General features: G+C 64.9%; 102 protein-coding genes, 1 tRNA gene and 2 pseudogenes (1 of these 105 running past the window's edge). 65 read left to right on the top strand and 40 right to left on the bottom strand.

The annotated features are described in order from the left end of the window. The 10 genes and pseudogenes from FHS82_RS21200 to FHS82_RS15630 form a co-directional block, all read left to right on the top strand. A pseudogene (locus FHS82_RS21200) lies at positions 1–244 on the top strand (hypothetical protein); the annotation flags it as partial. Then, entirely contained in the window at positions 241–894 is a 654-nt protein-coding gene (parA, locus tag FHS82_RS15590) for a ParA family partition ATPase (protein WP_065846553.1), read from the top strand. The pseudogene FHS82_RS21200 and the gene parA, both read left to right, overlap by 4 nt. Next, positions 891–1,142, top strand: a complete 252-nt coding sequence (locus tag FHS82_RS15595) for a ribbon-helix-helix protein (protein WP_065846554.1) — start codon at positions 891–893, stop codon at positions 1,140–1,142. Before parA ends, FHS82_RS15595 begins: the two co-directional genes overlap by 4 nt. Then, positions 1,139–1,660 (top strand): DUF2840 domain-containing protein, encoded by a 522-nt coding sequence (locus FHS82_RS15600; RefSeq protein WP_065846555.1) that lies wholly within the window; start codon positions 1,139–1,141, stop codon positions 1,658–1,660. The genes FHS82_RS15595 and FHS82_RS15600 overlap by 4 nt, the downstream gene beginning before the upstream one ends. Next, positions 1,657–2,202 carry a S26 family signal peptidase gene (locus FHS82_RS15605; protein WP_065846556.1) on the top strand — a complete coding sequence of 182 codons (546 nt, stop codon included), beginning with the start codon at positions 1,657–1,659 and terminating at the stop codon, positions 2,200–2,202. Before FHS82_RS15600 ends, FHS82_RS15605 begins: the two co-directional genes overlap by 4 nt. 67 nt (positions 2,203–2,269) lie before the next feature. Then, a complete protein-coding gene (locus FHS82_RS15610) occupies positions 2,270–2,617 on the top strand; it encodes a DUF736 domain-containing protein (protein ID WP_065846585.1) in 348 nt (115 codons plus the stop codon). A gap of 3 nt (positions 2,618–2,620) precedes the next feature. Then, positions 2,621–3,394 carry a lytic transglycosylase domain-containing protein gene (locus FHS82_RS15615; RefSeq protein ID WP_065846557.1) on the top strand — a complete coding sequence of 258 codons (774 nt, stop codon included), beginning with the start codon at positions 2,621–2,623 and terminating at the stop codon, positions 3,392–3,394. A 244-nt stretch (positions 3,395–3,638) separates the two neighbouring features. Beyond that, positions 3,639–5,378 carry a relaxase/mobilization nuclease domain-containing protein gene (locus FHS82_RS15620; RefSeq protein ID WP_065846558.1) on the top strand — a complete coding sequence of 580 codons (1,740 nt, stop codon included), beginning with the start codon at positions 3,639–3,641 and terminating at the stop codon, positions 5,376–5,378. A gap of 24 nt (positions 5,379–5,402) precedes the next feature. Continuing rightward, positions 5,403–7,388: a conjugal transfer protein TraG gene (locus FHS82_RS15625; protein WP_065846559.1), complete on the top strand. Its 1,986-nt coding sequence runs from the start codon at positions 5,403–5,405 to the stop codon at positions 7,386–7,388. 7 nt (positions 7,389–7,395) lie between these two features. Then, positions 7,396–7,830, top strand: coding sequence for a ribbon-helix-helix protein, CopG family (locus FHS82_RS15630; RefSeq protein ID WP_065846586.1), 435 nt, complete (start codon positions 7,396–7,398; stop codon positions 7,828–7,830). Here the strand turns inward: FHS82_RS15630 and FHS82_RS15635 are convergent. Then, complete coding sequence (locus tag FHS82_RS15635; RefSeq protein WP_065846560.1) at positions 7,827–9,089, bottom strand: DUF6035 family protein; 1,263 nt, start codon at positions 9,087–9,089, stop codon at positions 7,827–7,829. The genes FHS82_RS15630 and FHS82_RS15635 overlap by 4 nt on opposite strands. Before the next feature lie 204 nt (positions 9,090–9,293). Here FHS82_RS15635 and trbB point away from each other — a divergent pair, with 204 nt between their 5' ends. Genes trbB through FHS82_RS15690 form a run of 11 tightly spaced genes read left to right on the top strand, consistent with a single transcriptional unit; the run spans position 9,294 to position 19,120 of the window. Then, entirely contained in the window at positions 9,294–10,319 is a 1,026-nt protein-coding gene (gene trbB / locus FHS82_RS15640; RefSeq protein ID WP_166954517.1) for a P-type conjugative transfer ATPase TrbB, read from the top strand. Then, complete coding sequence (locus FHS82_RS15645; RefSeq protein ID WP_349633062.1) at positions 10,316–10,648, top strand: TrbC/VirB2 family type IV secretion system protein; 333 nt, start codon at positions 10,316–10,318, stop codon at positions 10,646–10,648. Before trbB ends, FHS82_RS15645 begins: the two co-directional genes overlap by 4 nt. Continuing rightward, positions 10,648–10,920, top strand: coding sequence for a VirB3 family type IV secretion system protein (locus tag FHS82_RS15650; RefSeq protein WP_065846562.1), 273 nt, complete (start codon positions 10,648–10,650; stop codon positions 10,918–10,920). The genes FHS82_RS15645 and FHS82_RS15650 overlap by 1 nt, the downstream gene beginning before the upstream one ends. A gap of 13 nt (positions 10,921–10,933) precedes the next feature. After that, positions 10,934–13,372 carry a conjugal transfer protein TrbE gene (gene trbE, locus FHS82_RS15655; protein WP_166954519.1) on the top strand — a complete coding sequence of 813 codons (2,439 nt, stop codon included), beginning with the start codon at positions 10,934–10,936 and terminating at the stop codon, positions 13,370–13,372. Then, a complete protein-coding gene (trbJ, locus tag FHS82_RS15660; RefSeq protein WP_065846564.1) occupies positions 13,369–14,130 on the top strand; it encodes a P-type conjugative transfer protein TrbJ in 762 nt (253 codons plus the stop codon). Before trbE ends, trbJ begins: the two co-directional genes overlap by 4 nt. A gap of 10 nt (positions 14,131–14,140) precedes the next feature. Continuing rightward, complete coding sequence (gene trbK-alt / locus FHS82_RS15665; protein ID WP_065846565.1) at positions 14,141–14,512, top strand: putative entry exclusion protein TrbK-alt; 372 nt, start codon at positions 14,141–14,143, stop codon at positions 14,510–14,512. Positions 14,513–14,514: 2 nt separating this feature from the next. Further along, entirely contained in the window at positions 14,515–15,867 is a 1,353-nt protein-coding gene (gene trbL, locus FHS82_RS15670) for a P-type conjugative transfer protein TrbL (RefSeq protein WP_065846566.1), read from the top strand. Between the two features lie 2 nt (positions 15,868–15,869). Further along, a complete protein-coding gene (gene trbF, locus FHS82_RS15675; protein ID WP_065846567.1) occupies positions 15,870–16,553 on the top strand; it encodes a conjugal transfer protein TrbF in 684 nt (227 codons plus the stop codon). Next, positions 16,550–17,617, top strand: coding sequence for a P-type conjugative transfer protein TrbG (trbG, locus tag FHS82_RS15680; protein WP_065846568.1), 1,068 nt, complete (start codon positions 16,550–16,552; stop codon positions 17,615–17,617). The genes trbF and trbG overlap by 4 nt, the downstream gene beginning before the upstream one ends. After that, positions 17,614–18,879: a TrbI/VirB10 family protein gene (locus FHS82_RS15685; RefSeq protein WP_065846569.1), complete on the top strand. Its 1,266-nt coding sequence runs from the start codon at positions 17,614–17,616 to the stop codon at positions 18,877–18,879. The genes trbG and FHS82_RS15685 overlap by 4 nt, the downstream gene beginning before the upstream one ends. 1 nt (position 18,880) lies before the next feature. Continuing rightward, on the top strand, positions 18,881–19,120 hold the full coding sequence (locus FHS82_RS15690) for a DUF2274 domain-containing protein (protein ID WP_065846570.1): 240 nt from the start codon (positions 18,881–18,883) through the stop codon (positions 19,118–19,120). On the opposite strand, the gene FHS82_RS15695 is transcribed toward FHS82_RS15690, so the two are convergent. The 4 genes from FHS82_RS15695 to FHS82_RS15710 all read right to left on the bottom strand — a co-directional run bounded on the left by FHS82_RS15695 (position 19,103) and on the right by FHS82_RS15710 (position 22,260). After that, complete coding sequence (locus FHS82_RS15695) at positions 19,103–20,014, bottom strand: LysR family transcriptional regulator (RefSeq protein WP_065846571.1); 912 nt, start codon at positions 20,012–20,014, stop codon at positions 19,103–19,105. The two genes, FHS82_RS15690 and FHS82_RS15695, sit on opposite strands and share 18 nt — an antisense overlap. Positions 20,015–20,171: 157 nt before the next feature. Further along, entirely contained in the window at positions 20,172–20,693 is a 522-nt protein-coding gene (locus tag FHS82_RS15700) for a hypothetical protein (RefSeq protein WP_065846572.1), read from the bottom strand. A 207-nt stretch (positions 20,694–20,900) separates the two neighbouring features. Further along, positions 20,901–21,659 carry a helix-turn-helix transcriptional regulator gene (locus FHS82_RS15705; protein WP_065846573.1) on the bottom strand — a complete coding sequence of 253 codons (759 nt, stop codon included), beginning with the start codon at positions 21,657–21,659 and terminating at the stop codon, positions 20,901–20,903. Between the two features lie 52 nt (positions 21,660–21,711). Beyond that, positions 21,712–22,260 carry an RNA polymerase sigma factor gene (locus FHS82_RS15710; RefSeq protein ID WP_208394281.1) on the bottom strand — a complete coding sequence of 183 codons (549 nt, stop codon included), beginning with the start codon at positions 22,258–22,260 and terminating at the stop codon, positions 21,712–21,714. Positions 22,261–22,487: 227 nt separating this feature from the next. On the opposite strand from FHS82_RS15710, the pseudogene FHS82_RS15715 reads away from it, so the two are divergent. The 13 genes and pseudogenes from FHS82_RS15715 to FHS82_RS15775 form a co-directional block, all read left to right on the top strand. Then, positions 22,488–22,745 (top strand): annotated as a pseudogene (locus FHS82_RS15715) (IS5/IS1182 family transposase); the annotation flags it as partial. Positions 22,746–22,934: 189 nt separating this feature from the next. Further along, positions 22,935–23,153 carry a helix-turn-helix domain-containing protein gene (locus tag FHS82_RS15720; RefSeq protein ID WP_065846574.1) on the top strand — a complete coding sequence of 73 codons (219 nt, stop codon included), beginning with the start codon at positions 22,935–22,937 and terminating at the stop codon, positions 23,151–23,153. Further along, positions 23,150–23,671 (top strand): BREX-3 system P-loop-containing protein BrxF, encoded by a 522-nt coding sequence (gene brxF, locus FHS82_RS15725; protein ID WP_065846575.1) that lies wholly within the window; start codon positions 23,150–23,152, stop codon positions 23,669–23,671. Before FHS82_RS15720 ends, brxF begins: the two co-directional genes overlap by 4 nt. Continuing rightward, entirely contained in the window at positions 23,668–27,408 is a 3,741-nt protein-coding gene (locus FHS82_RS15730; RefSeq protein ID WP_065846576.1) for a DUF6079 family protein, read from the top strand. Before brxF ends, FHS82_RS15730 begins: the two co-directional genes overlap by 4 nt. A gap of 11 nt (positions 27,409–27,419) precedes the next feature. Continuing rightward, entirely contained in the window at positions 27,420–28,598 is a 1,179-nt protein-coding gene (locus tag FHS82_RS15735) for an AAA family ATPase (protein WP_065846589.1), read from the top strand. Next, the gene (locus FHS82_RS15740) at positions 28,592–29,221 is read left to right on the top strand and encodes a DUF4276 family protein (protein WP_065846577.1); all 630 of its coding nucleotides are present in this window, start codon (positions 28,592–28,594) and stop codon (positions 29,219–29,221) included. The genes FHS82_RS15735 and FHS82_RS15740 overlap by 7 nt, the downstream gene beginning before the upstream one ends. Positions 29,222–29,225: 4 nt before the next feature. After that, positions 29,226–31,082: an RNA/DNA-binding domain-containing protein gene (locus tag FHS82_RS15745; protein ID WP_065846590.1), complete on the top strand. Its 1,857-nt coding sequence runs from the start codon at positions 29,226–29,228 to the stop codon at positions 31,080–31,082. Next, positions 31,072–32,961, top strand: a complete 1,890-nt coding sequence (locus FHS82_RS15750; protein ID WP_065846578.1) for an ATP-binding protein — start codon at positions 31,072–31,074, stop codon at positions 32,959–32,961. Before FHS82_RS15745 ends, FHS82_RS15750 begins: the two co-directional genes overlap by 11 nt. A 17-nt stretch (positions 32,962–32,978) precedes the next feature. After that, on the top strand, positions 32,979–35,747 hold the full coding sequence (locus FHS82_RS15755) for a DNA methyltransferase (RefSeq protein WP_065846579.1): 2,769 nt from the start codon (positions 32,979–32,981) through the stop codon (positions 35,745–35,747). A 6-nt stretch (positions 35,748–35,753) separates the two neighbouring features. After that, positions 35,754–38,576, top strand: coding sequence for a helicase-related protein (locus tag FHS82_RS15760; RefSeq protein WP_065846580.1), 2,823 nt, complete (start codon positions 35,754–35,756; stop codon positions 38,574–38,576). After that, positions 38,573–40,609 carry a BREX-3 system phosphatase PglZ gene (pglZ, locus tag FHS82_RS15765; protein ID WP_166954521.1) on the top strand — a complete coding sequence of 679 codons (2,037 nt, stop codon included), beginning with the start codon at positions 38,573–38,575 and terminating at the stop codon, positions 40,607–40,609. Before FHS82_RS15760 ends, pglZ begins: the two co-directional genes overlap by 4 nt. A gap of 7 nt (positions 40,610–40,616) precedes the next feature. Further along, positions 40,617–41,339, top strand: coding sequence for a hypothetical protein (locus FHS82_RS15770; protein WP_065846582.1), 723 nt, complete (start codon positions 40,617–40,619; stop codon positions 41,337–41,339). Between the two features lie 149 nt (positions 41,340–41,488). Next, positions 41,489–41,773 carry a helix-turn-helix transcriptional regulator gene (locus FHS82_RS15775; protein WP_065846583.1) on the top strand — a complete coding sequence of 95 codons (285 nt, stop codon included), beginning with the start codon at positions 41,489–41,491 and terminating at the stop codon, positions 41,771–41,773. On the opposite strand, the gene FHS82_RS15780 is transcribed toward FHS82_RS15775, so the two are convergent. The 12 genes from FHS82_RS15780 to rpsF form a co-directional block, all read right to left on the bottom strand. Beyond that, positions 41,751–43,007, bottom strand: a complete 1,257-nt coding sequence (locus FHS82_RS15780) for a tyrosine-type recombinase/integrase (RefSeq protein WP_012454983.1) — start codon at positions 43,005–43,007, stop codon at positions 41,751–41,753. The genes FHS82_RS15775 and FHS82_RS15780 overlap by 23 nt on opposite strands. Before the next feature lie 318 nt (positions 43,008–43,325). Further along, entirely contained in the window at positions 43,326–44,900 is a 1,575-nt protein-coding gene (guaA, locus tag FHS82_RS15785) for a glutamine-hydrolyzing GMP synthase (RefSeq protein ID WP_166954523.1), read from the bottom strand. A 24-nt stretch (positions 44,901–44,924) separates the two neighbouring features. Further along, the gene (locus FHS82_RS15790) at positions 44,925–45,719 is read right to left on the bottom strand and encodes an SDR family NAD(P)-dependent oxidoreductase (protein WP_166954525.1); all 795 of its coding nucleotides are present in this window, start codon (positions 45,717–45,719) and stop codon (positions 44,925–44,927) included. 5 nt (positions 45,720–45,724) lie between these two features. Beyond that, positions 45,725–47,206, bottom strand: a complete 1,482-nt coding sequence (purF, locus tag FHS82_RS15795) for an amidophosphoribosyltransferase (RefSeq protein ID WP_166954527.1) — start codon at positions 47,204–47,206, stop codon at positions 45,725–45,727. 274 nt (positions 47,207–47,480) lie between these two features. Continuing rightward, positions 47,481–48,092, bottom strand: a complete 612-nt coding sequence (locus FHS82_RS15800; protein WP_166954529.1) for a CvpA family protein — start codon at positions 48,090–48,092, stop codon at positions 47,481–47,483. A 133-nt stretch (positions 48,093–48,225) separates the two neighbouring features. Then, on the bottom strand, positions 48,226–49,641 hold the full coding sequence (radA, locus tag FHS82_RS15805) for a DNA repair protein RadA (protein ID WP_166954531.1): 1,416 nt from the start codon (positions 49,639–49,641) through the stop codon (positions 48,226–48,228). Positions 49,642–49,680: 39 nt separating this feature from the next. Then, on the bottom strand, positions 49,681–51,171 hold the full coding sequence (locus FHS82_RS15810; RefSeq protein ID WP_166954533.1) for a replicative DNA helicase: 1,491 nt from the start codon (positions 51,169–51,171) through the stop codon (positions 49,681–49,683). Positions 51,172–51,295: 124 nt separating this feature from the next. Continuing rightward, positions 51,296–52,639 (bottom strand): SAM-dependent methyltransferase, encoded by a 1,344-nt coding sequence (locus FHS82_RS15815; protein ID WP_166954535.1) that lies wholly within the window; start codon positions 52,637–52,639, stop codon positions 51,296–51,298. A gap of 200 nt (positions 52,640–52,839) precedes the next feature. After that, on the bottom strand, positions 52,840–53,409 hold the full coding sequence (gene rplI, locus FHS82_RS15820; RefSeq protein ID WP_166954538.1) for a 50S ribosomal protein L9: 570 nt from the start codon (positions 53,407–53,409) through the stop codon (positions 52,840–52,842). Between the two features lie 43 nt (positions 53,410–53,452). Further along, entirely contained in the window at positions 53,453–54,400 is a 948-nt protein-coding gene (locus FHS82_RS15825) for a DUF2232 domain-containing protein (RefSeq protein ID WP_166954540.1), read from the bottom strand. Positions 54,401–54,553: 153 nt separating this feature from the next. Then, a complete protein-coding gene (gene rpsR, locus FHS82_RS15830; protein WP_166954542.1) occupies positions 54,554–54,796 on the bottom strand; it encodes a 30S ribosomal protein S18 in 243 nt (80 codons plus the stop codon). A gap of 2 nt (positions 54,797–54,798) precedes the next feature. After that, on the bottom strand, positions 54,799–55,263 hold the full coding sequence (gene rpsF / locus FHS82_RS15835) for a 30S ribosomal protein S6 (protein WP_166954544.1): 465 nt from the start codon (positions 55,261–55,263) through the stop codon (positions 54,799–54,801). Between the two features lie 295 nt (positions 55,264–55,558). On the opposite strand from rpsF, the gene acpS reads away from it, so the two are divergent. The 3 genes from acpS (at position 55,559) to ribB (ending at position 58,982) form a co-directional block, all read left to right on the top strand. Further along, positions 55,559–55,957 carry a holo-ACP synthase gene (gene acpS, locus FHS82_RS15840; RefSeq protein WP_166954546.1) on the top strand — a complete coding sequence of 133 codons (399 nt, stop codon included), beginning with the start codon at positions 55,559–55,561 and terminating at the stop codon, positions 55,955–55,957. A gap of 543 nt (positions 55,958–56,500) precedes the next feature. Continuing rightward, complete coding sequence (gene aroC / locus FHS82_RS15845; RefSeq protein WP_166954548.1) at positions 56,501–57,619, top strand: chorismate synthase; 1,119 nt, start codon at positions 56,501–56,503, stop codon at positions 57,617–57,619. 79 nt (positions 57,620–57,698) lie between these two features. Then, on the top strand, positions 57,699–58,982 hold the full coding sequence (gene ribB / locus FHS82_RS15850; RefSeq protein WP_166954550.1) for a 3,4-dihydroxy-2-butanone-4-phosphate synthase: 1,284 nt from the start codon (positions 57,699–57,701) through the stop codon (positions 58,980–58,982). 36 nt (positions 58,983–59,018) lie between these two features. On the opposite strand, the gene FHS82_RS15855 is transcribed toward ribB, so the two are convergent. Beyond that, positions 59,019–59,948, bottom strand: coding sequence for a histone deacetylase family protein (locus tag FHS82_RS15855; RefSeq protein WP_166954552.1), 930 nt, complete (start codon positions 59,946–59,948; stop codon positions 59,019–59,021). Positions 59,949–60,760: 812 nt separating this feature from the next. Here FHS82_RS15855 and FHS82_RS15865 point away from each other — a divergent pair. Continuing rightward, positions 60,761–61,375, top strand: coding sequence for a L,D-transpeptidase (locus tag FHS82_RS15865; protein WP_208394282.1), 615 nt, complete (start codon positions 60,761–60,763; stop codon positions 61,373–61,375). Positions 61,376–61,428: 53 nt separating this feature from the next. Here FHS82_RS15865 and FHS82_RS15870 read toward each other — a convergent pair whose 3' ends face one another. After that, complete coding sequence (locus FHS82_RS15870) at positions 61,429–61,656, bottom strand: hypothetical protein (protein WP_166954556.1); 228 nt, start codon at positions 61,654–61,656, stop codon at positions 61,429–61,431. Between the two features lie 270 nt (positions 61,657–61,926). Between FHS82_RS15870 and FHS82_RS15875 the strand changes: the two genes are divergently transcribed. Beyond that, positions 61,927–62,760 carry a DUF1499 domain-containing protein gene (locus FHS82_RS15875; RefSeq protein ID WP_166954558.1) on the top strand — a complete coding sequence of 278 codons (834 nt, stop codon included), beginning with the start codon at positions 61,927–61,929 and terminating at the stop codon, positions 62,758–62,760. Between the two features lie 22 nt (positions 62,761–62,782). Here FHS82_RS15875 and FHS82_RS15880 read toward each other — a convergent pair whose 3' ends face one another. Then, positions 62,783–63,688, bottom strand: a complete 906-nt coding sequence (locus FHS82_RS15880; RefSeq protein WP_166954560.1) for an MBL fold metallo-hydrolase — start codon at positions 63,686–63,688, stop codon at positions 62,783–62,785. A 622-nt stretch (positions 63,689–64,310) separates the two neighbouring features. Between FHS82_RS15880 and FHS82_RS15885 the strand changes: the two genes are divergently transcribed. Continuing rightward, the gene (locus tag FHS82_RS15885) at positions 64,311–65,405 is read left to right on the top strand and encodes a helix-turn-helix domain-containing protein (RefSeq protein ID WP_166954562.1); all 1,095 of its coding nucleotides are present in this window, start codon (positions 64,311–64,313) and stop codon (positions 65,403–65,405) included. Between the two features lie 19 nt (positions 65,406–65,424). Here FHS82_RS15885 and FHS82_RS15890 read toward each other — a convergent pair whose 3' ends face one another. After that, a complete protein-coding gene (locus FHS82_RS15890; protein ID WP_166954564.1) occupies positions 65,425–68,166 on the bottom strand; it encodes an HAD-IC family P-type ATPase in 2,742 nt (913 codons plus the stop codon). Positions 68,167–68,436: 270 nt separating this feature from the next. On the opposite strand from FHS82_RS15890, the gene fmt reads away from it, so the two are divergent. Next, entirely contained in the window at positions 68,437–69,396 is a 960-nt protein-coding gene (gene fmt, locus FHS82_RS15895; protein ID WP_166954567.1) for a methionyl-tRNA formyltransferase, read from the top strand. Then, on the top strand, positions 69,397–70,143 hold the full coding sequence (gene truA / locus FHS82_RS15900) for a tRNA pseudouridine(38-40) synthase TruA (RefSeq protein ID WP_166954570.1): 747 nt from the start codon (positions 69,397–69,399) through the stop codon (positions 70,141–70,143). Between the two features lie 115 nt (positions 70,144–70,258). On the opposite strand, the gene dapE is transcribed toward truA, so the two are convergent. The 7 genes from dapE to FHS82_RS15935 form a co-directional block, all read right to left on the bottom strand. Then, on the bottom strand, positions 70,259–71,431 hold the full coding sequence (gene dapE, locus FHS82_RS15905) for a succinyl-diaminopimelate desuccinylase (RefSeq protein ID WP_166954581.1): 1,173 nt from the start codon (positions 71,429–71,431) through the stop codon (positions 70,259–70,261). 7 nt (positions 71,432–71,438) lie between these two features. After that, entirely contained in the window at positions 71,439–72,281 is an 843-nt protein-coding gene (gene dapD, locus FHS82_RS15910; RefSeq protein WP_166954584.1) for a 2,3,4,5-tetrahydropyridine-2,6-dicarboxylate N-succinyltransferase, read from the bottom strand. A gap of 238 nt (positions 72,282–72,519) precedes the next feature. Continuing rightward, positions 72,520–73,524: a DUF4167 domain-containing protein gene (locus tag FHS82_RS15915; RefSeq protein ID WP_166954587.1), complete on the bottom strand. Its 1,005-nt coding sequence runs from the start codon at positions 73,522–73,524 to the stop codon at positions 72,520–72,522. 595 nt (positions 73,525–74,119) lie between these two features. Then, positions 74,120–74,995: a peptide chain release factor N(5)-glutamine methyltransferase gene (gene prmC, locus FHS82_RS15920; protein WP_166954590.1), complete on the bottom strand. Its 876-nt coding sequence runs from the start codon at positions 74,993–74,995 to the stop codon at positions 74,120–74,122. Positions 74,996–75,005: 10 nt separating this feature from the next. Then, a complete protein-coding gene (gene prfA / locus FHS82_RS15925; protein WP_166954835.1) occupies positions 75,006–76,082 on the bottom strand; it encodes a peptide chain release factor 1 in 1,077 nt (358 codons plus the stop codon). A gap of 79 nt (positions 76,083–76,161) precedes the next feature. Then, positions 76,162–78,429, bottom strand: a complete 2,268-nt coding sequence (gene ptsP, locus FHS82_RS15930) for a phosphoenolpyruvate--protein phosphotransferase (protein WP_166954592.1) — start codon at positions 78,427–78,429, stop codon at positions 76,162–76,164. Positions 78,430–78,689: 260 nt separating this feature from the next. Next, positions 78,690–79,955 (bottom strand): aspartate kinase, encoded by a 1,266-nt coding sequence (locus FHS82_RS15935; protein WP_166954594.1) that lies wholly within the window; start codon positions 79,953–79,955, stop codon positions 78,690–78,692. A 251-nt stretch (positions 79,956–80,206) separates the two neighbouring features. Here FHS82_RS15935 and ubiG point away from each other — a divergent pair, with 251 nt between their 5' ends. Then, entirely contained in the window at positions 80,207–80,977 is a 771-nt protein-coding gene (gene ubiG, locus FHS82_RS15940; RefSeq protein ID WP_166954596.1) for a bifunctional 2-polyprenyl-6-hydroxyphenol methylase/3-demethylubiquinol 3-O-methyltransferase UbiG, read from the top strand. On the opposite strand, the gene FHS82_RS15945 is transcribed toward ubiG, so the two are convergent. From FHS82_RS15945 to fabA, 4 genes are all read right to left on the bottom strand, one after another. After that, the gene (locus tag FHS82_RS15945) at positions 80,950–81,909 is read right to left on the bottom strand and encodes a YihY/virulence factor BrkB family protein (protein ID WP_343042602.1); all 960 of its coding nucleotides are present in this window, start codon (positions 81,907–81,909) and stop codon (positions 80,950–80,952) included. The genes ubiG and FHS82_RS15945 overlap by 28 nt on opposite strands. Before the next feature lie 178 nt (positions 81,910–82,087). Further along, positions 82,088–82,921: an enoyl-ACP reductase FabI gene (gene fabI / locus FHS82_RS15950; protein WP_208394293.1), complete on the bottom strand. Its 834-nt coding sequence runs from the start codon at positions 82,919–82,921 to the stop codon at positions 82,088–82,090. Positions 82,922–82,951: 30 nt separating this feature from the next. After that, positions 82,952–84,175 (bottom strand): beta-ketoacyl-ACP synthase I, encoded by a 1,224-nt coding sequence (gene fabB, locus FHS82_RS15955; protein ID WP_166954600.1) that lies wholly within the window; start codon positions 84,173–84,175, stop codon positions 82,952–82,954. Positions 84,176–84,366: 191 nt separating this feature from the next. After that, positions 84,367–84,891: a 3-hydroxyacyl-[acyl-carrier-protein] dehydratase FabA gene (gene fabA / locus FHS82_RS15960; RefSeq protein ID WP_166954602.1), complete on the bottom strand. Its 525-nt coding sequence runs from the start codon at positions 84,889–84,891 to the stop codon at positions 84,367–84,369. A gap of 447 nt (positions 84,892–85,338) precedes the next feature. On the opposite strand from fabA, the gene FHS82_RS15965 reads away from it, so the two are divergent. Both FHS82_RS15965 and FHS82_RS15970 read left to right on the top strand, forming a co-directional pair. After that, complete coding sequence (locus FHS82_RS15965) at positions 85,339–86,175, top strand: pyrimidine 5'-nucleotidase (protein ID WP_166954604.1); 837 nt, start codon at positions 85,339–85,341, stop codon at positions 86,173–86,175. A 289-nt stretch (positions 86,176–86,464) separates the two neighbouring features. After that, positions 86,465–87,355 carry an MBL fold metallo-hydrolase gene (locus FHS82_RS15970; RefSeq protein ID WP_246225377.1) on the top strand — a complete coding sequence of 297 codons (891 nt, stop codon included), beginning with the start codon at positions 86,465–86,467 and terminating at the stop codon, positions 87,353–87,355. A gap of 66 nt (positions 87,356–87,421) precedes the next feature. Here the strand turns inward: FHS82_RS15970 and FHS82_RS15975 are convergent, their stop codons facing one another. After that, a complete protein-coding gene (locus FHS82_RS15975; RefSeq protein ID WP_166954606.1) occupies positions 87,422–88,624 on the bottom strand; it encodes a pyridoxal phosphate-dependent aminotransferase in 1,203 nt (400 codons plus the stop codon). Between the two features lie 338 nt (positions 88,625–88,962). On the opposite strand from FHS82_RS15975, the gene FHS82_RS15980 reads away from it, so the two are divergent. From FHS82_RS15980 to FHS82_RS16040, 13 genes are all read left to right on the top strand, one after another. Next, on the top strand, positions 88,963–89,175 hold the full coding sequence (locus FHS82_RS15980; protein WP_166954608.1) for a hypothetical protein: 213 nt from the start codon (positions 88,963–88,965) through the stop codon (positions 89,173–89,175). Positions 89,176–89,241: 66 nt separating this feature from the next. After that, the gene (locus FHS82_RS15985) at positions 89,242–90,417 is read left to right on the top strand and encodes a PQQ-dependent sugar dehydrogenase (RefSeq protein WP_246225378.1); all 1,176 of its coding nucleotides are present in this window, start codon (positions 89,242–89,244) and stop codon (positions 90,415–90,417) included. Between the two features lie 132 nt (positions 90,418–90,549). Further along, a tRNA-Met gene (locus tag FHS82_RS15990) sits at positions 90,550–90,626 on the top strand. Positions 90,627–90,820: 194 nt separating this feature from the next. Then, positions 90,821–91,231: a DUF4332 domain-containing protein gene (locus tag FHS82_RS15995; RefSeq protein ID WP_166954610.1), complete on the top strand. Its 411-nt coding sequence runs from the start codon at positions 90,821–90,823 to the stop codon at positions 91,229–91,231. Positions 91,232–91,557: 326 nt separating this feature from the next. Further along, positions 91,558–93,261: a 30S ribosomal protein S1 gene (rpsA, locus tag FHS82_RS16000; protein ID WP_166954612.1), complete on the top strand. Its 1,704-nt coding sequence runs from the start codon at positions 91,558–91,560 to the stop codon at positions 93,259–93,261. Positions 93,262–93,535: 274 nt separating this feature from the next. Beyond that, a complete protein-coding gene (gene sppA / locus FHS82_RS16005; protein WP_166954614.1) occupies positions 93,536–94,504 on the top strand; it encodes a signal peptide peptidase SppA in 969 nt (322 codons plus the stop codon). Between the two features lie 57 nt (positions 94,505–94,561). Next, a complete protein-coding gene (ihfB, locus tag FHS82_RS16010; protein ID WP_166954616.1) occupies positions 94,562–94,906 on the top strand; it encodes an integration host factor subunit beta in 345 nt (114 codons plus the stop codon). 30 nt (positions 94,907–94,936) lie between these two features. After that, complete coding sequence (locus tag FHS82_RS16015; protein ID WP_166954619.1) at positions 94,937–95,302, top strand: lipopolysaccharide assembly protein LapA domain-containing protein; 366 nt, start codon at positions 94,937–94,939, stop codon at positions 95,300–95,302. Then, a complete protein-coding gene (locus FHS82_RS16020) occupies positions 95,286–95,996 on the top strand; it encodes a phosphoribosylanthranilate isomerase (RefSeq protein WP_246225379.1) in 711 nt (236 codons plus the stop codon). The genes FHS82_RS16015 and FHS82_RS16020 overlap by 17 nt, the downstream gene beginning before the upstream one ends. A gap of 70 nt (positions 95,997–96,066) precedes the next feature. Beyond that, complete coding sequence (gene trpB, locus FHS82_RS16025; protein ID WP_166954621.1) at positions 96,067–97,320, top strand: tryptophan synthase subunit beta; 1,254 nt, start codon at positions 96,067–96,069, stop codon at positions 97,318–97,320. Continuing rightward, a complete protein-coding gene (trpA, locus tag FHS82_RS16030) occupies positions 97,317–98,150 on the top strand; it encodes a tryptophan synthase subunit alpha (protein ID WP_166954623.1) in 834 nt (277 codons plus the stop codon). Before trpB ends, trpA begins: the two co-directional genes overlap by 4 nt. Positions 98,151–98,186: 36 nt before the next feature. Further along, on the top strand, positions 98,187–99,134 hold the full coding sequence (gene accD, locus FHS82_RS16035) for an acetyl-CoA carboxylase, carboxyltransferase subunit beta (RefSeq protein WP_166954625.1): 948 nt from the start codon (positions 98,187–98,189) through the stop codon (positions 99,132–99,134). Between the two features lie 65 nt (positions 99,135–99,199). Beyond that, positions 99,200–100,519 carry a bifunctional folylpolyglutamate synthase/dihydrofolate synthase gene (locus FHS82_RS16040; protein ID WP_166954627.1) on the top strand — a complete coding sequence of 440 codons (1,320 nt, stop codon included), beginning with the start codon at positions 99,200–99,202 and terminating at the stop codon, positions 100,517–100,519. Positions 100,520–100,746: 227 nt separating this feature from the next. Here FHS82_RS16040 and trxA read toward each other — a convergent pair whose 3' ends face one another. Further along, a complete protein-coding gene (gene trxA, locus FHS82_RS16045) occupies positions 100,747–101,064 on the bottom strand; it encodes a thioredoxin (RefSeq protein ID WP_166954629.1) in 318 nt (105 codons plus the stop codon). Between the two features lie 278 nt (positions 101,065–101,342). On the opposite strand from trxA, the gene FHS82_RS16050 reads away from it, so the two are divergent. Continuing rightward, on the top strand, positions 101,343–102,422 hold the full coding sequence (locus tag FHS82_RS16050) for an AbrB family transcriptional regulator (RefSeq protein WP_166954631.1): 1,080 nt from the start codon (positions 101,343–101,345) through the stop codon (positions 102,420–102,422). On the opposite strand, the gene prpB is transcribed toward FHS82_RS16050, so the two are convergent. The 3 genes from prpB to FHS82_RS16065 all read right to left on the bottom strand — a co-directional run bounded on the left by prpB (position 102,385) and on the right by FHS82_RS16065 (position 106,270). Beyond that, positions 102,385–103,308, bottom strand: coding sequence for a methylisocitrate lyase (prpB, locus tag FHS82_RS16055; RefSeq protein ID WP_166954633.1), 924 nt, complete (start codon positions 103,306–103,308; stop codon positions 102,385–102,387). The genes FHS82_RS16050 and prpB overlap by 38 nt on opposite strands. A 268-nt stretch (positions 103,309–103,576) precedes the next feature. After that, a complete protein-coding gene (gene prpC / locus FHS82_RS16060) occupies positions 103,577–104,746 on the bottom strand; it encodes a bifunctional 2-methylcitrate synthase/citrate synthase (protein ID WP_166954635.1) in 1,170 nt (389 codons plus the stop codon). Between the two features lie 3 nt (positions 104,747–104,749). Continuing rightward, a complete protein-coding gene (locus tag FHS82_RS16065; RefSeq protein WP_166954637.1) occupies positions 104,750–106,270 on the bottom strand; it encodes an MmgE/PrpD family protein in 1,521 nt (506 codons plus the stop codon). A 393-nt stretch (positions 106,271–106,663) separates the two neighbouring features. On the opposite strand from FHS82_RS16065, the gene FHS82_RS16070 reads away from it, so the two are divergent. Further along, a complete protein-coding gene (locus FHS82_RS16070) occupies positions 106,664–108,064 on the top strand; it encodes a short-chain fatty acyl-CoA regulator family protein (RefSeq protein ID WP_343042603.1) in 1,401 nt (466 codons plus the stop codon). Here the strand turns inward: FHS82_RS16070 and FHS82_RS16075 are convergent. Further along, positions 108,049–109,251, bottom strand: a complete 1,203-nt coding sequence (locus FHS82_RS16075; protein ID WP_166954639.1) for a DNA recombination protein RmuC — start codon at positions 109,249–109,251, stop codon at positions 108,049–108,051. The two genes, FHS82_RS16070 and FHS82_RS16075, sit on opposite strands and share 16 nt — an antisense overlap. A gap of 102 nt (positions 109,252–109,353) precedes the next feature. On the opposite strand from FHS82_RS16075, the gene def reads away from it, so the two are divergent. From def to ychF, 5 genes are all read left to right on the top strand, one after another. After that, positions 109,354–109,902, top strand: coding sequence for a peptide deformylase (gene def / locus FHS82_RS16080; protein ID WP_166954642.1), 549 nt, complete (start codon positions 109,354–109,356; stop codon positions 109,900–109,902). Further along, positions 109,899–110,486: a GNAT family N-acetyltransferase gene (locus FHS82_RS16085; RefSeq protein ID WP_246225380.1), complete on the top strand. Its 588-nt coding sequence runs from the start codon at positions 109,899–109,901 to the stop codon at positions 110,484–110,486. The genes def and FHS82_RS16085 overlap by 4 nt, the downstream gene beginning before the upstream one ends. Before the next feature lie 174 nt (positions 110,487–110,660). Continuing rightward, complete coding sequence (locus FHS82_RS16090) at positions 110,661–111,269, top strand: 50S ribosomal protein L25/general stress protein Ctc (protein ID WP_166954644.1); 609 nt, start codon at positions 110,661–110,663, stop codon at positions 111,267–111,269. Positions 111,270–111,365: 96 nt separating this feature from the next. Continuing rightward, the gene (pth, locus tag FHS82_RS16095) at positions 111,366–111,980 is read left to right on the top strand and encodes an aminoacyl-tRNA hydrolase (RefSeq protein ID WP_166954646.1); all 615 of its coding nucleotides are present in this window, start codon (positions 111,366–111,368) and stop codon (positions 111,978–111,980) included. Positions 111,981–112,124: 144 nt separating this feature from the next. After that, a complete protein-coding gene (ychF, locus tag FHS82_RS16100) occupies positions 112,125–113,222 on the top strand; it encodes a redox-regulated ATPase YchF (protein ID WP_166954648.1) in 1,098 nt (365 codons plus the stop codon). A 92-nt stretch (positions 113,223–113,314) separates the two neighbouring features. Here ychF and FHS82_RS16105 read toward each other — a convergent pair whose 3' ends face one another. Both FHS82_RS16105 and FHS82_RS16110 read right to left on the bottom strand, forming a co-directional pair. Next, a complete protein-coding gene (locus tag FHS82_RS16105) occupies positions 113,315–114,226 on the bottom strand; it encodes a hypothetical protein (protein WP_166954650.1) in 912 nt (303 codons plus the stop codon). A 422-nt stretch (positions 114,227–114,648) separates the two neighbouring features. Beyond that, positions 114,649–115,343: the end of a proton-conducting transporter transmembrane domain-containing protein gene (locus FHS82_RS16110; RefSeq protein WP_343042596.1), read on the bottom strand. Its footprint extends 2,398 nt past the window's final position; 695 of the gene's 3,093 nt are visible here — the last part of the coding sequence; its start codon lies off the right edge, out of view; the stop codon is at positions 114,649–114,651.

Here is a 115,343-nt window from a genome sequence, read left to right on the forward strand (position 1 = left end):
CAGTTCACAAACATGGAACAACATCTATGCGCGCAAACCATTGTTCGGACTCACGTCCGCTCTCTCGCCGATTCACGAAACCTGGAAAAACGACAACCTCGTCCGGCAGGCCGCAACTTCGCTCAGCGTCACCCGGAAACGGCGCGCCAACCCCTCCGCACCTGCCAGCACCGGCTCCGGAACGGCCGACGCCCACAGCCTTCCGCAACTCCCCTTCGATCCTCGTGCGGGAGGCCGCCGATGATCGTGGCCTTCCTCAACCAGAAAGGCGGCGTCGGCAAAACGACGCTGGCGCTCAACCTCGCCGGCGAATGGGCAAGGCAGGGAAAGCGCGTCATGCTGATCGACGCGGACCCGCAAGGATCGGCGCTCGACTGGTCGCAGCAACGGGAGCATGCGGGCAAGCCCCGCCTGTTCGGCGTCATTGGCCTCGCCCGCGATACGTTGCACCGGGAGGCGCCCGAACTCGCTCGCGATGCCGATCATGTCGTAATCGACGGGCCACCGCGCGTTGCCGGCCTGATGCGTTCGGCGCTGCTCGCCGCGGATCTCGTACTCGTCCCGGTGCAGCCATCGCCGTTCGACGGTTGGGCCTCGGCAGAGATGCTGGCGCTCATCAGTGAGGCGCGCATCTACCGGCCTCAGCTTACGGCCCGTTTCGTGCTGAACCGCTGCGATGCACGCACCATGCTTGCACGCGAAACGGCTGAGGCGCTGGCCGACCATGATCCGCCCGTCCTAGCCGCCACCATCGGCCAGCGCATCGCCTTCGCGGCCGCCGCGCAATCGGGCTGCCTGGTGTCCGAGCTGGACGACGACACGCCCGCCGCGCGCGAGATCGCAGCGCTGGCGGATGCGATCGACGGGCTCGGCATCGGGAGGGCGACACGATGAGCGAGCGTCCGGCCCGTCGCGGTTTCGCTTCCCGGCCCGCCGATCCCGATCAGTGGATCAAGGCTGCTGGTTCGTCGCCGCGCAACGATAGCGCCACTGGCTACACCGCACGGCTCACCATCGATGTGACGCCGGACCAGCGCGGCCGGATCAAGATCGCCGCGTTCCAACGCGGCGTCACCGTCGCCGACATGCTGCGCGATCTGCTCGCGCGCGAATTTCCCTCCGTCGAAGGAGAACGTCCATGACCGGCAACGCGGTCCTCCGCGTGCGCAGCGGCCCCGCGCCGATCGCCCAGACCTCCGACAGACTCACCCATGTCGAGCTGACCTGGATCGAAAAGCGGATCGAGAACTGGATCAGGTTCGGCCAGGAAGTCCGCGACGAGGTGCTCGACCGTCGCCGCCGTGTCTTCTCCTATCGTCCCGGCAGCGTCTTCGCCTTCGTCCGCTGGGCGGCCAACGACTTCGGCACGACCAGTTCGCGCATCGACATCGTGCGCGCGGTCGAACCGAACGAACCCTATCAGACTCTGCCCTTCGTGCAGCCGGGCGGCGACATTCTGCTGAAGATCGAGGGCTGGCCCAAGGTCGAACAGGTGCTTCGCCACATCGACGCAGTGGAAGCCATCGGCATCCTACCGCATGACGTCGCCCCCGATCACTGGCGGCACGTCGCCAACCGGATGAGCACCGGCCAAGAGCCGCGCGCCTACACCAGGGAACGCCATCAGGCGTGGCTCAAGCGGCGGGAGATCGAGAGATGACCCGCCGCAGCTATGTCATCGCGACGTGTCTCGCCGTCATGGGGACGACACTGGCGTCGCTCGTTCCGGTTCCGCTCCGCCTGATCTGGAACGCTTCGGCCAGCGTGCCGATCGGCTTCTATGACCTCGATCCTCCTGGTCATCTGGAGGTCGGAGATCTGGTTGCGGTATTGCCGGACAAGCCGCTCGCCGATTTCCTGGTCGAGCGCGGCTATATCGGTCGCGACGTCCCGCTGATGAAGCGCGTCATGGGGCTTGCCGGCCAGCGGGTCTGCCGCACCGGCAACGCCATCACGGTCGACACGATACCGCTTGGGCGTGCGCTCGACCGCGACCGGCGCGGACGTCCGCTGCCGGTCTGGCAGGGCTGTCGCCGCCTCGCCGACGGTCAGATTTTCCTCATGAACCCCGATGTCAGCGACAGCCTGGACGGCCGTTACTTCGGTCCGATCCCGGCGCGCGGCGTCATCGGCAAGGCGACGCGGCTCTACACCGACGAGGGTGGTGATGGCCGCTTCGTCTGGCGTGCCGCCACACGCTGACCGCTTCCGATCGATGGGAGCGGTGCCCGTCGATGGCCTTCCCAACACCACCGCCATGGAGACAGTCATGCCGCAGATCGGTCAATTCACACGTGAGACGTCCGGCTTCACTGGACGCATCGAGACATTCACGCTCTTCCGCGACATCGCCATCGTGCCCGCCGATCCGTCCGATGCGGAAAACTCGCCGGACTATCGCATCCATGCCCGCGATGACGGCGCCGAGGAGAGCGGCCCGGAGGTCGGGGCGGGCTGGAAACGCACCGGCGAGCGCGCAGGCGAATATATCGCGCTGCTGATCGACGATCCGGCCCTGCCGCAGCCGATCCGCGCCAACCTGTTCCGCGACGATGATGCCGGTAACGCTTGGTCGCTGCACTGGTCGCGACCGCGCGACCGCGCCGAGAAGGATTGAGCGATGGCTTGGCCTCGTCCGACGACGAGCCGCCGGGATGTGTCCGGGCTGCGCTCTGCAACTCGGCGCATGGCTCTCCTTCTCCTTACCGGCATCTCTGTCGCAAGCGTCGTACCGGTGATCGCTCTGGCTCAGGATGCGCCGATCGCACGACCATCGACCAGCGATCGCCACGCTGCATATGTCGCCGAAGCGGCCGCGCGCTTCCGGATACCGATTGCATGGATTCGCGCGGTCATGCGGGCGGAAAGCGCCGGTGATCCAAGCGCGACATCACCCAAGGGCGCGATGGGCCTGATGCAGATCATGCCCGAAACCTGGGCGGGCCTGCGTGCTCGCCATCGCCTCGGCACCGATCCTTACGATCCCCACGACAACATCATCGCGGGCGCGGCCTATATTCGCGAGTTGTTCGAGCGGTACGGTTCGCCCGGCTGGATCGCGGCCTACAATGCTGGCCCCGGCCGTTACGAGGACTCTCTCGACGGCCGCCCGCTGCCCGCCGAGACGCGCGCCTATCTCGCCATCGTCGCGCCGTCGGTCAGCAGCGGCGATCCCGCCAGCCCCGTCATGGTCGCGGCGGCCGATCCGCTCGTCTGGACGCGCGCACCGCTGTTCATTGCGCGATCGGAGCGCAGCGCCGCTGCCGATCCTTTGCCGGTTGAACGCGCCTCCAGTGACGCGAGCGCGACGCCGGCCGTGCGCGATGTCTCCGCCATCGTGCCGCAGTCCGGCGGGCTTTTCGTCGCCCGCGCCGACGATCGGACCGCGCGATGAGCGCCCGCGTTCCTGATCGCGCGATAGCGTATCCCGGCGTGTCATGGCGTGGGCCGAGGCGGGAAGCAGGCAACACGACCGAACGAGGGCGAGATAAAAAGCCGCGAGGTGCGGCGTCGGTCGGTCGTTTTGTTTCAATGGGTTACTCCGCTCTTTCGCGAGGTGCGCTGTTTTCGCGAACCTCGCGAGCGCGCCGTTTCTTCCCTGATTTCATCTGTTTGATGCGATGTGCGGAGTCTCGGCGATGAGCGGCAATGAAGATTTCCGCATCCGGCCCGGCCGTATCCGATCGTCAAGCGCGCAGCGTGCCAGGCCCTTTATCGCGCAGGCGCTGGCTGCCGCGCAGAAGGCCGGCGCTCGCGTCTCGCGTTCTGGCCGGATCAGCTCCGGCAATCGCTCGACCTTCGGGCGGGGCCGAACGGCGAGTGTTCGCGCCAACCGTCTCCTCACCGGCCGCTCGCGCGTCGTCGTCATCAAGACTCGCCTGGTGCGCCATCATGCCCGCACGGCTCCGCTCGCGGCCCATCTCAACTATCTGCGCCGCGAGGGCGTGACCCGTAACGGAGAGAAGGCCCGGTTGTTCGGGCCGGAGACCGATGAGGTCGAGGGCCGCGCCTTCGCCGAGCGTTGCGGCGACGATCGCCACCATTTCCGCTTCATCGTCTCGCCGGAGGACGCCGTGGATATGGCGGACCTCAAATCCTTCACCCGAGATCTGATGAACCAGATGGAGAAGGATCTCGGCACGAAGCTCGAATGGGCCGCCGTCGATCACTGGAATACCGACAACCCGCACGTCCACATCATCCTGCGCGGCCGTGCCGATGACGGGCAGGACCTCGTGATCGCGCGCGACTACATCAAGGAAGGCATGCGCGGCCGCGCCGCCGACCTCGTCACGCAGGAATTGGGGCCGCGCACGGATCTCGACATTCACCGCGCTCTGGAGCGACAGGTCGAGGCCGAGCGCTGGACGCAACTCGACCGCCAGCTTGCCCGCGATGCGCACGCCACGGGCGTCATCGACATGGCGCCCGACCGACAAACCCGGCCCGACGAATATCATGCGTTCAAGGTCGGACGGCTGCACAAGCTGGAAACGCTCGGCCTCGCCGTCGAGGTCGGCCCCGGCCAGTGGATGATCGACGGCAAGGCCGAGGCGACGCTGCGCGAACTCGGTGAACGCGGTGACATCATCAAGCGGATGCACCGGGCGTTGACGGAACGCGGCATCGAACGCGGATCGGCCAGCTATGTGCTAGCCGCCGAAAGTCTCGATACGCCGATCGTCGGGAGGCTGGTCGATCGGGGCCTCGACGACGAACTGAAGGGCACGGCCTATGCCGTCGTCGATGGCGTCGACGGTCGCACCCACCACGTCAAGCTGCCCGATCTCGATGCGGCCGGAGACGGCGCGCCCGGCTCGATCGTCGAGCTGCGCCGGTTCGATGACGCGCGGGGGCAACGCCGCGTCGCCATAGCCGTTCGCTCCGACCTCGACATCGATCGCCAGATCACGGCGTCGGGCGCGACCTGGCTCGACCGCCAGAACATCGCCCGCGGGCCGGTTGCGCTGTCGGAAGGCGGTTTCGGCGCCGAGGTGCGGCAGGCGATGGAACGTCGCGCCGAGCACCTGGTCGATCAGGGCCTCGGCGAGCGGCATGGGCAGAGCATCACCTTCACTCGGAACCTGATCGACACGCTGCGCCGCAGAGAGCTGGAAATGCTCGGCGAGAAGGTCGCGGCGGAAACCGGCCGGCCATTCACCCGCGCCGCGAGCGGCGAATATGTCGCCGGCTCCTATCGGCAGCGCTTCACGCTCGCCTCCGGGCGCTTCGCCATGATCGACGATGGGCTCGGCTTCCAGCTCGTGCCCTGGACGCCCTCTCTCGAAATGCAGCTCGGCCGCCACGTCTCCGGCGTCGCCCGTAGCGACGGCGGCGTCGACTGGAGCTTCGGGCGCAAGCGGGGCCTCGGCCTCTAACCCCTCGCAGAAAGACCCCTTGCCATGTCCGCGACGAAAATCCTCTGGGGCCAAATTCTGATCGTCTCCGCGATCGTGCTCGCCACGACCTGGGGCGCGACGGAATGGGTGGCCTGGCGGCTCGCCTTCCAGCCGGAGCTTGGGCCGCCGTGGTTCCGGCTGTTCGGCTTTCCCTTCTACATGCCGCCCGCCTTCTTCTGGTGGTGGTATGGCTTTGATGCCTATGCGCCGTCGATCTTCGTCGAGGGCGCGTGGATCGCGGCGTCAGGCGGATTCATCTCGGTGGCCGTCGCCATCGGCATGTCGGTCTGGCGCGCCCGCGAGGCCAAGAAGGTCGAGACCTACGGCTCCGCTCGCTGGGCCGAGACGGAGGAGGTGAAGGCGGCGGGACTTCTCGGCCCCGATGGTGTTGTGCTCGGCCGCTACGACCGCAACTATCTTCGCCATGATGGACCGGAGCATGTGCTGTGCTTCGCGCCGACCCGTTCGGGCAAGGGCGTCGGCCTGGTCGTCCCCTCGCTGCTGACCTGGCCTGGATCGGCGATCGTCCACGATATCAAGGGCGAGAACTGGCAACTCACCGCCGGCTTTCGCGCGCGGCATGGCCGCGTGCTCCTGTTCGATCCGACCAACCCGAAATCATCGGCCTACAATCCACTACTGGAGGTCCGCCGCGGCGAATGGGAGGTGCGCGACGTCCAGAACATCGCGGACATCCTCGTCGATCCCGAAGGCTCGCTCGAGAAGCGCAATCATTGGGAAAAAACCAGCCATGCACTGCTCGTCGGTGCGATCCTCCATGTCCTCTACGCGGAAGAGGAAAAGACGCTCGCTGGCGTCGCCGCCTTCCTCTCCGATCCGAAGCGGCCGATCGAGTCGACGCTCGCCGCGATGATGAAGACCGCGCATCTCGGTGAAGCCGGGCCGCACCCCGTCATCGCCAGCGCCGCGCGCGAGCTGCTCAACAAATCCGACAATGAGCGATCGGGCGTGTTGTCGACCGCCATGTCCTTCCTCGGCCTCTATCGCGATCCTGTCGTGGCAGAGGTGACGCGCCGCTGCGATTGGCGGATCACCGACATCGTGACAGCCAGGCATCCGACCACGCTCTACCTCGTCGTCCCGCCGTCCGACATCAACCGTACCAAGCCGCTCATCCGCCTGATCCTCAATCAAGTCGGTCGCCGCCTGACCGAGGATCTCCAGGCCAAGGCCGGTCGCCATCGGCTGCTGCTGATGCTCGACGAATTTCCGGCGCTGGGCCGGCTCGATTTCTTCGAGTCCGCCCTGGCCTTCATGGCGGGCTATGGCCTGAAGAGTTTCCTGATCGCGCAGAGCCTCAACCAGATCGAGAAAGCCTATGGCGCGAACAACTCGATCCTCGACAACTGCCATGTGCGGGTGAGCTTCGCGACCAACGACGAACGCACGGCCAAGCGCGTATCAGACGCACTCGGCACCGCGACCGAGATGAAGGCGATGCGAAACTATGCTGGGCACCGGCTGTCGCCGTGGCTCGGGCATCTGATGGTGTCGCGCTCAGAAACGGCCCGCCAGCTGCTTACCCCCGGCGAGATCATGCAGCTTCCGCCGAGCGATGAGATCGTCATGGTCGCGGGCACGCCGCCAATCCGGGCGAAGAAGGCCCGTTACTACGAGGACGCGCGTTTCAAGGAGCGCATCCTGCCGCCGCCAGCGCTGGTCGTCCCGAAACAGGGGCGTCCCGATGATTGGACCGCGCTGCCGCTCCCACTTCGACCTGAGAGGACCGAGCCGGGATCAGCGGCGGAAGCCAGCGATGAAGATCCGACCGATTCCGAACGTCGTCAGCAACCCGAACTCAACCGCGCGGAGCCTGTCGAGATGAAGGCTCCGCTCGAGAACGAGTTCGAGATCGGCCTTGCCGACGACGTCGAGGGCGACACGGTCCGCAACAGCCGGATGAACCGGCTGATGCAGGGCGTCGCCCGTCAGGTCTCGCTCGATCCGGGCGATGGCATGGAACTGTGAGGTGGTCATGCCGAAGTCACCCAAAAAGCAGCGCCTGTCCGTCTATCTCGACCCGGCGGTGATGCGCCGTCTCGCCGAACATGCCGCGCGCCGCGATTATTCCCGATCGCTGATCGCCGAAGCAGCCATCGAATCCTTCCTGTCGCCCGATGCCGCCGAGCGGCAGGAAGCTGCCACCACCAAGCGCTTGGACCAGATCGATCGCCGCATGACACGGCTGGAACGCGACGTCGGCATTTCGGTCGAGATGCTGGCTTTGTTCGTGCGCTTCTGGGTCGCCACCACGCCGGCGCTGCCGGAACCCGCCGCTCAAGCCGCCCGCGCCAAGGCCGGCGAGCGCTATGATCAATTCGTCGTCGCGCTTGGCCGACGATTGGCGAAGGGACCAAAGCTCAGACAGGAGATCGCCGAGGACGTTGGCGCTGCCGAGAATGACAGCTAAGCGGCAATTCTCTGCTTTTGGAAAAGCTCAGGAAAAATTCTTAGAACGATACTCCCGGCGATGCTCTCCGGCGCATCCTGGGGTTCCTGTAAGGCGCGATCAAATTTCGCGGCTACGCTTGTCTTCTTCAGGATCTCCGTGCCGGCGGTTACTGCCAGGACCTTTCGCATGATGCGCCCAAACTTGTATCTCCGCTCGCTCGACAGGAACGTGTTGATAACCTCCGTGAGGTTCTTCTGGGCTGAACCAATCGGCTTTCCTTCTACGAAGGATAGGATCGCATTCAAAAGCGAACCGATGTCAGCTTCATCAAGATTTTCCCAATTGAGCTGAGGATCGCCGCTCTTCTCGGCCAGCTCAGTGAGCAAATCTCTTCGCGTCGGCCACTTCGTACCGCTCGCCGTCGTTGCCGATAACCAGCGATTCCGAAAATCCACATGCCAAGGTGGAGGCGGAGCAACGGCGAAGGGCAATCCCGACACCGGCCATTCGAGCTCGGGAAGACCGGCGATCTTTGAATGCCAACCAGCACCATGCTCCCAGAATGCCCGAAGCAGAAATGCCTGCCGGGCACGGCCCTCCGCAACGACGGCGTCATCGAGGGAGAACAGATTCTTATTGTGGGAATACAAGATGTCCTCGAAGGCTGTTAGAAGCCGAGCCCGCTCCACTGGCTCAAAATTCCATGTCAGCCAGATCAGATGCCGACCTTCTCGTCGGTAAAAATCTTCTCGCGCGACGATGATTGGGATCTGCGTTGTTGCCAACTGAACTTCTACGGCAATGGGCTTTCCATCATAGATTGCCCGAACATCGGGACGGCGCCTACTTCCCCCGTTCGCAACATACTCATCAACCACGACAGACCCAGGCTCGGTCAATGGGTCCAGATTGAGCAGTTCAGCGACAAGGTTCTTCAAACGCACATGCAAGGGGCTCTCCTGCGCCCCTTGGAACTGCGAAGCGTTTACCTCATCGGTCGAACCTGGCTCTCCAGTCCACCATGGACAGGTTCGTGGCGCACCTTTGTGATGCCGCCAAAATGGCAACTTCGTCGTGGGTTCGCGCGGCGCATAGACAGGATAGCCGCAATGGTCGCAGACGAACGCGGCGTGCTTATCATTGCGTGCGCGCGTGGCGGCTCGGCGGATTACTTGGTAACCGTCGGCATCAATCTTCAGCAGGTCATCGCTCGATATGACGGCCATATCCTGAAGACGAACGGCGCGCTTCAATGTTCGCTGCAATCGCCCCTTCACTCTTCACCTCCGCCCCTCGCGAATCACTGCGCCTCCTTAAGCGACTTCTCGATGATACCTGTAACGCAACCTACGCTTTCTCCTGTATTTGCACGCCACGCTACTACTACGACCAAATCTTGTTGAATCGGCCTGATTTCTGGCTCTTTTAATCATCCCCGTCCGGGGACCATCTGATCTCTCCCCGGCTGTATCGGGGATCAGATGGCGATTTCACCGAATAATCCAGAGGGCTTGGCGCGCGGCGCACGGATGCTGCGCACAGCGCTCGGCGCCGCCATCGCCCGGTTTCTGGAAGACGCAACCGTCGTCGAGGTGATGTTGAACCCGGACGGGCGCATCTGGATCGACCGGCTCTCCGAAGGGCTGGCCGATACGGGCGAGATGCTATCCGCCGCCGATGGCGAACGCATCGTGCGTCTGGTCGCTCACCATGTCGGCGCAGAGGTTCATGCCGGTAGTCCGCGTGTCTCGGCCGAGCTGCCCGAAACAGGCGAGCGGTTCGAGGGTCTGCTGCCGCCGGTCGTTGCCGCACCCGCCTTCGCCATCCGCAAACCTGCCGTCGCCGTCTTCACGCTCGACGATTACGTCCATGCGGGGATCATGTCAGCGCGACAGGCCGAGGCACTGCGCCAAGGCATCGTTGCCCGGGCCAACATCCTCGTCGCCGGCGGCACCTCGACCGGCAAGACCACACTCACCAATGCGCTCCTCGCGGAAGTCGCGAAGACGTCCGATCGCGTCGTCATCATCGAGGACACCCGCGAGCTGCAATGCGCGGCGCCCAACCTCGTCGCCATGCGGACCCAGGACGGGGTGGCGTCGTTGTCGGATCTCGTCCGCTCTTCGCTGCGCCTGCGCCCCGACCGCATCCCGATTGGTGAGGTCCGCGGCGCCGAGGCCCTCGACCTCCTGAAAGCATGGGGGACTGGCCACCCAGGCGGCGTCGGCACGATCCACGCTGGCAGCGCCATTGGCGCGCTGCGGCGCATGGAACAGCTCATCCAGGAAGCCGTCGTTACCGTCCCGCGCGCCCTGATCGCCGAGACGATCGACCTCGTGGCCGTCCTTTCTGGCCGCGGTTCCGCGCGCCGCCTCTCCGAACTTACGCGCGTCGAAGGCCTCGGCCCGGACGGCGACTACCGCGTCGCGCCCGCCGTCTGCGCCTGGGCTTCCAAGGGTGACGGCGCAGCCTCTCTCAGCCCAAGCCTCGAAGGAGAAACTCCGTGATCCAACGCCTGCACCAAGCCCGCTATCGCGTCGTCATGCCCCTGTCCGTCGCCGCGCTTTCCGTGGTGATGGCCGCGCCCGCCCACGCCTCCGGCTCGTCGATGCCGTGGGAGGCGCCGCTGCAATCCATACTTCAGTCGATCGAAGGTCCGGTCGCCAAGATCGTCGCCGTCATCATCATTATCACCACCGGCCTGACGCTGGCCTTCGGCGACACGTCGGGCGGCTTCCGCCGGCTGATTCAGATCGTGTTCGGTCTGTCGATCGCCTTTGCCGCTTCGAGCTTCTTCCTCTCCTTCTTCTCGTTCGGCGGCGGGGCGCTGGTCTGATGGCGGACGCGGCCGACGACGTGCCGGGCTTCACCGTGCCGGTCCATCGGGCACTGACCGAGCCGATCCTGCTCGGCGGCGCACCGCGCGCCATCGCGATCATGAACGGAACACTCGCTGGCGCTGTCGGCCTCGGTCTGCGGCTCTGGCTGGTCGGTCTTGCGATCTGGGCCATCGGCCACTTCGCGGCGGTGTGGGCGGCCAAGCGCGATCCGCTCTTCGTCGATGTCGGCCGCCGCCATCTGCGCATTCCCGCGCACCTCACGGTCTGACGAGGACGCGCCGATGATGAACCTCGCCGAATATCGCAACCGTAACAGTCGGCTCGCCGACTTTCTGCCCTGGGTGGCGCTGGTCGGCTCAGGTCTCGTGCTCAACAAGGACGGCAGCTTCCAGCGCACGGCGCGCTTTCGCGGTCCTGACCTGGATTCCGCTGTCGCGGCCGAGCTGGTCGCGGTCGCCGGCCGGCTCAACAATGCCTTCCGTCGTCTCGGCTCGGGCTGGGCGATCTTCGTGGAAGCGCAGCGCCATCCCTCGAACCTTTATCCCGACAGTCATTTTCCGGATGCCGCATCGGCGCTAGTCGACGCTGAGCGCAAGGCCGGTTTCGAGGAAGCTGGAGCGCATTTCGAGTCCAGCTACTTCCTCACCTTCACCTACCTGCCGCCGGCCGAGGATGCTGCCCAGGCAGAAAGCTGGCTCTATGAGGGCCGTGAACAGAGGGGCCTCGATCCGCACGAGGTGCTGGGTGGCTTCACCGATCGCACGGACCGGCTGCTGTGCCTCATCGAAGCCTTCATGCCGGAATGCCGCTGGCTTGATGACGGCGAAACGCTGACCTACCTGCATGGATGCGTTTCGACGGACCGGCATCGCGTCCGCGTTCCCGAAACGCCGATGTATCTCGACGCGCTGCTCGCCGATCAGCCGCTCACCGGCGGTCTGGAACCGCGCCTTGGGCAGGCACATCTGCGTGTTCTCACCATCACGGGATTTCCGACCGCGACGACGCCGGGCCTGCTCGACGAGCTGAACCGGCTGGCTTTCCCCTATCGGTGGAGCACGCGCGCGGTCCTGCTGGACAAGACTGACGCGACCAAGCTGCTGACCAAGATCCGGCGGCAATGGTTCGCCAAGCGCAAATCGGTCGCCGCGATCCTCAAGGAGGTGATGACCAACGAAGCGTCCGTCCTTGTCGACACAGACGCAACGAACAAGGCGGCGGACGCCGATCTCGCGCTTCAGGAGCTGGGCGCCGACTATGCCGGCATCGCCTATGTCACCGCCACGGTGACAGTGTGGGATGCTGATCCGCGCGTTGCCGACGACAAACTGCGGCTGGTCGAGAAGGTCATCCAGGGCCGCGACTTCACCGCGATGGCGGAAACCATCAACGCGGTGGACGCCTGGCTCGGCAGCCTTCCTGGGCATGTTTACGCCAATGTGCGGCAACCGCCGATCTCCACCCTCAATCTCGCCCACATGATCCCCCTGAGCGCCGTATGGGCGGGGCCGGAACGAGACGAGCATTTCGCAGCGCCCCCACTGCTGTTCGGCAAGACCGAAGGCTCGACCCCGTTCCGGTTTTCCCTTCACGTCGGCGACGTCGGCCACACGCTGATCGTCGGCCCGACCGGCGCGGGCAAGTCCGTCCTGCTGGCGCTCATGGCGCTCCAGTTTCGCCGTTATGCCGACGCCCAAGTCTTCGCTTTCGATTTTGGCGGTTCGATCCGGGCGGCGGCCCTCGCCATGGGCGGTGACTGGCACGACCTCGGCGGCGATCTCAGCGACGGCGCCACGACGAGCGTCAGTCTTCAGCCACTGGCTCATATCCACGACGTCTCCGAGCGCGCCTGGGCCGCCGATTGGATCGGCGCCATCCTGATGCGCGAGGCGGTCGCCATCACGCCAGAAGTGAAGGAGCACATCTGGACGGCGCTGACCTCGCTGGCCTCGGCGCCGGTCGAGGAACGCACCCTCACCGGCCTCACCGTTCTGCTCCAGTCCAACGACCTGAAGCAGGCGCTGCGCTCCTATTGCATCGGCGGCCCCTATGGGCGGCTACTCGACGCCGAACGGGAACATCTCGGTACGGCGACGGTCCAGGCGTTCGAGACCGAAGGGCTGATCGGCACCGGCGCGGCGCCCGCGGTTCTCTCCTATCTCTTTCACCGCATCGAGGACCGCTTCGACGGATCGCCGGCCCTTCTCATCATCGACGAGGGATGGCTCGCGCTGGACGACGACGGCTTTGCCGGTCAGCTCCGCGAATGGCTGAAGACGCTGCGCAAGAAGAACGCCAGCGTCATCTTCGCTACGCAGAGCCTGTCAGACATCGATGGCTCAGCCATCGCGCCAGCCATCATCGAGAGCTGCCAGACCCGCCTTCTGCTCCCGAACGAGCGCGCCATCGAACCGCAGATCACGGCGATCTATCGGCGCTTCGGCCTCAACGACCGCCAGATCGAGATCATCGCGCGCGCCATGCCCAAGCGCGACTATTACTGCCAGTCCCGGCGCGGCAATCGCCTGTTCGAGCTGGGCCTGTCGGACGTCGCCCTCGCGCTCTGCGCCGCTTCCTCGAAAACCGACCAATCCGCGATCTCGCGGCTGTTCGCCGAACACGGGCGGGCCGGCTTCCTCGCCGCCTGGCTCCGCCACCGCGACGTCGGCTGGGCGGCTGATCTCATTCCGACGCTCACCAAAACGGAGAAACTGCCATGACCTTGCCTCGCTTTCGCGCAGCCCGGCTTTGTGCCGCGCTGCTCGTCGCCCCCGTTGCGTTCGCCCCGATGCTGGCGACGCCAGCCCACGCGCAATGGACCGTGTTCGACCCGTCCAACTATGCGCAGAACGTGCTGACGGCGGCCCGCACGCTCCAGCAGATCAACAATCAGATCAGCTCGCTCCAGAACGAGGCTCAGGGACTCATCAACCAGGCCCGCAATCTGGCGAGCCTGCCCTACTCGTCCCTGCAACAGCTCCAGCAGTCGGTGCAGCGCACGCAGCAATTGCTCAGCCAGGCGCAGAACATTGCGTACAGCGTCCAGCAGATCGACCAGGCGTTCCAGAGCAAATACGCCAATGTCTCGATGTCGGCGCCGGACCAGCAGCTCGTCGCCGATGCGCGCTCGCGCTGGCAGAACACCGTGGGCGGGTTGCAGGATGCCATGCGCGTCCAGGCTGGTGTCGTCGGGAATATCGACACCAACCGCGCCCAGATGTCGGCGCTGATCGGCGCCAGCCAGTCGGCGACCGGCGCGCTTCAGGCGACGCAGGCCGGCAACCAGCTTCTCGCGCTCCAGGCGCAGCAACTCGCCGACCTCACCGCCGTCGTCACGGCCAACGGCCGGGCTCAGGCTTTGCAGTCGGCGGAACAAGCCGCCGCCGCCGAACAGGGTCGCGAACAGCGCCGCCGTTTTCTGACGCCGGGCGCGGGCTACCAGCCCGGCAACGCGCAGATGTTCTACGGAAACAAGTGAGGGCGACGCGATGGACGGCAAGACCCTCGCGCGCATCGGTGCCGTCGTGTTCGTCGCGATCGCGGTTACGGCAACCGCGATCGAGATGACCCGCAAGGACGACCGGCAGAATAGCCCTGCGATGCAAGCTCGCGCAGTGACGGAACGAGATCCGCTCGCCGCCGAACTCGCCCGGTGCAGCGGGATGGGCGAAGCCGGCGCGCGTGATCCGTCCTGCCTGAAGATCTGGGCCGAGAACCGGCGGCGCTTCCTCGGCGAACCGGCCCCGACGCCAGCCCCGACCACGCCAACGGCAATGTTCCCGACTGCGCCGACCAGTGAGCCCTCGAACAAGATCCCCCCCACCATTCGGGCGGAGCCTTCCGAGCCAGAGGCTCGCTGATCGTGGGCCGCACCGGCGTCATCGACCATTTCCTCGAGGTCTTCACCCGCTACATCGACGGCGGCTTCGGCCTGCTCGGCGGCGAAGTCGGATTCATCGCCACAACGCTGATCGTCATCGACGTGACGCTCGCCGCGCTGTTCTGGTCGTGGGGCGCCGATGACAACATCATCGCCAGGCTGGTCAAAAAGACACTGTTCGTCGGCATCTTCGCTTACCTGATCTCCAACTGGAACAATCTCGCCCGCATCATCTTCGAGAGCTTCGCCGGCCTTGGCCTGAAAGCCAGCGGCACGGGCTTCGCGGTCAGTGATCTGATGCGGCCCGGCAAGGTCGCCCAGACCGGTCTCGACGCCGGCCGGCCGCTGCTCGACTCGATCTCGAACCTGATGGGCTACTGGTCGTTCTTCGAGAACTTCATCCAGATCGCCTGCATGTTCTTCGCCTGGGCGCTGGTGCTGCTCGCCTTCTTTGTCCTCGCGATCCAGCTTTTCGTCACCCTGATCGAGTTCAAGCTGACGACACTTGCCGGCTTCGTGCTGATCCCGTTCGGCCTGTTCGGCAAATCGGCGTTCATGGCCGAGCGGGTGCTGGGCAATGTCATTTCCAGCGGCATCAAGGTTCTCGTCCTCGCCGTCATCATCGGCATCGGCTCGACGCTCTTCTCCGAATTCACCGCGGGTTTCGGCGGCGCCACGCCGTCGATCGACGACGCGATGGCGATCGTGCTCGCCGCGCTTTCTCTTCTTGGCCTCGGCATCTTCGGCCCCGGCATCGCCAACGGCCTCGTCTCGGGTGGCCCGCAACTCGGTGCGGGCGCCGCCGTCGGAACTGGCCTTGCCGCCGGCGGCATGGTCGCGGCCGGCGCAGCGACCGCTGGCGCCGTCGTCTCCGGTGGCGCCGCCCTTGCTGGCGGCGCGGCCGCCGCCGCCCGTGGCGGGGCAACACTCGCAGGTGGTGCGACCAGCGCCTACAGCCTTGGTGCGGCCGGGCAATCCGGCGCGTCTGCCGTCGCCTCTGGTCTCGGCAATGTCGCCAGCACGGGCGCGAAGGCAGCAGTCTCGCCGCTGAAGCGCGCCGCTGGTCGTGCTGCCGATAGCCTGAAGCAGAGCTACCAGGCCGGCAGCCAGGCCGCGACGGAGATCGCCACTAGCGCATCCGGCGCAACGGCGAGCGAAGCCTCCGCTGGAGCCGCCTCTCCGGCATCATCCGCCACCGACGGTCCACCGGCCTGGGCGAAGCGCATGAAGCGTTCTCAGCAGCTCACGCATGCCGTCCAGGCGGCCGCTCACGCCGTTCGCAGCGGCGACAGCCACGGCGGCGGCTCCTCCGTCAACCTTTCCGGAAGCGACTGACCATGTTCAAACGACCAGCCACCCACTACGGCAAATCTCCACAGCCCGAGACACCCTATCAACGCGCCGCGCAGATCTGGGACGACCGCATCGGCTCCGCCCGCGTGCAAGCCCGCAACTGGCGCTTCATGGCATTCGGCTCGCTGGCTCTATCCATGGGCCTTTCCGCCGCGCTGGTCTGGCAATCCACCAATGGCTCGATCGTGCCCTGGGTGGTGCAGGTCGACCGGCTCGGCCAGGCCCAAGCCGTCGCGCCGGCGACCGCCGACTACCAGCCGAACGATCCGCAGATCGCCTTCTACCTCGCGCGCTTCATCGAGCAGGTCCGTTCGATCCCGGCCGATGCGATCATCGTGCGGCAGAACTGGCTGCGCGCTTACGACTTCACCACCCAGGTCGGGGCTCTGGCGCTGAGCGACTATGCCCGCGCCAACGATCCCTTCGCCAAGGTCGGCAAACAGCAAGTCGCGGTGGATGTCTCGTCGGTCATTCGCGCCTCGCCGTCAAGCTTCCGCATCGCCTGGATCGAGCGCCGCTATCAAGACGGCGCTCTCGCCTCCACCGAACGCTGGTCCGCCATCCTCACCGTCACCGTTCAGCCGCCGCGCGATGCCGACACGCTGAGAAAGAACCCGCTCGGCATCTACGTCAACGCCATCAACTGGTCGAAGGAGCTTGGACAATGACGCCAGCACTCCGAAAAGCCGCCCCCTGGAGTGCAGGGCGTCCGGCTTCCCTCAACCACGCCATTCCGATTTTCCGTAAGGCCGGAATGCCGCTTCTGCTGCTCGGCGCATCGGCGCTCGCCGGATGCGCGACGCATACACCGCCGCCGGAAATCTCCTACGACAATGCGGCGCCGGCCGTGCAGGCCGCCGATCCGCCCAAACCCGTGCAGGTGGTGGAGTTGCCGAAGCCACTGCCGCTTCCCGGCCAGTTGAAGCCGGTCGGCAGGGACGGCAAACCCGAACCGGAAGCCGCCGACCCGACGGTGCGCGTCAACCAGGCCAACGCCGCTGCGCGTGTCCAGCCCGTCCGCAATGGCTTCATCAACTCGATGCAGGTCTATCCCTTCGTCGATGGCGCGCTCTATCAGGTCTATGCCTCACCGGGGCAGATCACCGACATCGCTCTCCAGCCCGGCGAACAGCTCGTCGGCTCCGGCCCCGTCGCCGCCGGTGACACCGTGCGCTGGATCATCGGCGATACCGAAAGTGGCGCCGGCGCGGGCAAGCAGATTCATATCCTTGTGAAGCCAACGCGGGCCGAGTTGCTGACCAACCTCGTCATCAACACCGACCGCCGCACCTATCATATGGAACTGCGCTCGACGCCTTCGACCTATATGGCGTCGGTTTCCTGGCAATATCCGCAGGATCAGCTCATCGCGCTACGCCGCCAGAACAGTCAGGCCGAGGCTGCGCAGCCCGTTGCCGATGGCGTCGACCTCGCGCGCGTAAACTTCCGCTACGATGTGAAGGGCGATCGTGCGCCGTGGCGACCGCTACGGGCCTTCGACGACGGCCGACAGGTCTTCATCGAGTTTCCGCGCGGGATCGGCCAGGGCGAGATGCCGCCGCTGTTCGTGGTCGGGCCGGAAGGCGACAACTCCGAGCTGGTCAACTATCGGGTGCGCGGCAACTACATGATCGTGGACCGGCTGTTCGCCGCCGCCGAACTGCGCTTCGGTGCGGGCAAAGATCAGAAGCGGGTCCGCATCGTCCGCACCGATGGGAGGCCGGCATCGTGAGCGACGAACGCGATCCGGAGAACGAGGCTGAGCGGAAGCCCGATGGGGCGCCACAGCCAGAGGCGGTCGAAGAAAAAGACGACCGGCCGCTCACGGGCGAGCCGGTCGCGCCAATGCGGCTGCGCCCCGAGCCGCCGCGCGTCACCCGCCTGTCACGCAAGGTGCTGACGGGCCTCGGCCTGGCAGCGAGCCTGGGCGTCGGTGGCGCACTGGTCTATGCGCTCCAGAATCGGAACGGCGGCAATCAAGGTCAGGAACTCTATTCCACCGACAACCGCTCGACACCTGACGGATTGGCTGGCCTGCCCAAGGACTATACCGGCGTGCCCAAACTCGGCCCACCGCTCCCCGGAGATCTCGGCCGCCCGATCCTTAATGCACAGAACGGCGGGCCATCCGTTTCGACACCGGGAGGCACTGCTCCCGCGCCAGTCGGCCCCAGCCCGGAGGAGCAACGTCGGACGCAGGAACTGGAGGCGGCTCGCACCGCGCGCATGTTCGCGTCCACGGAGACGCGGCCCGCCAATACCGCGACGACCGCACAGCCATCCGCGACGGCTGCCCCCGCAACCGATCTCGCCAGCCTCGGTCTCGCACCGCAGCCAGCCACACCGTCGGCGCAGGATCGGCAGCTCGCCTTCCTCAACCAGGCGCCAGACAAGCGCACCGTCTCGTCAGATCGAGTTGTAGCGCCCGCCTCGGGCAATGTCCTTCAGGCCGGAGCGGTGATTTCCGCCGCGCTCATCACCGGCATCCGCTCCGATCTTCCTGGACAGATCACCGCGCAGGTGACGGAAAACGTCTATGACAGCCCTACGGGCAAGATTCTGCTCGTACCCCAAGGCACCCGCGTCATCGGGCAATATGATAGCGGCGTCGGCTTCGGCCAGCGGCGTGTGCTGCTCGTCTGGAACCGAATGATCTTTCCTAACGGCCGCTCGATCGTCCTCGAGCGCCAGCCTGGTGCGGACGCCGAGGGCTATGCCGGGCTGGAGGATGGCGTCGATTACCATTGGGGCGAGTTGTTCAAGGCTGCGGCGCTCTCGACGCTGCTCAGCATTGGCGCCGAGGCCGGCTCGTCAGGACAGGAAAGCGACATTGCCCGCGCGCTGCGCAATGGTGCGTCCAACAGCGTCAACCAGACCGGTCAGCAGATCGTGCAACGACAGCTCAACATCGCACCAACGCTCACCATCCGGCCGGGCTTCCCCGTTCGCGTCATCGTCACGCGCGACCTTGTTCTCGAACCCTACGGAGGCTGACATGGCGAAGTTGAAATTGGGGCCGATCGCCGACGACAAACCCGTCAAGATGACGGTGGAACTGCCTGCTGGCCTCCATCGCGATCTCACCGCCTATGCGGAAATTCTCGGCCGTGAGACGGGACAGCCCGCGACCGATCCGGCGCGCCTGATCGTTCCTATGCTGGAGCGATTCATGGCGACAGATCGAGGCTTCGCGAAGGCAAAGCGCCCTGCAGGAGGTTCAAAGCTGGAAGGCTGACCTCGACCCGCAATTCACCCGAGCCATTGACCGCGCGAGGCTGAGCAATCGCCGACATGCGGGATTATCGTTCCGCGGCGACCACACCGCGCAAAATGGAAGAAGCTCGTTCGCGACAGGCCGGTAGGTGATACCGGGGATTTGGGCGACCGTTGTTGCCTCACTGGTAAGCGTCAAGCCTCGACCCACCGCGACAAGCGACAGGAGATTGTCCCTACCAACGCACTGTGCGTGTATCTCCGGGTGATGGCCGAGATCCGCGAGGCGTTGAACAAGGTAATCGTGAATCTCGGGTCCGGGCGCTGAATCGCTCACAATGAACCGTTCGCCCGCCAAGTCATGCCAGGTGAGTTCCCGCTTACCGCAATGGGGATGATCGCATGGGAGGACGACAAATACCCGTTCCGACCATAATTGGTCGGTCTCGCAGTCAGACCACTCTGACGTTCCTGTGATGAATGCCACGTCGAGCCGAAACTGCCGGATTGCCGCTACGTGGTCCGCCGGATCGCCGTCGATAAACTCGATCCGCACGCGCGCATGAGCCTTGTCGAACGCCCGCAGCAGGTCCGAGAGAAAGCCAGAGGCGAGCGAGGAGAAGATGCCCACCTTGATGCAGCCGTCTTCGGAACGGCCGATCGCCGCGACGTCCTTGGCCCCTTGGCCAATTTGCCGAAGCGCCTTACGCGCGCGGCGCAGGAACTGCTGCCCCGCCAGTGTCAAGAAGACGCCGCCGCTGTGCCGTTGAAAGAGAGAAGCACCAAGATGGTCTTCGAGATCTCGGATTCGGCGACTAACCGCTGACTCTTGGATTCCAAGGGCCAAAGCTGCCTTGCGAAAACTCCCGTGTTCGGCCGCTGAAAGGAAATATCGGATTTGGCGGAATTCAATCATGAGATGTCGCATCTCGTTTCGATCGCTGCACGCACGATCGCCGAGCGTTCTGCCCGCCGCCACCGCTACCCGTTGCCCCAACACCGACGCGCCGGAAGAAAACTGGTTCGATCATCAGGGGCAGCGACGCAGACTCCCGTCGAACGATCCTGCGCGATCAGGCTTCGCGAGCACTGGGGCCGATTGCAGCGGTACGTGCTGATGTATCCAGCAACGGGGCATCCCGCGACATCTTGAAGAGAACGATCCCAGCTTCAAGCCGATCGAGAACGAAATGGTCTCTTGCCGCCTTTGCGCTCTTGATGTCGGCCTTCGAAAATACTGTCAGGGATACGGCGCAACGATTCCTGAGTTCACAATCGAGGACGGCCTTGACCTGAGACCAGTGGGTATCGCTCGCAAAGTGCGGGTGGTTTACAATGACCCAGAACTCGTAATCTGAGAAGTAGAGCGAGGCTCGATCCTCGTACCAGGTACGCCGAGCGTAGGGGCCAATAAGAACGATCTTTTGTATCTTTCCTTCAACTGGAACAGCAGCTTCTTCAAAAGGCACTGAATTGCGCAGGATACGCGTGATGCGCTCGATTTCCTGTTGTTTCCGGCGTATCAGATGCCCGACGCGCGCCATGACGACCTCACGGGCATAGACATCTTGGATGACTTGGTCGTGTGCAGACATGGCTTCAGCTCCTACTTCCATTCCTCGATAGCCATCGCCGGCGCGGAATCGGCGAGAATTATATGGGAATAGAGTAGCTTGCGCACGGCTTCGGCAATCCCTCCAGGCAGAGGGATTGCCAAATGTACTTTACCATGTGCGTAGGCTACGCAGTCAGCGGCAACGCGATCATGATCGTCGCGTGGCAACCGAAAACGTGCGCAAATCTTATTTCATATGATTGAAGCTGATTTTCCCATCACGGACAGCGGCTAGCACCAACTGGCTCCGCGTCTTCACCTGGTATCTGCGGCGAGCTTCCTCGATATATTCATGGATCGTATTTTGACTAAGGCCAAGTATCGTCCCAATTTCCCAATCTGTTTTCCCCTCGGCAATTAACTCGAGGCATTGGATTTGCCGAGGACTGAGAGACACCGAGGGAACCGTCAACTCTATCCCCCCGACCAGCTCCCGCCCCCTCTGAAAGGCTACTCCGGCGATGAGCCGTGCGGTCATCATTTCCACATTCGAAAACGGTCTGTCCCTTTTCCGAGCGACGGTAAAGAATGCCCCTCGTTCGCCGGGTATCCGAAACGGGATTGTAAAACCAGAAACCAGACCATGATCACGTCCTCGCGTCAGAACCGATAGCTGCCGACGGGTCGGAGCGATGACATCGGCAATACGCTCCCAACACAACCCAAAGGCGCTACGTGCGCTCGCAATATGGACGGGATCATGCATGTACAATCGGTCGCTGATCACCTCGTCCACCCATGATGCCGGGTAGTTTGTCATCATTAATTGCTCAGGCTGTTGCTTCTGCAAATGACCATCATGCACGAGCGCGAACCAACGGAACCCAAATTCACGGATCGCAGCGTCGATTACGGAGGACAGCTGCGCCGTCGTAACGACCTTAGCGCAGGCCTTTTGGACTTCGTCGAAATCGCTCAGTTTGGCATGATCAAGACGACGACCCACGTGTCACCTTTCTCCTGAAATCGCCGGAGAGGATTACCAAAAATACCGGCTTTCAGCCATGCTTTCTTATCCGATCAAGGTGGCGGATCGCCTTGGCCATATGGTATTCCACCCCGCTTCCGCTCAATCCAGTCTGCGCAGCAATTTCTTTGTGGCTGAGTCCATCGAGGCGTCGCGCCAGAAATACCGCTCGAGTTCTGGGATTGAAACGGCTCAATGCCTTCTGCACTTGGTCAATCTGATCCCGAGCCTCGAGCTGCCCCACCGGGTCGTCGCCTGCAATCGGAACGTCGTCGACTGAGACGTGGCGGGCGAACGTGCGCCGGGCCTCCATTCTGGCACGATCTCGCAGCAGATTAATCGCAATCCGCATGAGGTAGGCCGCAGGATTCTCTACCTTGGTAGAGCATTTGGCCTGAGCAATTGCAAAACGAAGAAAGCTTTCATTGACAAGATCACCGAGGTCCTGCCGCTCAGCGCGACGCGAAAGGAAGCGCAGCAGTCCGGGGGCATGAGCTCGATAGATTTCGGCGAAGGCCGCATCCCCCATTTGAGTGTCGGCGACACCGGCACGTTCAAGGCATTGAATGTTCCCAATCATAAATTACCCCCTTTCCCGTCACGCGGTTTCCGGCTGGGCTTGCCCAGCCGGAAATAGAGGAGGTTGATCAATGTTCGAGCAATCCCTCTAAGCAGGGGGATCAGGGTGACAAGGACCGGGACTTCTCGACCGAGTTCTTAACGGCGCAACTCGATCATAAAGCCCCTTGTCTCCGAAACTCTTTATCTGTGTGCCACTTCACGCACCCCAAGAACGCCCTTTGGCTCAAGGGCTTTGACGCCCGCGACTTTGTCGCCGAACTGCGCGAGGTTAGCGTCACCCCGCACCTGGCGCAGAACACCAGCGGACGACGCTCGGCCATCAATGGCCGAACCACGCGCCATCCCGGCTACGCCGTCAGCCAGCGCATCCGCAAGCTGAGAGAGGAGGCGTTTCGCTGGACCAAGACTGTCGGCGGGCTGCGCAAGGCCCGGAACCGCGGCCTGCCCAAGATCGACTGGCAGTTCCACCGCGCCGTCGCCGCCTCAGGAGCCCCACTTTGTCGGACAGTACCCCGCTCCGACTCAGCAGGCAGCCTTTGCAGCAGCATGACAGCCTCTCGATCTAATGGTTCGCTAGCTTCGCGGGCACAAAAATCGCTGACATCGGGCTTGCCGATGCTTGCCAACTTATGCCAAAATAGCACAAGCTAACCATCACATGCCGGCGGCCCCATGATTGAACAGCCCGATGAAATCCTCACGATCGAGGAGGTCGCCGCCTACCTGAAGGCGGGGCGGCGCACGGTCTATCGCCTCGCGGCCAATGGGCAGATCCCGGCTTTCAAACTGGGCGGCGTATGGCGCTTCCGCCGCGCCGAGCTGGAACGATGGATCGCCGCCCGCATCGGGACGCACGAAGAAAGGCCCAAGCCGGACGAGGAAAAGCCATGACCCATGCGTTCGCATCGTCAGCAGAGGTGGCCAATCTCCCCGCGCTTGAACGGCTCATCGGGGAAATCAACGATCTCCAGAGCAAGCTGATCTTGCTGGCCGGCAGCAGCGGCAAAACGCGCCTCCTGCGCGCTTTGGCGCGACGGCTGCATGCTGAGCCCCTGAACATCGGGGTGACGCTGGGACGCCGCTTGGCGGTCACCCCCGTTTCCGATCGGGCGTTCTCGACGAACGAACTGCTGCGCGAAGTCACAGATGGCGTGGAGGGTGACGCTCCGCTGCTGCTCGACAACCTCGAAGTACTCTTTGAGCCGAGTCTGAAGGTCAATCCGCTCAACGTCATCAAGCTGCTGGCACACTCACGCCGAGTAATCGCGGCATGGCCGGGTAAAATACGCAACGACCGGCTGATTTACGCCGAGATGGGACATCCCGAATACCGCGACTACACCCGCGATGGCGTCGTCGTCTTTGAAACGGCGCAACGCCAACAAGGGACCGGAAGGTCAAGAGCATGAAGTACAAAGATCTCATTCAGTTCGAGCAAATCGAGTCGGTCGTTCAACTGCTCGATGCCGATCGCCCGGACGAAGCCAAGAAGCTCGTCTCAACCTTCGTCATCTCTGACGACATGGCCGAGCGCATTGCCAAGCTCATGGTGCCGCAGCTCGGCTTCGACGAATCTGTCGACCACAAGGGCGTGCTCATTGTCGGCAACTACGGCACCGGTAAGTCCCACTTGATGTCGGTGTTGTCCTTGGTGGCCGAGGACGCGGCCTACGCTCAGATGATCCGACACCCCAAGGTGATCGACGCGGTCTCGTCCATCGCCGGCCGCTTCAAGGTGCTGCGCATTGAGGTCGGTGGTCTTGAAATGCCCTTGCGCCAAATCATCACGCAGCAGATCGAACGCTATCTCAAGAAACTCGGCGTCGATTTCACCTTTCCGAGCGCCGACCAGGAACTTAACAATAAGGACTCCTTTGAGGAGATGATGGCCGCGTTCGGCGAGAAGTTCCCCAACCAAGGGCTGCTGCTCGTGGTGGACGAGTTTCTCGAATACCTGCAATCGCGTCGCGATCATGAACTGGTTCTCGACCTGGCCATCCTTCGTCAGATCGGCGAAGTCGCCAAGCATTTGAAATTCCGCTTCGTGGCGGGTGTGCAGGAGGCCATCTTCGATAGCGGACGGTTTCAGCACGTGGCCGACAGCATCCGTCGCGTCAATGAACGCTTCACGCAAATCCTGATCGACCGCCAAGACGTGAGCTTCGTTGTATCCGCGCGGCTACTCAAAAAGTCCGCCGACCAGCAGAACAAAATTCGCGAATACCTAAAGCCATTCGCCAAGTTCTATGGCTCGATGAACGAGCGTATGGACGAGTATGTTCGGCTGTTTCCGGTCCACCCAGACTACCTTAAGACCTTCGAGCAGATTCACTTCACTGAAAAGCGTGGTGCGCTCAAGACCATTGAAGCCGCAATGCAGGCCATTCTCGATCAGGACGTGCCAACTGACCGGCCACAACTGATCGCCTACGAAAGTTTCTGGAATACGGTCAAGAGCAACCAGGTGCTGCGCGCCGATCCCAACATTAAGGAGGTGTTGCGCGTCTCCGAAGTGCTGGAATCACGCATCCAGCAGGCATTCACGCGACCAGCCTACAAGCCAATGGCGCTGCGCGTCGTCAACGGCCTGGCTGTGCATCGCCTGACCACCGGTGGCGACATCCACGTCCCGATTGGTCCCACCGCCGCTGAACTGCGCGACTCTTTGTGCCTGTTCCAGCCAGGTGTCGGGGAGATGCCCGGCGAGCCCGCCGAGAACCTTCTGTCGATGGTTCAGACGGTAATGCGCGAGGTGCTAAAGACCGTCAACGGCCAGTTCATCTCCAAGGCCGCCGACACAGAGCAGTATTATCTCGATCTCAAAAAGGACGTCGACTACGACGCCCAGATCGAGAAGCGCGCCGAAGCATTGTCAGACGATGCTCTAGACCGCGCCTACTATAGCGCCGTCAAGGCGCTGATGGAGTGCAGCGACGATCTTCGCTACCCCGGCTTCCAGATCTGGCAATATCAGATCGAATGGCAGGAACACCGCGTCGAGCGTCTCGGCTATTTGTTCTTCGGGGGACCAAATGACCGTCCCACCGCGCAGCCCGAGCGTGATTTCTACATCTACTTCATTCAGCCCTTCGACAAGGGGCAGCGCACCTACTCGCAGCAGCCGGATGAAGTGTTCTTTCGCTTGAAAGCGCTTGATGAGGACTACAGGCGCTATCTGTCCCAATACGCTGCCTCGCTCGACCTGGGTTCCACCGCCAGTGGCGGTGCGAAGGCTGTCTATCAGTCGAAGGCACAGGACGCTCTGCGCGCCATGAGCAAGTGGCTGCAAGAAAAGCAGCTGACCGCGTTTGAAGTCACCTATCAGGGCAAGGCCAAGACGCTGCAAGACTGGGCGAAAGGCGTGTCGCTGCGCGACCGTGCGCGCTTGGGGCCGGAAGAACGGATCAACTTCCGCGACATTGTGAACATCGTCTCGGGCCTGGTTTTGTCCCAGCATTTCGCCGACATCGCGCCCGAATATCCCAAGTTTCCGGTGCTCGTCACCGAGGCCAATCGCAAATCCCTGATCGCCAGTACGCTGCGCGCGCTGGCGGGCGGCACGCGCACCAAGGATGCGACCGCGGTACTCGATGCGCTAGAAATGCTCGACGGCGAACGTATTGACCCGGCCAGCTCCCGCTACGCTCAAGAAGTGCTGAACCGTCTCAAGGCCAAGGGCCATGGGCAGGTGCTCAATCGCAACGAACTCATCATCGGCGCGACTGATATAGAGTACTTCTCCCCAGCCAAGCACCGGCTCGAGCCCGATCTGCTGGTCGTTGTGCTGGGCGCACTAACCTATTCCGGCGACATCGTGCTCGCGATCTCCGGTGACAAGATCGACTCCGGCAAGCTCTCCTTGCTGGCCGAGCGCTCGCTCGACGAACTCAAGCAGTTCAAGCACATCGAGGCGCCCAAGGAAATCAACCTCGCGGTGCTGCGTGCGCTGTTCGAGTTACTCGACCTGCCCTCCGGCCTGGCGCAGAAGGCCAGCCAAGGCGACACCGAACCCGTTGTCGCATTGCAGGAAAAAATCAGCGCCCTGGTGCCGCGTGTGCTCAGGGCGGGCTCCGATCTCCAACAGGGCAAGCTCGCCTTCTGGGGCCAGAACCTGCTGCGCGAGGAAGAAGCCAAGGACTGGTATGCGCGGCTTGATGTGCTCAAAAAATTCACGGAATCCCTGTCGCCTTACAACACTGTCGGTAAGCTCAAGAACCTGCGCACCACGCTCGAAGACATCGACATCCAAAAGAAGAACCTGGACGTGCTCGCCGGCGTCGAGCGCTTGTTGGAACTGGTCGGAGAATTGGGGGGTGCCGCATCTTACCTGTCGCAGGCGGAGATGATTTTGCAGCCCAACCACGACTGGGTGAAGCAGGCCGAAGCAGCGCGCAAAGCCCTGTTCGACAAGCTGGCCGAGGACCGGACCGCGGAACGTGCCGTCGCCATCCTCGGGGAAGGCCGCCAGACTCTCGCCGGGCTCAAGAAGGATTACGTCACCGCCTATATCGCCAGCCACAGCAAGGCCCGGCTCGGTGTTGCCGAAGAAAAGACACGCAATGCGCTGCGCCGCGACGACCGCTTGTTGTCGTTGCGCGTGCTGGCAGGCGTCTCTCTAATGCCCACCAGCCAGCTCACCGGCTTCGAGGACGCGCTCAACAGCCTAAAAAGCTGTTCCGCGCTGGACGAGCCGACGCTGCTCAGAACGCCGGTATGCCCCCACTGCCAATTCCGGCCGTCCGCCGAGCAACTGGAACTGCTGCCTGCCGCCAGTCGCCTGAACAAGCTGGACGACGATCTGGACCGGTTGCAAGCCAGCTGGCAGCAGACATTGCTGGAGAATCTGGAAGACCCATTCACGCAAGACAGCCTAGGCCTTCTGCCGCCCGCATCGAGGGCTCTGATCGATGCCTTCCTCACCGCGCGCAAGCTGCCGGAGCCTATCACCGCCGATTTCGCCAACGCCGTACAGGAAGCACTGTCTGGGCTGGAAAAGATCACGATCAAGGCAGACGAACTGCGCCAAGCCCTACTGCAAGGAGGCTCGCCCGCCACGCCGGATGAGCTGCGCAAACGCTTCGATGCGCTCATCAGTGAGCGTGGCAAGGGCAAGGACACCACCAAATTGCGGTTCGTGATCGAATGAAGGAAAGCGTCGTGCTCCTCAAATCCCTAAGATTGAACAACTTTCTAAGCTTTGGCGAAACCAAGCAATTTTTGGACCTTCGTCCACTCAATGTTGTGATTGGCCCCAATGGCTCAGGCAAATCCAATCTAATCGAAGCTATCGACCTTCTCAGTTCTACGCCGAGCTCAGCGAAAGAAACTAGCTTGCTTGCAGCCATTCGTGACGGCGGCGGTGTGCATGATTGGCTGTGGAAAGGAGCCACCAAGACACCACACGCAACAATCGATGCAGTGTTGACAAATCCGAAAGGATCAATTGATCTTCGCTATGTATTGAGCTTTGCCGAAGTCGGACAGCGCTTTGAAATAATGGACGAGCGCGTCGAAAATTCCGAGCCGGACGAAGGGCATCCCAAGCCCTATTTCTATTATCGCTTTGAGAATGGTCATGGTGTCCTAAATATCAAAGGCAAGCAACGTCGCCTGCGTCATGAAGATATAGATCCGACAGCATCAATTCTTTCTCAGCGAAAAGACCCCGACCAGTACCCTGAGCTTACCTATCTTGGGAACACATTCGCCAGAATACGTCTATATCGCGAATGGAGCTTCGGACGTTACACCACGCCTAGATTGCCGCAGAAGGCCGATCTTCCGAACGATCATCTGGAGCCAGATGCGAGAAACTTAGGTCTTGTGCTGAATCGTTTGCGCCGAGATCCAGCCGTCAAAAACATGCTGCTCGATTCCCTTCGCGCACTGTATGGCGGCATTGATGACTTCGACGTGCAAATTGAAGGGGGCACCGTTCAGGTGTTCTTTCAGGAAGGCAAGTACACCGTCCCTGCGACTCGTTTGTCGGATGGGACATTGCGTTATCTGTGCCTCCTGTCCATCCTGTGCCATCCGAACCCGCCCCCTTTAGTGTGCATCGAAGAACCGGAGCTCGGCCTACACCCTGATGTACTGCCGACATTGGCGGGCCTGCTCAAGCAGGCAGCGGAAAGGACGCAATTAATTGTCACGACACACTCTGATGTGTTGGTCGATGCAATGTCGGATCAACCCGAGGCGGTTGTCGTCGCTGAGCGCGGCCCGGAGGGAACCAACCTGACTCGGCTAGATGCCGAAAAGCTCAAACCTTGGCTCGAGAAGTACCGTCTCGGCCAATTGTGGACACGCGGCGAGATCGGGGGTACCAGATGGTAAAGCTTTACGTCGAAGGCGGCGGCGACACGGCCGCGTTGAAAACCGCCTGCCGAGAAGGGTTTACAACCTTCGTAACAAATGCTGGCATAAAAAACCGCCCACGGATTGTGGCCTGCGGCAGCAGGCGCGATGCGTTTGATTCCTTTTGTACAGCAATTGCCGGCGGCCAAGAAGCCATTCTGCTCGTCGATAGCGAAGACGTCATCACCGCTCAGAACCAGCAGGGAACGTCTGACACCTGGCAACCGTGGGCTCACCTGAAAACCAGAACAGGTGACGGCTGGGACAAACCGCAGAATACTCCCGACACAGATTGCCACTTGATGGCGCAAATCATGGAAAGCTGGTTCCTCGCCGACAGGAATGCTCTCAAGACATTCTTTGGCCAAGGCTTCAAAGAAAGCGCTTTGCCAGCGGCCAACAACGCCGTGGAAAGCATTGCAAAGCAACAGGTTTATAACGCTTTGGGGCAGGCGACCAAAAGCTGCAAAACTAAGACCGCTTACGGCAAAGGAGAACATTCGTTCAAATTGCTCACGAAGATCGATCCCGCCAAGGTCACGCAGGCATCACCGTGGGCCAAGCGGTTCGTGGACGAGCTGCGCAAAAAAATGGATGCCTGAAAGCATGACCAAAGACGACCTCGTCACCACGCTCCAATCCATCGAATGGAACGACATCGAATTCAAGGAAGCGACCTGGGCTGTGCCCAAGGACGCGCTTTCGACTGTCAGCGCCTTCGCCAACACGGAGGGTGGGCATCTGGTGTTCGGCGTCAAGCAGACCAACGGCACATTTACCGTCACCGGCGTGACCGACGCCGATCAGATGCAGAACACCTTCCTCGGCCAAGTACGCGATACCAACAAGGTCAGCGTTCTCCTGCCTATCGAGCCGAAAAAGCACGACTTGCCGGAAGGCATTGTGTTGGCGTTCTACATCCCCGAAGCCCCACGGCAGCAGAAGCCCGTCTATATCGATGGGAATCCGAAAAAAGCCTACATCCGCCGTGGCGGTCGTGACGATACCTGCACGGGCGACGAGCTGCTGCGCTACATCCGCGACGCATCGAACACCCGATACGATGCCGAAACGCTGGACGTGGATATTGGCCGTTGTTTCGATGAAGCCTCCGTGCGCTGGTATCGCGCGCGCTTTGCCGCCAGCAACCCTGGCAAAGACACCGCCACCGATGACACCAGTTTCCTGCGGACGTGGGGATTCCTCGTCGAACAAGGCGGCGTGTTGCGTCCCACCCGCGCCGCCATTCTGGTGCTGGGCAGCGGCGAGTACGTCCGGCAGGTGCTGCCGCGCATGGTCACGGACGTACAACTCTACCGCAATACCAGCACCGAATATGACTCCGCCGTCCGCTGGGCCGACCGCCTTTCCGTTGAGGACAACCTCATCAAGGCCTGGCAGGCCATCGTGGAGTTCTACTTCCGCCACAGCGAGCGCCCCTTCGCCGTGGACGCAGCCACCCTGCGGCGTGACGACGATCCGCCCGACTATATCTCCTTCCGCGAAGCCGCCATCAATCTGCTGATCCACCAGGACTTCGGCGACACCACCCGCGTTCCAGTCATCCGCCTCTTTCGTGACCAGACCGAGTTCTTCAATCCTGGCGACGCCTTTGCCTCACGCGAGCAGCTACTTGATCCGGGCGACAAGGAGGTTCGCAACCCCAGCATCGTCAACGCCTTCCGACGCATCGGTCTGTCCGATCAAGGCGGCACCGGCGTGCGCGCCATCTTCGATGGCTGGCGTAAGTTGGGCTACCTGCCGCCCGAGATAGAAAACCACAGGGCCGAAAAAAGCTTCCGCCTGCGCCTGTGCAAGGTAAAGCTCATCACCGAAGCCCAGCTTCTCGCGCAGGCAAGCCTGGGCGCACGCCTGTCCGAGCACGAGGCGGCGGTGTTTGCCTTCCTTCTGCGCAGCGGCCAGGTCGATGTAGCAGACATCAAGGCGCTGACGGGTCTTACCGGCGCGCAGGCGCTGGATCTGGCGCAGCGCCTGACTGTGCAAGTGCTGACGGAACCGCTCGGCGAAGCGGCCCACACTTGGCGGCTGGTCCCTCATTTGCGCACCCGCTTCGCCGCCGAAGATACTCCGGAAAATCAACTGACTGGCGCGGAAACGGTGATGGCAGGCGCTACCGATCAAGTGACCGAACAAGTTGCGACGGAGCACACCGGACTTGATCGGTCGCTTGATCGGTTGACCGAGGTGCAATGGCGCATCGTCGATTTCGCCGATGTGCCACGCTCGCTGGCGGAACTGATGGCCCACGCTGGCTACAGCCAGCGCCCACACTTCGTGGCCGCTCACATGAAGCCGCTCCTGTCCGGCGGTGTACTGCGCCCAACCATTCCCGACAAGCCACGCTCGTCGCAGCAGCGCTATGTTCTCACGGACGCGGGCATCCAGCTCAAGCTGCTACGCGAACAGACCGCAGCCAAGCCTGGGGACGAACATGGACATTGAAACGGCTGGTGCAATCAGGCTGTTTTTCCCCAATCCGTCGTTGACGCTGGTCTACTTCGAGGCGTTGGCGAACGCCCTGGATGCTGGCGCCACCGAGGTGTCTATCGAGATTGATGTCCAGGCATTTGACAAGCCTGAGACGCTGAAAGTCACCGTCTCGGATAACGGCGATGGGTTCACGGACGACAATTTTAATCGCTTCAAGAAGCTGCTTCTTCCGAGAGACAAATTCCACAAAGGGATCGGCCGCTTAGTATTCCTGAACTATTTTAACCGCGTGGAGATCGACAGCCGCCGCGATAACTGGCGCCGAACTTTCACATTCAAGAACGACTTCGATGGCAATGCGCCACTTGAGCTTCTTGCCGACCAGCAGGAGGCCAAGACGACGCTTGTGTTTAGCGGGTTCGCTAAAGAACGCGTCAAATCCTATGATGATTTGAAGCCGGACGCGCTCAAGCCGCTCATCATTGAGCAGTTCTTGCCGACGCTTGATGCACGCAAGCGTGAGGCCAAGCCGTTCAAAATATCAATCAATTTGAAAACAAGCGAAAGCAACGCGCAGAAGGAATTTTTCACCGACAGCACCGAGATAACGGTCAATGATCTGCCGTCGATGACGACCGTAACGATCAAGGATAGCACCCTGGATGCAATATCGGCGATCGATATGCATTATCATATCGAAGCTGTTTCGGGAAAAGGCAGTTCGCTTGTCGCGTTCAGCATCGATGGGCGCACGATCGCGGCGAACCTCATTCCGCCATCGTCATTTCCGCCCGGCTACCTTTGCGTTTTCCTCTTTGAGTCAGAGCTTTTTCATTCGAACGCGGACAGTTCACGGCAGAAGCTCGTGCTGCCGGGGGGCACTCCCGAGACTCAGCTTTACCGTGTGCTTCGTCGGGAGCTCGGAAAGGTTCTGGCTGAAAAAATTCCGCAGATCACTGAGAAGAACCAAAAAATCAAAGAGACGTTTGAGGAGCAATTTCCTCACCTTCTCGGTTTTTTTGAGGACGACACTGTCGGTCTGATCGATCGGGACGATGCGCTGTCGATAGCCCAGCAGCGCTTTTTCAAAGAGCAGAAGGAAATCCTCCAGTGCGAAAAGCTCAGTGACGCGACCTATGAAAAATCACTGGAAATGTCATCGCGCACCCTGACTGAATATATTCTCTACCGCGATAAGATTATTACACGGATGAAGGAAATGACCGGCGGCAACGCGGAGTCGGAGATACACAATCTGATTGTACCAAGGTTCAGGGAATATTCCCAAGGCACAATGCCGTCTGAAATTTACCAGAACAATGCCTGGCTTCTCGATGACAAGTTTATGATTTTCAGGACAATCCTGAGCGAAAAGAGCATGGACAGCGTCATCAATGCCATACGCCTTGACGACGAGAGCGTGGGGGACACGGGCAGGCCAGATATCGCGATGATCTTCTCCGCAGACCCCTGCGACACCACACCCGTCGATGTTGTGGTGGTCGAGATCAAAAAGAAAACGGATGCCGAGAAGGACAATTTTTACGCCGTGAACCAGCTGCTCGACCGAGCGGGCAAGCTGGTCGCGCATTGCCCAAACATTCAGCGAGTCTGGTACTACGCGATCATGGACGTCAATGAGGCGACCGCATTCCGCTTAAGGCAATTCAAGTGGACGCCCTTCTTTTCAAAAGGGAGGGTTTACTATCAGGAATTCGACACACCGCATCCGGATGGGCGCATCATCCCAACGCCCACATTCGTGGTCTCCTTCGACGCAATCATTGCCGACGCTGAGGGAAGGAACCACACCTTCCTGGAGATCCTGCGGGAAGGCATGAAAAAATACGCTGACGAACATGGCGACGCCAAATCGTCTGGCGAGGAATAAAGAAAAGATAGGCTGATATGAACGATCTACTGCAAAACCATCGCAGCGGAGCAAGCGGGCCGGTCGAATGCCTCGGCCAGACTTTTGCCAGCGACGACGCGCGGCGCGAGCACTTCCTGAAGCTGCTGGCCGAGAAGTTGCTCGACCCGGCCTTCCGTAAGCAGGATGGTTTTCCGAAAGGATCTGACGCGGCCATCCTCGCCATGTCCGATCCGCCCTATTACACGGCGTGCCCGAACCCGTGGCTGGCGGAGTTCGTGGCGCATTATGGCAAGCCCTACGACTCGGCGGTGAAATACAGCCGCGAGCCGCTGGCGATCGACGTGAGCGTCGGCAAGACCGACGCTCTCTACAAGGCGCACGGCTACCACACCAAAGTGCCTCACCTCGCCATTGTGCCGTCTATCTTGCACTACACCCGGCCGGGCGATGTGGTGCTGGATGGCTTTTCCGGCTCAGGTATGACCGGGGTGGCCGCACAATGGTGCGGCACAGCCCCGTCCAGCTACCGGCACGAGTTGGAAATGGCCTGGAAGAAGGAAGGCCGCGCCGCGCCCGAATGGGGAGCGCGACGTGCTGTGCTGAACGACCTGTCACCTGCCGCCACCTTCATCGGCGCTAACTACAACATCCCCTTCGATGTCGATGCCTTTGCCGTGGCGGGTACGCAACTGCTCAAGGCCGTGGAGCAGGACATCGGCTGGATGTACGAAACACTGCATAGTGACGGCACGACCAAAGCGCGGATTGACTACACCGTGTGGAGCGAAGTGCTGGCGTGCCCTTCGTGCGCAGGCGAGATCGTGTTCACCGATGCGGCCCTAGATGAGGTGACCAAGACAGTCGCAGATGTACTGACCTGTCCACATTGCGGAGCGCAGGCCAAAAAAGAGCAGATGGATCTGCAGTTCGAGACATTCATTGACCCGGCAACCGGGCAGGCCGACAAGCGGCCCAAGCGCGTGCCGGCACTCATTGCATACAAGCTTGGTAGGACAGCCTACGCTAAGAAACCGGACAACGCTGACTTGGAGCGGATTGCGGAGATTGCGAGGCTCCCGCTGCCGAAAAACCTGCCTGTGGACCGGTTTCCCGATATGCAGATGACACGTGTGGGTCGGATGAAAACGACCAACTCGGCCGCGGTTCACTTCATGTTTCTGCCGCGAGCAGCGCAAGCGATGGCATTGCTTTGGGAGAAGGCCGAGTCCAATTTGGACCCACGCACGCGACATATGTTGCTATTTATGGTCGAGCAGGCAATCTGGGGGTTGTCTATCCTTGCAAGGTATACCCCCACGCATTTTTCTCAGGTAAATCAATATCTGAGTGGTGTGTATTACGTCGCTTCGCAACAGGCAGAATGCAGCCCTTGGTACATCCTAGATGGCAAGTTGGATCGACTTGGAAAAGCCTTTCTTAAGCTGAAAGTCGACTCTGGCGGAGCGGCAATCACTACAGGCACGGCGGCAAGCATGCCGCTGTCAAACGATTCCGTAGATTACATCTTCACCGATCCACCATTCGGTGAAAATATCTACTATTCTGATTTGAACTTCCTCGTTGAGTCGTGGCACGGGGTGAAGACCGACCCGACGCCTGAAGCCATTGTCGATCGCGTCCGACAGAAGGGAATCCCTGAATATCAGCATCTGATGTACAGCTGCTTCGCAGAGTATTTTCGCGTACTTAAGCCTGGGCGTTGGATGACGGTGGTGTTTTCCAATAGCAAAGCGGCTGTCTGGAACGCCATTCAAGTAGCATTGCAGCAGACCGGCTTTGTGGTGGCTGAAGTCACAGCACTGGATAAGAAGCAAGGCAGCTTCCAGCAAGTTATGTCGCCAAATACGGTCAAGCAGGATTTGGTAATCTCTGCTTACAAGCCCAACGGTGGGCTGGAAGATCGCTTCGAAAAGAGCGGTGCGACAGTGGATTCGGCTTGGGATTTCGTACAGACGCACCTACGACAACTATCTGTCACTAAGGTAAAAAATGGCCAGCTAGAGTTCATAATCGAGCGTGACCCTCGCCGCATCTATGATCGCATGGTCGCGTGGTTCGTGCGTCATGATGCGCCCGTACCGCTATCGAATAGTGAATTCCAGATCAGTATCCGCAGCCGCTTCCCAGAGCGCGACGGCATGGTCTTCCTGCCCGAGCAGGTGACGGAATACGACAAGAAGCGCGCGCAGGCCGCCCAGGCGCCACAGATGGAACTGTTCGTATCAGACGAGCGCAGCGCTATCGACTGGGTGGCGGACTTCCTTAAAGCCCGGCCGTCCACCTATCAGGACATCCACCCCGAGTTCATCAAACAGCTCGGCGCGGGCTGGAAGAAGCACGAGGCGCGGCCGGAACTGTCGGCACTGCTGGAAGCCAATTTCCTTCGCTTCGATGGCGCAGGCGAGGTGCCCAGCCAGATTCACCGCTATCTGTCCACCAACTACCACGATCTGCGTGGCCTCGAGAAAACCGACCCGCGCCTCAACGCCCGCGCGCAAGACCGCTGGTATGTGCCCGATCCGAACAAGGCGCAGGATCTGGACAAGAAGCGCGAAAAGGCCCTGCTCAAGGAGTTCGAGATCTATAAGGCGTTCACTGGGCGCAAGATCAAGGAAACGCGGCTGGAGGTGCTCCGCGCTGGCTTTAACGCGGCTTGGGCGGCGAAGGACTATGCCACCATCCTCGGGATCGCTCACAAGCTGCCGGAAGAGACACTGCAAGAGGATGAGCGGCTGCTCACCCTATATGACATGGCGCTAACGCGCTCCGAAGACGGAGCATAATCCGTGATGGGAGGTGGCTTCGACATCGGCGACTGGTGCTGGCACACGCGGCAGGCTACGCCCTGCCGCGTGGTCGAGCGGCTGGCGCTGTGGGGGGAAGCGGCCTACCGCGTGTGGCTACCTGCGAAAGACGCCGTGCTACGCGCACGGGCGGCGGAACTGGCTGCGCTTTCCAGCGTGCGGCCTACGGTGGAGCAGATTCTGCACGCCACGGCGGCGGCAAAATTGCAGGATGCGCTCGAAGACAACCTCCTGCTGGCGCCCATCCAATCTAGCGTCATTCCGTTGCCTCACCAGCTCTACGCGCTGAATCGCGCCGTCGGGCAGGACCGCATCCGCTACCTGCTCGCCGACGAAGTGGGTCTGGGCAAGACCATCGAGGCTGGCCTCGTGCTGCGCGAACTGAAACTGCGCGGCCGCGCCAAGCGCATTCTGGTGGTCGCGCCTAAAGGGCTGGTCCGGCAATGGCAGGCGGAAATGCGCCAGCATTTCGGCGAGCCGTTCCATTTCGTCGATCCCTCATCGTTGGCCGCCTTGCGGCAGTGGCGTGGGGATAGCGAAGAAGACAATGCTTGGCGGATGCACGACCAGGTGATCTGCGCGCTGGATTCGGTGAAGCCGCTGGAATCGCGGCGCGGCTGGAGCCTGGAGCAAATCCAGACCTACAACCGCGAACGCTTCGAGGATCTGGTGTCGGCGGCCTGGGATCTGGTCATCATCGACGAGGCCCATCGCATGGGCGGCAGCACGGAACAGGTGGCGCGCTACAAGCTAGGCGCAGCGCTGGCGGAAGCCTCGCCCTATTTGCTGCTGCTCTCGGCCACGCCACACCAAGGCAAGACTGACCAGTTCATGCGCCTGATGCAGTTGCTGGACCGGGACGCCTTCCCCGACGAAGGCAGCGTCAGCCGCGAGCGCGTTCAGTCCTTCGTGATCCGTACCGAAAAGCGCGCGGCCATCAATGCCGAAGGGCAGCCCCTGTTCCGGCCCCGGCTCACACGCTTACACGCTGTCGCCTGGCAGGCTCGGCACGCGGCGCAGCAGCAGTTGTACGAAGCGGTCACCGACTATGTCCGCCATGGCTACAACCAGGCTCTGGCGGCCAAGCAGCGCCATGTCGGCTTTCTGATGATCCTGATGCAGCGACTGGTGACATCCAGCACCGCCGCGATCCGCGCCACACTGGAAAAGCGTCAGGCCGCGCTGCACACGCCGCAGACGCAACCGCGCCTTTTCGACACTCTCAGCGCCGAAGACTGGGCCGATCTGGATGGTGAAGCGCAGGTGGACCTGGCGCTGCAAGCTAACGGTCTGGAACTGGAGAAGTCGGAAGTCGAAACGCTGCTGGCGTTGGCGCGCTCCACCGAGGCCGCCGGCACCGACGCAAAGGCCGAAAGCCTGCTGGAACTGATTTACAAGCTGCAACAGGAGGAAGGCGACCCGGCGCTGAAACTGCTAGTGTTCACCGAGTTCGTGCCCACGCAGGCGATGCTGGCGGACTATCTGGAAAGCCGGGGCTTCACGGTGGCCACGCTCAACGGCGGCATGGACATGGAAGCCCGCACACGGACTTTGCAGACTTTCGCAGGGGACGCGCGCGTACTGATTTCCACCGACGCAGGCGGCGAAGGTCTGAACCTCCAATTCTGCCACGTCATCGTCAATTTCGACATGCCGTGGAACCCGATGCGCATCGAGCAGCGCATCGGCCGCGTGGATCGCATCGGCCAGAAGCACGTCGTTCGCGCCCTGAATTTTGTGCTGGAAGATACGGTGGAGCACCGCGTGCGGGAGGTTCTCGAGGAAAAACTCGCCGTCATCGCCGAGGAGTTCGGCGTGGACAAAGCGGCGGACGTCATGGATTCGGCCGAAGTGGAGCCGGTGTTCGACGAGTTGTTCGTCCAAAGCCTCCAGCACCCGGAAGCCATCGAGCGCGAATGCGACAGCGTGGTCTCGCAGTTGCGCGCCACGCTGGAGGAATCCAACCGGAACAGCGATCTGCTGGTCGTGCCCCACGACCTGGACGCGGAGCAGGCGCGCAAGTGGCGCGACCACCCGGCGCAATTCTGGCTGGAACGCGCCGTCGTTAACGGGCTGGCAGTACGCGGCGGATCGGCGACCCAAGATGGCGACCTCTGGCAGGTGCGCTGGGCTGATGGCGCCGAGACCCCACAGGCCTGCTTCGACGCACGCGCCGCAGGCGAAAATCCGGCGGCGGAATGGCTGACAATGGAAGACCCGCGAGCGCGGGCTATCATCAGTGACATACCGCGGTTCGTCGCAGGCCAGCCCTTGCCGGTGATCTGCGTGACAGGACTGCCTGACTCGGTCAGCGGCATCTGGTCGCTGTGGGAGATCGGACTTGCCGCGCCTGGCGCGAACCGCAAGCGTTTCCTGCCGGTCTTCATCAATGACGAAGGCCGCCCGTTCGTGCCTACCGCCAAGCGTGTTTGGGACTTGTTGCTGACCGAAGCCGTGTCCGTATCGTCAGTGGCAGACCCGGAAGATTCGGCACGCTGGTTCGAGACGTCATTCGAGGTGGCAGGCACGCAAGGCGAAGCCTTGTTCGCGGCACTGGCGGAGGAGCATCGCTCCCGTATCAAGGAAGAGCGGGATCGCGCCACCTACGCCTTCGATGCCCGCAACCAGGCGATCGGACGCATCGGCCTGCCGGCCGTGCGCCAGTTCCGTCGCCGCCGCCTGCAAACCGAGCACGAAGCACGCCTGGCCGCGCTCGACGAAATGAAGTCCAGCGTGCCGGAATTGAATGCCGTGGCCATGGTCCGGATTGACGCCAATGCCGGAAAGACTAGCGAGCGTGCCGCATGAACCAATGGCATCAGCGCATTCTTGGCTCTTTCACGGCCGATCTCTCCCGGCTGTGGGTGGCCTGCGATCCAGACGGCGTGCTGCTGGATGAAAAGCTGCTGTCTGAATTGCGCGCTCGCGGCTTCGAGGTGATGGGATACGACGACCCGTTCAGGTTCCGCGCGGAGTATGAGGAGCGGTATCGCACAGCGTGGGATGCCAACGAGCAGGCTCCATCACCGGCACTGATCGTGCATCTGCGCCACGACAACGCGAACGATTTGCCGTGGGACATCGTGCATAACGCTCGCCCGGCGGTGCGGCTGAATCTCGCCGAACTGTTCCCCAGGCTGGCCTATGGCGCCGTGCGGCAAGTGGAGCCGGAACGGCTGGGCTCACTGTTCGATGCCCACCAGACCGAGTTGCAATCGGCGCGCGGTGAAAGCGAATCGAAGGACTTCATCCTCGAACACGTCTATCAGTTGACGCCGCGATCCATCCGCACACCCGTAGACTTCTGGCGCGAAACGCTGCGCCTGCACTTCGCCGGGCGAGCCTTGCCGGAACCGTTCGCCGAGCATGTGGCGACCATCCTCCACGGCAGAGGCTTGCTTGTCGGCCATCCGGTTTCAGAGTGGCTGTCATCCAGGAACGCGTTGCTGCGCGTGGTGCAGGATGCGTGGTATCGCAATCTCGAAAAGCTGAAGCTGGATGGCAGGCATGTGCCCGAGCTTAATGCGCCGGCTGATGGCGCAGGCGAAACCGGTACGGAAATCGAGATCCCCTTCGATCACACCGACGTACACGCAATCATCGATTCGATGTTCCTTGACGGCAGCTTGCATCCGCTGACGGTATCCACCGTACCAACCACCATGCCGGGCTGGATCAAGGCCGGTGTCGTTGCCGATAAATCGTCACAATTCGCGCTGGCTGCAAAGAGCATTGAGGCGCTTGCCGCTGCGGTGCCGGAGGCGGATTCCTCCCACAAGCAGTGGAGCGACTTTGCCAAACGCTTTGGCGAGATGCTGAGCCGAGTTCACGATTTGCCAGGCAAGGATGCCGGTGAACGGATGACTGCCGTCAGTGCGCGCATCAAAGAGATCCAAGCACTGGCAGACGAACGATTGCAGGCATGGGTCATCGCAGGCCACTACGCCGACCTGATCCTGCAACCGTCGATCAAAGGCCCGGTGATGGTGCATCACGTTCCGCGCTTCCTGCGGCAGCGCCGCAGCGCGGGTGAAGCCAGGGTGGCGCTACTGGTGTTCGACGGATTGGCCTTCGATCAATGGGTGCGGATCAGGGAGCATCTGATCGCCGCCCAGCAGCCTTTCGCGTTCGACGAGAACACCGCCTTTGCGTGGCTGCCCACGGTAACATCGGTGTCCCGCCAGGCGCTGTTCTCCGGTTTGAGACCGCGTGAGTTCGACGATTCGATAGACCACACCAACAAGGAAGAAACCTTGTGGAAGGCGTTCTGGCAAAACGAAGGCGGTATCGCGTCCGGCGAGGTGATGTACCGGCGCGCGCTGCATCAGGTCGAGCAACTGGATGCCCTGGAAGCCGATATTGCGAGTCGCAAGCACACAGTGCTGGGGCTTGTGATCGATGAGGTGGATGAACGGCTACACAAAGAGCGGTCCAAGGAAGATGTAGCACTGTGGATCGGGCGCTGGCTAGGCTCCGGCTTTGTTGAGCGCCTGTTTGCCTTCCTGCTAAGCGAAGGTTTCAGCATCTACGTCACCGCGGATCACGGCAATGTCGATGCTGTCGGCATAGGCCGGCCCAATCAGGGAGTGATCGCGGAAACACGTGGCGAGCGCGTGCGGGTTTATCGTAGCGACCCGTTGCGCGCCGAGTCCGCGGTCGCCTATCCGGGCACGGCGGCCCTGGACATCGCAGGGTTGCCAGCGAACTTCAAACCTCTCTTCGCTGGCGGGCGCACTGCCTTCGTTCCGAACGGTGATCAGGTGGTCGTCCACGGCGGCGTGTCGGTCGAGGAACTCGTCGTCCCCTTCGTGAGGGTCTCAGATGTGAATGGAGCTGGGTGAGTTTTGAATGATGACGTTGGCTCCACGAATAGGCTTTGATCGGTTCATCGCTCTCGAATGGGCAACGACCGCGCTGAAAGTTCGCGCTGGTATAGCGAAGCTCGAAGATTTGGAGTCATTGCTGGATGCCGCCGGTTTGGGGGCCGCCGCGCAAACGAAGACACGCACGGTGTTGAAACGCCTGTGGCTGGACCCGCGCGTTGAGTTGGTGGACTTTGCAGATCGTGGTGCGGCGATCTTCAAGGCGCACCCAGGTGTTCCCGTCACAGCAATGCATTGGGGCATGGCCGTTGCCGCCTATCCCTTCTTCGGCAAGGTTGCCGAATTGATCGGGCGCTTGTCCGCCCTTCAAGGCGATTGCGCGTCAGCCGAAATCCATCGGCGCATGAGCGAGACCTACGGCGAGCGCGAAGGCACCTACCGAATGACCAATATGGTCATCCAGAGTCAGGCCGGCTGGGGTGCCGTGGAGCGGGTTGAGAAGGGCAAACGTGTCCTCCGTCTGTCCCCAGCCGTTGTGGAGAACGACGAACTTACGGTGTGGTTGATCGAGGCGGCCGTGCGGAACGCGGGCAGGCCGTTGGCAATTCCAAGTTTGCAATCGCTTCCCGTGCTTTTCCCATTCAACCTGACACGCCCGTTGGCCTACCTTGTGTCGAACAACGACTATTTGGCCGTGAGAAGCGAGGGACCGAACAACCAGTTCGTGGCCCTGCGTAAAGGGATTTGAAGGCAGGCAGACGGGAAGCCACGTCTTCCGCGCATTGTCCTATATGCACGCCAGAGTGCGCCACGCTTCTACGCCCGGCAATTCGAGCTTCCATTCGGCGGTGTCTATCGCCTTCTATCCGTCCAAACAGATGGAAGAAGGATCTTCAGATGAAGTCACAAACACATACCGCCGTGTCGCGGACCATCCGGCGGCACGAACTCCGGGAAATCGTGCCTCTCGCCGATACTACCATCTACGACATGGAGCAGCGCGGTGAATTTCCCCAGCGCTTTTATCTCACGTCCCGCTGCGTGGTCTGGGATCTGTCCGAGGTCGAAGCCTGGTTGGAAGAACGGCGCCGAGCTTCACGCGCCAAGGCGGTGAAGCGCGCGCCCATTCCGGACGTCCAGCTCCGCAAGACCCGCCCCATCAAACATCCGGCTCGGGCGTAAGCAGGTCCATCGTCGGCGGATAGAGGGTCGGCGTGTATTTCTGGCCGGCGACCCAGGCGTCCACCAGGTTGGACCATTCCTGCATCATATGCCGGCGCTGATGCTCGTATTCCGCCTTGTTGTAGATGCCCCGTGAGGACCGCCCGTCCTCATGCGCCAGACACTTCTCGATCCAGTCGCTGTTGAAGCCCAACTCGTTCAGAAGGGTCGAGCCGGTGCGCCGGAGATCGTGAACCGTAAAGGACTCCAGCGGCAGCCCTTCCTTCTTGGCCCGCTCCACCACCGCCGTCGTGATCCGATTGAATGTCGCTCGCGACATCGGAGCGTCAGCGTCGTAGCGCGACGGCAGGACGTATTTCGAGTTACCCGCGCAGGTCTTGAGGGCGATGAAAATATCGAGCATCTGCTGGGACAGATAGACGTTATGCGCCTTCGAGCGCTTCATCCGCTCCTTCGGGATCGACCAGACGGCGTTCTCGAAATCAACCTCATCCCAAACCGCGTCCTGCAATTCGCTCTTTCGTACCATCGACAGCAGGATCAGCTTTATCCCGAGCCGAATCGTCGGCAGCGTCGCCACATGCTCAATCTGGCCGAGCATGATGCGGATCTCCGCCGGAGACAGGGATCGGTCCTTCGGCACGAAGGTCGCGATCGACGCCGGGCCAACTTCGTCAGCCGGATTGGCGACCTTCTCGCCGTGCAGGATGGCGAAGGCGAACACGAGCTTCACGATGTCCCTGACGTGGACCGCCGTTGCCGGAGCTCCACGCTCCTTCACCTTCGCGCACAGCCCGCGCAAATCCTCCGGCAGGATCTCCGGCAGCAGCCGGTTGCGAAACGCTGGAAGAATGTCGCGCTCGAAGATTGATCGACGCATGGCGCGCGTGCTGTCCGCCATTCGCGCTTCCTGAAGCCAGCGCTCACCGAACTGGCCGAAGCTCTTGGCCTCCTGGAGGCGGCGCTTCTCGCGCTGCTTCTCCTGCGCCGGCGAGCGGCCTTCCGAAATGGCCCGGCGGGCATCGACCACCTTCTCACGCGCCCGAGCCAGGGAAAGCCCAGCGGGACCGTAGCGCCCCAGCGTCAACGTCTCCCGGCGGCCGTTCAGCCGGTAGTCCAAGCGGAACACGATCGCGCCCGAGGGTTGGACCACGACGTACATACCGTCACGGTCCACGATCTTGTATAATTTCTCTTTCGGTTTCAGAGCCTTAATTGCGGCGTCGGTCAACATCCACACCCTCCAGATTGGTCAAAACATGCCGGAGAGCGCCCAATTATACCGTCAGGCCATAAGTGGCCCTTCTGATCGGATATTTTTCCTGTTTTTACAGCGCGTTACGCCAAAAAATATACCGTCAGAAGCTCTCTTGGCCCTGACGGTATATGCGATTTTGGACTGAGACAAGATGCACCATACCGTCAGCCATACCGTCATTCCGGAGGCTAACCCAGCGATAGACGCCGAAAGATTCTGAGATATTTATTTATATATTTCAGTCACTTATGTCGCATCATAGCGTATTTTCGGATACGCCCGGATGGGCAAAAATCATTCCCACTCGATCGTGCCCGGCGGCTTCGAGGTGACGTCGTAGGTGACGCGGTTGATGCCCTTCACCTCGTTGATGATGCGCGTCGCCACCCGTCCGAGGAAGCCCATGTCGAAGGGATAGAAATCCGCCGTCATGCCGTCCACCGACGTGACGGCGCGCAGCGCCAGCACGTAGTCGTAGGTGCGGCCGTCGCCCATCACGCCCACCGTGCGCACCGGCAGCAGCACCGCGAAGGCTTGCCAGATGTCGTCGTAGAGGCCGGCGCGGCGGATTTCCTCCAGATAGACGGCATCGGCGTGGCGCAGAATGTCGAGCTTTTCGGCCGTGATCTCGCCGGGGCAGCGGATCGCGAGTCCCGGGCCGGGGAAGGGGTGGCGGCCGACGAAAATCTCCGGCATGCCAAGTTCGCGCCCAAGCTTGCGCACCTCATCCTTGAACAGGTCGCGCAGCGGCTCCACGAGCTTCATGTTCATCCGCTCAGGCAGTCCGCCCACGTTGTGGTGGCTCTTGATGGTGACGGACGGGCCACCGGTGAGGCTTACGCTTTCGATTACGTCGGGGTAAAGCGTGCCCTGCGCCAGGAATTCGACCGGCTTGCCGTCCTGCGCGGCGAGCTTCCGCGCCTCGGCCTCGAAGACGTCGATGAACAGCCGGCCGATCGTCTTGCGCTTCGCTTCCGGATCGGTGACGCCTGACAGCTCCTTGAGGAACAGGTCCTGCGCCTCAACGTGAACGAGCGGGATATTGTAGGCATCGCGGAACAGCTGCACGACGCGCTCCGCCTCGCCGAGCCGCAGCAGGCCGTGGTCGACGAACACGCAGGTGAGCTGGTCGCCGATCGCCTCGTGGATCAGCACCGCCGCCACCGCCGAGTCGACACCGCCGGAAAGCCCGCAGAGCACCTTGCCCGTGCCCACCTGCTCCCGGATGCGGGCGATCGCCTCCTGGCGGAAGGTCGCCATCGTCCAGTCGCCCGCACAGCCGGCGATGCGGCGCACGAAATTGCGCAGCAGTCCGGCGCCGTGGGGCGTGTGCACCACTTCGGGATGGAACTGTACGCCGTAAAAACGCCGTGCCTCGTCGGCAATTGCGGCGAACGGCGCGTTCTCGGACGTCGCCACCACCTTGAACCCGTCGGGCAGGCGGGTCACCCGGTCGCCGTGACTCATCCACACCGGGTAGGATTCGTCGACGCGCCACACCTCCTCGAACAACGGGCTTTCCGCCTTGACGTCGACCTCCGCACGGCCGAACTCGCGATGGTGGCCGCTCTCGACCTCGCCACCGAGCTGCGCGACCATCGTCTGCTCGCCGTAGCAGATGCCGAGCACGGGCACCTCGGCCTCGAAAATCTCCTCCGGCGCGCGCGGACTGAAATCCTCCGTCACGGAAGCCGGGCCGCCGGACAGGATCACGCCCTTCGGCTTCAGCGTGCGGAAGGCCTCCGCCGCGCGGGTGTAGGGCACCACTTCCGAATACACCCGCTCCTCACGCACGCGCCGGGCGATCAACTGGGTGACCTGGCTGCCGAAATCGACGATGAGGATCTTGTCGTGCGTTGCGTCGGTCATGGTCTCAATCTTGTCGGTCAGGGATCAGGAAGCGCTTGCGGCCGGACGGGGCGCTGGCGGCTGTGGCCACAATACCTTGTCCTGCGGAAAATCATAGATGATGCCGGTCTGCGTCCACGCTGGCGACAGCAGGCGCACGAGGTGGGGCGCGAGTTCCTCCGGCGTGCGCAATGTCTGCGGATCCTCCCCCGGCATGGCGGTGGCGCGCATGCGCGTGCGCAGCGGGCCGGGGTTGACGAGCGACACACGCACCGGCGTCGTCTGCGTTTCCGAGGCGTAGGTCAGTGCCAGCGCCTCAAGCGCCGCCTTCGAGATCGCGTAGGCACCCCAGAAGGCGCGGAACCGGTGTGCGGCGCCCGACGTCACGAACACCGCCCGGCCTGCGTCGGAAGCCCGCAGCAGCGGATCGAGGGAGCGGACCAGCCGCCAGTTGGCGGTGACGTTGACGGCGATCACGTCGTCCCAGCGCTTCTGATCAAGATGGGCGAGCGGCGTCATGGTGCCGAGCACGCCCGCGTTCGCCAGCAGCGCATCGAGCCTGCCCCAGCGCTGGAAGATGCTGAGGCCGAGCCTGTCGAGCGCGTCGAAATCCTTCACATCGACCGGCACGAGCGTCGCGGTGCCACCCAGAGACTGGATGCTGTCGTCGAGTTCCTCCAGTGCGCCGACGGTGCGCGCCAGCGCGATGATATGGGCCCCCGCCCGTGCCAGCTCCAGCGCCGCCGCGCGCCCTATGCCGCGCGAAGCGCCCGTGACGAGAGCCACGCGGCCGGCGAGGGGTTTTTCCGCGGCAGAGCTGCCGGATGTCGCTGCCGTCATGACACTCAGCCCGCTTCGGCGAGCAGCGCCGCCTGGCGCGGGGCCTCGCCGTCGACATCGGTGAGCGGCGTGGGATAATCGCCGGTGAAGCAGTGGTCGGCGAACTGCGGCCGCCGGGGGTCGCGCCCCTGATAGCCGCAGGCGCGGTAGATGCCGTCCACCGACAGGAAGGCCAGAGAATCGGCGCCAATGAGCGCCCGCATCTCCTCCACCGAGTGCGTGGCGGCGAGCAGCTTCTCCCGCTCGGGCGTATCGATGCCATAGTAGTCGGGATGCGTGATCGGCGGGCTCGCGATGCGGAAATGCACCTCGCGCGCGCCGGCGTCGCGCATCATTTGCACGATCTTCATCGAGGTGGTGCCGCGCACGATGGAATCGTCTACGAGCACGATGCGCTTGCCCTCCACCGCGCCCCGGTTGGCGGAGTGCTTCATGCGCACGCCAAGCTCGCGCACCGACTGCGTGGGCTGAATGAAGGTGCGCCCGATATAATGGTTGCGGATGATGCCGAGTTCGTAGGGAATGTCGCAGGCGCGCGCGTAGCCTATGGCGGCCGGCACGCCGGAGTCCGGCACCGGCACCACGACATCGGCCGCCGCCGGCGCCTCAAGGGCGAGCTGCGCGCCCATCTTCTTGCGTACGTCATAGACGCTGCGCCCGTGGACGATGGAATCGGGACGGGCGAAATAGATGTATTCGAAGATGCAGGGGCGCATCGGCTGTGCCACGAAGGGCTTGATGGACTCGATGCCGTCATCGTCGATGACGATGATCTCGCCGTTCTCCACGTCGCGGATGAACTGCGCGCCGATGATGTCGAGCGCGCACGTCTCGGAAGCCAGGATGTAATGGCCGTCGAGCTGGCCGAGCACCAGCGGGCGGATGCCGAGCGGATCGCGCGCGCCGACGAGCTTCTTGTTGGTGAGGCCGACGAAGGAATAGGCGCCTTCGAGCTGCACCAGCGCGTCGATGAAGCGATCGACGAAGCGGCTGTGGCGGCTTCTGGCGACGAGGTGCAGGATCACTTCCGTATCGCTCGTCGACTGGCAGATGGCGCCCTCTCGCACCAGCCTGCTGCGCAGCGTCAGCCCGTTGGTGAGGTTGCCGTTGTGCGCCACGGCGAAGCCGCCGCCCGCGAGTTCCGCGAACAGCGGCTGAACGTTGCGCAGCATCGTCTCGCCCGTCGTGGCGTAGCGCACGTGGCCGATGGCGGAATTGCCGGCGAGCTGTCGGATGACATCGTGGTCCGAGAAGGCGTCGCCGACGAGGCCGAGACGCCGCTCGGAATGGAAGCGCGCGCCATCGAAGGAGACGATGCCCGTGGCCTCCTGTCCACGGTGCTGCAGGGCGTGCAGCCCCAGCGCCGTGATGGTGGCGGCCTCCGGATGTCCGTATATGCCGAATACGCCGCATTCCTCGCGCAGCGTATCATCGTCGGGATCGAAGTCCCAAGCGGAAAGCAGGTCTGTGGACCGACCGTTATCCATCGAACATCCTCCGATAGCCTTGCGCCGCAACACGCTTCCTGACGACATCCCCTGCCGGAAGGCCGGGAACGGGCCGGAAATGGGGCGACAGGCCTTCGCTCCTTGCCGGCAACGATCATGTGCGCGATGAGCGCCGGGAATACCACCCTTGCGGGTGCACGACAGCCCTGCTTCACAGGACTGTCATACAGCATCCGTGCCGGGAATCGCGAAGCAAATTTTCGCGATTCCCGGCACGATACACGCTATTCCGTGGCGCCTGCCGCAGACCGCGTCACTGCGTCCGCGTCGGGCCGCCGAGCAACTGCTGGATCTGGTCGCCGGAGCCCTGTCCGGGATCGGCGTCGGCGGGCGAGGCGTCGTCGCCCGCCTGCTGCGGCTTGACCTTCTGCAGGATGGCGTTGCCGAAATCGGCGGGCAGCAGCGCCAGCAGGCCGTCGCCGGTGCTTTGCAGCAGTGGGCGCGACTTGGCGTCGCGCGCCCATTCGGGCTGCGCCTCGGGCTTCACGAGCCAGTTGAAGAACAGGAAGGCGATGGCGCAGATCAGGATGCCGCGCGCTGCTCCGAACACGAAGCCGAGCGAGCGGTCGACGGCGCCGATGCGCGAATCGAGGATGAGGTCCGAAATCTGCACCGTCACGAAGGAGACCAGCACCAGCGTGACGATGAACACTGCGGCGATCGCTGCCACCTGCGCCACTGTCGGATTGGAGATGTAGGGCTCCAGATGCGGCAGCACGAAGGGGTGCAGATAGAGCGCCGCGATGGCGGCCGCTATCCACGAGACGATCGCCAGCACCTCCCGCGTGAAACCGCGTACGGAGGCGAGCAGCGACGAGATCAGCACGACGCCGATAACGATCAGATCAAGCAGGGCGATAGGCATGGACCGGCACCTTGGTGGCAAGCGGGACGGGTGGAAGGACGCGCACGGCGGAACACATTCGGGAAGATGTGGTGCACATACGGGTCATGGCTGCGAATGTTGTCCGTGTGTATAGCGGCAGAATTGCGCCGCGTCACCTGTCCGCGCTCAGGCTGCGCCGCTCGCGCGGGGTCTGTGGCCGCCGTGCCGCGATGGCGGCGACGAGATCGGCGATATGGCCGAGGCTCTGCAGCGCCAGCGGCGAGGCGTCCGGCGCGTCCTTCAGGGCCGCGGGCACCACGGCGCGGCTGAAGCCGAGCTTGCCGGCCTCCTTCAGTCGCGCGGGCGCCTGGGCCACGGGCCGGATCGCGCCCGACAGGCCGATTTCGCCGAAATAGACGGTCTCCGGCGACAGCGGCGCGCCGGCGAGCGAGGAGATGAGGGCTGCGGCGGCGGCGAGGTCGGCCGCCGGCTCGTTGATGCGCAGGCCGCCGGCCACGTTGAGGTAGACGTCATGCTGGCCAAGCTTCAGCCCGCCGCGGGCCTCCAGCACCGCCAGCACCATGGACAGGCGGCTCGGGTCCCAGCCGACCACGGCCCGGCGCGGCGTGCCCAGCGACGAGGGGGCGACGAGTGCCTGTATTTCCACCAGCAGCGGGCGCGTGCCCTCCATGCCGGCGAACACGGCGGTGCCCGGCGCGGAAAGGTCGCGCCCGGCCAGAAACAACGCTGACGGGTTCGCCACTTCGGACAGGCCATGCCCGGTCATCTCGAACACGCCGATTTCGTCGGTCGGGCCGAAGCGATTCTTCACCGCGCGCAGGATGCGGAAATGATGGCCGCTGTCGCCCTCGAACGACACCACCGCATCCACCATGTGCTCGACGACGCGCGGCCCCGCGATCTGCCCATCCTTGGTGACGTGGCCGACGAGGATGACGGTGGTACCCGTGGTCTTCGCGAAGCGGATCAACGCCTGCGCGCTGCCGCGCACCTGCGTCACCGTGCCGGGCGCCGCCTCGACGGCGCTGCTCCACATGGTCTGAATGGAGTCGATCACCGCGAGCTGCGGAGGTGCGCCCGCGCCGAGCGTCGCGACGATGTCCTCGACGTTGGTTTCGGCCGCGAGTTCCACCGGCGCGTCGGTGAGGCCCAGCCGTTCGGCGCGCAGGCGCACCTGTGCCACCGCTTCCTCGCCCGAGATATAGGCAACCCGCCGGCCCCGGCGTGCCAGCGCCGCGCAGGCCTGCGTGAGCAGGGTCGACTTGCCGATGCCCGGGTCGCCGCCGATCAGGATCACCGATCCCGGTACGAAGCCGCCACCCGTCACCCGGTCGAGTTCCGCGATGCCGGAGGCGACGCGCGGCGCCTCGCGGCTGTCGCCCTTCAGGCCCTCCAGCGCGAACACTCGGCCCTTGCCGCGCGCACCGCCGCGCACCGCCCCCGCGACGGGCGCGGCCACGGCTTCCTGCGCCAGCGTGTTCCAGCCGCCGCAGGCGTCGCATTTGCCCTGCCAGCGCGAATAGACCGCGCCGCAGCTCTGGCAGATGTAGGAGGGGGAGCGCGCCAAATGTCAGGCCTTGTCTTGTGTTTCAGAAGCGCCTGCGTGTCAGAACTGATCCGGCATATGGTCGTCGCTCGCCAGATTGCCGAAGCGTGTGACGTCGGCCTGGAACGAGAGGCGCACCGTGCCGGTGGGGCCGTGGCGCTGCTTGCCGATGATGAGTTCGGCCGTGCCGTGTGCCTGATCCATCTCCGCCTGCCACTTGAAATATTCCTCGCTGCCCATCTTGGGCTCCTTGTTCTTGAGGTAATACTCCTCGCGGAACACGAACAGCACCACGTCGGCGTCCTGTTCGATGGAGCCCGATTCGCGCAGGTCCGACAGCTGCGGGCGCTTGTCGTCGCGCTGCTCGACCTGGCGCGAGAGCTGCGACAGCGCCATGATCGGCACGGCCAGCTCCTTGGCGAGCGCCTTGAGCCCGGTGGTGATCTCGGTCAGTTCCTGCACGCGGTTGTCGCCGCGCTTCGTTGAGCCGGAGAGCAATTGCAGGTAGTCGACCACCAGAAAATCAAGCCCGCGCTGGCGCTTCAGTCGCCGCGCGCGCGCCGCGAGCTGGGCGATGGAGATGCCGCCCGTCTGGTCGATATAGAAGGGCAGCATCTGCATTTCGCGCGCCACGTCCGACACCCTGTAGAATTCCTCCTCGGCGATGTCGCCGCGGCGGATCTTGTAGGAGGGCACGCCGGACTGCTCGGCGATGATACGGGTGGCGAGCTGTTCGGCCGACATTTCGAGTGAGAAGAAGCCGACGATGCCGCCATTGGCCGTCTTCACCGCGCCGTCGGGCTGCTTCTCGCCCCGCCAGGCGCGGGCGACGTTGAAGGCGATGTTCGTGGCGAGCGCCGTCTTGCCCATGCCGGGACGCCCGGCGAGGATGATCAGGTCCGAGGACTGCAGGCCGCCCATGGTGCGGTCGACATCGGTAAGCCCGGTAGCGATGCCCGAAAGGTTGCCGTCGCGCTTGTAGGCGGCGGCGGCGACGCTGATGGCGGTGGTCAGCGCATCCGAAAAGCGCATGAAGCCGCCTTCGTAGCGGCCGGTTTCGGCAAGCTTGTAAAGGCGCTGCTCGGCGGTCTCGATCTGCTCGCGGGGGCTCGAATCGACCGGGGCGTCATAGGCGGTGTTGACGATGTCCTCGCCGATGGCGATCAGCTCACGCCGCACCGCGAGGTCGTGAATCGCGCGGCCGTAGTCCTCGGCGTTGATGACGGTGGTCGCCTCCGCCGCCAGCCGCGCCAGATATTGCGGGATGGTGATGCCGCCGAGATCGTGGTCGCCGAGGAAGGTCTTCAGCGTGATCGGCGTCGCGACCTTGCCCGCCTTGATCAGGGAGGACGCGACCTCGAAGATGCGCCGGTGGATATCCTCCTGAAAATGCCCCGGCTCCAGAAAATCCGAGACGCGGAAATAGGCGTCGTTGTTGACGAGAACGGCCCCGAGCAACGCCTGTTCGGCGTCGATGTTGTGCGGCACCTGCCGGTACTGCGGCTCCTGTCCGGTATCCAGCCTTGCCACGAGCGAATTGACGATGCTCATTCCCACCCCACCGGCGCGCGGATTTCCCACGATTGCGACTCACCCGTCATCGTAGAGAGATTCCCGGCGGCGGGGTACTCCCGAACCGCCGGGAAGGGACGTTTCCCCGCAATGCACCTGCGGGTCACTCGCCCGCCTGCCGCAGGCCGCCGTCGTTGTCCTGCGCCAGAAGCTCCGCCTCGCGCCGGCGCAGCATCGCCTCCTGCCGGGCGATATAGTCGCGGGTGAGGGGCACTGCGTCCTGCCGCCGCGCGAGCTGTATCTGAAACACCATCATGCCGTCGTGCCGGAAGGCCATCTCGGAGCCCGCCAGGTAGAAGTCGAACATGCGGAAGAAGCGCTCGTCGAACAACGCCAGCACCTCGTCGCGCCGGGCGTGGAACCGCCGCCGCCATGCCTTGAGGGTTTCGGCGTAATGCAGGCGCAGGATTTCGATGTCCGTGACGACGAGCCCCGCACGCTCGATGGCCGGAAGCACTTCGGAGAGCGCCGGGATGTAGCCGCCGGGGAAAATGTAACGGGCGATCCACGGGTTGGTGCTGCCCGCCCCGTCCATCCGCCCGATGGCGTGCAGCAGCATCACGCCGTTATCCGCGAGCAGCTTCGCCGCCTTGTCGAAAAACACCTGATACCACGGCACGCCGACATGCTCGAACATGCCGACCGAGACGATGCGATCGTAGGTGGCGTTCAGCGTGCGGTAGTCCGCCAGCGCGAACTGCGCCCGATCCGCGACGCCGAGTTCCTGCGCCCGGGCCTGCGAGACGCCGAGCTGCTCCCGGGACAGGGTGACACCGGTGACGGAAGCGCCGCAAAGCCGCGCCAGATAAAGCGCCATGCCGCCCCAGCCGCTGCCGATGTCGAGCACCTTGTATCCCGGCTTCATCACCAGCTTGGCGGCGATGTGGCGTTTCTTGGCGAGTTGCGCCGCTTCAAGGCCATCCGGGTCCGGCACACCGCCGGCCGGCGTTTCGGCGACGTTGCGGCCGTTCTCGCTCGCCAGCGTGCATGGCGCGCCGAGGTTCTCGAAGTAGGCGCAGGAGTACTGAAGGTCGCGGTCGAGGAACAGTTTGTAGAGGCGGCCGTCGAGATCGTAGTGATGCGCCACGTTACGGCGGGAGCGCCCGATGAAGTTGAGCTGCGCGAACGTCCGGAATATCCGGCGCCACCAGCGCGTCAGCCGCACGGGCAGGATGGTGTCGGCGGCGTTGTAGTTGCGCATCGCGAGTGCCAGAAACTCGCCGATATCGCCCTGCCGGATTTCCAGTTCGCCGTCCATGTAAAGCTCGCCGATCCGCAGGTCCGGGTTGCGCAGCAGGCGGCGGACGGCGCGGTCTGTCTTCAGATGCATGGCAAGCGGGGGACCAGACCCGTCGCCGACGGTAAATGGCGGATGCGCGGCCACCGACACAGTCAGCGACCCCGATCGGATCAGGTGAGTGAGAACGAACCGCAGCAATTTTTCCATGCCCGACTCCGTATGCTTATGTTCACTCCATTCGTTCATTCCCGCATGAATTCGGGATCGCCGCCCTCCAGTTCGCAAGGTAATCCCATTCGGACAAAAAACAACGGGGAGCGTCGTCGCGCCCCCCGCCAACATGATCAGCAGTCCGTTTCCGGACGATTGCCGGCGACAATTTTGTCGCCGCCCCGCAATTGCGGATGTTATGCTTCGTCGTCTTCGCCGGCGGCATCGGCGAGCGCCGCGCCGACTTCGAGGCCGAGTTCGTCGAGGTCGATCTCCTCACGGGCGATGACTTCCTCGCCACGGCCCTGACGTTCGGCCTCCTCGGGGCTGCGGGCGACGTTCAGCGTCACCGTCACCTCGACTTCCGGATGCAGCGCCACCGGCACCGCGTGCAGGCCGAGCGTCTTGATCGGCGTGTGCAGGACGATCTGCTGGCGGTTGACGGTGAAGCCGCCCTGCGTCAGCACTTCGGCGACGTCGCGGGTCGCGACCGAACCGTACAGCACGCCCGACTCGCCGGCCTGACGGATGAGCACGAAAGTCTGCCCGCCGAGCTTCTCGCCGACGGCTGCGGCTTCCGTGCGCAGTTCGAGGTTACGGGCTTCAAGCTGGGCGCGCTGGTTCTCGAAGCGCTTCTTGTTGGTGTCCGTCGCGCGCAGCGCCTTGCCGCGCGGCAGCAGGAAATTGCGGGCATAACCGTCCTTCACGCGCACCGTGTCGCCGATCTGGCCGAGGTGGGAAACGCGCTCAAGCAGGATGACTTCCATTGTTATTTCTCCTTTTAGAGTGTCTTTTCGTTCAGTTTCAGATTCAATTCGGGTTGCCGGGCGGTTGGGGCGCACGGCCGGGCCGGGCCTTCAATGCGACGGCGGCCGCGCCCGCGCCTGCCAGAATGACGATGATCCAGACCGACAACAGCAGCAGCGACAGATAGAGGAGCGCCAGCAGCGCCGGCCGCGCCCGGTTGCCCCGGGTCGCCGCATGGATCGCCGCGAGCCCCTGCAGCGCGAAGGCCGCCGCGAAGCCGCCCAGAACCGCTATCGCCGTCAAACCCGCATAGCCGGGCAGAACGGCCGCCGCTGCAACCGCGCCGCCCGCGATCGCGAGCGAGGTGCGCGGCATGAGGGTATCGGGCAGGGAAGGCCATGGCCGCGGCAGCCGTCCCGATACCCGGACGGTGAAGGCGGCGAGCCACAGGTTGATCACCAGCATGAAGACGAAGGTCATCGCCGCGACGGCGGGCACGGCTGTGGCAACGAGGCGCACGAACTGTTCCGTATCGGCATCGTCCGGCAGGGTCGTCGACAGTTCCGCGCCGGCCAGCGCGCGAATCAGCTCTTCAAGGCTGTTCCGGTAGGTTTCATAGGAAGGGCCGAGCGCGATGGCGCCGATCAGCGTGATGAGGGCGGCTGTGGCCGCCACCCACACCAGGATGCGCCCGAGCGGATACCACTCGATCCGGCCGGCGCTGTCCGGGCGCCCGAGCAGGGCGAGATACGCCAGCCACCACGCCGGCAGGCCGACGGCAACGGCGAACACGGCCCCGGCGGCGGGCGCGAGGACGATGGCGCTCACGACCGCGCCAACAGCGGAAGCAACCAGCCCGGCACGGTGATTCCAGCCGAGAGCAGCGATCAGGACGGGGAGGGGGGCGACATAGGACAGCAGCAGGCCGAGCGGTGACAGCGTCGCCACCACGCCGAACAGAAGCGCGGAAACCAGGCCCGCGCCCGCGCCGATCAGGGAAATCCTTGTCATCGTCCAGCTGTCCCACTGCTTTTGCAGGGTTAGAAGCGTCTGCCGCCCCAACAAACCTTCCGGCGCTGCACGACGGAAGGCGACTTGTTCATTTCGTCTCGTGACGGGTCGCGCGGTTTCGCCCGCGCGGCCCGTGGTTCGTTCAGGTGCCGCTTACGCGATCACGTAGGGCAGCAGGCCAAGGAAGCGCGCGCGCTTGATCGCCTGTGCGAGTTCGCGCTGCTTCTTGGCCGACACGGCGGTGATGCGCGAGGGCACGATCTTGCCGCGCTCCGAGATGTAGCGCGACAACAGGCGCGTGTCCTTGTAGTCGATCTTCGGAGCGTTGGCGCCGGAGAACGGGCAGGTCTTGCGACGGCGGAAGAAGGGGCGACGGGGAGCCGCTGCGGTCGTCATGATCAGTTCTCCTCCGATTCTTCAGCTTCAAAGTCGTCACGCGGGCGCTCACGGCGGGGGCCGCGGTCACCACGATCGCTGCGGTCAAACCGGCCGCCGCCGCGCTCGAAGCCGCCGCCGTCACGCTCGCGGCGGTCGTCGCGGTCGCGCTTCTGCAGCATGACGGACGGGCCTTCCTCAAGCTCCTCGACACGGATGGTCAGCGAGCGCAGCACGTCCTCGTTGATGCGCTGCAGGCGCTCGACCTCGGCCAGCGCCGCGGACGGGGCGTCGACGTTGAGCAGCGTGAAGTGCGCCTTGCGGTTCTTGCGGATGCGGTAGGCGAGGGACTTGATGCCCCACGGCTCGATCTTGGTGACCTTGCCGCCGCTCGTCTCGATGATGCCCTTGTACTGCTCGACAAGCGCCTCGACCTGCTGCGACGTCACGTCCGGACGCGCCAGAAAGATATGCTCGTATAAAGACATAGTGGCCTTTCAATCCTGTTTTCGACCGTCGTTCCGGCGCCAAGCCCTTCGAGCCTCGTCACCAAGGCCCGAGTGGTGTTGCGTCGAAGGCGGAGACACGGGACGAAAAGGGAGCACCCTCATGCCGCAAGGCACCGTCCGTTCAGCCCCCGGCCGGAGACAACGAGAAGCAGGCCCAATACACGACAAGCGGGCGGAAAGCAAGCTGCCCCGGGCAATTTTCCGCCCCTGCCGGCGGAGCGCTCGCGCGAGGCTTCATATATAAGGAAGCAGGCGGCAGGAGAAAGGACAAGGCATGATCATCGGTATCGGCTCCGATCTGTGCGACATCGACCGCATCACCCGCACGCTGGAACGCTTCGGCGAGCGTTTCACGCATCGGGTCTTCACGGAAGGGGAACGGGCGCGTTCCGACAGGCGGGCGGCGCGGGCGCCCTCCTATGCGCGCCGCTTCGCCGCGAAGGAAGCCTGCGCCAAGGCGCTGGGCACCGGCATGGCGCGCGGGGTTTTCTGGCGGGACATGGAGGTGGTCAACCTGCCGGGCGGCAAGCCGACCATGCGGCTCACAGGCGGTGCGGCGGAGCGCCTCTCGGAACTGCTGCCCGACGGTCACCGGGCGGTCGTCCACGTTTCCCTCACCGACGATCCGCCGCTGGCGCAGGCCTTCGTCATCATAGAAGCGCTGCCGGAGTAAGCCGCCGCCGATGCCCGGCAAAGGACAGGGGGCCTGACAAGAAAAAAGGGCCACATGTAAACATGCGGCCCAAGTCTAGGGAGGAAACGCCCAAGAAGGGCAGCGGCAGGCAGAGCCATACCGCAATGCAACAATACCCGGATTGGAAAATATAGCAAGAGGTTGTCTATGCAAATTTTGCATTTCTCAATTGCACGGACAGGGAAGTCGGAGTCCGGCAGGGCATGAATTTCGCCTTCTTAATGCCTGAATCGTTGCCCTGCAGGGCGCCGGCGCTGCGTGGATGCAATTGGCAGGATTGATGCATTATGCGTCAGAGGCATGCCGCCCATTGTGCACCCCCGCATCAGAAGGGGTCTGCGGAAGCCTGCAGCGGGCAAATACTGCTTACTTTTTAGGCAATCTCCCTGATGCATCCATGGCGGATATCCGCCGTCCGGCGGGCCTCGGCGGCCGTCTCCGCCCCCGGCGCTCTATCAACGGGGCGCGGCATCGTTTATCAGGAAACAATCCGTATTTTTTTGACGCTGTGGATGAACGAACATGTCGCACAACACCTTCGGCCACCTGTTTCGGGTCACTACCTTCGGCGAGAGCCATGGGCCGCTGATCGGCGCGGTGGTCGACGGCGTGCCGCCCCGCATTCCGCTGACGGAAGCCGACATTCAGGCCGAGCTTGACCGCCGCCGTCCCGGCCAGTCGCGCTACACCACCCAGCGGCAGGAGCCGGACCAGGTGCGAATCGTTTCCGGTGTCTTCACGGATCTGCGGACCGGCGGGCAGGTAACGACGGGCACCCCCGTCGGCCTGATCATCGACAACGTCGACCAGCGCTCCAAGGATTACGGCGACATCCGCAACACCTACCGGCCCGGCCACGCGGACTATGTCTACGACGCCAAGTACGGCATCCGCGACTATCGGGGCGGCGGGCGCTCCTCGGCGCGCGAGACGGCGATGCGGGTGGCGGCGGGCGCCATCGCCCGCAAGGTCGTGCCGGGGCTCTCGGTGCGCGGCGCGCTCGTGCAGATCGGCCCCCACGTCATCGACCGCAAGCGCTGGGACTGGGACGAGGTTGCCCGCAATCCCTTCTTCACGCCGGACGCGGTGGCGGCGGAAGTGTTCGGCAATTATCTCGACGGCATCCGCAAGAGCGGCTCGTCCGTGGGCGCGGTGATCGAGATCGTGGCCGAGGGTGTGCCCGTGGGCCTCGGCGCGCCGCTCTACGGCAAGCTCGATGCCGATATCGCCGCGCTGCTGATGAGCATCAATGCGGTGAAGGGCGTCGAGATCGGCGAGGGTTTCGCCGCCGCGGCGCTGACCGGCGAGGAGAATGCCGACGAGATGCGCCCCGGCAACCAGGGCGGGCCGACCTTTCTCACCAACCACGCCGGCGGTATCCTGGGCGGCATTTCCACCGGTCAGCCGATCGTCGCCCGCTTCGCCGTCAAGCCCACGTCGTCCATTCTGACACCGCGCCGCAGCGTCGATCGCAGCGGCGCGGAGGCCGAGGTGCTGACCAAGGGCCGTCACGATCCCTGCGTCGGCATCCGCGCCGTGCCGGTGGGCGAGGCCATGGTTGCCTGCGCCATTGCCGACCATTACCTGCGCCATCGTGGACAGGTCGGGGAGTCGCCCGAGTGGCCGTTCCCCGATCATTGATCTGTGCTCAATCGCACAGGCTGTTGCATATGCGTCGATTTTAGTTGAACTAAAATCAGACGTATTCTAGCGTTTGCCTATGAAGCTTGCGGATTGGCTCGACAGGAACGGAATCACGCGCGTGGCGTTCGCGCGGCGCATCGGTGTGACGCCGGGCGCGGTGACGCAGCTTTGCAACAACCCGGCCGGCTGGCTCTCGCGCGAGACGGCCGAACTCGTTCTGCGCGAGACGCGCGGAGCCGTGACGCCGAACGACTTTCTCGGCAGCCACGGCGCTCAGGAGAATATGATGACCCAGTCGGTTACAGAAGCCATTGAGGCCTTTGCGCGTGGCGACATTGTCGTTGTCACCGATGACGACGATCGCGAAAACGAAGGCGATCTGATCTGCGCCGCCTCCCTGTGTACGCCGGAGAAGATGGCCTTCATCATCCGCCACACTTGCGGCATCGTCTGCGCCCCGCTGTCGCTGGAGGAAGCGCGCCGGCTGCGGCTGGAGCCCATGGTGGCCTCCAACGACGCGCCGCTCGGCACCGCGTTCACCGTCTCCGTGGACGCGCGTCACGGGCTCACCACCGGCATTTCCGCCGAGCAGCGCTCCAACACCGTGCGCGCGCTCGCCAACAACAACATGGGGCCGAACGATTTCGTCCGTCCGGGGCATGTCTTTCCGCTCATCGCCCGCGACGGCGGCGTGCTGATGCGCTCCGGCCATACCGAGGCGGCGGTGGACCTGTGCCGCCTCGCCGGCCTGCCGCCTGTCGGCACGATCTGCGAACTCGCCAACGACGACGGCACGGTGATGAAGGGCGCGCAGATCGAGGCCTTTGCCCGCGAACACAACCTGAAGCGCATCTCCGTCGCCGATCTCATCGCCTTTCGCCAGGCGCGGGAGAAGCTGGTTGAGCGTGTCAGTACCTTCCCCGTGCAGACGGATATCGGCGAGATGACCGGCTATGCCTACATCACGCCTTTCGACGACGTGCAGCACTTCGCCTTTGTCTACGGCGGCATTGGCGACGGGCGCGGCGTGCCCGCGCGGCTGCATCGGGCGGACGTCATCGGCGACATTTTCGGCGGCAAGCTGCTGCACCGGGCGCTGGACTATTTCCGTCAGCAGGGAAGGGGCGTGCTCGTCTACCTGCGCGACGGCACCGCCGGCGTGCCGGTGAAGCGGCCGGACGTGCTGGAGGGAACGGAGGCGCAGCGCGCGCAGCAATGGCACGAAGTGGGCCTCGGCGCGCAGATCCTGCGAGACCTCGGCGTCACCTCCATCGACAACGTCACCTCGACGCAACGCGGCTACGTCGGGTTGTCCGGCTTCGGCATCACCATCGACCGCAGCGTCGCGCTGGACAAGTGACGTCTCCGCCGCGCGGCCGCGGCACGAGCGGCGCCGTCATCCCCGCATCAGGGTGGTGACGTGCGCCGCGACTGACCGCGAGAGGCCGACGAGATCGTATCCGCCTTCCAGAATCGATACGACCCGCCCGCCGCAGCGCCGGTCCGCGAGGTCGAGCACCATGCGGGTGGCGATCGCGAAATCCGCTTCCGTCAGGTTGATGTTGGCGAGCGGATCGCGCCAGTGGGCATCGAAGCCGGCCGAAATGATGATGAGGTCCGGAGCAAACGAATCGATGCGCGGCAGGACTGCGATATCCAGTGCCTCCCGGAAGACGGGGCTGCCGTCGCCGGCGTGCAGCGGCACGTTGACGATGTTCTCGTACTCGCCGCGTTCGTTCTCGGCGCCGGTGCCGGGGAAGAGCGGCATCTCATGGATCGATGCATAGAGCACATTCTTGTCGGCCCAGAAGATGTCCTGCGTGCCGTTGCCGTGATGCACGTCCCAGTCCAGAATCGCCACCCGCTCGATGCCGTGCTCCTTCATCGCGTAGCGCGCCGCGACGGCGGCGTTGTTGAACAGGCAGAAGCCCATCGGCTTGTCGCGCTCGGCGTGGTGGCCGGGCGGACGGATGGCGCAGAAAGCGTTGTCGACCTTGCGCGTCATGACCTCGTCGACGGCGTACCGGCAGGCGCCGAGCGCGCGCATGGCCGCGTTCCACGATCCCGGCGACAGAACCGTATCATCGGCGATGCTGACGATGTCCTCGCGCGGCAACGCCTCGTAGATGTCGCGCACATAGTCTTCCGGATGGGCGAGCAGGGCCAGGGTTTCGTCCCCGCGCGGCGCGGCCTCGCGCAGCAGGCCGGAGAAAACCTCCTGCTCCAGCGCCCTTTCGACAACCACGAGCCGGTCCGCCCTTTCGGGATGGCCAAGCTGCGTCTGGTGGTCGAGACAGTCCGGGTGGGAGAGATACAGCGTATTCAATGAACGTTTCCTGCCCTGCGGCGTCCGGGCCGGATTCAGGCAAAGCGCTGATTCCCGGACGCATCATTGTTCTTTCAGGCCGGGGTGATTTTCCACGAATCGTTATCCCGTCCTATCCTTTTGTTTTTACAGCATATTTTCCGGAAGGCGGCATCCGCTTTCCGGAACCGTGAGCGAGAGCGGCGGAGAGAAAACTACAGTGGCGCCGTCGCTCTATCTCTTTGTTTTTTCACCCAATCCAGCCAGGAGACAGCATCCGTTTCCCGGTCTGGTATTCTAGAGCATAACCATTTTCCCGGCGGCGGCACGTCTTTTTTAGCCGGCACGCGCGGCCGGGCGGCGGGATAGCCGGAGAAGCGCCGGATTGTCCTCTGAATTCATGCTGTTGCCGTCAATCTGTTAACCATTTTCGACATGGTTAAACAGCACAATAGACGTGGTGAATCTGATACATGCTGAGCCCGGAATCGGGCACTCCGGCGGTGAGCTGTTGCGCAGCCACCGGACGGATCGCCGGGGGAACCGGTTCGCGTGTGTCTGGCCCGGTCGCTGTGTTTTGTCTGGGGCGCGATCCCGGAACGGGATGCCATTTCCGGGACAGGTCGCGTCCGTTCATATGGATGGGTCGGGGCGGCGCTTCAGCGGAAGTCGTCCCGATCTGGAGGGGAAGAGGCGGGCGCTTCGACGTCCATCGCACTTTCATGCCGGCGCTCGCCATGGAACCGTTCCGTGGCGCGGGGCCTTATGATCCGTGAAGGTGCGAAGGGACGGGGAACCGTGCCGGCCGTTTTGAGCTTGCGGAAGGACAACGAATGGTGAGGTCCAGGATTGTGCAATGGAAGCGCGTGCTGCTGATGCTGGTGGCGGGCATCGGTCTGGCGCTGGCGGGCTGCACTTACAAAAGCACGCCCGATCCCTCCGTTTCCGGGCGGGACGCGGAGTGGATGGCGCAGATGCCGAATGCGGACGTCGGTCTGGAGTTCGAGCGTTATCTCATCGACGACCCCACTGGCGAAGCGCCGGGCACCATCGTCGTGGACCAGAAGAAGAAGCTGCTTTACTACGTGCTGCCGGACAAGAAGGCGATGCGCTACGGCGTTGCCGTTGGCGACGAGGCATATGGCTGGACGGGCGAGGCGACGATCCGGCGCAAGGCCGAATGGCCGAACTGGAATCCGCCTGCCGAGATGGTCAAGCGCTGGCCCCATGTCCACCCGGTGAGCGGCGGCCCGCTCAATCCGCTGGGCGCGCGGGCGCTCTATCTCTATGACGCGCAGGGCCGCGATACGCTGTACAGGATTCACGGCACCAACGAGCCGGAGAAGATCGGACGCGCGGTGTCCTCCGGCTGCATCCGCATGCGTAACATCGACGTGATCGATCTGTACAACCGCGTCGATCCTGGCGCCCGCGTGGTCGTCAAGTAACGGATGAAGGCGGCATCGGCGCCGCTTGCCGGCGCCGATGGTTCGTGGCTGCGTCAGCTATAGTGGGGCTGGCGCAGGAAGACGGGCAGATCGTGGGCGGCTTTTGCCGTGTCGCGGCTCCCCTGCGCGCGGCGGGTCGCCGCCGCGAGGGCGGGGATGCCGAGCGCCCGGAAGGGCGGGGGCAGACGCTTGCCGGTCGGCTCGATGGCCGCGCGCTGCGCCTGAACTGCGGCCGTGTCATGGATGGCGGTCGTGTCGGGTTGGTACTGCTTGGCGGTCATGATACTCACACAACGATGCTGGAACCGGGATGCCGGAGTTGGGGTTAGGCGGAACGCTGCCGCAGGATGCTGGCGGAACGCGCCGACACACTAGCGATGACGAATGATAGCGACGGAGTATTGACCGGTGCATGGCAAACTCGTGGCATCCCGCCGGGCCGGCGGGAATTTTTGCGAGTGTTGCTAATGAATGATTAAGTTCTGTCGCGCACATGTTGACCCGGTGCGCCCGGATATCGTGATCCGGTGATCGCTTCAGGCCGGTGGAACATGCGACGTCTCGTTGTCGAAGAACCCGTCAGCCGCGCCGCTGTCGCTGGCCGGCGCGTCGGGCTGTTCAGCCTGCCGGTGCTGGCCGCCGGCGTCGTGCTGCTGCGGCTCGGGCTTGTGGACCTCGGCGCGGGGCTCGCCGTCATCGGCGCGGCCGCGCTGCTGGCCGCCACCGCGGCGGCGCTCGCGGTCGCCGCCTTCGTCCAGATCTGGCGCGAGGGCCGCCGGGGCCTCGGGGAAGCCATCCACGCGCTGCTGATCGCCGCCGTGGTGCTTGCCTATCCCGGTTTTCTGGCCGTCCGCCTGCTGCTGATGCCCTATTACGCCGACCTGTCGACGGATACGACGCGCCCGCCAGCCTTCTCGCGCACCACGGCCGCCGTGGACGCGCGCGGCGGATACGTCCCCGGCGCCGCGATGCCGGCGGGCGGCGGGACGTGGCCCGGCGTCGCCCTGCCGTTTCCGGACAAGGCGGTGCTGCGGCAGTTGCAGCGGCGGCAGCATCCCGATTTCGCCCCCCGCAGCAGCGATCTGGCTGCCGACGTGGTCTTCGCGCGCGTGCAGCAGATGGCGGCGGCGGAGGGGTGGCGAATCATCGATTCGGCCCCGCCGGGAGGGCGCTTCGGCACGGGTCATCTGGACGCGCTGCTATACACGGGAGTGCTGAAGCTGCCCGTCGACGTGACGGTGCGGCTGCGCATTCACGCCGACGGCACCACCATCGACGTGCGCTCCGTGCCGCGCTATCCACTGTTCGACGTGGGCACCGGCCCGCAGCCCATCGAACGTTTTCTCGAAAGGGTGGACCCGGAAGAAGGCGTCGCCCGGGGGTGAGGGTGCCGGCCCGGCCGGGCTGCTACCGCCGCCGCAGGAAACGCCCGCCGAGGTGCGCCGGCCCTTCGGATTCCACCTGCCCTTCGGCGATGAGGCTTTCGATGTGCGCGAAGACGGAACGTGCCGCGCCGTCGCGCAGTTCCGGTGCGAGGCCGGTGTAGAGCTTGTCCACGATCTCGCCGATGCGGCCGTCTCCCGCCTCGATCCGCGCCAGAATCGCCGCCTCGCGCTGCCGGCGGTGATGGAGGAGGGCGCGCACGTAGCGGCGCGGGTCGCGCACCGGCCCGCCGTGGCCCGGCCAGTAGATGCGATCCTCCCGCATGCGCAGGCTCTCCAGCGAGGCCATGTAAGCGGCCATGGAGCCATCGGGCGGCGCGATCAGCGTCGTCGACCACGCCATCACATGGTCGCCGGAGAACAGCGCGCCGGTTTCCTCCAGCGCGAAGGCGAGATGATTGGCCGTATGGCCGGGCGTGGCGACAGCGATGAGCGTCCAGCCCTCGCCGGAGAGCCGCTCGCCGTCGGCCAGCACGCGGTCGGGGGTGTAGGTAAGGTCGGCGGCGGCCTCGATCTCCTCGGCCTCGCCCGGTGCGCGCGCGGCGAAGTGCGGCGCGCAGCCCGTCACCTCGGCCCCCGTCGCGGCCTGCAGAGCGGCAAGGCCCGCCGTGTGGTCGAAGTGTGTATGGGTGACGACGATCCGCGACACCCGCTCGCCCTTCACCGTGTCGAGCAGGCGGGCGAGATGGGCGGGATCGTCGGGGCCGGGGTCGATGATGGCGACATCGCCCTCGCCGACGATGTAGGTGCAGGTACCGGTATAGGTGTAGGCGCTGGCGTTCGGCGCGATCACCCGGCGCACGAGCGGCTCGGGTCGCGAAACCTGCCCCGCGACAGCGCTGTCGTCTCGCTCGAAGGGTATGTCTGACATGGGATGCTCACTTGTCGGGATGGTCGCGCCGAGGGAGGCCCGCCTCGCGGCGCCGGTTCGGCCATCCGGCGCCTCCTGTTGCACGGCAGCATAGCATAACCGGCGGGCGCGGGCAGATCCGCCATGCTGCGGGCGTTCAGAACCCCAAACAAAATCTCGCGGCATCCCCAGTCCGGAGGTTTGTCAGGGCTTCTTGGTCTCGTCCGGATTGCCGGCCGGAGCCTGCGCGCATGTGTCACGAATAACAACCAAGTCATTCAAAAACGCAACTGAAAGTTGCATATTGCGCGAGGTCGTGTATATAAACGACGGGTCAAACGACAAATTTCGCAATTTTTCGGTCGTTGACGCAATTTATGCGCTTTTCACCGTCATTATCAATATCGGGTGCCGCGGCGTTCATGTCGACCAACGGACACTGGTTCACTGAGCCTGTCATGTTGGTTTCACTAGAAATCTTGAGAAAGTGACGAATATGGACATCGACGTAAAACAAAAGTATATCGACGGAAGACGTGATCGTATACTGTTGACAACGGATGGCCCGGGGGTTGATGCAAGCGCTATTGAAACCATACGGTGCGTCAATTCCGCGGAATTCAACAAGGCATGTGGATCGGTAGTGTCTGCGACCGCCAGTCCGGACGATCATTCGTTCAGGGCGGACATCGGGCTGACGCCACAACTGTCCGCTGTTGCCGCGACGTGCGGCGAGCAGATACGCCATGTCGCCGGGGAGCGGGACATGCGCGAACCGGCCGTGATCCTGCTGTTCCGGCGCGCCGGCGGCATGACGCTGCGGGTCGGCGGCAAGCTGACGCCTCTCGACGTGGCGATCGTCAGCTCCGATACCGACTTCGCCATCCGTGCGGGCGACGTGCATGCGCCCTGTTCCATCGGCTGGATCAGCCTGACGGGCACGTCCGCTCTCGCGGCTCGCATGCGGCAGCCGGTGGTCGTGCCTCACACTGCTGCCGCGCCGGCAGATGACGGCGCCAGCCAGGCTGATGCGGGCACGGTGCTGCGGCAGGTCGGTGGCTCCGTTCTCGCGGCGCTGGCGCACGGCAATCCGGCGCCCGGCGCGGATGTGGCACATCTTGCGGCGCAACTGGCCGGCCTGATCGGCGAGGTGCTGGAGAATTGCGAGAGGACCGGGCGGCAGGCAACGGGAGAGGCCGGTCAGGCCGCGGACGGAGACAGGGACGACCGCGACATCATCGCCGCCGTGCAGCGCTATCTGCGCCAGCATGCGCGCGACGCAGACCTGACGCCCGCCCGCCTTGCGCGCCATTGCGCGGTTTCGGTCCGCAAGCTCTATAATGCCTTCGCGGAGGCCGATCTTTCGCTGCACGGCGCGGTGCTGAGCCACCGGCTGGAAGAGGCGCGCCGCCAGTTGAGCGCCCCCGGCGCGAAGAAGGTCACGTCGATTGCCTTCGACTCCGGCTTCAAGGACATATCGACGTTCTACCGGAATTTCCGCCGCGAATTCGGCTACTCGCCGCGCGGCTCCGTGGCGCCTTCGCCGATACAGCGGAGGGCCGCGCCGGATCGCGGCACGGCGCGGCCGGCGGCGGAACCGGCGGGCCGAATCGGCGCGCGGCGCGATGAGGAGGGGGAAACCGTTCCCTTGCCGCGCGAAATGCTGTTCAGGCGTCGCGCTCCCCGTCGCGCCGTCCGCTGCCACCCGATGCCGGAGGGCCGCCGTTTCACCGAATAGGGACCCGTTCCGCCCCCGGTTACTCCATGCCGAAAAGTCTGAAGCGGCGCAGCAGCCATTTCTCGATTTCAAGTACGATCATGATGGCGATGCCCAGCAGAACGAGCAGGCCGCCGTCCTGCCAGGTGACGGGCCGCGTGTCGAAGGCCGCCTGCATGAACGGCGCATAGGTGAAGATGAACTGTCCCAGCGCCACGGCGCCGACGGCGGCGAGCACCGCCCGGGTGCCGAGCGCTCCCCGCAATGTAAAGGAGGAGGTGTTCAGATAGCGCACGTTGAACAGATAGAATGTGTCGAGTATGACCAGCGCGTTGACGCACAAGGTGCGTGTCAGGGCGAGATCGTCGCCGCGCGACAGGCTGTAGAAATAGACGGCGAGCAGCGCGATCAGGAACAGGACGGAAACCAGAAGCACTCGCCAGAGCATGAACGGCGACAGCAGTCCCGCACGGGCATCGCGCGGCCTGCGCGCCATCACGCCCGGCTCGGCCGGCTCGAACGCCAGCGCAAGTCCCAGCGTGCCCGCCGTGATGAGGTTGAGCCACAGGATCTGCGCCGGCGTCAGCGGCATGGCGAGGCCGGCCGCGATGGCGAAGACAACGGCGAGGAGTTCGCCGCCGTTGGTGGGCAGCGTCCAGGCGATCATCTTGCGAATGTTGTCGTAGACCGTGCGTCCCTCCGAAACGGCGGCGACGATGGAGGCGAAGTTGTCGTCGAGCAGCACGACCTGCGCGGCCTCCTTGGCGGCCTCTGTGCCCTTGCGGCCCATGGCGATGCCGACGTCGGCCTGCCGCAGGGAGGGCGCGTCGTTGACGCCGTCGCCCGTCATGGCGACAACGGCGCCCGTCGTCTGCAGGGCCTTGACGATGCGCAGCTTGTGCTGCGGGCTCGTCCGCGCGAAAACGTCGGTGCGTGCGGCGAGCGCCGGCAGTTCGTCGTCTGACAGGGCCTCGACATCCGCGCCGGTCGCCACGGCCGGGGTCGGCGAGAGACCAAGCTGCCGGGCGATCGCGGCGGCGGTGGCGGCATGGTCGCCCGTGATCATCTTCACCGCGATGCCGGCGGTGTGGCACTCGCGGATGGCGGCAACGGCCTCGTCACGCGGCGGGTCGATGAAGCCGGTGAGGCCGATGAACACCAGCCCGTCGCGCAGGTCGTCGAACGTGAGGCGGGAGGCGAGCTTCGGCAGCGGGCGGAAGGCGAAGCCGAGCACACGCTCGCCATGCGCCGCTGCCTTGGCGATTTCCTCGTGCCAGTAGTCAGCGTCCATGGCCGCGCGGACGTCGTGCCCGGTTCCGTCGCCGGCCATCTGGCTGGTGCACACCTCGATCAGCCGCTCGGGTGCGCCCTTGACGAAGATGATGCCTCCCCCGCCGGGGGCGTGGTGCAGTGTGGCCATGAAGCGGTGGCCGGAATCGAACGGGATCTCGTCCAGGCGCTCCCACGTACCGCGCTCCTGCGAAGGGTCGAGGTCGGCCTTGCGGGCGAGCGTCAGCAGCGCGCCCTCCATCGGGTCGCCGTCGACGATCCAGCGGCCGTCGCGCCAGTGAAGTTGCGCGTCGTTGCACAGCGCCCCGGCGAGCAGGAGCCGCCCGACAGGGTCTGTCGCGGCAGGGTGCACGGCCTCGCCGTGGAGCGTGGCGATGCCGCCCTCCGGCGCATAGCCCGCGCCCGCGACGCGCAGAAAGCCTTCGGCGGTGATGATGCTGCGCACCGTCATCTCGTTGCGGGTCAGCGTGCCGGTCTTGTCGGAGCAGATGACGGAGGTCGCGCCGAGCGTCTCGACGGCTGGCAGCCTGCGGATCACGGCGTTGCGCGCGGCCATGCGCCGCACGCCGATGGCGAGCGTGATGGTGATCACGGCCGGCAGCCCTTCCGGCACCACACCCACGGCCAGCGCCACCACGGCAATGAGCGCATCGGCCCAGCCGAAGCTGCGAGCATGGACGGCGAAGAAGAACAGCACCACGCCGCAGGCCAGCGCCAGCAGCGTGAAACGTCGCGCGAATTCGTTGATCTGGCGCAGCAGGGGGGTCGACATCGGCTCGACATTGGCGAGCAGCGTCGAGATGTGGCCGATCTCGGTGGCGGTGCCTGTCGCCACGACGATGCCCGTACCCTGTCCCGCGGCGACCATGGTGCCGGAGAAGGCGAGGCTGGTGCGGTCGCCCAGCGGCGCGTCGGGGGCGGCGGGTGCATTATGCTTTTCGGCGGCGACCGATTCGCCCGTCAGGATCGCTTCGTCGATCAGCAGGTTGCGCGCGTGCGTCAGGCGCAGGTCGGCTGGCACCCGGTCGCCTGCCTCCAGCAGCACGATGTCGCCCGGCACGAGTTCATCCGCCGGGACGCTGGTGCGCGCGCCGCCGCGGATGACGTTGGCGCGGGGCGAGATCATGTCCCGGATGGCGCCGAGCGCCGCCTCCGCCTTGCCCTCCTGCACGAAGCCCACGACAGCGTTGACCACCACCACCGCCAGAATCACCGCCGCGTCGATCATATGGCCGAGCACGAGGGCCGCGACCGCTCCCGCCAGCAGGACGTAGATCAGCACGTTGTCGAACTGGGCCAGAAAGCGCAGGATGGGGTTGCGGCGCGGCGGCTTCGGCAGCCGGTTGAAGCCGTGAATGCCGCGCCGGCGGCGAACCTGCGCGTCGTCGAGGCCGTCCTCGCCGACCTCCAGTTCCCTGCGGACCGCCTCGGCCGGCAGGGCGTGCCACTGGGGCGCGGGATCGGCGGGGGCTGCTGGCGGTATGGCGTTCATGAAACCTCGTCGGCGTCGATGGGGAGCGGCGGAAGGCTAACGTGTACTGCTAACGTGTATCGCTTACGCCGCAATGTTCATGCCAGGATATCGCAACGTCGCCGCAGGCGGATGAACGGGAGATGACAAAGCGGCGCAAGGCGGGCTGACGATGGCGGTTGCCCTCGGGCGCCGGAATACTCTATTAGCGTCGGGCGGCATGCCTGACGCGCCTTGCCGCGTTCAAGGTGCTTTTCAATGCGCGCGCTGTCGCGCCCGGACCGGGACAAAATGTCGCTACGTATCGTTTTCATGGGCACGCCGGATTTCGCCGTTCCCACACTCGCCGAGATCGTCGGGCAGGGGCACGAGGTCGTCGCCGTCTATACGCGCGCGCCGGCGAAGCGCGGCCGGGGCCTTGCCGAGCAGCCCTCGCCGGTGCACGCCATGGCGGACAGGTTCGGCTTTCCCGTGTTCACGCCGCGCACACTGCGCGATCCGGAGGCCATCGAGACCTTCCGGTCGCTGGAGGCAGACGTGGCGGTCGTGGTGGCCTACGGCATGATCCTGCCTCAGGAGGTGCTCGATGCGCCCGCGATAGGCTGCCTCAACCTGCACGCCTCGCTGCTGCCGCGCTGGCGAGGGGCGGCGCCCATCCAGCGGGCGGTGATGGCGGGCGATGCGGAGACGGGCGTCGCGGTGATGAAGATGGAGGCTGGCCTCGACACCGGCCCTGTCGGCATGCTGGAGCGCGTCGCCATCGGCCCGGACGAGACGGCGGGCGAACTGCACGACCGTCTGTCCCGCCTTGGCGCGGACCTCATGGCGCGCGCGCTCGCCGCCCTGTCGCGCGGGGCGCTCGGCTTTGTGCCGCAGCCGGAGGAGGGCGTGGCCTACGCCAGCAAGATCACCAACGAGGAAGCGCGTATCGACTGGTCCTGGCCGGCGAAGAAGGTGCACGACCACGTGCGCGGCCTCTCGCCTTTCCCCGGCGCGTTCGTGCTCGCCGACCTCGGGCGCGGCGCGGAGCGGCTCAAGGTGCTGCGCACCGCCGTCGCCGGGGGGGCCGGCGATCCCGGCACCTTGTTGGATGACGAATTGACCGTCGCCTGCGGCGAGGGCGCCGTGCGCCTGTTGCAGGTGCAGCGTGCGGGCAAGGGCGTCGTTACGGCGGCCGATTTCCTCAACGGCGTTTCCCTGCACAAGGGCGCTGTCCTCTCCGCATCGGCGGATGACGGAAAGCCCGACTGAATGCCGCGTTACAGGCTGATCGTGGAATATGACGGCACGCCCTATGTCGGTTGGCAATGGCAGGACAACGGGCGGGCGGTTCAGCAGGCGGTGGAGGAGGCGATCGCCGCCTGCACGAATGAGCGTATGCGCGTGCAATGCGCCGGGCGCACGGACGCGGGCGTGCATGCCACGCATCAGGTGGTGCATGTCGATCTGGCGCGCGATTGGCGCGCCGACCGGCTGCGGGACGCCGTCAACGCGCATCTGAAGCTGCAAGGAGATACGGTGGCCGTGGTTGCCGCCGATGCCGTCGACGAGGCGTTCGACGCGCGTCATTCCGCCATCCGGCGTCACTACCTCTACCGCATCCTGAACCGCCGCCCCCAGCCGGCTTTGGAGCGCAACCGCGTCTGGCACGTGCCGCGGCAGCTCGACGCGCCGGCCATGCATGAGGCGGCGCAACGCCTTGTGGGCAAACACGATTTCACGACATTCCGCGCAGCCGATTGTCAGGCAGCGAGCCCTCTCCGCACGCTGGAGCGGCTCGATGTGGAACGCACGGGCGACGAGATCCGCATCTTCGCCGCCGCCCGTTCATTCCTGCACCATCAGGTGCGCTCGATGGCGGGCACGCTCGAACTCGTGGGCGCGGGAAAATGGACGCCGGACGACGTGACCGACGCGCTCGAAGCCCGCCAGCGCGCCCGCTGTGGCACGATGGCGCCAGCGTGCGGGCTTTATCTGATCGGCGTGGATTATCCGTGAGGGCCAGGGGGCGGCTAGAGCGCGTTCCGATCAGATGGAAGCATCTGATCGATCAGAATTCGCTCAAAATAAGGAATTTAGAATCTGTCTTGTTTCAACTTAAACAGGACAGATTCTAAGGTCCGAAATAGCGCTCCAGCGCACCGCGGTAGATGGCGGTGAGGCTGGCCAGATCGTCGACCGCCACGAACTCGTCCACCTGATGCATGGTGCCGCCAACGGGGCCAAACTCCACCACGGGGCAACAAGCCTGGATGAAGCGCGCGTCGGAGGTGCCGCCCGTCGTGGAAAGCGCCGGCCTGCGGCCCGTCACCGCTTCGACGGCGGCACTCACGATGTCGACGAACGGGCCGGGGTTGGTGAGGAAGGCGACCGCGTTGCTGTAATCGAAGGTGAGGCTTACCTCGGCGTCGCCCTCGCGCCGAGCGCGGGCGAGGCGCCCTTCGATCTCGGCCTTCAGGCTGTCCAGCGTCCAGCGGTCATTGAAGCGGACGTTGAACACCGCCTTCGCCTCGCCGGGGATGAGGTTGGTGGCCGGGTTGCCGACGTCGACGGTCGTGACTTCCAGATTGGACGGATCGAAATGCGCGGTGCCATCGTCAAGCGCCGGCCCGGTGAGGGCTTCTAGCGCGCGCAGCAGCGTTGGCAGCGGATTCAGGGCAAGGTGCGGATAGCCGACATGGCCTTGCCGCCCCGTCACGGTCAGCCGCCCGGTGAGAGAGCCGCGCCGGCCGATCTTGATCATGTCGCCGAGGCTCGCGGGATTGGTCGGCTCGCCCAGGATGCAGTGCGAAAACTGCTCGCCGCGCGCCTTCGCCCATTCCAGCAGCTTCACCGTGCCGTTGACGGCCGGGCCTTCCTCGTCCCCCGTCAGAAGGAAGGCGATGGAGCCGCCGAATGACGGATGGGCGGCGATGAAATCGGTCGCTGCCGTCACCATCGCCGCGACGCCGCCCTTCATGTCGCACGCGCCGCGCCCGTAGAGGCGGCCGTCCACGATCTCGCCGGCGAAGGGATCGTGCCGCCAGCGCGCGATATCGCCCGTCGGCACCACATCCGTATGCCCGGCGAAGACGAGCAGCGGCGCGCCCGTGCCGTAGCGGGCGTAAAGGTTGTCGACGTCCGGCGTGCCGGGGGCGGAGAAGGCCACCCGCTCCACGGAAAAGCCGGCGGCGGCGAGGTGGGAGGCGAGCAGCGTGAGCGCGCCGCCCTCCGCCGGCGTGACGGAGGGGCAGCGGATCAGATCCTGCGCGAGCAGGACGGCGGGGTGGATCGCGGCGTCGGACATCGGGAACTCAGTCGCGCAGCAGGTCGTTGATGCTCGTCTTGGCGCGCGTCTGCGCGTCGACGCGCTTGACGATCACCGCCGCGTAGAGGGAGGGGCCGGGCGTGCCGTCGGGCAGGGGCTTGCCGGGCAGACTGCCGGGCACCACCACGGAATAGGGCGGTACCTCGCCGCGGAAGATTTCGCCGGTCTCGCGGTCGATGATCTTTGTCGAGGCGCTGATGAACACGCCCATCGACAGCACCGCGCCCTCGCGGACAATTACGCCCTCGACCACCTCGGACCGGGCGCCGATGAAGCAATCGTCCTCGATGATGACGGGGTTCGCCTGCAGCGGCTCCAGCACGCCGCCGATGCCGACGCCGCCGGACAGATGCACGTTCCTGCCGATCTGCGCGCAGGAGCCGACAGTCGCCCAGGTGTCGACCATCGTGCCCTCGCCCACATAGGCGCCGAGATTGACGAAGGAAGGCATCAGCACGACGCCGGGCGCGATATGGGCGCCGTAGCGCACCGTGACGTTCGGCACCGCGCGGAAGCCGGCCTCGCGGAAGGTCGGCGCATCCCAGCCGGCGAACTTCGAGGGCACCTTGTCCCACCACACGGCGCCGCCGGGGCCGCCTTCGATGACGTGCATATCGTTGAGGCGGAAGGAAAGCAGCACCGCCTTCTTCAGCCACTGGTTGACGCGCCACGCGCCGTCGACCTTCTCGGCCACCCGCGCCCGCCCACTGTCGAGCAGGCGCAGCGCCTCCTCCACGCCGTCGCGAATCTCGCCGGCGGTGGCGACGGAGATTTCGGCCCGCTTTTCCCAGGCGCTGTCGATGATGGAGGCGATGGCGTCGTATGTCATGGTTATCCGTGTTCTCGTTGCGGCACGGTCGGGAGCGTGCATCGAAAACGCAAATTTGCCCGCCGCCGCCCGCCTGTCAATGGCCGACGACAGGATCTGGCCACAGGCGGGACCGGGCACGATCTCGCGGAACGGCATGCCGGAATCTCAGCCCCTCGCGGGGCTACCCTCGGCATAGCCTCTCTGTCGATGCTGCCGGCGTTTTTCTCGATCGCCGGTAGGAGGGAAGAGCTGCCGATTACTCGGTAACCGGCAGATCGCTTTCCACGGTTTTCTTGCGGGTGCGCGTCGCCCGCAGCTTGCGCACGGGGGCGGCGGCCTCTTCTTCGCCCACGCTGCCTTCCTCCACACTGGTGACCGCTACGGCCGTGGTGCGGCGGCGGCGGGTGCGCGGCGCGGGCGCCTCGGCGGGCTCTTCCGCGGCGGTGACGGGAGCAGGCGGCGCCGGCTCCGGCGCAGCAACGGCGACCGGCGCGGCAGCCGCCACATCGGCAGTCTGGTCGCGGGGAGCGGCTTCGGGCGCCTCATCGGCGGTGCGGGGGCGCGCGACAACAGGCTGCTCGTCGGTCTCGACAGCCGTGGTGCGCACCGGCGTGGTCAGGAAAGCGGGCAGGGAAGGCTGGCGGGCCGCGCCGGCATCCTCGGCGGGTTGCTGCGCATAGCCGTTGATGTTTTCCTCGCGCCTGCGGCGGAAGCGTTCGCGGCGGTCCTGCCGTTCGCTCCTGTCGTGCGCTCCGCGCTCCTGCTGGGCGCCATCCTGCGTGCGGTCCTGTCCCCGGCCGGACCTTTCGGTGCGTTCGCGCTGGGGAACGGGCTGGCCCTCGTCATCGAAGGCGGCAAGACGCGAGTCAGTCTGACGCTGGCCGCCCTGTCGCTGGTCGGAGGTGCGCGTATCGGGCTGGGGCGAGCCGTAGTCCTGCACGCCATAGCCGTAGCCGCCGTCCTCGCCCGCATCCTCCTGATCGTCGTCGAAGGGACGCGGGAAACCGAAGTTCTGCTGATATTGCGCCTGGGCGGCGAGAATGATGCGCAGGTAGTGTTCCGCGTGCTGGAGATAGTTCTCCGCCGCCACCGGATCGCCGGCGACGTGCGCGTCACGCGACAACTGCGTGTATTTCTCGGCGATGTGCTGAGCCGTGCCCCGCACCTTCACGTCCGGCCCATTTGACTCGAACGTTTTCGTCAGCGGGTTGGGAGCCTTGCGGTTGCGGTTGCGCATGCGTCTGTTTTGACCTGGTCTCATCGACTATCTCATTGGGAGCTGTAACTGGGGGACGTCACGTCCCCGCTGCTATCCGGTGGGCCGCGGAAATGCCGATCGCTCGCTGCATCGGTTACTCGTCCGTAACGCCGGTACTTCAACCCTCGCGCTCATGCGGCAAGGGCACCTGGTTGCCCCCGTCGCGCAAGGGCGGCAAAAGGCCTTTGGTTCGTTAATGTTCTTATATCCTCGATACCGCTTTCCAGAATCCGCGCACGCCCGCAAGCATGCGCTCCGGCGATGTCCGGCCCGGCGCGCGGGATGCCACGCAATTCAACAACACGGCGAAATCCGCGACCGCCCGCACGCGCCCTCGGCGGGAAGGCGCGCTGCGACAGTCGAAAACAGCCGGATACGTCGATGGATCACACGAAATCCCGATCTGCTGGAATCATCCATTACGATAGATGCGATCAGTTCAACAGATTGTGCGAAAAGCTGCCCGGAACCTGCACGCAGTGGAGGCGTCCCAGGTAATACAGTCAACAGCCAAGCCTGATTCACGCTTCGACACTACCGGCTTACCCCTGTCCCGCCAAGCGTTTTTTGTCTGGAAAGTATCAAGCAGCCTCATCTTTCATATTAATGTGGCAACAATGACGCGCTCGATTCCAGACAGGTCGGCGAGCGGCGGGCGGGCGGACAGCCCCTGCGCCCGCGCTATATCCGCAACGGACGCCGCCTGTCCACGGCCGAATTCCACGATGACGGCGCCATCCGCGCGCAAGAGCCGGCGCGCATCGGCGAATATCTGCCGGTAGGCATCAAGCCCATCGGCACCGCCATCGAGCGCGAGATGTGGATCGTAATCCCTTACATCGGGTTCCAGCCCTTCCACGTCAAGGGTCTCGATGTAGGGCGGGTTGGAAAGGATCATGTCCGCGCTGCTGTCGGCCAGCGCCGATCCCCACGATCCCGCGATGATCGACAGGCGCTCCGCGACGCCGTTGCGGCGGGCGTTGTCGCGGGCGACCCGCGCGGCATCGGGAGCGAGATCGACGGCGATACCGCGCGCCGCCGGCAGTTCGTGTGCCACCGCGACGGCGATGCAGCCGGAGCCGGTGCCGAGATCGACAAAGGTGACGGGCGAATCGCCACGCGCCGCGGCGATTCGCCCGTGTTCGGCGACGGCCGCCTCGACGACGAATTCCGTCTCCGGGCGCGGCACGAGCGTGGCCGGGGAGAGGGTGAACGGCAGGCCCCAGAATTCCCATTGCCCGAGAATGCGCGCCACCGGCTCGCGGGCGCGGCGGCGGCGCGCCATCGCCGCAAGGCGCGCGAGCGCGGCGTCGCCGAGCGGCGCGTCGGGCCAGGCATAGAGATCGGCCGTCGACAGATTCGCCGCCGCCTTCAGCAGAATGCGCGCGTCGAGGGCGGCGGTGTCGATGCCCGCTTCCCGCAGGTCTGCGGTCAGCCGCTTCAGGGCCTGCGCGCGGGAGGTCGGCTGCGTCATCGGCCGGCGATCATGCCTGCGCCGCGAGCTGTTCGGCCTGATGCTCGGCGATCAGGGCATCGAGCAGCTGGTCGAGGCCGGTGCCCATCATCACCTCGTCCAGCTTGTAGAGGGTGAGGTTGATGCGGTGGTCCGTGACGCGCCCCTGCGGGAAGTTATAGGTGCGGATGCGCTCGGAGCGGTCGCCCGAGCCCACCTGCAGCTTGCGGTCCTGCGCGCGCTCGGCATCCTTGCGGCTGCGCTCGGCATCATAGAGACGGGCGCGCAGCATGGACATGGCCTTGGCGCGGTTGCGGTGCTGGGAGCGCTCCTCCTGCACCAACACCACGGTGTTGGTGGGGATATGCGTGATGCGGATGGCCGATTCGGTCTTGTTGACGTGCTGGCCGCCCGCGCCGCCGGAGCGCATGGTCTCGATGCGCAGGTCCGATTCGTCGATGGCGACATCCACCTCCTCCGCCTCCGGCAGCACGGCGACCGTGGCGGCGGAGGTGTGGATGCGGCCGGACGCCTCCGTATCCGGCACGCGCTGCACGCGATGCGTGCCGGATTCGAACTTCAGGCGCGCGAACACACCCCGGCCCGTCACCTCCGCGACCACTTCCTTGTAGCCGCCGGCCGTGCCGGGGCTCTCGGACAGAATCTCGACCGACCAGCCCTTCGTGGCGGCATAGCGCGTGTACATGCGCAGCAGGTCTCCCGCGAACAGCGCGGCCTCGTCGCCGCCCGTGCCGCCACGGATTTCAAGGATGGCGCTCTTCTCGTCGGCGCTGTCCTTCGGCAGCAGCATGATCGTCAGCGTGCGCGCGGCTTCCGCAAGTTGCGCCATGGCTGCCGGGCGCTCGTCCGCCGCGAAGGCGCGCATCTCCCGGTCCGTCTTCGGGTCGCCGATGAGCGAATCGATCTCCGCGAGGTCGCTCTCCGCCGTCTTGAAGGTGCGGATCGCCTCCACGACGGGGTCTAGCTCCGACAGCTCCCGCGACAGCGAAACGAACGTGTCGGAATCGGCACCGGCCGCCAGCGTCGCCGTCAGCACGGCGTGGCGGTCGAGAATGGCGGCGAGCCGGTCGGCGGGAGGGGTGATGATGTCGGTCATGAATATCTTGTCGGGGAAATGGATGCGGCAGCGTGGAACCGCAAGGGCGGCGGCGCGAAACGGAGACGCGCTACACCGGAATCCCCCGCGCGGCTGCAAAGCCCGCCAGCGCCTGGCGCAGCGTGCCCCGGTCGCCCGCCGTCGCCAGCAGTCGGTTCATCTCCGCCGTGATGGCGCCCGTGTCGAGCGACAGCAGCATGGCCTTCACCGGGCCGATGGAGGCCGGTGACATGGAAAGCGACCGGTAGCCGAGGCCGATGAGCGCCATCGCCTCCAGCGGCTTGCCGCCGATCTCGCCGCACAGCGTCACCGGCGTGTTGCCGGCACTGGCGCTGTCGTGAATGACCTTCAGCGCGCGCAGCAGCGGCGTGCTGAGCGGGTCGAAGCGCTCGGCCACCTGCCGGTTCTCGCGGTCGGCGGCGAACAGGAACTGCATCAGGTCGTTGGAGCCGACGGAGAGAAAGTCCGCGACCCGCACCAGTTCCTCGATCTGGAACACCAGCGAGGGCACCTCCACCATCACGCCCACGGCGATGGAGGAGGGCTCGACATGGCCGTGCTTGCGCAGGTAGGACAGCTCGCGCGTGACGATGGCCTTCGCGCGATTGAACTCCTCGACGGTGGCGACCATCGGGAACATCACTTTCAGCGCCCGCCCGCTGCAAGCCTTCAGCAGCGCGCGCACCTGCGCCCGCAGCAGGCCGGGCCGGTCGAGGCCAATGCGGATGGCGCGCCAGCCCAGCGCCGGATTCTCCTCCTCCACCGCCTGCATGTAGGGCAGTACCTTGTCGCCGCCGATATCCAGCGTGCGGAAGGTCACCGGCGCGCCGTTCAGTTCGTCGAGCACCTGCCGGTAGAGTGCCTCCTGCTCGCTGGTGGAGGGCATGCGCTCGGCGATCATGAACTGCAGTTCCGTGCGGAACAGGCCGACGCCGTCGGCATTCGTCTCCGACACGTGCGGCAGGTCGACGAGCAGGCCGGCGTTGAGATTGAGCGATATCCGCTCGCCGTCGAGTGTCAGCGCGGGCAGGTCGCGCAGGCTGCGGTACTGCTCCTGCCGCTTGGCGCGCAGCCGCGCCTTCTCGGCGTAGGCGGACTGGACGTCGGGCTGGGGACGCACCTGCACGTCGCCCGCCGAACCGTCGACGATGACGGCATCGCCCGCCTCCAGCATGCCGGCGATGCCGGCGATCTCGCTGACGGTGGGGATGCCGAGCGCGCGCGCGACGATCGCGATATGGCTCGCCGGACCGCCTTCCTCCAGCACGAGGCCGCGCAGGCGCGAGCGGTCGTAGTCGAGCAGCGCCGCCGGCCCCATGGAGCGCGCCACCAGGATGGCGTTCTCCGGCAGTTCCTCGCGCGAGGCGCCGAAATGCTCGCCGGCGAGCGCATGCAGCAGGCGGTCGGACAATTCGTCGAGATCATGCAGCCGGTCGCGCAGATAGGGGTCCGTCTGGCGCAGCATGCGCGCGCGCACGTCCGACTGCACGCGCTCGACGGCGGCCTCGGCCGTGAGGCCGGTGCCCACGACCTCGCGCACGCGCCTGATCCAGCCCTGATCGTTCGCGAACATGCGCACCGTCTCCAGCACGTCGCGGTGCTCGCCATGATGGGCGACGTCGCCGCGCTCCACCAGCCGGTCGATGGTCTCGCGCACTGCAGCGACGCCCTTGTCGATGCGTGCGAGTTCGTGCGCCGGATCGTCCGCGAGAAGATTGTTCACCACGACGCGCGGCTCGTGCAGCACCGCGTGGCCGAGCCCCACGCCGTCTGCCAGCGAAACGCCGCGCAGGTGCAGGGAGCGGCGCACGGCGATGTCGGCGCCCGGTTTCGCCAGCGCCTGCAGCTCGCCGGAGGCGATCATCTCCGCGAGCACCATGGCCGTGGTCTGCAGCGCCTCGATCTCTTCTTCCGTATAGTTGCGCTGGGCGCGGTTCTGGACGACGAGAACGCCGAGCGTGTTGCCGGCGCGCAGGATGGGAACGCCAAGGAAGCTGCGGTACACTTCCTCCCCGGTTTCCGGCTTGTAGGAATAAGCGGGGTGGAGCTGCGCGTCCGCCAGCGCGAGCGGTTCAGCGTCGCGGGCGATGGTGCCGACGATGCCCTCGCCGAGGCGCATGGTCGTCATGTGGACGGCCTCGGGATTGAGGCCCTCCGTGGCGTAAAGCTCCAGCGTGCCGTCGATGCGCAGCACGTAGACCGAGCACACCTCCGCGACCATGTTGGAGGCAATAACGACCACGATCCGGTCCAGCCGCTCCTGCGCACTGACCGGTTCCGCCATGACCTCGCGCAGACGACGCAACAGCAATCGTGGGCTCCCCAACGCTCCCCGCATCAGCCCGTTCCCGAAAAGCCGCTCCCTGTCGCGGGGCGGCACCACACCGGCCCGAAACCGCGACTCACGACGCAGCTCCCCGGCAGCCCATGTGCGGGGTATAACCAAGCTTCATGCAACATCGCAAGCGTCAACGCCCAAAAGAATGATGCGGATTGCAGTTGTGCAATGCAACATTGACCTCTCCAGGACGTCACGCGCGTTTGTCGCACGCAATCGTGCACGTCACACGACAACGGCGCAATCCGCCGCCGGCCCGTTCAGCTTGCGGCCTTCGTTTCCGCCTCGGGCTTCCTGTCGAGTCCGTAGAGCGCGTGGAGCGTGCGCACGGCAAGCTCCGTATATTCGGCATCGATCAGCACCGAGAACTTGATCTCCGATGTGGTGATCGCACGGATGTTGATGCCCTTGTCCGCCAGGGCGCGGAAGGCGCGCGCGGCGACGCCCGCATGGCTGCGCATGCCGATGCCGATGGCGGAAATCTTCACAACGTCGGTTGCGCCCTGCAGGGAGGTGAAGCCGATGGTGGCGCGGTGGTCCTCCAGGATCTGGCGCGCCCGCTCATAGCTGGAGGCCGGAACGGTGAAGGTGATGTCGGTTGTCGTCGTGTCGTCGGAAACGACCTGGATGATCATATCGACATTGATATTGGCATCCGCCAGCGGGCCGAAGATCGCCGCGGCGATGCCCGGATGGTCTGCAACGCGCCGCAGCGTGATCTGTGCTTCGTCTCGCGAGAAGGCGATGCCGGTCACGACCTGTTGTTCCAATATATCCTCCTCATCGCAAATCAGGGTGCCGGGCCGGGGCGCGGCCGGATCGTCGAAACTGGAACGCACGAAGGTGCGCACCTTGTAGAGCATGGCGAGTTCCACCGAGCGCACCTGCAGCACTTTCGCGCCGAGCGAGGCCATTTCGAGCATTTCCTCGAAGGAGACGCGGTCGAGCCGGCTGGCGTGGGGCACCACGCGCGGGTCGGTGGTGTAGACGCCGTCGACGTCCGTGTAGATATCGCACCGGTCGGCGTTGATGGCGGCGGCGACGGCCACCGCGCTCGTATCCGAGCCGCCGCGCCCGAGCGTCGTGATGCGCCCGGTCTGCTGGTGAATGCCCTGGAAGCCTGCGATCACCGCGATCTGGTTATTCTTCTCGAACGCCTCGATAAGCGGCGCGCCGTCCATGCCGGTGATGCGGGCGGCGCCGTGGGCGCCGTCGGTCAGGATCGGAATCTGCCAGCCGAGCCACGAGCGCGCATCGAGCCCCATGGATTGCAGCGTGATTGCCAGGAGGCCGGCCGTGATCTGCTCGCCCGACGCGACCACTGCGTCATATTCGCGCGCGTCGTGCAGGGCGGAGGCCTCGCGGCACCACCCCACCAGTTCGTTGGTTTTGCCCGACATGGCCGATACGACGACGGCGACCTGATGGCCTGCATCCACCTCGCGTTTTACATGGAGAGCCACGTTGCGGATTCGTTCAATCGTGGCGACGGACGTACCGCCGAACTTCAACACCAGACGGGCCATGATGGAATCGGGTTCGCTTTCCGTTGGCTTGCACCGCCGCAGCGGCCGGGAAAACCGGGACTGAAGGAACTGGCGCCAGATGGAACCGGAGCCTGTGGAACTGGCATTCAACCGCTGAAAACGGCATGAAAGGCGTGTATAGATGCCGGGGGCGGGCCCGCATGTCAATGGCCCGCATACCGGTCGGACGAACGGCGGGTGACGTCTGACGACGCCCGCCCGGCCGGGCGCGGGACAGGGGCTTGCCCGAGATGCAGCAGGAGGACGCGGTGACTGGCACACGACAGACTGAGGCGGGAACGGTCGATCCCGACGAGGTGGCCCGCTTCGAGCGCCTCGCCGGCACATGGTGGGACCCGCGCGGGCCGATGCGTCCGCTTCACCGCTTCAACCCCGTGCGGGTGGGCTACATCCGCGACCTCGCCGCGAATCGCTTCGGGCGCGACATCCGCGCCGATGCCCCGCTGGCCGGGCTTTCGGTGCTCGACATCGGCTGCGGCGGCGGCGTGCTTTCGGAGCCGCTGGCGCGTCTCGGCGCGTCCGTCACCGGGCTCGATCCGGCAGAGAAGAATCTTGCCGTGGCGCGAGCGCACGCGGCGGGGGAGGGGCTCGCCATCGACTACCGCGCGCAGACGGTGGAGAGCGTGGCCGCCAGCGGCGAGCAATTCGATGTCGTGCTCGCCATGGAGGTGGTGGAGCACGTGGCCGATGTCGAGGCTTTCGTCGCCGCGACCTGCGCCGTCGTGCGGCCGGGCGGTCTGCTCGTCATGGCGACCCTGAACCGCACGGCGAAATCCTTCGCGCTCGCCATCGTGGGAGCGGAGTACGTGCTGCGCTGGCTGCCGCGCGGCACGCATGACTGGCGCCGGTTCATCACGCCCGACGAACTTGCCGCCGCCATCTCCCGGCACGGCCTGGCCGTCACGGACCGCACAGGCGTCGTCTATCGGCCGCTGGGCGATACGTGGCAGACGTCGTCCGACCTGTCGGTGAATTATATGCTGGCGGCGGCGCGCGTCTGAGCGGGGCGCGTCTCGCCCGCCGCTTCCTCCGGTGCCAGGGGCACTTCCTGGGCCGCCGCGTTTTCGCGTGCCTTGCGCCGCAGCGCCGCGATGGAGGCGTTGAGTTCCGCCCCGTAGATGAAAATGGCGGCGAGCATATAGAGAAATACCAGCACGATCATGCCCGACGCCAACCCCGCGTAGGTCGAGACATAGTTGCGCGCGAAGCTGTCGAGATAAAGGCCGAAGGCCGTGCCGCCGACGAGCCAGAGAACCAGCGTCACCGCGACCCCCGGCAGCACCGACAGCAGCGTGCGCCGTTCGCCGAGCAGGCGGTCCTTCTTGCGGCGCGCGCGTTCGCTGGGCAGCCACAGATGGCCGACGAAGAGCGCGATCACGATCACCAGCGTCGCCACCGAGAAGCGCGCGGCGAATACGAGGCCGTGCAGAGGCTGGAGCGCGGGCACGTATTCCACCAGCGTGCGCCATAGCAGCGGCCCTAGTACGACGAGGAACGAGAACACGATCAATGCCGCCGCGCCGCCGATCACATAGGCGAACGCCTCAAGCCGCGTCAGCCACCACGGGCGTGTCTCCGTCACGTCATAGGCGCGGTTGAGGCCGATGCGCAGCGCCTCCACCCCGTTCGACGAGAAGTAGAGCGCAAGCAAGGCGCCCACGGTGAGCAGGTCGCCGCGCTTGATGGTGAGCACATGGTGGAGTTCGCGCCCGATCGGCCCTGCGACCTCCTGCGGCCAGGCCTCCAGCATCAGGTCGGTGACGGAATCGGCAAGCCCTTCGGCCTGAAACGTACTGGCGAGCGCGGCGATGAGGATGACGAAGGGAAACAGCGACATCAGCGCCGAGAGCGCGATATGGCTCGCGATGGCCCAGCCATCATGGGCGTCGAAGCGGCGGAACGACATCCAGATCAGCTTTGCAAGGCGGGTCACGATGTCCAAACCGACCCCTCCGCGTGCCAGTAACGGGGATGGACGGCGCCTGCCTAGCGCGATCCATCCCCATCAATAGCATATCCGGAACACGAATATGTGGTGCGCGAGGCGCACCGCTCCGTTATCGCCGCAAGGAAACGGAGGTGGGGAGCGAAGGGCGCCGGATCGGAAATGCCTATTTCGCGGCTTCGGTTCCCGCCGCCTGTGCCGCTGCCTCCGCCGCGTCGTGGATTTTCAGCGTTTCGGTGCGCGGCATCGAGATGATGTTGTAGCCGGAATCCACGTAGTGGATCTCGCCCGTGACACCGGAGGACAGGTCCGAAAGCAGGTATGCCGCCGCACCGCCGATTTCCTCGGTGGTGACGGTGCGCCGCAGGGGCGAGTTGGCCTTCTGGTAGGAATACATCAGCCGCGCGTCGGCGATGCCCGCGCCCGCCAGCGTGCGCACCGGGCCGGCCGAGATGGCGTTGACGCGGATGGAATCCGCGCCGAAATCGTTGGCGAGGTAGCGCACGCTCGCCTCCAGCGCCGCCTTGGCAACACCCATGACATTGTAGTTGGGCATGACGCGGGTAGCGCCGCCGTAGGTCAGCGTCACGATGGAACCGCCCGCCGGCATGATCGCGGCCGCGCGCTTCGTCACCTCGGTGAAGGAGAAGCAGGAGATCAGCATCGTGCGCAGAAAGTTCTCGCGCGTGGTGTCGGCATAGCGGCCCTTCAGCTCGCTCTTGTCCGAGAAGGCGATGGCGTGCACCAGAAAATCGATGCCGCCCCACTGCTCCTTCAGCGCGTCGAACACCGCATCCACGGACGCGAGGTCCTCCACGTCGCACGGCAGGATCACGGTGGAGCCGACCGTTTCCGCAAGCGGCGCCACGCGCTTGTGCAGCGCGTTGCCCTGATAGGTGAAGGCCAGTTCCGCCCCGTGTTCGTGCAGCGTCTTCGCGATGCCCCAGGCAATGGAATGATCGTTCGCGACGCCCATGACGAGGCCGCGTTTTCCCTGCATCAGACCTTTTGTCACTAGCATTCCTCCGCCTCAGGCTTCGAGTCGCTTGAAGACGAGGGTAGCGTTGGTGCCGCCGAAGCCGAACGAGTTCGACAGCACGCAATTGAGCGATACGTCGTCAATGCGCTCGCGGACGATCGGCATGTCCGCGAAGGCGGGGTCCAGTTCCTCGATGTTGGCGCTCTTGCAGATGAAACCGTTGTTGAGCATCAGCAGCGAATAGATCGCCTCCTGCACGCCCGCCGCCCCCAGCGAATGGCCGGTGAGAGACTTGGTGGCGGAGATGGGCGGGCAGGCCTCCCCCGCGCCGAACACGCGCCGGATGGCCTCGATTTCCGGCCCGTCGCCGGCCGGCGTGGACGTGGCGTGCGGATTGATGTAGTCGACCGGCACATTGACGGTGGCGAGCGCCTGCCGCATGCAGCGCTCCGCACCCTCGCCCGAGGGGGCAACCATGTCGTAGCCGTCGGACGTCGCGCCATAGCCGACGATTTCCGCATAGATTTTCGCGCCGCGCGCCCGCGCGTGCTCCAGCTCCTCCAGCACCAGGACGCCGGCGCCGCCGGCGATCACGAAGCCGTCGCGGTGGAGGTCATAGGCGCGGGAGGCGGTCTGCGGCGTGTCGTTGTATTTCGAGGACATGGCGCCCATGGCGTCGAACAGCACGGAGAGCGTCCAGTCGAGTTCCTCGCAGCCGCCCGCGAACATGATGTCCTGCTTGCCGTACTGGATCTGCTCGACGGAGTTGCCGATGCAGTGGCTGGACGTGGCGCAGGCGGACGAGATCGAATAGTTGACGCCCTTGATCTTGAACCAGGTCGCGAGCGTGGCGGAGGCGGTGGAGGACATGGCCTTCGGCACGGCGAAAGGCCCGACGCGCTTGGGGCCCTTGGTGCGGGTGATGTCCGCCGCGTCGACGAGCGTGCGCGCGGAAGGCCCGCCGGAGCCCATGATGATGCCGGTGCGCTCGTTGCTGATGTCGGACGGCTCCAGCCCCGAATCGGCGATGGCCTGATCCATGGCGATGTGGTTCCAGCCCGTGCCGCCGCCGTGGAACCGCATGGCGCGCCTGTCGACATGCTCCTCCGGCCGGATGGTGGGGGCGCCGTGCACGCGGCAGCGGAACCCAAGGTCGGCATAGTCCTGCGCGAAGACGATGCCGGAACGCGCTTCGCGCAGCGAAGCCAGCACTTCCTGCGCGTTGTTGCCGATGGATGAGACGATGCCCATCCCCGTCACCACGACACGTCTCATCGCAAACGTTCCCTCTTTCGCAATATTCGGTTCAGTCAAGTCGTTCGCACGCGGCCAAGGCCCATCCCGGCATCTGCGGGGGAACCTGCGGGCGGTATCCGCCCGCGCCGGCACTTGTCGCAGCATATGGCGCGCGTCGGTGGCGTTGTCCAGCCATCCCGCATCCCGTCGCGGAAAACCGGCCGGCTGCGTCAGGCGCCGGCTGCGGCCGCATCCGTGGTGAACAGGCCGACGCGCAGGTCCCTGGCGGTGTAGATGCGCTTGCCGTCGGCCTCCAGCCAGCCGTCGGCAATGCCGAGCACCAGCTTCGAGCGGAAGACGCGCTTGAGATCGACGCCGTAGACGACATTACGGATGGTCGGCAGCACCTGATCCGTGAACTTGACCTCGCCCACGCCCAGCGCCCGGCCGCGTCCCGGCGAGCCTAGCCAGCCGAGGAAGAAGCCGACGAGCTGCCAGAGGGCATCGACGCCCAGGCAGCCGGGCATCACCGGGTCGCCCTTGAAGTGGCAGGAAAAGAACCAAAGGTCCGGCCGCACATCGAGTTCCGCCCGTACGCCGCCCTTGCCGTATTCGCCGCCTGCCTCCACGATGGAGGTGATACGGTCGAACATCAGCATCGGCGGCAGGGGCAACTGCGCATTTCCGGCACCGAACAGCTCTCCCCGCCCACAGGCGAGAAGCTGTTCATAATCATAACTCGACTGGCGCTCCATGTCCCCCGGTCGTTCCTTTCATCTTTTCGTCATCGTTCAGGGCGCTAATGCACCGTTGCCCGAACCTTTAGTGACGGTGGGCGGATCAATCCCGACGTGGCCGCACGGCGCGTTCACCTAATGCGCCGATACGTCATCCGTTAGTAACTGGTGAAGCCGCGTCCGCGAACCGATTCCCGATCCCCGACCCAACCCCGTTTCGCGCTTCCTAACATAATGGTCGCCGACCTGAAAGCGGCGACGGGGACTTTAATGTTGTCTACAGGCTTGATTCCGCAAGATCACGACAGCGGCGGCCGCTTGAGATTGTCGCCACCATACCCCATCTCCCATTACCCGTCGCGAAAACGGCCCGTCCGGCTGCCGGCCAGCTTTCCGCACACGGGCCGGCGCGGCAGGCCGCGCCGGGATCTCGTTACCGCCGGCCGGGAAGGTTGAAGACGCGCGATGGCGTATGAAGAAAACGAGGCGCGGGCTGCTCTGGCCGATCCCGCGGCGGCCGGTGTCGCAAGCGGCGATGCCCTGCCCGGACACAATGACGTTTTCGCGCATGTCGAGACGTGGATTTTCGACCTCGACAACACGCTGTACTCGCATGAGGCAGGGCTGTGGCCGCAGGTCGATACGCAGATCACCCTCTACATGTGCGAGTTGTTCGGCCTCGACGCGATGTCGGCGCGTGCGCTGCAGAAATATTATTATCATCGTTACGGCACGACGCTGCGCGGCCTGATGGCGGAGCACGCCGTCGATCCGCAAGCGTTTCTCGATTTCGCGCACGACATTGACTATTCGGCCGTCGTCCGCGACGAGCGCCTGCGCCGCGCGGTGGCCAATCTGCCGGGGCGCAGGTTCGTCTTCACCAACGGGTCGCGCGCCCACGCGGGTGCCGTCGTCGGGCGGCTGGGCATCGCCGATCTGTTCGAGGATCTGTTCGACATTGTCGACGCCGCATTCGTGCCCAAGCCCGAAGCCGTCACCTACGCGCGCTTCATCGAGAGGCACGGCATCGACCCCACGCGCGCGGCGATGTTCGAGGACCTCTCCGCCAATCTCGCGGTGCCACACGGGCTCGGCATGCAGACTGTGCTCGTGCTGCCCGCGACGCCCGACCCACACCGCGAGGCGCACGAGCAGGGGCGCTCCGCCGAGGCGCATATCGGCCACCAGACGACGGACCTTGCGGCCTTTCTCCATTGCGCGGCGGGCGGCGTGAGTCAGTTATCTGACACCCGTCCGATTTATGACGTGTTGCAGCGCACTGATGGCGTGCGCCAACGGTGATAATAAAGTGGGCGAGAGGCTGGAACTCCCTAGCGGAGAGCTTTCGGCGATCCCTTGTCGCCCGTGTGCCTGTGGCGCGCGGGTGCCTGGCCCGGCAGCCGGCATGAACGGACCGTTCGCGGTGCCCCCTCCCGTTCATGCTGCTGCCGGGCATTCTTCCTGCCCTTCGGTCTTCTCGATCATCGCCCCCGCGCATCGTCGGGGCCAGGCGCCAGTCCGAATTGCGATTGCGGCTGCGAACGTGTATTGGCGCACTGTCTTCCAGTCTGATTGAGAGTAGACTGCCTTCATGTCTGCGCTTATGCACCCTCTCGCTGTCCAGCAGCCCCTCCCGGCGGACGCCCTGTCCGTGCGGTTCTGGGGCGTACGCGGTTCATTGCCGGTGTCCGGGCCCCAGTATGTGGCGTTCGGCGGCAATTCGTGCTGCGTGGAGATCCGCTGCGGTGAGCGGCTGTTCATCGTCGATGCGGGCACCGGCATCCGCCCTCTCGGCGAATATCTCGGCGCGGAGCGCTCCGGCTGCGAGATCGATATCCTGCTGAGCCATCTGCATCTCGACCACGTCATCGGCCTGCCGTTCTTCAGGCCGGCGCTGGTGCGCGGCAACACCATCCGCGTTCATGTCGGCAATCTCGGCGGGGCGGACGGCAGTGCCGCGCTGGGGCGGCTGTTCTCGCCGCCGCTGTTTCCGCTGGGGCTCGACGGGCTGCCGGCGCGCTTCGAGCATGTCGGTTTTCGCGCCGGCGACAGGCTGGCGTTCGTCGACGGCCCTTCCGTCGCCACGTGCCCGCTGCTCCATCCCGATGGCGCGAGCGCCTACCGGTTCGAGTTCGGCGGCCGGCGCGTGTGCTACGTCAGCGATGTCGAGCACAGCCTGGGCTGGCCGCCGGAGGACCTCACCGATTTCGTCTCGAACGCCGACCTGATGATCTTCGACGCCATGTATGCGGCCGATGAATACACGCGGTGCAAGGGCTGGGGGCATTCCACCTGCGAGGCGGGCCTCGCGCTCTGCGCGGCCGGCAAGGTGAAGGCGATGGCGGCGTTCCACCTGCACCCCTGCCACGACGACACGCGCCTGGAAGCCTATGACGCCCGGCTGCGCGCGGCGCTGCCGGGTTCCTTCGTCGCCCGCGACGGGCTCGCCGTGTCGTTTTCCGCGCTCGATCATTTCACTTGACCGGAACGCGCGCCGGACCGTTTCCACGTGCGCATGCCCGATCGCAGACCGGGCATGCGGGCAGGTTCAGCGCAGGCTGTTGACGAAACGCTGGATGCGGTTACCCGCTTCCTCCAGCTTGTCGTTCGACGTGGCGTAGCTGACGCGGAAGTTCGGGCCGGAGCCGAACGACGAGCCATGCACCGTCGCCACGCCCTCGGTTGCGAGCAGTTCCAGCACGAAGTCCTCGTCCGTCTCGATCTTCTTGCCGGACGGCGCCGTCTTGCCGATCAGCGGGACGATGGACGGATAGACGTAGAACGCGCCCTCCGGCGTCGGGCAGGTGATGCCCGTCGTCTGGTTGAGGATGGAGACGATGAGATCGCGCCGGCCCTGGAATGCATTGCGGAACACCGCGAGGTGGTCCTGCGGCCCGTCGAGCGCCTCCACGGCCGCCCATTGCGAAATCGACGACGTGCCCGACGTCTGCTGGCCCTGCACCGTGTCCATGGCCTTGATGAGCGTCTCCGGGCCGCCGGCGTAGCCGATACGCCAGCCCGTCATCGCGTAGGCCTTCGACACGCCGTTGATGGTCAGCGTGCGCTCGTAGAGGTTGGGCTCGACCTGCGCGGGCGTGACGAACTTGAAGTCGCCGTAGACGAGATGCTCGTACATGTCGTCCGTCATCACCCAGACGTGGGGATGGCGCACCAGCACATCGGTGACCGCCTTCAGCTCGTCCCACGTATAGGCCGCGCCGGAAGGGTTGGAGGGAGAGTTCAACAGCACCCATTTGGTCTTGGGCGTGATGGCGCGCTCCAGATCCTCCGCCTGCAGCTTGAAGCCCTTGTCGATATAGGTATCGACGATGACCGGCGTGCCGCCGCACAGCGCGACGATTTCGGGATAGCTCACCCAGTAGGGCGCGGGAATCACCACCTCGTCGCCGGGGTTCAGCGTGGCGAGGAAGGCGTTGTAGATGACGTGCTTGCCGCCCGTGCCGACGATGGTCTGCGAGGGCTTGTAGTCAAGCTCGTTCTCGCGCTTGAACTTGCGCGCAACCGCCTCGCGGAGCTGCGGAATGCCAGCGACCGGCGTGTACTTGGTCTCGCCCCGGCGAATCGCCTCGATGGCCGCGTTCTTGATGTTGTCGGGCGTATCGAAATCCGGCTCGCCGACGGAAAGCGAGATCACGTCGCGGCCCTGGGCTTTCAGATCGCGGGCTTTCTGCGTCAGCGCGATGGTTGCGGACGGCTTGATGCGTGACAGAGCATCGGCGAGAAAGGCCATGATCATGGGCTCCTTGAGAGAAGGGATGGTGCAGCGCTTGATTGATTTGGGGCGGATCGCCCGCTTCGCGGAGCGCGATCATTCCGAAAAGCGTGGAAACGTAGTCCGCCCGCCGCTCGCTGGCAAGCCTGAAAACCGCCGTATTGCGCCATCGTGGGTGCAGCGATGCGCCTTTCGGTGACGATTCCGTGAAGATGTAGGAACTATTCGTTAACCGCCCCGTTAACATGGCAGGGCATCCACCGGGCGTCTCTGGCATAGTGCAACTTCAGGCACGGCGCGGAGGCAAGACGATTTCGCCCGCTGCGGCAAAATGCCCGGAACGACAGGAGGCGGACATGACAACGAACGACCCGATCCGCATGTCGGATTACCAGCGCCGGCAACGGGCGGCCATCGCACCGGCAGAGGCGGCGCGCCAATTCAGGATATCGGCCGTGCTGGCGCTCGTCCTGATCGCGGCGTCGGCAATCGTCGCAGCTGGAACGCTGTTCGGCCCCGCGCACACTGCGCATACGGAGCCGCCGGCAGGAATCGCCCGCGTTTCCTGATGGCGCCCGGAGGCCAACGCGATTAAACTGACACGCAGGTCCGCGCGATCTGCGAAAGGTTCTTCGATGAGGTTTTCCGGACGGTTTCCGAAGATTGTGGCCGCAGGATTGCTGGCCGCCGCTGCCGTCGCGCTCCCCGATGGCATGGCGACACGGGCGGCCGCGCAGGTCGCACCCGCCGTGACGGAGCGGACGGAAAAGCTCGACATCTCTGTCGAGACCGTGACCTCCGGGCTCGAACATCCCTGGGGCCTCGCCTTTCTGCCATCCGGAGAGTTCCTGGTGAGCGAGCGGCCGGGGCGCCTGCGCCGCGTGAGTCGCGATGGCAAGCTTTCGCCGCCCGTTGGCGGCGTGCCTGCCGTGCTCGCACGGGGGCAGGGAGGGCTGCTCGACATCGCGCTCGATCCCGACTTCGCGCGCAATGGGTACCTGTATTTCGCCTACGTCGAGCCGCGTGAGGGCGGTTCGGGCATTGCCGTCGACCGCGCCGTGCTCAACCGGGAGAAAAACACGCTGGAGCAGGTCGAGGCGATTTTCCGCCAGAAGGATACGGCATCGGGAACGGCGAATTTCGGCGTGCGGCTGGTGCCGGCGGAAGAGGATACGCTGTTCATCACGATCGGTGACCGTTTCGGCACCCGCGACAAGGCGCAGGATGTGGGCAGCCATCTCGGCAAGGTGCTGCGAATCAACACCGACGGCACCATTCCCATCGACAATCCGTTCGTCGGGCAGGACGATGCCCTGCCGGAAATCTGGTCGCTGGGGCACCGCAACGCGCAGGGTGCCGCGCTGCATCCGCAGACCGGCGAATTGTGGACCGCGGAGCACGGTGCGCGCGGTGGCGACGAGATCAATGTCGTCCGCCGGGGCCTGAACTACGGCTGGCCGATCATCACCTACGGCGTCGACTATTCTGGCGCGCCGATCGGCATCGGCACGGCGCGGGAAGGGCTGGAGCAACCCGTCTATTACTGGGTGCCGTCGATCGCCCCTTCCGGCCTCGCTTTTCATGAAGGGGGAGCGATCGCGCCCTGGCGCGGCAGCGTGTTCGTCGGCGCGCTGGCGGGGAAGGCGCTGGTGCGCCTCGAAGTCGCGGACGAGAGCGTCACCCACGAGGAACGGCTGCTGACGGATCTGAACGAACGCATCCGCGACGTGCGCACGGGCCCGGACGGCTATCTATATCTGCTGACAGACGCGGATAACGGCCGCATCCTGCGCATTGTCCCCGCCAGATGAGACGTGGCGGCGATCGGGTTCTTGACAGGCACGGCGGATGTTCCCTATATGCGCTTGATAAGACGCGCGGCGAGGTCGCGCGGGTTGAGTCGTCGTTATCGGTTCCCGCCTCGCGGAGACGGTGACGGAAGCGGCAGTGTAGCTCAGTTGGTGAGAGCGCCGGATTCATAACCCGGAGGTCGGCAGTTCAAATCTGCCCACTGCTACCATTCCGCTTCGGATTTCGTGCGATTCGCCCTGTTCTCACACACTGATTCTCTTGTTTTCCCCTCCCTGATCGATGCAAGATCGAAGAGCCGTGCCGGCTGGCCGGGCCTCGGCGTGTATGCGTCAACAAACCGTTTCATGGTGCGGGTAAGGGAGCGTATCGACCGCATGGTCGGGCTGCAGGAAGGGGCATGTCGTGGCATCATACGCAATCGTCAGCATAGAGGGCATCGGGGAAAACGACGCGCAGGCACTGAAGGTGGCGGGGATCGCCACCACCGACGCGCTGCTGGAACGCGCGCATGACCCCAAGGGGCGCAGGGAACTGGCAGCGGAGACCGGCATCGACGAGGCGCTGATCCTCAGGTGGGCGAACATCGCGGATCTCCTGCGCATTCACGGCGTTGGCAAGGAATATTCCGACCTGCTGGAAGCCGCGGGCGTCGACACCGTGAAGGAACTCAAGCATCGCAACGCCGTCAACCTGACGAAGGCGCTGGCGGAGGCCAACGAAAAAGGCAACTACGTCCGCGCGCTGCCCACCGAAAAGGTGGTGGCGAAGTGGATCGAACAGGCGAAGGAACTGCCGCCGCTCCTCACCTACTGATGCGGTTTTCGCCCGGTGACAGCCGGAAAAAGGTTGTTAACCGGGCGTTCCCGATGTATGGGTCTGAAGTCCGGAATGCGCTGCCCGCGGGTGGTGGCTGGGGCGCGTTAACCGCGCCCTTTTGGTGTTGTTGCATATGTGGCGCTGTCGCATGCAAAACGACCCCGCCGCCCGAGCGCGCCGCCGGAATCGTTCCCTGCTGTCGGCCATGAGGCGCCGGCCCGCCGTTACGGCGGAAGATCGTGCGGCAAACCAGACCGCGCGGCGCCGGCAGCGTGGGAGCGGCCCGTTATTCGAGCCGCCGGCGCCGTTGGTCAGGAGTTTTCATGTCCGTAACCGCTAACCATGCCCCGACCCGCGACGATTTCGCGGCGCTTCTCGAAGAATCCCTCGGTGGGCATGAGTCCCAGGAAGGGACCGTCGTCAAGGGTATCGTCGTCGCAATCGAGAAGGACGTCGCCGTCATCGACATCGGCCTCAAGACCGAGGGCCGCGTTCCGCTGAAGGAATTCGTCGGCCCCGGCCGCGATCAGACGCTTGAGATCGGCGACGAGGTCGAGGTTTATCTGGAGCGCGTGGAGAATGCGCTCGGCGAGGCCGTGATCTCGCGCGACAAGGCGCGCCGCGAGGAGAGCTGGGTCAAGCTTGAGAAGGCTTTCGAGAACAACGAGAAGGTGACGGGCGTCATCTTCAACCAGGTCAAGGGCGGTTATACGGTTGATCTCGACGGCGCCGTGGCGTTCCTGCCGCGCTCGCAGGTCGACATTCGCCCGGTGCGCGACGTCACGCCGCTGCTCAACGTGCCGCAGCCGTTCCAGATCCTCAAGATGGACCGCCGCCGCGGCAACATCGTCGTCTCGCGCCGCACGGTGCTTGAGGAGACGCGCGCCGAGGCCCGTTCCGAGCTCGTGGCCAACCTCGAAGAGGGGCAGGTCATCGAGGGCGTGGTGAAGAACATCACCGAATACGGCGCCTTCGTCGATCTCGGCGGCATCGATGGCCTGCTGCACGTCACCGACATGGCATGGCGCCGCGTCAACCACCCGACCGACGTCGTCAGCATCGGCCAGTCGGTCAAGGTCAAGATCGTCAAGATCAATCACGAGACGCACCGCATCTCGCTCGGCATCAAGCAGTTGCTGGCCGATCCGTGGGAAGGCATCGCCGAGCGCTATCCGGTCAACAGCCGCTTCAGCGGCCGCGTGACGAACATCACCGACTACGGCGCGTTCGTCGAGCTGGAGCCTGGCATCGAGGGTCTGATCCACGTCTCCGAGATGTCGTGGACCAAGAAGAACGTCCACCCCGGCAAGATCGTCTCCACCTCCCAGGAAGTGGAAGTGCAGATCCTCGAGGTCGATCCCGTCAAGCGCCGCATATCTCTCGGCCTCAAGCAGACCCTGCAGAATCCGTGGGAAGCCTTCGCCGAGAAGCACCCGATCGGCTCCGAGGTCGAGGGCGAGGTCAAGAACAAGACCGAGTTCGGCCTCTTCATCGGCCTCGACGGGGATGTGGACGGCATGGTCCACCTCACCGATCTCGACTGGAACCGTCCGGGCGAGCAGGTCATCGAGGAGTTCAAGAAGAGCGACGTCGTGCGCGCTGTCGTTCTGGACGTGGATGTCGAGAAGGAGCGCATCTCGCTCGGCATCAAGCAGCTTGAGGGTGACCCCTTCGCTGACGCTTCGGACATCAAGAAGGGTTCGACCGTCACCACCGAGGTGCTGGAGGTCAAGGACGCCGGCATCGAGGTGCGCATCGTCGACACCGACCTGACCTCCTTCATCCGCCGCGCGGAGCTGGCGGGCGACCGCAACGACCAGCGGCCCGAGCGCTTCTCGCCCGGCGAGAAGGTCGATGCCCGCGTGGTGCAGTTCGACCGCAAGGCGCGCCGCATCCAGCTCTCCATCAAGGCGCTGGAGAAGGCTGAGGAGAAGGAAGCCATCGCGCAGTACGGCTCCGCCGATTCGGGTGCGTCGCTCGGCGACATCCTCGGCGCCGCGCTGAAGAAGGCGACCGAAAAGAAGTAAGGCCGGCAAGGCATTGCGCACGCTTCCATCACGTCTTTCGTGATGGAAGGCGCCCCGCGCCGCAACGAACGGAAGATCGGGACCCGCGCGGAAACGCGCGGGTTTTTCTTTTTGCCGGCGCACCGTCAGGAATCGGCCGCGCCGCATGTGAAATCTTTATGAAGACCGTTTATATCAATTACTTATCAAAAATAGGGTTTCCCTTCGAGCCGGAATTGATCTAGTCTTGCGGTGGATCGAGGGCCGGATGGCGGCCCGCCGTTTCGGGATGGACATGGGTTACGAAGCCGACCTTATCGCCGATCGCCGCCGCTTGCGTGGCCGCGTCACCCTCTGGCGGGCGCTGGCGTTCGTGGCACTGATCGCGGTGGCTGTCGTGGCGGGCTTCTCGCTGCGGGAGGGCGGCCTTTCCGCCTCGCGCCCGCACGTCGCGCGGGTGACGATCGACGGCCTCATCACGGGCGACCAGCGCACGCTCGATCTCATCGGTGACGTGCGCAAGAGTTCGGCCGTGCAGGCGGTGATCCTGCGCATCGACAGCCCCGGCGGCACCACGGCGGGGTCCGAGGCGCTGCATGAGGCGTTGCGCCGTCTCGCTGCGGAGAAGCCCGTGGTCGCGGTGGTGGACACGCTCGCGGCGTCCGGCGGCTATATCGCGGCACTCGGCGCCGACCGGATCGTGGCGCGCGAGACGTCGCTCGTCGGGTCGATCGGTGTGCTGTTTCAGTTTCCGAATGTAACGGGCCTGCTCGACAGCGTCGGCGTCAGCGTCGAGGAGGTCAAGTCAAGCCCGCTGAAGGCGGCGCCCAACGGGTTCTCGCCCACATCGCCGGAGGCGCGCGCGGCGCTGGAGAGCCTGGTGCGCGACAGCTTCGACTGGTTCAAGCGCCTCGTGCGCGAACGGCGCGGCTACGATGATGCTGGCCTCGCGCGGGTGGCCGACGGGCGGGTGTTCACCGGGCGGCAAGGCGTCGATCTCCGGCTCGTCGACGAACTCGGCGGCGAGCGCGAGGCGGTGGCCTGGCTGGCCCGCGAGCGCGGCGTTGCCGAGGGCCTGCCGCTGCGGGAATGGAGGCGGAGCCTGCGGGACCGCAGCTTCGGCTTCCTCAGCGGTGCGACACTGGTGGCGCAGGCCGCGGGTTTTGAAAGGCTTGCGGCGTTTTTCGGCGGTCTGGATGCCGGTGCCGGCGTGCGGCGGCTTGACGGCCTGCTTGCGCTCTGGCACCCTGAAGTCGAAAACTAGTATTGTTTCAAGTATATACCCTTGGCAAGCATTTGAGCTAAAGCAAGAGTGGGGTTGATGATCAAATCCGAACTCGTTCTGCGGATTGCGGAGCAAAATCCCCATCTCTACCAGCGTGACGTCGAGAATATCGTCAATGCCATACTGGAAGAGATCACACGTGCGCTGACCCGCGGCGATCGGGTGGAGCTGCGCGGCTTTGGAGCGTTTTCGGTCAAGAAGCGTGAGGCGCGGGTCGGCCGCAATCCGCGCACCGGCGAGACTGTCGAGGTTGACGCCAAGATGATTCCGGTGTTCAAGACCGGAAAGGAAATGCGACTGCGCCTGAACGGGGGGCGGGAAGCGCTCGGCGATGGCGACGAGGCCGCCGAAACCGTCCGTCGTTCGTCGGCAGGCAAGTAGCAGGGCGCAGGCAACAGCAGGGTACGCGCGGTGAAGACGCTAATCAGAATCCTGATCATTCTGCCGCTGACGGTGGTGATTGTCCTGCTGTCGGTCGCCAATCGCACGCCCGTGCAGGTGTCGCTCGATCCATTTTCCGGCGCTGCGCCGCTGGTCGCATTCTCCGCGCCGCTGTTCGTCATTATCCTGACGGCTGTTGCCGTCGGCGTGTTGCTGGGCGGCTTCGCCGTCTGGTGGTCGCAGGGCTATTATCGCCGCGCCGCCCGCCTGCGCGCGCGTGAACTCGATCGCGTGAAGGCGGAGGCCACCGCGCGGCAGGCAGGCAGCGCCCAGGCTGCGGGCGGCGCATCCTCCGGCGGCGCGCTGGCGTTGCCGACGCATGCCAATGCCCGCTGACACGCGGGGTCTGCCGGTGCAGAAAGCCAGCCTGCTGATCAAGATCTGCGGGCTGAACACCCCGCAGGCGGTGGAAGCCGCCGTGGCGGCCGGCGCCGATCTGCTCGGTTTCGTCTTCTTTCCGAAAAGTCCGCGCTATGTCGTCCATCGCGAGGCGGCGGAACTCACCGCGCTGGCGCGGCGCCTCGCGCCCGGCGCCGGGATCGTGGCGCTGACCGTCGACGCATCGGACGCCGATCTTGAGGCAATTATCGGTGCCATCGCGCCGGACTGGCTGCAGCTGCATGGCGGCGAAACGCCGGAGCGCGTGGCGGCGGTGCGCGAGCGTTTCAAGGGCGGCGTGATGAAGGCGCTGGGCGTCGGCAGCGCCGGGGATGTCGCGCGGGCACACCGTTTCGCGGAGGTGGCGGATAGCCTGCTGCTCGACGCGAAGCCGGCGGCGGACGCGGTGTTGCCAGGTGGCAACGGCATTCCCTTCGACCACCGTCTCATCGCCGGGGAGCGCTTCGGCGTGCCGTTTCTGCTGTCCGGCGGGCTTCATGCCGACAATGTCGCCGACGCGATCCGCCTCGTGCGCCCCCAAGGCGTCGACGTCTCGTCGGGGGTCGAGTCGGCGCCCGGCGTCAAGGATGCAGCGCGGATAGCGGCGTTCGTCCGCGCGGCGCGGGAAGCATTGGACATGGTCAGGCAATAACAGTATGTCCGACTCCTGAACCAATGGAAGCGACGCTTCCCGAAAAAACTGATCCCGAGGACACGACAGCGTGAGCAACAAGCTGAATTCTTATACGTCGGGGCCGGACGAGCACGGCCATTTCGGCATTTTCGGCGGCCGGTTCGTGGCCGAGACGCTGATGCCGCTCATCCTGTCGCTGGAGAAAGCTTACGAAGAGGCGCGTGCCGACCCCGATTTCGCGCGTGAGCTTGCGCAGTATCAAGCCCATTATGTCGGCCGGCCGAGCCCTCTCTATTACGCCGAGCGCCTGACCGAGGCGGTGCGCGCGGGGGCGGGCGAGGGGAAGGGCGCGAAGATCTATCTGAAGCGCGAGGAACTCAACCACACGGGTTCGCACAAGGTCAACAACGTGCTCGGCCAGATCATGCTGGCGCGGCGCATGGGCAAGACGCGCATCATCGCGGAGACGGGCGCGGGCCAGCATGGCGTGGCGACAGCAACGCTGTGCGCCCGCTTCGGCCTGAAATGCGTCGTCTACATGGGCGCGGTGGACGCCACCAGGCAGAAGCCGAACGTGTTCCGCATGGAGATGCTGGGCGCGGAAGTGCGGCCCGTGCAGGCGGGCGCGCGCACGTTGAAGGACGCCATGAACGAGGCGCTGCGCGACTGGGTGACGAACGTCGCGGATACGTTCTATTGCATCGGCACGGTTGCCGGGCCGCATCCCTATCCCGCCATGGTGCGCGATTTCCAGTCCGTGATCGGGCGTGAGGTGCGTGAGCAGGTGCTGGCGCAGGAAGGGCGGCTGCCCGATTCGCTGGTTGCCTGCATCGGCGGCGGCTCCAACGCCATGGGGCTGTTCCATCCCTTCCTCGACGAGCAGTCGGTGGAGATTTTCGGTGTCGAGGCTGCCGGACACGGCCTCAGCTCCGGCGAGCATGCCGCGTCGATCGCCGGCGGGCGTCCCGGCGTGCTGCATGGCAACCGCACCTACCTGCTGATGGACGACGACGGCCAGATCACGGAGGCGCACTCGATTTCGGCCGGGCTCGATTATCCGGGCATCGGGCCGGAGCACGCCTGGCTGCACGAGACCGGCCGCGTGACCTATCTCTCGGCGACCGACGACGAGGCGGTGGCGGCGTTCCGGCAACTGTCGCTGCTGGAGGGAATCATCCCGGCGCTCGAATCCTCTCACGCACTTGCGCGCGCGGCGGATCTCGCGGCGCAACGGCCGCGCGATCACCTGATGGTCGTCAACCTGTCCGGTCGCGGCGACAAGGACATCGACATGATCGCCGAAAGGCTCAACGCCGCGAAGCGCGAAGGGGAAGCAGAATGAGCCGCATCGACCGTCGTTTCGCAGCGCTGCGCGCCGAGGGCCGGGCGGCGCTGGTAACCTACATCACCGCTGGCGATCCGGATTTCGATACCTCGCTCGCCGCGCTCAGGTCGCTGCCCGAAGCGGGCGCCGACATCATCGAACTCGGCATGCCGTTCACCGATCCCATGGCCGACGGTCCGGCGATCCAGCTCGCGGCGCAGCGCGCGCTCAAGGGCGGGCAGACGCTGGCGCGCACACTCGCGCTGGTGCGGGCCTTCCGCGAGGGTGACGCCGACACGCCGATCATCCTGATGGGGTATTACAACCCGATCTATATTTATGGCGTCGATCGGTTCCTGGCCGACGCCAAGGAGGCGGGCGTAGACGGTTTCATCGTCGTCGACCTGCCGCCGGAGGAGGATGAGGAATTGTGTCTGCCGGCACTGCGGGCAGGGCTCGCCTTCATCCGGCTTGCGACGCCGACGACCGATGACGCGCGCCTGCCCACGGTGCTCGCCAACACGCGCGGATTCGTTTATTACGTGTCCATCACCGGCGTGACCGGCACGGCCGTGCCGGACTTCGAGGCCGTCGCGGCGCAGGTCGCGCGGATCAAGCGCCATACCGACCTGCCGGTTGCGGTGGGCTTCGGCGTGCGCTCCGGCGCGCATGCGGCCGCCATCGCCCGCGGCGCGGACGGCGTCGTCGTCGGTTCGGCGATCGTCGGCGCCCTCGCCAGCTCGCTCGACGCCGAGGGCCATGCGACGGCGCGGACGGTGCCGGCGGTCCACGCGCTGGTGCGGGAACTGGCGGAGGGCGTGCGCTCCGTCGCCAAACAGAACGCCTGAGCGGCGGGTGCGGGTGCGAGCCCGGGAGAGTGTTCTATGAACTGGATTTCTGACGTTGTCCGGCCGAAGATCAAGACGCTGTTCCGGCGCGAAGTGCCGGAGAATCTGTGGATCAAGTGCCCGGAAACGGGCCAGATGGTGTTCCACAAGGACGTCGAGGCCAATCTCAACGTCATTCCCGGCTCGAACTACCACATGCGCCTCGGCGCGCAGCAGCGACTGAAAATCACCTTCGACGATGGAGTCTGGGAAGATGTTCCGCTGTCCGACGTGGCGCTCGACCCGCTGAAGTTCCGCGACGAGAAGCGCTATACGGACCGCGTGCGCGACGCGCGCTCCAAGACGGGGCTCGCGGACGCGATCAAGGTCGGCGTCGGCGCCATCGAGGGCTCGCCGGTCACGGTCGCCGTGCAGGACATCAACTTCATCGGCGGTTCGCTCGGCATGGCAGCCGGCGAGGCATTCATCAGGGGTGCGCAGACGGCTGTCGAGCGCAATATGCCGTTTGTCATCTTCACCGCCTCCGGTGGCGCGCGCATGCAGGAGGGCATTTTGTCCCTGATGCAGATGCCGCGCACGACCATCGTGATCGACCGGCTGCGCGAGGCGCGGCTGCCGTATATCGTGGTGCTGACCAACCCGACGACCGGCGGGGTGACGGCCTCCTACGCCATGCTCGGCGACGTGCATATCGCGGAGCCGGGTGCGCTGATCGGCTTCGCCGGCCCGCGCGTGATCGAGCAGACCATCCGCGAGAAGCTGCCGGAAGGGTTCCAGCGCGCGGAATACCTGCATGAACACGGCATGATCGACATGGTCGTGCACCGCCACGAGCTGAAGGCGACCATCGCGCGCCTGTGCCGTTTCCTCACCCGCCAGCCCAAGCCACCGGTGGTCGAGCCGCTGCCGGAGACGGAGGAGGTGGCGGTCGAGGTGGCCGAGGCGGCGGCCATTCCCGCCGTTGTCGAAAACCGGCCGTCCTGAACCCCGCATTCGCCGGACCGGCCACCACGCGCCGCACCACTGCGGCGCGTGCGGGAGTATCATGAATGGAAGCATCAGAGGTTTTGCTGGCGCGGTTTCTGGCGCTGCATCCCAAGGCAATTGACCTGTCTCTCGAACGCATCGAGCGCCTGCTGGAGAAGCTCGGTCATCCCGAACGGCGGCTGCCGCCGGTCATCCATGTCGGCGGCACCAACGGCAAAGGGTCGACCATCGCCTTCATGCGGGCGATTCTGGAGGCGGCCGGACTCATGGTGCATGTCTACACGTCGCCGCATCTCGTGCGCTTTCACGAGCGCATCCGGATCGCGCGGCCTGGCGGGGGGCGGTTCGTCAGCGAGACCGATCTCGTGGAGGCCTTCCGACACTGCGAGGCGGTGAACGCGGGTGCGCCCATCACGTTTTTCGAGATGACGACGGCGGCGGCGCTGGTGTTGTTCTCGCAGCACCCGGCCGACGTCCTGCTACTGGAGGTCGGGCTTGGCGGGCGTTTCGATACGACGAACGTCGTCAGCCATCCCGCCGCCGCGGTGGTGACGCCGGTGTCGCTTGACCACGCCGATTTTCTGGGCAACCGCGTGACGCTGATCGCCGCCGAGAAGGCCGGCATATTCAAGAAGGGCGCGCCTGCGGTGATCGCGCCGCAGGACCCGGAACCCGCCGCCGTGCTGGAGGCGCAGGCGGAGCGGGTGGGCGCGCGCCCGTTCGTCGGCGGGCAGGATTTCACCGTGCATGAGGAAAACGGCCGCCTCGTCTATCAGGACGAGCAGGGCCTGCTCGATCTGCCGCCGCCGCGCCTGCCGGGGCGTCACCAGCACGTGAACGCGGGCACGGCGATCGCGGCGCTGCGGGCGGCGGGCTTCGGCAACCTCCCGGCATCGGCCTTCGAGGCGGGTATGCTGCAGGTGGACTGGCCGGCGCGCCTGCAGCGGCTGACGCGCGGCCGCCTGGTCAGGCTGCTGCCGGAAGGCGCCGACTTGTGGCTGGACGGCGGGCACAATCCCGACGGCGGCCGCGTGCTGGCGGAGGCGATGGCGGAACTGGAGGAAAAGAATCCCGCGCCGCTGGTCATCGTCTGCGGCACGCTCGGCACCAAGGATTCAAGCGGTTTCCTGCAGCCGTTCAAGGGGCTGGCCAAGGAGGTGCTGGCCGTGCCGATCCGCGCGCAGGCGGCTGCGCGCCCGGCGGAGGAGGTGGCTGACATCGCCCGCCGGGCCGGGCTGCGGGCGTCGTCCTTCCCCAGCCTGGAAGCGGCGCTGGCATCGACCCGCAATACGGTGTGGGAGCACCCGCCGCGCGTGCTGATCACCGGGTCGCTCTACCTCGCCGGCGATGTGCTGGCCGCGAACGGCACGCCGCCGGTGTAGACAGGTTTCGGCGCCGCCATGGAGTGGCGTAACGATGGAGTAGAGTAGCATCTGTAACGGAACCGGCGCCGGTCGAGGACGGGCGCCGGATTCGCTTCACGCGAAGGCCGCTAGAGCGTTTTCAAGCAAAGCGGAGATCGGTTTGCGTGAAGAAAGCGCGTAATATCAAAAACTTATAGCATTTCGGCGTTTCAATGAAATGTCGAAATGCTATAGGCCAGCGGGCATCATGCGTTGGTGGTGATCCAGTTGGAGAGGTCGCCCTTGTGCGACGCGCCCACCTTCTGCGCGGCAAGCTTGCCTTCCTTGAACAGGAGCAGCGTCGGAATGGAGCGGATGCCGAACTGGGCCGCCGTGTTGGGATTCTCGTCGACGTTGAGCTTGACGATCTTCACCTTGCCTTCAAGCTCGGTGGAAATCTCTTCGAGCGCCGGCGCGATCGCGCGGCAGGGACCGCACCATTCGGCCCAGAAATCCACGACGACGGGCTCGGCCGACTTCAGCACGTCGGCCTCGAAGCTCGCGTCAGTCACCTTTGCTGTCATGACGGTTATCCTCGATCAGGGTTGCGCGCAGCGAAGCGCATGGTCGTTGTTCAACGTAGGCACCGCCCCGTGGGCGGTCAAGCTGCGTGCTTTCGCCCGGGCCGGGCGGGCGTGTGTTTGCACACTTTTATGGCGCGGCTGCGCGTTGCAGTGCAGACCATCGCCGGCGGCTATGGACGGCGGTCGCCGGCAGATGATATGCGGCGGACAGGGGCGCGTCGCGGCGCCGCGCCTGTTGTGCTGTTCCCGCGTCGGGATACGCAATCCGGGATGACATGATGCGCTTGTCCGTTGATGCCTTGGCCGCCTTGCCAACTGCCGGCCGCTGGGGCGTGTTGCTCGTGGCCTCGGCCCTGCTGGCGGCGGGGCTCGAAGCCATCGGCGCGCCGGCGGCGCTGTTGCTGGGGCCGATGCTGGCGGGCGTCGTCGTCGGCGTTCTGAACGGCAGGCTGCATGTGCCGCCGCTGGCGTTCAGCCTTGCGCAATCGTTGGTCGGCTGCCTGATCGCGGCCGACATCACGCCGGGGATCGTGACGTCTTTCCTGCGGGACTGGCCGCTGTTTCTCGGCGTGGTGGTGGCGACTATCCTGGCCAGCAGCTGGCTCGGCTGGCAGATCAGCCGGACGAACGTTCTTCCCGGCACGACAGGCATATGGGGGTCGTCGCCCGGCGCGGCCTCGGCGATGGTGCTGATGGCGTCTGCTTTCGGCGCGGACGTGCGTCTCGTCGCCTTCATGCAATATCTGCGGGTGATCTGCGTCACGCTGGCCGCCTCGCTCGTCGCGGGGCTCTGGACGCAGACGGGAACCGTGCACGTCAGCAGGGAGTGGTTTCCGGCCCATACGGCCGCCGAATGGGCGACAACGGCCGCGCTGGTGCTCGCGGGCCTCGCCGCCACGCGGCTGCTGCGCTTCCCGTCCGCGTCGTTTCTGCTGCCGATGCTGTTGGGCGGCCTGCTCAACAGCCTCGGCCTCGTCAGCTTCGCCCTGCCGCCGTGGCTGCTGGCGCTGGGCTATGTCGCGCTGGGCTGGAGCATCGGTCTCGGCTTCACCCTTCAGGTACTCGCCGTGGCCATGCGGGCGTTGCCGTGGATTCTGGCCTCGATCGCCTTGCTGATCGCCTTCTGCGGCGGCCTCGCGGCGGTGCTGGTCTATGCGCTGGGGGTTGACCCGCTGACGGCGTATCTGGCGACGAGCCCGGGCGGGCTCGACTCGGTCGCCATCATCGCCGCCGCCAGCAATGTCGATCTCGGTTTCGTGGTGGCCCTGCAGACGGTCCGCTTCGTGATCGTCGTCCTTGCCGGGCCACCGCTGGCGCGGTTCACTGCCCGCCGAGCGTCGTCGGGGGAACGATCGTAGCGACGATGGAGGAATCGAGCGCCTCGTAGTCGTGCAGGCCGATGGTGTCGTAAAGCTCGGCGCGGGTCTGGAACTGGTCGAGGATGGCCTTGACTGAGCCGTCACGCTTCAGCGTGGCGTAGAGCGTCTCCTGCGCCTTGTTGGCGATGCGCAGCGACGACACCGGCCAGATGATCAGCTTGTAGCCGAACTCTTCGAACTCCTTGGCGGTGTAGTAGGGGGTGCGGCCGAATTCCGTCATGTTGGCGAGCAGCGGCACACCGGGCAGGCGGCGGGCGAACTCGCGGAACAGCTCGGCGTCGTTCAGCGCCTCGGGGAAGATGGCGTCCGCGCCGGCTTCAACATAGAGCTTCGCGCGCGCAACGGCACCCTCGATGCCCTCGCTGGCGGCGGCGTCGGTGCGGGCGATGACGTAAAGGTGGCGGCGCGCCTTCACGGCAGCGGCGACCTTTGTCGCGAAGTCGTGGGCGTCAGCGATTTTCTTGTCGTTGAGGTGGCCGCACTTCTTCGGCAGAATCTGGTCTTCGAGATGGATAGCGCCCGCGCCCGCGTCCTCGAAGGTGCGCACGGCGTGCATCACGTTCAGCGCCTCGCCGTAGCCGGTATCGCCGTCGACCAGCACCGGCAGGCCGGAGGCACGCGCCACCTGGCGGATGAAGAACGCCACTTCGTCGACGGTGATGATGCCGAGATCGGGCAGGCCCATGGAGGCCGTCATCGCCGCACCCGAGAGATAGACGGCGTCGAAGCCGGCATTGCGCGCCTGAATGGAGGCCTGGCCGTTGTGCGCGCCCGGGATCTGCAGGATGCCTTCGCGCTCGACCAGCGCCCGGAAGCGCAGGCCGGCGGGCTCGTTCGGGAGGTCGGAAGCAACAAGATAGGGCATGGTTTCGTTCCTTAAAGCAGTTTGCATTTGATTTAAGTATTAAACTAAATGCAAGTTGCGGAAAACAGCAGAAATTGGAGCGGCTTGCATAACAGCCCCGCTTCAACGATTGTGCAAACCGCCCCGCGGCGTGCCATCATTTCATGGAACGACGACACGCTCCGAAATCCTGATCGGCGGAGGGCTGACGATCGCCGCTTCGCGGGATCATACACCTTTCCCGGGCCGGAATGAAAACCGGCGGGCCATGCCCGCCGGTCGCTGTTCTTCAGGCTGCGGCGGCGCCGCGCTCCCCGATGGGCACGAATTCAAGATTCTCCGGTCCCGTGTAGTTCGCGGACGGGCGGATGATCTTGTTATCGATGCGCTGCTCGACGATGTGCGCGGCCCAGCCGGAGGTGCGCGAGATCACGAACAGCGGCGTGAACATCGCGGTCGGCACGCCGAGCAGGTGATAGGAAACGGCACTGAACCAGTCGAGGTTGGGGAACATCTTCTTGATGTCCGCCATCACCGATTCGATGCGTTCCGCAACGTCGAAGAGGGCGGTGGAGCCGGCCTCCTGCGACAGCTTGCGCGCCACTTCCTTGATCACCACGTTGCGCGGATCGGACACCGTGTAGACGGGGTGGCCGAAGCCGATGATCACTTCCTTCGCGTCGACGCGCTTGCGGATGTCGGCCTCGGCCTCGTCCGGATGCGCGTAGCGCTTCTGGATTTCGAACGCCACCTCGTTCGCGCCGCCGTGCTTGGGGCCGCGCAGCGCGCCGATGGCGCCGGTGATGGCGGAGTAGAAGTCCGCCCCCGTGCCGGCGATGGAGCGCGCGGTGAAGGTCGATGCGTTGAATTCATGCTCCGCGTAGAGAATGAGCGAGATATGCATCGCCCTGACCTGCGACTCGGTCGGCTTGCGGCCGTGCAGCAGGTGGAGGAAGTGGCCGCCGACGGAATCGTCGTCCGTCTCCACCTCGATGCGCCGGCCGTTGTGGCTGTAGTGATACCAGTACAGCAGAACGGAGCCGAGCGAGGCGATGAGCCGGTCGGCGATGTCGCGCGCGCCCGGGTGGTTGTGGTCCGCCGCTTCCGGCAGCACGCTGCCGAGAACGGAGACCGCCGTGCGCTGCACGTCCATGGGGTGGGAGGAGGCGGGCAACGCCTCCAGCACCTGACGCAGCGTCGCGGGCAGGCCGCGCAGGCCGCGCAGCTTCGCCTTGTAGGCGTCGAGTTCCTGCCGGGTCGGCAGATGGCCGTGGATCAGCAGGTGGGCGATTTCCTCGAACTCGCTATCCTTGGCCAGATCAAGAATGTCATAGCCACGATAGTGCAGATCGTTGCCGGTGCGCCCCACGGTGCAGAGCGCGGTATTACCGGCGACGACGCCCGACAGCGCGACCGATTTTTTCGGCGCAGGCTTCTTGACTTCTTCTGTCGTGCTCATTGCTCAGTTGTTTCCCTTCCAGTCGAAGATGCCGGTAGCGGGCGTATCCAGCTTGCCGGCGGGCAGGGTGAAGGTAAGGCCGCCGAGTTCCGCGGCGGTCAGCTCCGGCAGGCGCTCCACGATGGCGAGGAAGCGGTCCTGCTCGGCCGTCTCCAGCACGCCTTCCGTCAGCGTGCGGAACTTCTCGATGTAGTTGGGGCGCTTGAAGGGGCGCGCGCCGAGCGGATGCGCGTCCGCCACGGCGAGTTCGTCCTCGATTACCGTGCCGTCTTCCAGCGTGACGACGACGCGGCCGCCGAACGCCTTTTCCTTCGGGTCATGCGAGTGGTAGCGGCGCGTCCACTCGGGATCTTCCAACGTCGAGATCTTGTGCCACAGGGCGACCGTCCCGGGACGATTGGCGCGCTCGGGCGCATAGCTGCGCTCGTGGTGCCAGCCGCCGTCCTCCAGCGCCACGGCGAAGATGTACATGATGGAGTGGTCGAGCGTCTCGCGGCTCGCCTTGGGGTCCATCTTCTGCGGGTCGTTGGCGCCGGTGCCGATCACGTAGTGCGTGTGGTGGCTGGTGTGGATGACGACGCTCTTCACCTTGGACAGGTCGCCGACCTTCGGGCCGAGGCGGCGGGCGAGGTCGATGAGCGCCTGGCTCTGGTACTCGGCCGAGTGCTCCTTGGTGTAGGTGTCGAGGATGGCGCGCTTGGGCTCGCCCTTGGCCGGCAGCGGCACGACGTATTCAGCCGACGGGCCGGAGAGCAGCCAGGCGATGAAGCCGTCCTCGCCTTCCCACGCCGGCGACGGCGCGCCCTCGCCGCGCAGCGCGCGGTCGACAGCCTCGACGGCCAGCTTGCCGGCGAAGGCCGGAGCATAAGCCTTCCAGCTCGAAATCTCGCCCTTGCGCGACTGGCGGGTCGTGGTGGTGGTGTGCAGCGCCTGCTGGACGGCCTGATAGATGATCTCGGTCGGCAGGTTCAGCAGCGTGCCGATGCCAGCGGCGGCGGACGGGCCGAGGTGGGCGATGTGGTCGATCTTGTGCTCGTGCAGGCAGATGCCCTTCACGAGATCGACCTGGATTTCATAGCCCGTGGCGATGCCGCGGATCAGGTCCGCGCCGTTCTGGCCCGTGTGCTGGGCGACCGCGAGGATGGAGGGGATATTGTCGCCGGGGTGCGAGTACTCGGCGGCGAGGAACGTGTCGTGGAAGTCAAGCTCGCGCACGGCGACGCCGTTGGCCCAGGCTGCCCATTCCGGCGACACGCGCTGGCTCTGCTCCAGGCCGAACACGGTCGCGCCAGGCTGGTAGGGATGCGCCACGGCCTGCCCGCGGGCGCTCGCCACCGGATGGCGGTTGACGGACGCAGCGGCGACGGCGGCGTTGTCGATGATGCGGTTGCCGATTTCCTCGACCACGGCCGGCTCGACGGCAACCGGGTCAGCGGCGACCTCGGCGATCTTCCATGCGAGCTGATCCTCGCGCGCCAGATGTTCCGACGACTTGTAGGTGCGGACCTTGTGCTGCGTAACCATTGGGTGCTCCTCTGACATTAGTGGGGCCGGGTGACATCGGCGCTGCCGGATGCTCGCAGGCTCGCCGGGCCGGAACCTTGACAAACCGCAAGCGAACGGGCGGCCGCGCAAACCGACGTGCGGGATCGCCGTCACACGCATCACACTTTGCAATATCTGCAATTTCAGGGGCCGGCAAGATGCCGGAAATGCATAGTTTCCAGCGCGTCTGCGTGCTATTTTGCGAATGTTGCAAATCGGGGGAGGCAATCCTTGGGAAGAAGCCTTGTGGCTGTAAGGACTTCAGCAGGCGGAGCACCGGCGGGGCTGCCGGGCGCGAAGCCGGAAGGGGAGAAGCCGCAGGGCGGCAGGCGGCGGGCGGCCAGGCGGGAAGCGAAGAAGAACTTCATCGGCGTGCGCCTGCGGCGCCTGCGCGAGGAGCGGCAGATGACGCAGCAGGCGCTGGCGCTCGCCATCGGTCTGTCGCCGAGCTACCTCAACCAGCTTGAGAACAACCAGCGTCCGGTCACGACGAAGGTGCTGCTGCGGCTCGATGCCGTGTTCGGCGAGCATCTGCAATTGCTGTCGCAGGACGACGAGGCACGCCTTGTCGCCGACCTCGGCGATGTGGTCGCCGATCCGATGCTGGGCGAGTCCATCTCGCGGGCGGAGCTGCATGCGCTTGCGGCCTCCATGCCCGCGGTGGCACGCGCCTTCATCGCCCTGCACACGCGCTGCCGCCAGATGAGCGAGCAGTCGGCGACGCTTGCCGCGCGGCTGGGGGACGAGCGGGCCGACGCGGCTTCGCCTTTCGCACCCTTCGAGGAAGTGCGCGAGTTCATGTACGAGCGGCACAATCACATCGCGGAACTCGATGTGGCCGCGGAGAGCCTCGCCGTCGCCGCCGGCCTGCGTCCGGGCAACGCGGCCGACGAGATCGCGGCGTTGATCGCCCGCCGTCACGGCGTGCGCGTGGAGATCGCGGTCGCCCAAGAGGGGCCGGAGCGCGACATGCAGCGCAGCTACGATCCGGAAACGCGCGTGCTGCGCCTGTCGTCGCGGCTGCGGGCGGGTCAGCAGGCGTTCCAGATCGCGACCCAGCTCGCCCTGCTGGAGCACGACGGTCTGATCGCGGCGCTCGTCGCGCAGGGGCGCTTCACGAGTGCCGAGGCGCGCAAGCTCGCCCGCATCGGCCTCGCCAACTATTTCGCCGGCGCGCTGGTGCTGCCCTATGGCACGTTCCTGCGGGCGGCGGAGGCGCGGCGCTACGATATCGACCTGCTCAGCCACCGGTTCGGCGTCGGTTTCGAGACCATCTGCCACCGTCTCAGCACCTTGCAGCGTCCCGACGCGCGCGGGGTGCCGTTCTTCTTCATCCGGGTGGACAGGGCCGGCAACATCTCGAAGCGCCAGTCCGCCACCGACTTTCACTTCTCGCGCATCGGCGGCACCTGCCCGCTGTGGAACGTCTACGAGGCCTTCGCGCATCCCGGGCGCGTGCTGACCCAGATCGCGCGGATGCCGGACGGGCGCGCCTATCTGTGGATCGCCCGCACGGTCGCGCGCGATCACGGCGGCTACCGCGCGCCCAGCAAGACCTTCGCCGTCGCGCTGGGCTGCGACCTGCGGCACGCGGGCCGGCTCGTCTATTCCGACGGGCTCGACCTCAACAACCCGGCCGCCGCCACGCCGATCGGCGTCGGCTGCAAGGTCTGCGAGCGTCCCGCCTGCCCGCAGCGCGCCTTCCCGCCCATCGGCCGGGCGCTGAAGGTGGACGAGACGCGCCGCCACTTCTCGCCCTATTCGGGCGAGTGAGCCGGGGGCGCCATGCCGCGGGGAGGTAGGCCGCGAGAAGCGGTGCCGTTCATGTCGCGCGGGGGCGGGGCGTCCTCGAAGTCGAGGGCGGCGATCGCCTCGCCTCGCCTCGCCACCTTGTCGGCCGAGACACGGATCTGGCCGACGTCCTCCTGCGCCTGCCGGAAATGCGTGTCGAGCTTGTCCACCCGCTCGCGCAGGCGGCCGATGTCGTCGACGAGGCGGCCGACCTCCGTCTGGATGACACGCGCCTCCTCGCGCATGCGCGTGTCGCGGATCAGCGACTGCACGAGCTGGATCGCCATGGTCAGCAGCGAGGGCGAGACGAAGATCACCCGCGCGCGGTGTGCCCGCTGCACCAGATCGTCGAAATGCTCGTGCAGGTCGGCGTAGATCGACTCGGAGGGCACAAACAGCAGCGCGATGTCCTGCGTCTCCCCCGGCAGCAGGTATTTTTCGGCGACCTCGCGGATGTGGTAGCCGATGTCGTTGCGCACGCGCTGGACAGCGCGCCGCCGCGCCTCGCCGTCGTTCGCCTCGCGGAAGGCCGATAGGCCCTCCAGCGGAAACTTGGCATCGACGGCGAGCGGCAGGTCGCCCGGCAGGTCGATGAGGCAGTCCGGCCGCTTGCCGTTGGCGAGCGTGGGCTGGAAGCGATAGCCGTTCGCCGGCAGGCCGTCGCGGACGATCGCCTCCATCCGCCCCTGCCCGAAGGCTCCGCGCGCCTGTTTGTTGGCGAGAACGTCCTTCAGCCCGAGGACATGGCCGGAGAGTTCGGACAGGTTCTTCTGCGCCGCGTCGATGAGCGCAAGCCGTTCGTTGAGGCTGGCGATATGAGCCGCCGTATGCCGGGCGGAGGCGTCGAGGTTCTGCCCCACACGATGCTGCAGCCCCTCCAGCCGCTCGGACAGGAAGCGCGCCAGATCGTTCTGCCGCGTGCCGAACACCTCGGCGACGGTCTGCATGCGGCCCGTGAGCTGCGCCTGCAGGCCGCGCATCTCGGCCAGCCGTGCGTCGAGTTCCCGCGCCCGCTCGTGGGCGGCGAACGCCTCCTCGCGCCGCGCCCGCGCCAGCCCGGCGAGCTGCACGGCGATGGCTGCGAGCAGCACGAAGGCCGCCGCGCCCGCCCCCGCGAGGGCATGGAGCAGCGGCACCGGATGGCCGAAGAGGACGATCGCGTCATTCATGTCGCATCTATAGCCGATTCGCGCTGCGGATCGAACGAATAAAGAACAAGTTGACCTCGGGGTAAAGAATGCTTATCTCGCTGCCATCAAGGCAGAGGCACGATGACGATCCTTCCCATTCTTGTACTTCCCGACCCCCGGCTGCGGCTGGTTTCCAAGCCGGTCGAGGCGGTGACCGACGATATCCGCACGCTCGTCGCGGACATGTTCGAGACCATGTACGACGCGCCCGGCATCGGGCTGGCGGCGATTCAGGTCGGCGTGCCCAAGCGGCTGCTGGTCGTCGATGTCGGCAGCCGCGAGGAAGAGCGCCAGCCGATGACCGTCATCAACCCCGAGATCGTCTGGGAGTCGGACGACGAGTTCCGCGTTCATCAGGAGGGGTGCCTCTCCATTCCCGAGTATTATGAGGAGGTGGAGCGCCCGGCGCGCGTGCGCGTGCGCTACATGGATCTCGACGGCGCGACGCGGGAGATCGAGGCTGACGGCCTGCTCGCTACCTGCCTGCAGCACGAGATCGATCATCTGAACGGCGTGCTGTTCATCGATCACCTGTCGCGGTTGAAGCGCGAGCGGGTCAGCCGCAAGTTCGCAAAGGCGGCGAAGCATGCCGGCCGGGCCGGCGGCGAGGGCGAGCACACGGAGGCATGACGCAGGAAATGACGGAACTCGACAGTCCGGCGGATGCGATCACGGGCGGGCGCCGGCCTTCCGCGGGCTCTCTGCCGTTCGCCTGGCGCCCCATGGAGCCCGACGACCTTGACGGCGTGCATGCCGCCGGCGAGCGTGTGCATCCCGGCTATCCGGAGCGCATCGAGGTGTTCGCGGAGCGGCTGCGACTCTATCCGGAAGGCTGCCATGTGCTGGAGATGGACGGCGGGACGGCCGGCTACGTCATCAGCCATCCGTGGCATCCGATGATGCCGCCCAAGCTCGACAGCCTCGTGGTGGCGATGCCAACCTTCCCGGCGACGTTCTACATCCACGATCTCGCCCTGCTGCCGCAGGCGCGCGGCAGCGGCGCGGGCGCGCGGGCGGTCGCGCATCTGGCGGAACACACGCGCGCCATCGGTCTCGCCGACCTGTCGCTCGTGGCGGTGAACGCCTCCGCGCCGTTCTGGCGGCGGCAGGGGTTCGAGATCGTCGAGGATGCGCGTCTCGCCGCGTCGCTGAAAAGCTACGACACCGACGCGCGCTTCATGATGCGCCGGCTTGAGGCGGTTTTGCCGCTGTAGGCGGCGATTCGGGTTTGTAATCCGGAAAAAAATCTTTATAAGACGCTGGCGCCCGCGTGACACCCTTGGAGGCACGGGCGCTTTCGTGAGCCGGAGACCACCGGGCCGTGCATGTGCGCGGCCATTTGCATTTCCGGCAGTCGTTTACATTTTCGTTTGTCAAGGATGATCAATATGTCCGCTGCCCATTCGGCAAAGCCGCTCAAGGCTACGGCGCGCGCAGGGGTCGGCAAGGGGGCCGCCCGTGCAATCCGCCGTCAGGGTCAGGTTCCCGCCGTGATCTACGGCCTCGGCGCCCCCGCCCAACCCGTCGCGCTCGACTTCAACGAGACGAAGCGTCTCATCTACGCCGGCGGCTTCCTCAGCACGCTGTTCGAGATCGACGTCGACGGCAAGAAGACCACCGTCATTCCGCGCGATTACCAGCTCGACAAGGTGAAGGATTTCCCGATCCATGTCGACTTCCTGCGCGTGGCACGCGGCGCGAAGATCGAGGTCGAGGTGCCGCTGCACTTCGTCAACGAGGAAGCCGCTCCGGGCCTCAAGAACGGTGGCACGCTGAACATCGTTCACCACAAGATCGCGCTGGTCGTGGCGGCTGACGCCATCCCGGACAGCGTCGAGGTCGACGTCGGCAATCTGGAGATCGGTGACTCGGTCCACGCCGAGACCCTGAAGCTGCCGGAAGGCGCCGAGTTCGGCGCGATCGAGCGCGACTTCACGGTCGTCACCGTCGTTCCGCCCACGGTTTCCGAGGCGGCGGAGACGGAAGCGGCCAGCTAATAATCCGGCTGGACCGGAGACGGACGCTCGCGGATCGTGGCATGCGCGGGCGCCCGTCCCCCGGACGCGGCGGCGGAGCGTCATCGAGGGGGCGTCATGCAGCTCATTGTTGGACTGGGCAATCCCGGCGAACGTTATGCGCGCAACCGCCACAACATCGGCTTCATGGCTGTGGATGCCATCGCCCGCGGGCACAATGCCGCGCCCTGGCGCAAGCGCTTCCATGGGCTGACGTCGGAGGCGGTGATCGGCGGCGAGCGCGTGCTGCTGCTGCTGCCGCAGACGTTCATGAACGAATCCGGCATCGCAGTCGCGGAGGCGGCGCAGTTCTACAAGATACCGCTGTCGGGCGTCGCGGTGCTGCACGACGAACTCGACCTCGCCCCGGCGAAGCTGCGCGTCAAGACGGGCGGCGGCAACGCGGGTCACAACGGCCTGCGCTCGATCACGGCACACATCGGCAACGATTACCGGCGCGTGCGCCTCGGCATCGGCCATCCGGGCGACAAGTCGCGGGTGCACGCCTATGTGCTGGGCGACTTCGGCAAAGGTGAGTGCGCGTGGGTGGACGACCTGGCCCGCGCCATCGCCGACAACGCGGCGCTGCTGGCGAAGGGCGACGATCCCACCTTCCAGAACCGTGTGCATCTGGCCATGGAGGCGCGGGGCTGGACGGACGTGAAGAGCGTCACGGAGCGTACCCCCGGCTGACCTGCGGGCTGCCCCGCCGGGTTGATTTGCCCGGTTGACCCGGGACGCGCCATAGGGCACTCAGGCCGGGATATCTTTGGCATCGATGCCCGTGCCCGGGCATCTCAGAAAGGCGGCCGCCGCACGGCGTCGCGGGCGAGGATCATGGGTTTCAAATGCGGCATCGTCGGCCTGCCGAACGTCGGCAAGTCCACGCTCTTCAACGCGCTGACGCAGACGGCGGCGGCGCAGGCAGCCAACTATCCTTTCTGCACCATCGAGCCCAACGTGGGCGACGTGGCGGTACCGGATGCGCGCCTTGACGTGCTGGCGGAAATCGCCGGCTCCGCACAGATCATCCCCACCCGGCTGACCTTCGTCGACATCGCGGGCCTTGTGCGCGGCGCCTCGCGCGGGGAGGGGCTCGGCAACCAGTTCCTCGCCAATATCCGCGAGGTCGATGCCATCGCGCATGTCGTGCGCTGCTTCGAGGACGGCGATATTACCCATGTCGAGGGCCGCATCGACCCGATCAACGACATCGAGACCATCGAGACGGAGCTGATGCTCGCCGATCTCGACAGCCTCGAAAAGCGGGTCATCGCGCTGGAGAAGAAGGCGCGCGGGCAGGACAAGGAGGCGAAGGAGGCGCTCGACCTCATCAACCGCACGCTGCCGCTGCTGCGCGACGGCAAGCCTGCCCGCCTCGTGGAGCGGAAACCGGAGGAGGAACGCACCTTCGCCCAGCTCGGCCTGCTGACCTCGAAGCCCGTGCTCTATGTCTGCAACGTGGATGAGGGCTCGGCCGAGGCGGGCAACGATTTCTCCGTCCGTGTCTTCGAACGCGCGAAGGCGGAAGGCGCTGTCGCCGTCGTCGTCTCGGCCCGGATCGAGAGCGAGATCGCCGTGCTGCCGCCAGAGGAGCAGAAGGAATATCTGGAGGCCATCGGCCTGACGGAGCCCGGCCTCAACCGCGTCATCCGCGCCGGCTACAAGCTGCTCGGCCTGCTGACCTATTTCACCATCGGCCCCAAGGAGGCCCGCGCCTGGACGATCACGGCCGGCACGCGCGCACCGGCGGCGGCGGGTGTCATCCATTCTGACTTCGAGAAGGGCTTCATCCGCTCCGAAACCGTCGGCTATGACGACTACGTCGCCTGCAAGGGCGAGGCCGGCGCGCGCGAGGCCGGCAAGTTCCGCCTCGAAGGCAAGGATTACATCGTCGCGGACGGCGACGTGCTGCACTTCCGCTTCAATACCTGACGGCCGCGTGCCAGCCTCATGCGCAGGTCGCCTTCCCGAAAACGGGAAGGCGACCCTCTCGCCGGGCACGGCTCCGGCTCAGCGCATTTGCTCTACGTCTTGACACCGCTATTCGTGACCGGAGGCTCCGGAGCAGGCGGCGAAAGGCTCTTCTGCACCTTCTTGCAGATGCCCACGACAACCGGGCACACAAGGCCGGCTATCGGGCCCGAGACCAGCAGCGGCAGGAATCCGAGCCATCCCAGGGTCGCGAAAAGAACCGTTCCTATCCATGCCACCACTTCCATCGAAGACGCGAACTTTTTCATGAACTCCGTCCGCGCGGGCGACTTGGCCGCCCAGGTGACGAGCTTCCGGGCACACGTCGTCACGAAAGACTCGATCCACCTTGGAAAGATCGAATTCGCGTCGTTTTCAGGAAGCTTGACGTCTACCGCAGCTTTCGGCTTGATCTCCGAGGGTGCCGTGAGGCTGAGACCGCCCGATGTCGAGATATCGGACAGGTTCTTGAACAAGTTCTTGTTGCTGTTGAGCGGCGAGTTCCTGTCACTGAATATGCCAGATTTTGCCTGGCTCTCTTGAATCGCAACGTTTATCTTTCGCCTGCGGGGCGAAGAAGCGGCTTTTTGCTGCTGTGCAGTCGCCAGTCTCTCCGCCTGCCCGGTCTCGAACGCGGCATCGCGCCCGCTCGTCTCCATATAGCGCAGTTGCTGTTCGGATAGCGTCTGGACGCACTTGTTTTGCCGGTGCAGAGGCGTACCCTCTGACTTCGTCACGCCAACCGCCCGGTTCCTGAAGCTGTCCCTGCCGTTGTTCGTTACGATGATTTTCGTGCCGAGCCGTGCCGCGATGCCCGATGGGCTGTCGCCATTCGTGGGATTGGAGCTGACTGTCTGTCGGGAGGCGGTTCTGGGCAGGGCGGGCATCCCTTTCGCGGGGCCGGATGCGACGTCCCGATAATGCGGATACATCAAACGCGCTGAAAAATTATGAACATTGGACATGACTGTCCTCCGAAGTAATAAAGATCTATAAAATTGTTCTGGGCATACCTTTTGCGCAACGTTATGTCGAAAAAAGACAGTGACGGGATTCTTAATTTCTACAGGAAGCCAAAACGCCTGAAAAAGACGCCTCCGCCGCTCCCCACACCTCCATCTTGACCCTCTGAGGCCTATAAATATCGAATTATGCTTATGGTTTATTATGATTCTTCTTAATTATACTGCGGAACGGAACTCATATGAAACATTTATGTAGTCTAGCTCCAATATGACGAAAAACGCAAGCATGCTGTGTGCGGTTCAGCACACTCTGTCAAAATAATAACATTGATTCATATATTCTATAGAATGTATATAATTTTTGTCAAGCCGGCGAACGATGCGTCTGACAGCGCTATGCGGCCGCGGCGTGCTGCGCTTCTTTACGCCGCGAAGTAAAGAGCGATCGTGTAGACCAGCACGTAGAGAGCGTACGTCTGTCCGTTGCCGCTATAGAGCAGCCGGACGTTGCCGGCCAGCCAGAGCGTGAGGCCGGCCAGACCGTCCCATAACGCGCTGAAGCCGGGCACGTTGACCCTCCCGAGCACCCCCTTGAAGAACATCAGGAAGCCGGAGATCGGGGAGGTTCCGCCCGTTTCGTCGCGCGCGGGGGCGCAACGGCGGTACACCAGCACGGCAAGGCCGAACAGCGCCAGCGAGATGACCACGGCCATGCTCATGACCGGCAGTGGATTGAGCGCGTCGTAGATTTGCTCCAGCGACCGCCCTTCCCAGATCAGCGAGGCGGCGAAATAGGGATCGATGGCCAGCGACAGCGGCTCCATGAGCAGCTTCGGGTAGAACGACAGCACGAGGATGCCCGCCACCAGCAGGGCTTGCGGAACGACGAGCGCGGCGGGCGCTTCCGCCACCTGCGCATAGGCGGCGCCCCGGTCGCGCAGGAAGAGGCCGTATGCGAAGCGTGCCATGTAGAGGAAGCCGGCGAAGGTCGCGAGGAAGCCGACGGCGGCGAGCGCATACCATTCCCTGTCCATCATGGTGCCGATCAGCAGCCATTTGGAGCCGAAGCCCGCGAGCGGCGGCAGGCCCGCCATCGCGATCAGCGCGATGACCGAGG

It is taken from the genome of Pseudochelatococcus lubricantis (assembly GCF_011762225.1).
Taxonomy (GTDB): Bacteria; Pseudomonadota; Alphaproteobacteria; order Rhizobiales; family Beijerinckiaceae; genus Pseudochelatococcus; species Pseudochelatococcus lubricantis.

Bases quoted from the DNA above. Each gene is read 5' to 3' on its own strand.
- truA (WP_166954570.1), top strand. From the start codon at position 69,397: ATGCCGCGTTACAGGCTGATCGTGGAATATGACGGCACGCCCTATGTC.
- FHS82_RS15865 (WP_208394282.1), top strand. From the start codon at position 60,761: ATGGTGAGGTCCAGGATTGTGCAATGGAAGCGCGTGCTGCTGATGCTG.
- rplI (WP_166954538.1), bottom strand. From the start codon at position 53,409: ATGGAAGTCATCCTGCTTGAGCGCGTTTCCCACCTCGGCCAGATCGGC.
- ptsP (WP_166954592.1), bottom strand. From the start codon at position 78,429: ATGCGGGGAGCGTTGGGGAGCCCACGATTGCTGTTGCGTCGTCTGCGC.
- guaA (WP_166954523.1), bottom strand. From the start codon at position 44,900: ATGACCGACGCAACGCACGACAAGATCCTCATCGTCGATTTCGGCAGC.
- fabB (WP_166954600.1), bottom strand. From the start codon at position 84,175: ATGAGACGTGTCGTGGTGACGGGGATGGGCATCGTCTCATCCATCGGC.
- FHS82_RS15700 (WP_065846572.1), bottom strand. From the start codon at position 20,693: ATGTCTGCACACGACCAAGTCATCCAAGATGTCTATGCCCGTGAGGTC.
- FHS82_RS15710 (WP_208394281.1), bottom strand. From the start codon at position 22,260: ATGATTGGGAACATTCAATGCCTTGAACGTGCCGGTGTCGCCGACACT.
- rpsF (WP_166954544.1), bottom strand. From the start codon at position 55,263: ATGTCTTTATACGAGCATATCTTTCTGGCGCGTCCGGACGTGACGTCG.
- prmC (WP_166954590.1), bottom strand. From the start codon at position 74,995: ATGACGCAGCCGACCTCCCGCGCGCAGGCCCTGAAGCGGCTGACCGCA.
- FHS82_RS15815 (WP_166954535.1), bottom strand. From the start codon at position 52,639: ATGGAAAAATTGCTGCGGTTCGTTCTCACTCACCTGATCCGATCGGGG.
- FHS82_RS15775 (WP_065846583.1), top strand. From the start codon at position 41,489: ATGAAGTCACAAACACATACCGCCGTGTCGCGGACCATCCGGCGGCAC.
- FHS82_RS15980 (WP_166954608.1), top strand. From the start codon at position 88,963: ATGACAACGAACGACCCGATCCGCATGTCGGATTACCAGCGCCGGCAA.
- rpsA (WP_166954612.1), top strand. From the start codon at position 91,558: ATGTCCGTAACCGCTAACCATGCCCCGACCCGCGACGATTTCGCGGCG.
- FHS82_RS16065 (WP_166954637.1), bottom strand. From the start codon at position 106,270: ATGGTTACGCAGCACAAGGTCCGCACCTACAAGTCGTCGGAACATCTG.
- FHS82_RS15605 (WP_065846556.1), top strand. From the start codon at position 1,657: ATGACCCGCCGCAGCTATGTCATCGCGACGTGTCTCGCCGTCATGGGG.
- FHS82_RS15970 (WP_246225377.1), top strand. From the start codon at position 86,465: ATGTCTGCGCTTATGCACCCTCTCGCTGTCCAGCAGCCCCTCCCGGCG.
- trxA (WP_166954629.1), bottom strand. From the start codon at position 101,064: ATGACAGCAAAGGTGACTGACGCGAGCTTCGAGGCCGACGTGCTGAAG.
- FHS82_RS16105 (WP_166954650.1), bottom strand. From the start codon at position 114,226: ATGTCCAATGTTCATAATTTTTCAGCGCGTTTGATGTATCCGCATTAT.
- FHS82_RS15600 (WP_065846555.1), top strand. From the start codon at position 1,139: ATGACCGGCAACGCGGTCCTCCGCGTGCGCAGCGGCCCCGCGCCGATC.
- dapD (WP_166954584.1), bottom strand. From the start codon at position 72,281: ATGACATACGACGCCATCGCCTCCATCATCGACAGCGCCTGGGAAAAG.
- FHS82_RS15630 (WP_065846586.1), top strand. From the start codon at position 7,396: ATGCCGAAGTCACCCAAAAAGCAGCGCCTGTCCGTCTATCTCGACCCG.
- pth (WP_166954646.1), top strand. From the start codon at position 111,366: ATGCAGCTCATTGTTGGACTGGGCAATCCCGGCGAACGTTATGCGCGC.
- FHS82_RS15695 (WP_065846571.1), bottom strand. From the start codon at position 20,014: ATGATTGAATTCCGCCAAATCCGATATTTCCTTTCAGCGGCCGAACAC.
- parA (WP_065846553.1), top strand. From the start codon at position 241: ATGATCGTGGCCTTCCTCAACCAGAAAGGCGGCGTCGGCAAAACGACG.
- FHS82_RS15610 (WP_065846585.1), top strand. From the start codon at position 2,270: ATGCCGCAGATCGGTCAATTCACACGTGAGACGTCCGGCTTCACTGGA.
- FHS82_RS15740 (WP_065846577.1), top strand. From the start codon at position 28,592: ATGGTAAAGCTTTACGTCGAAGGCGGCGGCGACACGGCCGCGTTGAAA.
- FHS82_RS15770 (WP_065846582.1), top strand. From the start codon at position 40,617: ATGATGACGTTGGCTCCACGAATAGGCTTTGATCGGTTCATCGCTCTC.
- purF (WP_166954527.1), bottom strand. From the start codon at position 47,206: ATGGATAACGGTCGGTCCACAGACCTGCTTTCCGCTTGGGACTTCGAT.
- sppA (WP_166954614.1), top strand. From the start codon at position 93,536: ATGGGTTACGAAGCCGACCTTATCGCCGATCGCCGCCGCTTGCGTGGC.
- aroC (WP_166954548.1), top strand. From the start codon at position 56,501: ATGTCGCACAACACCTTCGGCCACCTGTTTCGGGTCACTACCTTCGGC.
- trpA (WP_166954623.1), top strand. From the start codon at position 97,317: ATGAGCCGCATCGACCGTCGTTTCGCAGCGCTGCGCGCCGAGGGCCGG.
- acpS (WP_166954546.1), top strand. From the start codon at position 55,559: ATGATCATCGGTATCGGCTCCGATCTGTGCGACATCGACCGCATCACC.
- ubiG (WP_166954596.1), top strand. From the start codon at position 80,207: ATGCAGCAGGAGGACGCGGTGACTGGCACACGACAGACTGAGGCGGGA.
- FHS82_RS15965 (WP_166954604.1), top strand. From the start codon at position 85,339: ATGGCGTATGAAGAAAACGAGGCGCGGGCTGCTCTGGCCGATCCCGCG.
- trbE (WP_166954519.1), top strand. From the start codon at position 10,934: ATGATGAACCTCGCCGAATATCGCAACCGTAACAGTCGGCTCGCCGAC.
- accD (WP_166954625.1), top strand. From the start codon at position 98,187: ATGAACTGGATTTCTGACGTTGTCCGGCCGAAGATCAAGACGCTGTTC.
- FHS82_RS15745 (WP_065846590.1), top strand. From the start codon at position 29,226: ATGACCAAAGACGACCTCGTCACCACGCTCCAATCCATCGAATGGAAC.
- FHS82_RS15935 (WP_166954594.1), bottom strand. From the start codon at position 79,955: ATGGCCCGTCTGGTGTTGAAGTTCGGCGGTACGTCCGTCGCCACGATT.
- FHS82_RS15650 (WP_065846562.1), top strand. From the start codon at position 10,648: ATGGCGGACGCGGCCGACGACGTGCCGGGCTTCACCGTGCCGGTCCAT.
- trbF (WP_065846567.1), top strand. From the start codon at position 15,870: ATGTTCAAACGACCAGCCACCCACTACGGCAAATCTCCACAGCCCGAG.
- FHS82_RS15615 (WP_065846557.1), top strand. From the start codon at position 2,621: ATGGCTTGGCCTCGTCCGACGACGAGCCGCCGGGATGTGTCCGGGCTG.
- FHS82_RS15780 (WP_012454983.1), bottom strand. From the start codon at position 43,007: ATGTTGACCGACGCCGCAATTAAGGCTCTGAAACCGAAAGAGAAATTA.
- FHS82_RS15870 (WP_166954556.1), bottom strand. From the start codon at position 61,656: ATGACCGCCAAGCAGTACCAACCCGACACGACCGCCATCCATGACACG.
- FHS82_RS16040 (WP_166954627.1), top strand. From the start codon at position 99,200: ATGGAAGCATCAGAGGTTTTGCTGGCGCGGTTTCTGGCGCTGCATCCC.
- trbG (WP_065846568.1), top strand. From the start codon at position 16,550: ATGACGCCAGCACTCCGAAAAGCCGCCCCCTGGAGTGCAGGGCGTCCG.
- dapE (WP_166954581.1), bottom strand. From the start codon at position 71,431: ATGTCCGACGCCGCGATCCACCCCGCCGTCCTGCTCGCGCAGGATCTG.
- FHS82_RS16085 (WP_246225380.1), top strand. From the start codon at position 109,899: ATGACGCAGGAAATGACGGAACTCGACAGTCCGGCGGATGCGATCACG.
- FHS82_RS15750 (WP_065846578.1), top strand. From the start codon at position 31,072: ATGGACATTGAAACGGCTGGTGCAATCAGGCTGTTTTTCCCCAATCCG.
- FHS82_RS15880 (WP_166954560.1), bottom strand. From the start codon at position 63,688: ATGTCAGACATACCCTTCGAGCGAGACGACAGCGCTGTCGCGGGGCAG.
- brxF (WP_065846575.1), top strand. From the start codon at position 23,150: ATGACCCATGCGTTCGCATCGTCAGCAGAGGTGGCCAATCTCCCCGCG.
- fabA (WP_166954602.1), bottom strand. From the start codon at position 84,891: ATGGAGCGCCAGTCGAGTTATGATTATGAACAGCTTCTCGCCTGTGGG.
- FHS82_RS15730 (WP_065846576.1), top strand. From the start codon at position 23,668: ATGAAGTACAAAGATCTCATTCAGTTCGAGCAAATCGAGTCGGTCGTT.
- FHS82_RS16090 (WP_166954644.1), top strand. From the start codon at position 110,661: ATGTCCGCTGCCCATTCGGCAAAGCCGCTCAAGGCTACGGCGCGCGCA.
- FHS82_RS15790 (WP_166954525.1), bottom strand. From the start codon at position 45,719: ATGACGGCAGCGACATCCGGCAGCTCTGCCGCGGAAAAACCCCTCGCC.
- prpC (WP_166954635.1), bottom strand. From the start codon at position 104,746: ATGAGCACGACAGAAGAAGTCAAGAAGCCTGCGCCGAAAAAATCGGTC.
- FHS82_RS15720 (WP_065846574.1), top strand. From the start codon at position 22,935: ATGATTGAACAGCCCGATGAAATCCTCACGATCGAGGAGGTCGCCGCC.
- FHS82_RS15760 (WP_065846580.1), top strand. From the start codon at position 35,754: ATGGGAGGTGGCTTCGACATCGGCGACTGGTGCTGGCACACGCGGCAG.
- fabI (WP_208394293.1), bottom strand. From the start codon at position 82,921: ATGCAGGGAAAACGCGGCCTCGTCATGGGCGTCGCGAACGATCATTCC.
- FHS82_RS16050 (WP_166954631.1), top strand. From the start codon at position 101,343: ATGCGCTTGTCCGTTGATGCCTTGGCCGCCTTGCCAACTGCCGGCCGC.
- FHS82_RS15825 (WP_166954540.1), bottom strand. From the start codon at position 54,400: ATGACAAGGATTTCCCTGATCGGCGCGGGCGCGGGCCTGGTTTCCGCG.
- ribB (WP_166954550.1), top strand. From the start codon at position 57,699: ATGAAGCTTGCGGATTGGCTCGACAGGAACGGAATCACGCGCGTGGCG.
- FHS82_RS15620 (WP_065846558.1), top strand. From the start codon at position 3,639: ATGAGCGGCAATGAAGATTTCCGCATCCGGCCCGGCCGTATCCGATCG.
- FHS82_RS15890 (WP_166954564.1), bottom strand. From the start codon at position 68,166: ATGAACGCCATACCGCCAGCAGCCCCCGCCGATCCCGCGCCCCAGTGG.
- FHS82_RS15755 (WP_065846579.1), top strand. From the start codon at position 32,979: ATGAACGATCTACTGCAAAACCATCGCAGCGGAGCAAGCGGGCCGGTC.
- FHS82_RS15625 (WP_065846559.1), top strand. From the start codon at position 5,403: ATGTCCGCGACGAAAATCCTCTGGGGCCAAATTCTGATCGTCTCCGCG.
- FHS82_RS15975 (WP_166954606.1), bottom strand. From the start codon at position 88,624: ATGGCCTTTCTCGCCGATGCTCTGTCACGCATCAAGCCGTCCGCAACC.
- prpB (WP_166954633.1), bottom strand. From the start codon at position 103,308: ATGCCCTATCTTGTTGCTTCCGACCTCCCGAACGAGCCCGCCGGCCTG.
- trbK-alt (WP_065846565.1), top strand. From the start codon at position 14,141: ATGGACGGCAAGACCCTCGCGCGCATCGGTGCCGTCGTGTTCGTCGCG.
- pglZ (WP_166954521.1), top strand. From the start codon at position 38,573: ATGAACCAATGGCATCAGCGCATTCTTGGCTCTTTCACGGCCGATCTC.
- FHS82_RS16020 (WP_246225379.1), top strand. From the start codon at position 95,286: ATGCCAATGCCCGCTGACACGCGGGGTCTGCCGGTGCAGAAAGCCAGC.
- ychF (WP_166954648.1), top strand. From the start codon at position 112,125: ATGGGTTTCAAATGCGGCATCGTCGGCCTGCCGAACGTCGGCAAGTCC.
- rpsR (WP_166954542.1), bottom strand. From the start codon at position 54,796: ATGACGACCGCAGCGGCTCCCCGTCGCCCCTTCTTCCGCCGTCGCAAG.
- trbJ (WP_065846564.1), top strand. From the start codon at position 13,369: ATGACCTTGCCTCGCTTTCGCGCAGCCCGGCTTTGTGCCGCGCTGCTC.
- FHS82_RS16075 (WP_166954639.1), bottom strand. From the start codon at position 109,251: ATGAATGACGCGATCGTCCTCTTCGGCCATCCGGTGCCGCTGCTCCAT.
- def (WP_166954642.1), top strand. From the start codon at position 109,354: ATGACGATCCTTCCCATTCTTGTACTTCCCGACCCCCGGCTGCGGCTG.
- FHS82_RS15595 (WP_065846554.1), top strand. From the start codon at position 891: ATGAGCGAGCGTCCGGCCCGTCGCGGTTTCGCTTCCCGGCCCGCCGAT.
- ihfB (WP_166954616.1), top strand. From the start codon at position 94,562: ATGATCAAATCCGAACTCGTTCTGCGGATTGCGGAGCAAAATCCCCAT.
- FHS82_RS15690 (WP_065846570.1), top strand. From the start codon at position 18,881: ATGGCGAAGTTGAAATTGGGGCCGATCGCCGACGACAAACCCGTCAAG.
- FHS82_RS15800 (WP_166954529.1), bottom strand. From the start codon at position 48,092: ATGCCTATCGCCCTGCTTGATCTGATCGTTATCGGCGTCGTGCTGATC.
- trbB (WP_166954517.1), top strand. From the start codon at position 9,294: ATGGCGATTTCACCGAATAATCCAGAGGGCTTGGCGCGCGGCGCACGG.
- FHS82_RS15875 (WP_166954558.1), top strand. From the start codon at position 61,927: ATGCGACGTCTCGTTGTCGAAGAACCCGTCAGCCGCGCCGCTGTCGCT.
- FHS82_RS15810 (WP_166954533.1), bottom strand. From the start codon at position 51,171: ATGAGCATCGTCAATTCGCTCGTGGCAAGGCTGGATACCGGACAGGAG.
- fmt (WP_166954567.1), top strand. From the start codon at position 68,437: ATGTCGCTACGTATCGTTTTCATGGGCACGCCGGATTTCGCCGTTCCC.
- FHS82_RS15985 (WP_246225378.1), top strand. From the start codon at position 89,242: ATGAGGTTTTCCGGACGGTTTCCGAAGATTGTGGCCGCAGGATTGCTG.
- FHS82_RS15915 (WP_166954587.1), bottom strand. From the start codon at position 73,524: ATGAGACCAGGTCAAAACAGACGCATGCGCAACCGCAACCGCAAGGCT.